This is a genomic window from Bacillus sp. AK25 (assembly GCF_048270685.1).
GTDB classification, from domain to species: domain Bacteria; phylum Bacillota; class Bacilli; order Bacillales; family Bacillaceae; genus Bacillus; species Bacillus altitudinis.
The window spans coordinates 1,310,888-1,426,230 of record NZ_JBLUWC010000001.1; the positions used below are offsets into that span (position 1 = coordinate 1,310,888).

Annotated in this window: 125 protein-coding genes (1 of these 125 cut by a window edge); 95 read left to right on the forward strand and 30 right to left on the reverse strand. The window is 40.4% G+C overall.

Annotated features, from left to right (window positions below; all coding sequences use genetic code 11):
* Positions 1-71 precede the first annotated feature (71 nt).
* Entirely contained in the window at positions 72-1,382 is a 1,311-nt protein-coding gene (locus tag ACNO7B_RS06765; protein WP_148780169.1) for an MFS transporter, read from the forward strand.
* Between the two features lie 73 nt (positions 1,383-1,455).
* Positions 1,456-2,364 carry a chemotaxis protein gene (locus ACNO7B_RS06770; protein WP_417901334.1) on the forward strand — a complete coding sequence of 303 codons (909 nt, stop codon included), beginning with the start codon at positions 1,456-1,458 and terminating at the stop codon, positions 2,362-2,364.
* Between the two features lie 34 nt (positions 2,365-2,398).
* On the opposite strand, the gene ACNO7B_RS06775 is transcribed toward ACNO7B_RS06770, so the two are convergent.
* Both ACNO7B_RS06775 and ACNO7B_RS06780 read right to left on the reverse strand, forming a co-directional pair.
* Entirely contained in the window at positions 2,399-2,860 is a 462-nt protein-coding gene (locus ACNO7B_RS06775; RefSeq protein ID WP_417901335.1) for a YkyB family protein, read from the reverse strand.
* A gap of 219 nt (positions 2,861-3,079) precedes the next feature.
* Positions 3,080-3,976: an AraC family transcriptional regulator gene (locus tag ACNO7B_RS06780; RefSeq protein WP_417901336.1), complete on the reverse strand. Its 897-nt coding sequence runs from the start codon at positions 3,974-3,976 to the stop codon at positions 3,080-3,082.
* A gap of 113 nt (positions 3,977-4,089) precedes the next feature.
* Between ACNO7B_RS06780 and ACNO7B_RS06785 the strand changes: the two genes are divergently transcribed.
* Positions 4,090-5,034 carry a DMT family transporter gene (locus ACNO7B_RS06785; RefSeq protein WP_191218877.1) on the forward strand — a complete coding sequence of 315 codons (945 nt, stop codon included), beginning with the start codon at positions 4,090-4,092 and terminating at the stop codon, positions 5,032-5,034.
* A gap of 156 nt (positions 5,035-5,190) precedes the next feature.
* Here ACNO7B_RS06785 and ACNO7B_RS06790 read toward each other — a convergent pair whose 3' ends face one another.
* The gene (locus ACNO7B_RS06790) at positions 5,191-5,406 is read right to left on the reverse strand and encodes a hypothetical protein (RefSeq protein WP_008348016.1); all 216 of its coding nucleotides are present in this window, start codon (positions 5,404-5,406) and stop codon (positions 5,191-5,193) included.
* Positions 5,407-5,571: 165 nt separating this feature from the next.
* Between ACNO7B_RS06790 and ACNO7B_RS06795 the strand changes: the two genes are divergently transcribed.
* Entirely contained in the window at positions 5,572-5,748 is a 177-nt protein-coding gene (locus tag ACNO7B_RS06795; RefSeq protein WP_164071261.1) for a hypothetical protein, read from the forward strand.
* 227 nt (positions 5,749-5,975) lie between these two features.
* On the opposite strand, the gene ACNO7B_RS06800 is transcribed toward ACNO7B_RS06795, so the two are convergent.
* The 3 genes from ACNO7B_RS06800 to ACNO7B_RS06810 form a co-directional block, all read right to left on the reverse strand.
* A complete protein-coding gene (locus ACNO7B_RS06800) occupies positions 5,976-7,253 on the reverse strand; it encodes an MFS transporter (protein ID WP_008348012.1) in 1,278 nt (425 codons plus the stop codon).
* A 73-nt stretch (positions 7,254-7,326) separates the two neighbouring features.
* A complete protein-coding gene (locus ACNO7B_RS06805; RefSeq protein ID WP_008348009.1) occupies positions 7,327-7,824 on the reverse strand; it encodes a L,D-transpeptidase family protein in 498 nt (165 codons plus the stop codon).
* Positions 7,825-7,980: 156 nt separating this feature from the next.
* A complete protein-coding gene (locus ACNO7B_RS06810; protein ID WP_417901337.1) occupies positions 7,981-8,838 on the reverse strand; it encodes a metallophosphoesterase in 858 nt (285 codons plus the stop codon).
* 139 nt (positions 8,839-8,977) lie between these two features.
* On the opposite strand from ACNO7B_RS06810, the gene fadH reads away from it, so the two are divergent.
* From fadH to ACNO7B_RS06885, 15 genes are all read left to right on the forward strand, one after another.
* Positions 8,978-9,742: a 2,4-dienoyl-CoA reductase gene (fadH, locus tag ACNO7B_RS06815; RefSeq protein ID WP_417901338.1), complete on the forward strand. Its 765-nt coding sequence runs from the start codon at positions 8,978-8,980 to the stop codon at positions 9,740-9,742.
* A 64-nt stretch (positions 9,743-9,806) separates the two neighbouring features.
* Positions 9,807-11,027 carry an EAL-associated domain-containing protein gene (locus ACNO7B_RS06820; protein WP_076822023.1) on the forward strand — a complete coding sequence of 407 codons (1,221 nt, stop codon included), beginning with the start codon at positions 9,807-9,809 and terminating at the stop codon, positions 11,025-11,027.
* A gap of 260 nt (positions 11,028-11,287) precedes the next feature.
* Positions 11,288-12,184 (forward strand): manganese catalase family protein, encoded by an 897-nt coding sequence (locus tag ACNO7B_RS06825; RefSeq protein ID WP_060832292.1) that lies wholly within the window; start codon positions 11,288-11,290, stop codon positions 12,182-12,184.
* Positions 12,185-12,368: 184 nt separating this feature from the next.
* Positions 12,369-12,611: a YkuJ family protein gene (locus ACNO7B_RS06830; RefSeq protein WP_003212254.1), complete on the forward strand. Its 243-nt coding sequence runs from the start codon at positions 12,369-12,371 to the stop codon at positions 12,609-12,611.
* Positions 12,612-12,750: 139 nt separating this feature from the next.
* A complete protein-coding gene (locus ACNO7B_RS06835) occupies positions 12,751-13,266 on the forward strand; it encodes a ribonuclease H-like YkuK family protein (RefSeq protein WP_008348001.1) in 516 nt (171 codons plus the stop codon).
* Between the two features lie 149 nt (positions 13,267-13,415).
* A complete protein-coding gene (abbA, locus tag ACNO7B_RS06840; RefSeq protein ID WP_008347999.1) occupies positions 13,416-13,607 on the forward strand; it encodes an antirepressor AbbA in 192 nt (63 codons plus the stop codon).
* Positions 13,608-13,753: 146 nt separating this feature from the next.
* Positions 13,754-14,197, forward strand: coding sequence for a cyclic-di-AMP-binding protein CbpB (cbpB, locus tag ACNO7B_RS06845; protein ID WP_007498671.1), 444 nt, complete (start codon positions 13,754-13,756; stop codon positions 14,195-14,197).
* Positions 14,198-14,293: 96 nt separating this feature from the next.
* A complete protein-coding gene (locus tag ACNO7B_RS06850; RefSeq protein WP_007498669.1) occupies positions 14,294-15,175 on the forward strand; it encodes a LysR family transcriptional regulator in 882 nt (293 codons plus the stop codon).
* A 103-nt stretch (positions 15,176-15,278) separates the two neighbouring features.
* Complete coding sequence (locus tag ACNO7B_RS06855) at positions 15,279-15,686, forward strand: DUF4275 family protein (protein ID WP_065460279.1); 408 nt, start codon at positions 15,279-15,281, stop codon at positions 15,684-15,686.
* Positions 15,687-15,885: 199 nt separating this feature from the next.
* Positions 15,886-16,362, forward strand: a complete 477-nt coding sequence (locus tag ACNO7B_RS06860; protein ID WP_017367153.1) for a flavodoxin — start codon at positions 15,886-15,888, stop codon at positions 16,360-16,362.
* Entirely contained in the window at positions 16,352-17,245 is an 894-nt protein-coding gene (locus ACNO7B_RS06865) for a hypothetical protein (RefSeq protein ID WP_047946368.1), read from the forward strand. Before ACNO7B_RS06860 ends, ACNO7B_RS06865 begins: the two co-directional genes overlap by 11 nt.
* Before the next feature lie 49 nt (positions 17,246-17,294).
* Complete coding sequence (locus ACNO7B_RS06870) at positions 17,295-17,720, forward strand: flavodoxin (protein WP_051057902.1); 426 nt, start codon at positions 17,295-17,297, stop codon at positions 17,718-17,720.
* Between the two features lie 109 nt (positions 17,721-17,829).
* A complete protein-coding gene (gene dapD / locus ACNO7B_RS06875) occupies positions 17,830-18,540 on the forward strand; it encodes a 2,3,4,5-tetrahydropyridine-2,6-dicarboxylate N-acetyltransferase (RefSeq protein WP_008347987.1) in 711 nt (236 codons plus the stop codon).
* Between the two features lie 28 nt (positions 18,541-18,568).
* Complete coding sequence (locus ACNO7B_RS06880) at positions 18,569-19,747, forward strand: N-acetyldiaminopimelate deacetylase (protein WP_417901339.1); 1,179 nt, start codon at positions 18,569-18,571, stop codon at positions 19,745-19,747.
* A gap of 50 nt (positions 19,748-19,797) precedes the next feature.
* On the forward strand, positions 19,798-20,040 hold the full coding sequence (locus tag ACNO7B_RS06885; RefSeq protein ID WP_003211408.1) for a YkuS family protein: 243 nt from the start codon (positions 19,798-19,800) through the stop codon (positions 20,038-20,040).
* A gap of 26 nt (positions 20,041-20,066) precedes the next feature.
* Here the strand turns inward: ACNO7B_RS06885 and ACNO7B_RS06890 are convergent, their stop codons facing one another.
* Positions 20,067-20,876, reverse strand: coding sequence for a mechanosensitive ion channel family protein (locus tag ACNO7B_RS06890; protein WP_417901340.1), 810 nt, complete (start codon positions 20,874-20,876; stop codon positions 20,067-20,069).
* 271 nt (positions 20,877-21,147) lie between these two features.
* On the opposite strand from ACNO7B_RS06890, the gene ahpA reads away from it, so the two are divergent.
* The 3 genes from ahpA (at position 21,148) to ACNO7B_RS06905 (ending at position 23,487) form a co-directional block, all read left to right on the forward strand.
* Positions 21,148-21,690 carry a biofilm-specific peroxidase AhpA gene (gene ahpA / locus ACNO7B_RS06895; protein ID WP_007498654.1) on the forward strand — a complete coding sequence of 181 codons (543 nt, stop codon included), beginning with the start codon at positions 21,148-21,150 and terminating at the stop codon, positions 21,688-21,690.
* Between the two features lie 275 nt (positions 21,691-21,965).
* Complete coding sequence (locus tag ACNO7B_RS06900) at positions 21,966-22,424, forward strand: TlpA disulfide reductase family protein (RefSeq protein WP_008345174.1); 459 nt, start codon at positions 21,966-21,968, stop codon at positions 22,422-22,424.
* Between the two features lie 481 nt (positions 22,425-22,905).
* Positions 22,906-23,487 carry a hypothetical protein gene (locus ACNO7B_RS06905; protein WP_142154920.1) on the forward strand — a complete coding sequence of 194 codons (582 nt, stop codon included), beginning with the start codon at positions 22,906-22,908 and terminating at the stop codon, positions 23,485-23,487.
* A 62-nt stretch (positions 23,488-23,549) separates the two neighbouring features.
* On the opposite strand, the gene ACNO7B_RS06910 is transcribed toward ACNO7B_RS06905, so the two are convergent.
* Positions 23,550-24,467, reverse strand: coding sequence for a sigmaE regulated sporulation protein (locus ACNO7B_RS06910; protein WP_417901341.1), 918 nt, complete (start codon positions 24,465-24,467; stop codon positions 23,550-23,552).
* An 83-nt stretch (positions 24,468-24,550) separates the two neighbouring features.
* Here ACNO7B_RS06910 and ACNO7B_RS06915 point away from each other — a divergent pair, with 83 nt between their 5' ends.
* From ACNO7B_RS06915 to moaD, 6 genes are read left to right on the forward strand one after another with little or no spacing between them, the layout of a single operon-like run.
* A complete protein-coding gene (locus tag ACNO7B_RS06915) occupies positions 24,551-25,132 on the forward strand; it encodes a molybdenum cofactor guanylyltransferase (RefSeq protein WP_417901342.1) in 582 nt (193 codons plus the stop codon).
* A 29-nt stretch (positions 25,133-25,161) separates the two neighbouring features.
* On the forward strand, positions 25,162-26,178 hold the full coding sequence (locus tag ACNO7B_RS06920) for a MoeB/ThiF family adenylyltransferase (RefSeq protein WP_417901343.1): 1,017 nt from the start codon (positions 25,162-25,164) through the stop codon (positions 26,176-26,178).
* Between the two features lie 9 nt (positions 26,179-26,187).
* On the forward strand, positions 26,188-27,462 hold the full coding sequence (glp, locus tag ACNO7B_RS06925) for a gephyrin-like molybdotransferase Glp (protein WP_417901344.1): 1,275 nt from the start codon (positions 26,188-26,190) through the stop codon (positions 27,460-27,462).
* Positions 27,444-27,971, forward strand: coding sequence for a molybdopterin-guanine dinucleotide biosynthesis protein B (mobB, locus tag ACNO7B_RS06930; protein WP_417901345.1), 528 nt, complete (start codon positions 27,444-27,446; stop codon positions 27,969-27,971). The genes glp and mobB overlap by 19 nt, the downstream gene beginning before the upstream one ends.
* The gene (locus ACNO7B_RS06935; RefSeq protein ID WP_041092418.1) at positions 27,964-28,455 is read left to right on the forward strand and encodes a molybdenum cofactor biosynthesis protein MoaE; all 492 of its coding nucleotides are present in this window, start codon (positions 27,964-27,966) and stop codon (positions 28,453-28,455) included. Before mobB ends, ACNO7B_RS06935 begins: the two co-directional genes overlap by 8 nt.
* Positions 28,448-28,681, forward strand: coding sequence for a molybdopterin converting factor subunit 1 (gene moaD, locus ACNO7B_RS06940; RefSeq protein WP_008345159.1), 234 nt, complete (start codon positions 28,448-28,450; stop codon positions 28,679-28,681). The genes ACNO7B_RS06935 and moaD overlap by 8 nt, the downstream gene beginning before the upstream one ends.
* 46 nt (positions 28,682-28,727) lie before the next feature.
* On the opposite strand, the gene ACNO7B_RS06945 is transcribed toward moaD, so the two are convergent.
* Positions 28,728-29,105 (reverse strand): hypothetical protein, encoded by a 378-nt coding sequence (locus ACNO7B_RS06945; RefSeq protein WP_008345156.1) that lies wholly within the window; start codon positions 29,103-29,105, stop codon positions 28,728-28,730.
* Positions 29,106-29,623: 518 nt separating this feature from the next.
* Between ACNO7B_RS06945 and ACNO7B_RS06950 the strand changes: the two genes are divergently transcribed.
* The 8 genes from ACNO7B_RS06950 to lepB all read left to right on the forward strand — a co-directional run bounded on the left by ACNO7B_RS06950 (position 29,624) and on the right by lepB (position 37,937).
* Positions 29,624-30,244, forward strand: coding sequence for a YIP1 family protein (locus tag ACNO7B_RS06950; RefSeq protein WP_410684686.1), 621 nt, complete (start codon positions 29,624-29,626; stop codon positions 30,242-30,244).
* Between the two features lie 20 nt (positions 30,245-30,264).
* Positions 30,265-31,371 (forward strand): efflux RND transporter periplasmic adaptor subunit, encoded by a 1,107-nt coding sequence (locus ACNO7B_RS06955; protein ID WP_417901346.1) that lies wholly within the window; start codon positions 30,265-30,267, stop codon positions 31,369-31,371.
* Positions 31,368-32,069, forward strand: coding sequence for an ABC transporter ATP-binding protein (locus ACNO7B_RS06960; protein ID WP_019743800.1), 702 nt, complete (start codon positions 31,368-31,370; stop codon positions 32,067-32,069). Before ACNO7B_RS06955 ends, ACNO7B_RS06960 begins: the two co-directional genes overlap by 4 nt.
* On the forward strand, positions 32,056-33,249 hold the full coding sequence (locus ACNO7B_RS06965) for an ABC transporter permease (protein ID WP_035392183.1): 1,194 nt from the start codon (positions 32,056-32,058) through the stop codon (positions 33,247-33,249). The genes ACNO7B_RS06960 and ACNO7B_RS06965 overlap by 14 nt, the downstream gene beginning before the upstream one ends.
* Before the next feature lie 335 nt (positions 33,250-33,584).
* On the forward strand, positions 33,585-34,340 hold the full coding sequence (locus tag ACNO7B_RS06970; RefSeq protein WP_417901347.1) for a DeoR/GlpR family DNA-binding transcription regulator: 756 nt from the start codon (positions 33,585-33,587) through the stop codon (positions 34,338-34,340).
* Positions 34,337-35,248 carry a 1-phosphofructokinase gene (gene pfkB / locus ACNO7B_RS06975; RefSeq protein WP_046343437.1) on the forward strand — a complete coding sequence of 304 codons (912 nt, stop codon included), beginning with the start codon at positions 34,337-34,339 and terminating at the stop codon, positions 35,246-35,248. Before ACNO7B_RS06970 ends, pfkB begins: the two co-directional genes overlap by 4 nt.
* 13 nt (positions 35,249-35,261) lie before the next feature.
* Positions 35,262-37,154: a PTS fructose transporter subunit IIABC gene (locus ACNO7B_RS06980; RefSeq protein ID WP_417901348.1), complete on the forward strand. Its 1,893-nt coding sequence runs from the start codon at positions 35,262-35,264 to the stop codon at positions 37,152-37,154.
* Positions 37,155-37,364: 210 nt separating this feature from the next.
* A complete protein-coding gene (gene lepB, locus ACNO7B_RS06985; RefSeq protein WP_034647709.1) occupies positions 37,365-37,937 on the forward strand; it encodes a signal peptidase I in 573 nt (190 codons plus the stop codon).
* Positions 37,938-38,000: 63 nt separating this feature from the next.
* On the opposite strand, the gene ACNO7B_RS06990 is transcribed toward lepB, so the two are convergent.
* Complete coding sequence (locus tag ACNO7B_RS06990) at positions 38,001-38,276, reverse strand: hypothetical protein (RefSeq protein WP_008345136.1); 276 nt, start codon at positions 38,274-38,276, stop codon at positions 38,001-38,003.
* Between the two features lie 144 nt (positions 38,277-38,420).
* Here ACNO7B_RS06990 and ACNO7B_RS06995 point away from each other — a divergent pair, with 144 nt between their 5' ends.
* Positions 38,421-40,040, forward strand: coding sequence for an ABC-F family ATP-binding cassette domain-containing protein (locus tag ACNO7B_RS06995; RefSeq protein WP_019743117.1), 1,620 nt, complete (start codon positions 38,421-38,423; stop codon positions 40,038-40,040).
* 40 nt (positions 40,041-40,080) lie between these two features.
* On the opposite strand, the gene ACNO7B_RS07000 is transcribed toward ACNO7B_RS06995, so the two are convergent.
* From ACNO7B_RS07000 to mreBH, 3 genes are all read right to left on the reverse strand, one after another.
* Positions 40,081-41,313, reverse strand: coding sequence for an aminopeptidase (locus tag ACNO7B_RS07000; protein WP_008345134.1), 1,233 nt, complete (start codon positions 41,311-41,313; stop codon positions 40,081-40,083).
* A 106-nt stretch (positions 41,314-41,419) separates the two neighbouring features.
* Entirely contained in the window at positions 41,420-41,551 is a 132-nt protein-coding gene (locus ACNO7B_RS07005; protein ID WP_003210922.1) for a protein YkpC, read from the reverse strand.
* A 74-nt stretch (positions 41,552-41,625) separates the two neighbouring features.
* Entirely contained in the window at positions 41,626-42,633 is a 1,008-nt protein-coding gene (gene mreBH, locus ACNO7B_RS07010) for a rod-share determining protein MreBH (RefSeq protein ID WP_017359401.1), read from the reverse strand.
* Positions 42,634-42,909: 276 nt separating this feature from the next.
* Between mreBH and ACNO7B_RS07015 the strand changes: the two genes are divergently transcribed.
* The 5 genes from ACNO7B_RS07015 to ade all read left to right on the forward strand — a co-directional run bounded on the left by ACNO7B_RS07015 (position 42,910) and on the right by ade (position 48,190).
* A complete protein-coding gene (locus ACNO7B_RS07015; protein WP_017359400.1) occupies positions 42,910-43,188 on the forward strand; it encodes an AbrB/MazE/SpoVT family DNA-binding domain-containing protein in 279 nt (92 codons plus the stop codon).
* 144 nt (positions 43,189-43,332) lie between these two features.
* A complete protein-coding gene (locus tag ACNO7B_RS07020) occupies positions 43,333-44,622 on the forward strand; it encodes an ATP-binding protein (RefSeq protein WP_024719547.1) in 1,290 nt (429 codons plus the stop codon).
* A gap of 27 nt (positions 44,623-44,649) precedes the next feature.
* Positions 44,650-45,492, forward strand: a complete 843-nt coding sequence (locus tag ACNO7B_RS07025) for a gamma-glutamylcyclotransferase (RefSeq protein WP_417901349.1) — start codon at positions 44,650-44,652, stop codon at positions 45,490-45,492.
* A 37-nt stretch (positions 45,493-45,529) separates the two neighbouring features.
* Positions 45,530-46,198, forward strand: a complete 669-nt coding sequence (locus tag ACNO7B_RS07030) for a potassium channel family protein (RefSeq protein WP_008345123.1) — start codon at positions 45,530-45,532, stop codon at positions 46,196-46,198.
* A 261-nt stretch (positions 46,199-46,459) separates the two neighbouring features.
* Entirely contained in the window at positions 46,460-48,190 is a 1,731-nt protein-coding gene (gene ade / locus ACNO7B_RS07035; protein WP_417901350.1) for an adenine deaminase, read from the forward strand.
* A gap of 100 nt (positions 48,191-48,290) precedes the next feature.
* On the opposite strand, the gene rnjA is transcribed toward ade, so the two are convergent.
* Positions 48,291-49,958 (reverse strand): ribonuclease J1, encoded by a 1,668-nt coding sequence (rnjA, locus tag ACNO7B_RS07040; RefSeq protein WP_008345116.1) that lies wholly within the window; start codon positions 49,956-49,958, stop codon positions 48,291-48,293.
* Positions 49,959-49,963: 5 nt separating this feature from the next.
* Positions 49,964-50,173, reverse strand: coding sequence for a DNA-dependent RNA polymerase subunit epsilon (locus ACNO7B_RS07045; RefSeq protein WP_008345114.1), 210 nt, complete (start codon positions 50,171-50,173; stop codon positions 49,964-49,966).
* A gap of 394 nt (positions 50,174-50,567) precedes the next feature.
* Here ACNO7B_RS07045 and ACNO7B_RS07050 point away from each other — a divergent pair, with 394 nt between their 5' ends.
* The gene (locus ACNO7B_RS07050) at positions 50,568-51,347 is read left to right on the forward strand and encodes a Cof-type HAD-IIB family hydrolase (protein ID WP_046343448.1); all 780 of its coding nucleotides are present in this window, start codon (positions 50,568-50,570) and stop codon (positions 51,345-51,347) included.
* 38 nt (positions 51,348-51,385) lie between these two features.
* On the opposite strand, the gene def is transcribed toward ACNO7B_RS07050, so the two are convergent.
* Both def and ACNO7B_RS07060 read right to left on the reverse strand, forming a co-directional pair.
* Positions 51,386-51,943, reverse strand: coding sequence for a peptide deformylase (def, locus tag ACNO7B_RS07055; RefSeq protein ID WP_008345111.1), 558 nt, complete (start codon positions 51,941-51,943; stop codon positions 51,386-51,388).
* Between the two features lie 112 nt (positions 51,944-52,055).
* A complete protein-coding gene (locus tag ACNO7B_RS07060) occupies positions 52,056-52,235 on the reverse strand; it encodes a YjcZ family sporulation protein (RefSeq protein ID WP_026050085.1) in 180 nt (59 codons plus the stop codon).
* Between the two features lie 235 nt (positions 52,236-52,470).
* Between ACNO7B_RS07060 and ACNO7B_RS07065 the strand changes: the two genes are divergently transcribed.
* The 5 genes from ACNO7B_RS07065 to lpdA all read left to right on the forward strand — a co-directional run bounded on the left by ACNO7B_RS07065 (position 52,471) and on the right by lpdA (position 58,672).
* Positions 52,471-53,139, forward strand: a complete 669-nt coding sequence (locus ACNO7B_RS07065) for a YkyA family protein (RefSeq protein ID WP_041507359.1) — start codon at positions 52,471-52,473, stop codon at positions 53,137-53,139.
* A gap of 567 nt (positions 53,140-53,706) precedes the next feature.
* Entirely contained in the window at positions 53,707-54,822 is a 1,116-nt protein-coding gene (gene pdhA / locus ACNO7B_RS07070; protein WP_007498599.1) for a pyruvate dehydrogenase (acetyl-transferring) E1 component subunit alpha, read from the forward strand.
* A gap of 3 nt (positions 54,823-54,825) precedes the next feature.
* Positions 54,826-55,803 (forward strand): pyruvate dehydrogenase complex E1 component subunit beta, encoded by a 978-nt coding sequence (gene pdhB / locus ACNO7B_RS07075; protein WP_007498597.1) that lies wholly within the window; start codon positions 54,826-54,828, stop codon positions 55,801-55,803.
* A gap of 108 nt (positions 55,804-55,911) precedes the next feature.
* Positions 55,912-57,255, forward strand: a complete 1,344-nt coding sequence (locus ACNO7B_RS07080) for a dihydrolipoamide acetyltransferase family protein (protein ID WP_008345100.1) — start codon at positions 55,912-55,914, stop codon at positions 57,253-57,255.
* Between the two features lie 4 nt (positions 57,256-57,259).
* Positions 57,260-58,672: a dihydrolipoyl dehydrogenase gene (lpdA, locus tag ACNO7B_RS07085; protein ID WP_003211097.1), complete on the forward strand. Its 1,413-nt coding sequence runs from the start codon at positions 57,260-57,262 to the stop codon at positions 58,670-58,672.
* A 325-nt stretch (positions 58,673-58,997) separates the two neighbouring features.
* Here lpdA and ACNO7B_RS07090 read toward each other — a convergent pair whose 3' ends face one another.
* Positions 58,998-59,378 carry a hypothetical protein gene (locus ACNO7B_RS07090; protein WP_223255627.1) on the reverse strand — a complete coding sequence of 127 codons (381 nt, stop codon included), beginning with the start codon at positions 59,376-59,378 and terminating at the stop codon, positions 58,998-59,000.
* A 316-nt stretch (positions 59,379-59,694) separates the two neighbouring features.
* Between ACNO7B_RS07090 and ACNO7B_RS07095 the strand changes: the two genes are divergently transcribed.
* Complete coding sequence (locus tag ACNO7B_RS07095) at positions 59,695-59,814, forward strand: GapA-binding peptide SR1P (RefSeq protein WP_003212464.1); 120 nt, start codon at positions 59,695-59,697, stop codon at positions 59,812-59,814.
* 43 nt (positions 59,815-59,857) lie between these two features.
* Here ACNO7B_RS07095 and ACNO7B_RS07100 read toward each other — a convergent pair whose 3' ends face one another.
* The gene (locus tag ACNO7B_RS07100) at positions 59,858-61,330 is read right to left on the reverse strand and encodes an aminotransferase class I/II-fold pyridoxal phosphate-dependent enzyme (protein WP_090756397.1); all 1,473 of its coding nucleotides are present in this window, start codon (positions 61,328-61,330) and stop codon (positions 59,858-59,860) included.
* Positions 61,331-61,520: 190 nt separating this feature from the next.
* On the opposite strand from ACNO7B_RS07100, the gene ACNO7B_RS07105 reads away from it, so the two are divergent.
* Positions 61,521-61,790 carry a UPF0223 family protein gene (locus ACNO7B_RS07105; protein ID WP_008345089.1) on the forward strand — a complete coding sequence of 90 codons (270 nt, stop codon included), beginning with the start codon at positions 61,521-61,523 and terminating at the stop codon, positions 61,788-61,790.
* A gap of 27 nt (positions 61,791-61,817) precedes the next feature.
* Here the strand turns inward: ACNO7B_RS07105 and ACNO7B_RS07110 are convergent, their stop codons facing one another.
* Positions 61,818-62,453 (reverse strand): DUF1054 domain-containing protein, encoded by a 636-nt coding sequence (locus ACNO7B_RS07110; RefSeq protein ID WP_035392176.1) that lies wholly within the window; start codon positions 62,451-62,453, stop codon positions 61,818-61,820.
* 287 nt (positions 62,454-62,740) lie between these two features.
* Here ACNO7B_RS07110 and ACNO7B_RS07115 point away from each other — a divergent pair, with 287 nt between their 5' ends.
* From ACNO7B_RS07115 to ACNO7B_RS07140, 6 genes are all read left to right on the forward strand, one after another.
* Positions 62,741-62,929 carry a hypothetical protein gene (locus ACNO7B_RS07115; protein ID WP_008345085.1) on the forward strand — a complete coding sequence of 63 codons (189 nt, stop codon included), beginning with the start codon at positions 62,741-62,743 and terminating at the stop codon, positions 62,927-62,929.
* A 133-nt stretch (positions 62,930-63,062) separates the two neighbouring features.
* A complete protein-coding gene (locus ACNO7B_RS07120; RefSeq protein WP_417901351.1) occupies positions 63,063-63,869 on the forward strand; it encodes an inositol monophosphatase family protein in 807 nt (268 codons plus the stop codon).
* A 183-nt stretch (positions 63,870-64,052) separates the two neighbouring features.
* Positions 64,053-65,906, forward strand: a complete 1,854-nt coding sequence (locus ACNO7B_RS07125) for a hypothetical protein (RefSeq protein ID WP_235671426.1) — start codon at positions 64,053-64,055, stop codon at positions 65,904-65,906.
* Positions 65,896-66,159 (forward strand): hypothetical protein, encoded by a 264-nt coding sequence (locus ACNO7B_RS07130; RefSeq protein ID WP_039963623.1) that lies wholly within the window; start codon positions 65,896-65,898, stop codon positions 66,157-66,159. The genes ACNO7B_RS07125 and ACNO7B_RS07130 overlap by 11 nt, the downstream gene beginning before the upstream one ends.
* On the forward strand, positions 66,159-66,677 hold the full coding sequence (locus ACNO7B_RS07135; RefSeq protein WP_058337557.1) for a sigma-70 family RNA polymerase sigma factor: 519 nt from the start codon (positions 66,159-66,161) through the stop codon (positions 66,675-66,677). The genes ACNO7B_RS07130 and ACNO7B_RS07135 overlap by 1 nt, the downstream gene beginning before the upstream one ends.
* Positions 66,674-66,967 (forward strand): anti-sigma factor family protein, encoded by a 294-nt coding sequence (locus ACNO7B_RS07140; protein WP_008345075.1) that lies wholly within the window; start codon positions 66,674-66,676, stop codon positions 66,965-66,967. The genes ACNO7B_RS07135 and ACNO7B_RS07140 overlap by 4 nt, the downstream gene beginning before the upstream one ends.
* Positions 66,968-67,010: 43 nt before the next feature.
* Here ACNO7B_RS07140 and ACNO7B_RS07145 read toward each other — a convergent pair whose 3' ends face one another.
* Both ACNO7B_RS07145 and ACNO7B_RS07150 read right to left on the reverse strand, forming a co-directional pair.
* Positions 67,011-67,646, reverse strand: coding sequence for a hypothetical protein (locus ACNO7B_RS07145; protein WP_017359387.1), 636 nt, complete (start codon positions 67,644-67,646; stop codon positions 67,011-67,013).
* A 273-nt stretch (positions 67,647-67,919) separates the two neighbouring features.
* The gene (locus ACNO7B_RS07150; protein ID WP_008345070.1) at positions 67,920-68,099 is read right to left on the reverse strand and encodes a DUF5325 family protein; all 180 of its coding nucleotides are present in this window, start codon (positions 68,097-68,099) and stop codon (positions 67,920-67,922) included.
* Positions 68,100-68,212: 113 nt separating this feature from the next.
* Between ACNO7B_RS07150 and typA the strand changes: the two genes are divergently transcribed.
* Together typA and ACNO7B_RS07160 are read left to right on the forward strand one after the other, a co-directional pair.
* Positions 68,213-70,051: a translational GTPase TypA gene (typA, locus tag ACNO7B_RS07155; protein WP_008345068.1), complete on the forward strand. Its 1,839-nt coding sequence runs from the start codon at positions 68,213-68,215 to the stop codon at positions 70,049-70,051.
* Positions 70,052-70,147: 96 nt separating this feature from the next.
* A complete protein-coding gene (locus ACNO7B_RS07160) occupies positions 70,148-70,429 on the forward strand; it encodes a YlaH-like family protein (protein WP_045034298.1) in 282 nt (93 codons plus the stop codon).
* Between the two features lie 29 nt (positions 70,430-70,458).
* Here the strand turns inward: ACNO7B_RS07160 and ACNO7B_RS07165 are convergent, their stop codons facing one another.
* Together ACNO7B_RS07165 and ACNO7B_RS07170 are read right to left on the reverse strand one after the other, a co-directional pair.
* On the reverse strand, positions 70,459-70,689 hold the full coding sequence (locus ACNO7B_RS07165) for a YlaI family protein (protein ID WP_417901352.1): 231 nt from the start codon (positions 70,687-70,689) through the stop codon (positions 70,459-70,461).
* A gap of 104 nt (positions 70,690-70,793) precedes the next feature.
* The gene (locus tag ACNO7B_RS07170) at positions 70,794-71,411 is read right to left on the reverse strand and encodes a YhcN/YlaJ family sporulation lipoprotein (RefSeq protein WP_019743435.1); all 618 of its coding nucleotides are present in this window, start codon (positions 71,409-71,411) and stop codon (positions 70,794-70,796) included.
* Positions 71,412-71,551: 140 nt separating this feature from the next.
* On the opposite strand from ACNO7B_RS07170, the gene ACNO7B_RS07175 reads away from it, so the two are divergent.
* Complete coding sequence (locus ACNO7B_RS07175) at positions 71,552-72,874, forward strand: PhoH family protein (protein ID WP_025207279.1); 1,323 nt, start codon at positions 71,552-71,554, stop codon at positions 72,872-72,874.
* Between the two features lie 20 nt (positions 72,875-72,894).
* Here the strand turns inward: ACNO7B_RS07175 and ACNO7B_RS07180 are convergent, their stop codons facing one another.
* Entirely contained in the window at positions 72,895-73,377 is a 483-nt protein-coding gene (locus ACNO7B_RS07180) for a hypothetical protein (RefSeq protein WP_008345056.1), read from the reverse strand.
* A gap of 120 nt (positions 73,378-73,497) precedes the next feature.
* On the opposite strand from ACNO7B_RS07180, the gene glsA reads away from it, so the two are divergent.
* The 5 genes from glsA to ACNO7B_RS07205 all read left to right on the forward strand — a co-directional run bounded on the left by glsA (position 73,498) and on the right by ACNO7B_RS07205 (position 81,510).
* Complete coding sequence (gene glsA, locus ACNO7B_RS07185; RefSeq protein WP_181891565.1) at positions 73,498-74,427, forward strand: glutaminase A; 930 nt, start codon at positions 73,498-73,500, stop codon at positions 74,425-74,427.
* 122 nt (positions 74,428-74,549) lie between these two features.
* Complete coding sequence (locus tag ACNO7B_RS07190) at positions 74,550-74,831, forward strand: YlaN family protein (protein WP_003212509.1); 282 nt, start codon at positions 74,550-74,552, stop codon at positions 74,829-74,831.
* Between the two features lie 210 nt (positions 74,832-75,041).
* Positions 75,042-76,253, forward strand: coding sequence for a putative lipid II flippase FtsW (gene ftsW, locus ACNO7B_RS07195; RefSeq protein WP_181891566.1), 1,212 nt, complete (start codon positions 75,042-75,044; stop codon positions 76,251-76,253).
* Positions 76,254-76,332: 79 nt separating this feature from the next.
* On the forward strand, positions 76,333-79,779 hold the full coding sequence (gene pyc / locus ACNO7B_RS07200) for a pyruvate carboxylase (protein ID WP_417901353.1): 3,447 nt from the start codon (positions 76,333-76,335) through the stop codon (positions 79,777-79,779).
* Positions 79,780-80,076: 297 nt separating this feature from the next.
* Positions 80,077-81,510 (forward strand): cryptochrome/photolyase family protein, encoded by a 1,434-nt coding sequence (locus ACNO7B_RS07205; protein WP_417901354.1) that lies wholly within the window; start codon positions 80,077-80,079, stop codon positions 81,508-81,510.
* Between the two features lie 39 nt (positions 81,511-81,549).
* Here the strand turns inward: ACNO7B_RS07205 and ACNO7B_RS07210 are convergent, their stop codons facing one another.
* Positions 81,550-82,473 (reverse strand): COX15/CtaA family protein, encoded by a 924-nt coding sequence (locus ACNO7B_RS07210; RefSeq protein WP_008345045.1) that lies wholly within the window; start codon positions 82,471-82,473, stop codon positions 81,550-81,552.
* Between the two features lie 389 nt (positions 82,474-82,862).
* On the opposite strand from ACNO7B_RS07210, the gene cyoE reads away from it, so the two are divergent.
* From cyoE to ctaG, 6 genes are all read left to right on the forward strand, one after another.
* Positions 82,863-83,780 carry a heme o synthase gene (gene cyoE / locus ACNO7B_RS07215; RefSeq protein ID WP_417901355.1) on the forward strand — a complete coding sequence of 306 codons (918 nt, stop codon included), beginning with the start codon at positions 82,863-82,865 and terminating at the stop codon, positions 83,778-83,780.
* 278 nt (positions 83,781-84,058) lie between these two features.
* Positions 84,059-85,126: a cytochrome c oxidase subunit II gene (gene coxB, locus ACNO7B_RS07220; protein ID WP_024720297.1), complete on the forward strand. Its 1,068-nt coding sequence runs from the start codon at positions 84,059-84,061 to the stop codon at positions 85,124-85,126.
* Positions 85,127-85,314: 188 nt separating this feature from the next.
* Positions 85,315-87,186, forward strand: coding sequence for a cytochrome c oxidase subunit I (ctaD, locus tag ACNO7B_RS07225; RefSeq protein ID WP_007499823.1), 1,872 nt, complete (start codon positions 85,315-85,317; stop codon positions 87,184-87,186).
* Positions 87,186-87,806: a cytochrome c oxidase subunit III gene (ctaE, locus tag ACNO7B_RS07230; protein ID WP_007499822.1), complete on the forward strand. Its 621-nt coding sequence runs from the start codon at positions 87,186-87,188 to the stop codon at positions 87,804-87,806. Before ctaD ends, ctaE begins: the two co-directional genes overlap by 1 nt.
* A 2-nt stretch (positions 87,807-87,808) precedes the next feature.
* Positions 87,809-88,138: a cytochrome c oxidase subunit IVB gene (gene ctaF, locus ACNO7B_RS07235; protein WP_003211520.1), complete on the forward strand. Its 330-nt coding sequence runs from the start codon at positions 87,809-87,811 to the stop codon at positions 88,136-88,138.
* Between the two features lie 30 nt (positions 88,139-88,168).
* Positions 88,169-89,047: a cytochrome c oxidase assembly factor CtaG gene (gene ctaG / locus ACNO7B_RS07240; RefSeq protein ID WP_017367183.1), complete on the forward strand. Its 879-nt coding sequence runs from the start codon at positions 88,169-88,171 to the stop codon at positions 89,045-89,047.
* Between the two features lie 84 nt (positions 89,048-89,131).
* Here the strand turns inward: ctaG and ACNO7B_RS07245 are convergent, their stop codons facing one another.
* Positions 89,132-89,497, reverse strand: a complete 366-nt coding sequence (locus tag ACNO7B_RS07245) for a YugN family protein (protein WP_008345035.1) — start codon at positions 89,495-89,497, stop codon at positions 89,132-89,134.
* Positions 89,498-89,658: 161 nt separating this feature from the next.
* Here ACNO7B_RS07245 and ACNO7B_RS07250 point away from each other — a divergent pair, with 161 nt between their 5' ends.
* The 9 genes from ACNO7B_RS07250 to coaD all read left to right on the forward strand — a co-directional run bounded on the left by ACNO7B_RS07250 (position 89,659) and on the right by coaD (position 94,719).
* Positions 89,659-90,081, forward strand: a complete 423-nt coding sequence (locus ACNO7B_RS07250) for a CBS domain-containing protein (protein WP_417901851.1) — start codon at positions 89,659-89,661, stop codon at positions 90,079-90,081.
* A 122-nt stretch (positions 90,082-90,203) separates the two neighbouring features.
* Positions 90,204-91,247 carry a CAP domain-containing protein gene (locus ACNO7B_RS07255; protein WP_008345031.1) on the forward strand — a complete coding sequence of 348 codons (1,044 nt, stop codon included), beginning with the start codon at positions 90,204-90,206 and terminating at the stop codon, positions 91,245-91,247.
* 109 nt (positions 91,248-91,356) lie between these two features.
* The gene (locus tag ACNO7B_RS07260; RefSeq protein ID WP_417901356.1) at positions 91,357-91,770 is read left to right on the forward strand and encodes a YlbD family protein; all 414 of its coding nucleotides are present in this window, start codon (positions 91,357-91,359) and stop codon (positions 91,768-91,770) included.
* A 19-nt stretch (positions 91,771-91,789) separates the two neighbouring features.
* A complete protein-coding gene (locus tag ACNO7B_RS07265) occupies positions 91,790-92,038 on the forward strand; it encodes a YlbE-like family protein (RefSeq protein ID WP_017359376.1) in 249 nt (82 codons plus the stop codon).
* A 73-nt stretch (positions 92,039-92,111) separates the two neighbouring features.
* Complete coding sequence (locus ACNO7B_RS07270) at positions 92,112-92,519, forward strand: hypothetical protein (protein WP_007499810.1); 408 nt, start codon at positions 92,112-92,114, stop codon at positions 92,517-92,519.
* Positions 92,520-92,576: 57 nt separating this feature from the next.
* Entirely contained in the window at positions 92,577-93,026 is a 450-nt protein-coding gene (locus ACNO7B_RS07275) for a YlbF family regulator (RefSeq protein WP_007499807.1), read from the forward strand.
* Positions 93,027-93,091: 65 nt separating this feature from the next.
* The gene (locus ACNO7B_RS07280; RefSeq protein ID WP_008345023.1) at positions 93,092-93,364 is read left to right on the forward strand and encodes a YlbG family protein; all 273 of its coding nucleotides are present in this window, start codon (positions 93,092-93,094) and stop codon (positions 93,362-93,364) included.
* 311 nt (positions 93,365-93,675) lie between these two features.
* The gene (rsmD, locus tag ACNO7B_RS07285; RefSeq protein WP_417901357.1) at positions 93,676-94,233 is read left to right on the forward strand and encodes a 16S rRNA (guanine(966)-N(2))-methyltransferase RsmD; all 558 of its coding nucleotides are present in this window, start codon (positions 93,676-93,678) and stop codon (positions 94,231-94,233) included.
* A 3-nt stretch (positions 94,234-94,236) separates the two neighbouring features.
* Positions 94,237-94,719, forward strand: coding sequence for a pantetheine-phosphate adenylyltransferase (gene coaD / locus ACNO7B_RS07290; protein ID WP_007499803.1), 483 nt, complete (start codon positions 94,237-94,239; stop codon positions 94,717-94,719).
* A 13-nt stretch (positions 94,720-94,732) separates the two neighbouring features.
* Here the strand turns inward: coaD and ylbJ are convergent, their stop codons facing one another.
* Positions 94,733-95,941, reverse strand: coding sequence for a sporulation integral membrane protein YlbJ (gene ylbJ, locus ACNO7B_RS07295; RefSeq protein ID WP_326849069.1), 1,209 nt, complete (start codon positions 95,939-95,941; stop codon positions 94,733-94,735).
* Positions 95,942-96,097: 156 nt separating this feature from the next.
* Between ylbJ and ACNO7B_RS07300 the strand changes: the two genes are divergently transcribed.
* Positions 96,098-96,877, forward strand: coding sequence for a patatin-like phospholipase family protein (locus tag ACNO7B_RS07300; protein WP_017367186.1), 780 nt, complete (start codon positions 96,098-96,100; stop codon positions 96,875-96,877).
* Positions 96,878-96,881: 4 nt separating this feature from the next.
* Positions 96,882-97,910: a SepM family pheromone-processing serine protease gene (locus ACNO7B_RS07305; RefSeq protein WP_017359372.1), complete on the forward strand. Its 1,029-nt coding sequence runs from the start codon at positions 96,882-96,884 to the stop codon at positions 97,908-97,910.
* Positions 97,911-97,943: 33 nt separating this feature from the next.
* Here the strand turns inward: ACNO7B_RS07305 and ACNO7B_RS07310 are convergent, their stop codons facing one another.
* Entirely contained in the window at positions 97,944-99,191 is a 1,248-nt protein-coding gene (locus ACNO7B_RS07310; RefSeq protein WP_417901358.1) for a nucleotidyltransferase, read from the reverse strand.
* A gap of 206 nt (positions 99,192-99,397) precedes the next feature.
* Here ACNO7B_RS07310 and ACNO7B_RS07315 point away from each other — a divergent pair, with 206 nt between their 5' ends.
* From ACNO7B_RS07315 to gerR, 3 genes are all read left to right on the forward strand, one after another.
* A complete protein-coding gene (locus tag ACNO7B_RS07315) occupies positions 99,398-99,916 on the forward strand; it encodes a YceD family protein (RefSeq protein WP_008345010.1) in 519 nt (172 codons plus the stop codon).
* Between the two features lie 21 nt (positions 99,917-99,937).
* Positions 99,938-100,111, forward strand: coding sequence for a 50S ribosomal protein L32 (gene rpmF, locus ACNO7B_RS07320; RefSeq protein ID WP_008354700.1), 174 nt, complete (start codon positions 99,938-99,940; stop codon positions 100,109-100,111).
* Positions 100,112-100,249: 138 nt separating this feature from the next.
* Complete coding sequence (gene gerR / locus ACNO7B_RS07325) at positions 100,250-100,789, forward strand: sporulation-specific transcriptional regulator GerR (RefSeq protein ID WP_017359370.1); 540 nt, start codon at positions 100,250-100,252, stop codon at positions 100,787-100,789.
* A 51-nt stretch (positions 100,790-100,840) separates the two neighbouring features.
* On the opposite strand, the gene ACNO7B_RS07330 is transcribed toward gerR, so the two are convergent.
* On the reverse strand, positions 100,841-101,320 hold the full coding sequence (locus tag ACNO7B_RS07330) for an N-acetyltransferase (RefSeq protein WP_007499784.1): 480 nt from the start codon (positions 101,318-101,320) through the stop codon (positions 100,841-100,843).
* A gap of 209 nt (positions 101,321-101,529) precedes the next feature.
* On the opposite strand from ACNO7B_RS07330, the gene ACNO7B_RS07335 reads away from it, so the two are divergent.
* The 11 genes from ACNO7B_RS07335 to spoVE form a co-directional block, all read left to right on the forward strand.
* Complete coding sequence (locus ACNO7B_RS07335; RefSeq protein ID WP_366968574.1) at positions 101,530-102,423, forward strand: 2-dehydropantoate 2-reductase; 894 nt, start codon at positions 101,530-101,532, stop codon at positions 102,421-102,423.
* Positions 102,424-102,488: 65 nt separating this feature from the next.
* On the forward strand, positions 102,489-104,108 hold the full coding sequence (gene bshC, locus ACNO7B_RS07340; protein WP_417901359.1) for a bacillithiol biosynthesis cysteine-adding enzyme BshC: 1,620 nt from the start codon (positions 102,489-102,491) through the stop codon (positions 104,106-104,108).
* Positions 104,109-104,235: 127 nt separating this feature from the next.
* A complete protein-coding gene (gene mraZ / locus ACNO7B_RS07345) occupies positions 104,236-104,667 on the forward strand; it encodes a division/cell wall cluster transcriptional repressor MraZ (protein WP_003211163.1) in 432 nt (143 codons plus the stop codon).
* 66 nt (positions 104,668-104,733) lie between these two features.
* The gene (gene rsmH / locus ACNO7B_RS07350; protein ID WP_007499781.1) at positions 104,734-105,666 is read left to right on the forward strand and encodes a 16S rRNA (cytosine(1402)-N(4))-methyltransferase RsmH; all 933 of its coding nucleotides are present in this window, start codon (positions 104,734-104,736) and stop codon (positions 105,664-105,666) included.
* A 36-nt stretch (positions 105,667-105,702) separates the two neighbouring features.
* Positions 105,703-106,050, forward strand: a complete 348-nt coding sequence (gene ftsL, locus ACNO7B_RS07355) for a cell division protein FtsL (RefSeq protein WP_025207292.1) — start codon at positions 105,703-105,705, stop codon at positions 106,048-106,050.
* A gap of 7 nt (positions 106,051-106,057) precedes the next feature.
* Complete coding sequence (locus ACNO7B_RS07360) at positions 106,058-108,208, forward strand: penicillin-binding protein (protein WP_417901852.1); 2,151 nt, start codon at positions 106,058-106,060, stop codon at positions 108,206-108,208.
* A gap of 125 nt (positions 108,209-108,333) precedes the next feature.
* The gene (locus tag ACNO7B_RS07365; RefSeq protein ID WP_017359366.1) at positions 108,334-110,253 is read left to right on the forward strand and encodes a stage V sporulation protein D; all 1,920 of its coding nucleotides are present in this window, start codon (positions 108,334-108,336) and stop codon (positions 110,251-110,253) included.
* A 211-nt stretch (positions 110,254-110,464) separates the two neighbouring features.
* Positions 110,465-111,940 (forward strand): UDP-N-acetylmuramoyl-L-alanyl-D-glutamate--2,6-diaminopimelate ligase, encoded by a 1,476-nt coding sequence (locus tag ACNO7B_RS07370; RefSeq protein ID WP_417901360.1) that lies wholly within the window; start codon positions 110,465-110,467, stop codon positions 111,938-111,940.
* A gap of 136 nt (positions 111,941-112,076) precedes the next feature.
* Entirely contained in the window at positions 112,077-113,051 is a 975-nt protein-coding gene (gene mraY, locus ACNO7B_RS07375) for a phospho-N-acetylmuramoyl-pentapeptide-transferase (protein ID WP_007499771.1), read from the forward strand.
* Between the two features lie 9 nt (positions 113,052-113,060).
* Positions 113,061-114,407, forward strand: coding sequence for a UDP-N-acetylmuramoyl-L-alanine--D-glutamate ligase (murD, locus tag ACNO7B_RS07380; RefSeq protein WP_370648319.1), 1,347 nt, complete (start codon positions 113,061-113,063; stop codon positions 114,405-114,407).
* A gap of 59 nt (positions 114,408-114,466) precedes the next feature.
* A protein-coding gene (spoVE, locus tag ACNO7B_RS07385) for a stage V sporulation protein E (protein ID WP_007499768.1) crosses the window boundary here: on the forward strand, positions 114,467-115,343 show its 5' portion. 224 nt of this gene lie beyond the right edge of the window; 877 of the gene's 1,101 nt are visible here — the first part of the coding sequence; it begins with the start codon at positions 114,467-114,469; the stop codon falls past the right edge of the window.

The following is a 115,343-nucleotide window of genomic DNA, read 5'->3' on the forward strand; positions in this document are numbered from 1 at the left end:
TGTATGGAAGAGGGAAACGTCACATAAAGTAGAATGATAGTGAAAATAAAGCAGAGAAGGGAGTCAATCTATTGAAAAGAGGGAAAATGACCGTTCAGAAAAAAGGGGCAAGCTTCGGGCTCTTTTTCACCGCACCTGTTTTGGCCTGGGCATTGTATGATTTTGCAAATACGATATTTTCATCGAATATGATCACCATTTTCTTCCCATTTTACTTGCAGGAGACGATAGGCGACAGTGCGAGGATGGATCAAATCGCTAGTACATTTATTTCTTATGCGAACGCACTTGCAAGCTTTTTCCTCGTCATTTTTACGCCTTTATATGGTGTGCTGATTGATCGTACAGGGAAAAAGAAGCGGTATATCACGGTGTTTACCCTGATTTGTATTGCCTGTACCTTTATGATGGGGATCTTTGCTGGGATTGATTTCTCAAGCGAATGGTTTGGTCTTCCTGTCTCCTTATTGGTGGTGGTTACCTTGTTCGTCATCGCCAAATTTTTCTATCACTCTAGTCTTGTTTTTTATGACACCATTTTGCCCGATCTTGGGACAAAGGATGAAATCCCCCTCATTTCTGGATTCGGTATTGCTGTCGGCTATTTAGGTACACTTGTCGGCCTTTCTGTTTATTTACTTGTAGGAAATGACCAGTTTCATGAAGCATTCATTCCGACAGCCCTTTTATTCTTTCTCTTTTTTCTGCCCTTTCTCTTTATTATAAAAGATCCTCAACCTCTCCCGCAGCAAGAGAAAAAGGCGTCTTTTTTCAGCGGGTATAAAGAGATTATTCGTACATTTAAAGAGATGAAGCAGTACAAACCGGCCTTTATTTTTATGATCGCTTTCTTTTTTATGAATGATGCGTTGCAGACAGCGATTGCGATGATGGCTGTTTATGCAAAAATTATCATTGGTTTTACGGCAGGTCAATTTATTTTGCTGTATCTTGTGTCCACGATTTCAAGTATCATTGGCTCGTTTCTATTCGGATATGTCACAAAGGCCATCGGGGCAAAGCGCTCAATTACAGTCGTGTATGTCATTTTAATTGTGGCGCTCATTCTAGCTGTGACAGCGACAACTGAATGGGTCTTCTGGGTAGCAGGCAGTCTATTCGGCATTTCACTTGGCGCAAGCTGGGGATCATCACGAATCCTCATTATTGAGCTGACGCCTAAAGAAAAACGAGGGCAATTTTTTGGTCTCTTTGCGTTTTCGGGAAAGGTGTCTTCAATCGTCGGTCCCATTATTTATGGCTCCGTCACACTTCTATTTGCATCACATGGGAATCTCGCAAGCCGTCTTGCATTAGGGTCTTTGCTCATCCTTGCAGCCATAGGACTTGTGATTCATCAATTCGTACGAGAGAAAGCGTAAAGAAACGTCAACTTTTTACCCATGCTGCCGATATAAAAAGTACAATCTTATATTGAAGAATAGAGGGATTTCCGTGGCTTTAAACAAACAAGAAATTTTACTTGACTCTGGTACTAACGAATTGGAAATTGTGAAGTTTGAAATTGGTTCAAATCAATTCGGCATTAACGTCATGAAAGTAAGAGAAATTATTCAGCCAGTTGAGGTGACAGTTGTACCGCACTCTCACCAAGATGTAGAAGGGATGATTAGTTTACGAGGCGAGATTTTACCAGTCATCAATCTATTTTCCTTTTTTAATGTCGAGTCAGATCAGTCAGAACAAGAGAAATACATTGTGACTGAATTCAACCAACGGAAATTTGTGTTCCATACAGGAACGGTATCACAAATTCACCGCGTCAGCTGGGAAGAGATTGAAAAACCAACTGCACTCAATCAAGGAATGGACCGTCATTTAACAGGGATCATCAAGCTTGACGAGAAAATGATTTTCCTTCCAGATTACGAAAAAATCATCTATGATATTGAATCCGCATCTGGTGTAGACACATATCATATGTTTGACGGTGAGAAAGATGAGAGAAGAACAGGGAAGAAGCTGTATGTTGTTGAAGATTCTCCCCTTCTCATGCACTTATTAACAAATGAATTAACCGAGGCAGGATATAAAAACATTGTGACCTTTGAAGATGGGAAACAAGCATATGACCATGTCATGGATCTTGTCAGTAAAGGCATCAGTGTGACAGAAGAAATTGATATGATTATTACAGATATAGAAATGCCCAAAATGGATGGACATCGATTAACAAAGCTGCTGAAGGACAATCCTTTAACACAGTCCATTCCAATTCTCATTTTCTCTTCATTAATTACGGACGATCTGCGTCATAAAGGGGAAACCATCGGTGCAGATGATCAAATTAGTAAACCAGAAATTCATCAGTTGATTGAAAAAGTAGATCATTTTATTATCTAAAGAAAAAACCACTCGCTTTGAGTGGTTTTTCTGTTTAAAAATAACTTTCCCCGAGCCGTTTGAAGACGGGTTTTGTATAATGTGATTTTTGTTTTGTGGCGGCAGGTTTTTCTTTTAAACCGACATACGTTTGAAGTATTTGTTTCGCTCGATTTAATGACATATTCGCTTTTGGATTGCGATATGATTGATTTAAATTTCCTAAGTGTGGCAAAAATTCGAAGTCTTCTTTAGTTGGTGGCAGATGAAAATAATAATCTCCAATTTCAATCAGCACGTCGGACTGTTGTTGACTATATTTGGGATTGTTAGAGAAATGTAGGCCCACTTTTCTTCCTTTACCTTCATGCAATAGTTTTTGCAGCGCACGTTTTTTCAAAAGATAAAGAAACTTGGGATTTGGTGCGGTTTTAGCATGGCGGTTAACAGTATAAATGGCTTTTGCGATGTTTTCTGCTGTAGGTTCTATGTCTTTAGTATGAGCATAATCGTCCATTTTTTCTCTCCTTTGTCTTTCGTCTTCCTGTGCTTAGTATAAATTATACGTTTTTATTAGTAAATTGCAAATAGACTTATTGTAAAAAGCATTAGATTTTCATCAATCTTATTTACAATAGCCATTCATGATGATTCTGAAACGTGAAGAAGAACAATGAATGAATCCTTCTTAGCAAGAGCATCATCATTTATCCGGTATCCTTTCCAACTAGGCGTTTCAGTTGGATGTAAACGATGCCTTTGATTTTCTATATGATAAAGGTGTTGTATTTTTTATTCTTTTAAAAATACTAATAAAATAGCTAGTGCTGCTGAAGCCAACTTGGTAGGCGATTTCTGTTATGTTTAAGTCCGTCTTTTGAAGCAAAATGAGGCTTTGTTGAATTCGATATTCATTCACATAATGTATAGGAGATTTCTTTAAAATATCATTGAAATATCTACAGCATTCAGAGCGGCTTAATTGTCCTTCACGAGCGATATCTTGAAGAAGAACCTTTTCATGATAATGTTCATGAATCCAATTCAGCATATGTTTCATACGTTCATTTCTATCGTGCTTACGTGCATCATATGTCAGTTGAAAACGATTTTGTAAAAGGCATTTCCAAATCGTGATGAGCTGTATATTAAGTTCGAGTTCAAAATATGCCGGAGTTTGTTCGATTAATCGTTGAATGATTTGTATACATTGATAGATTTGGTTTGGCCATCCGTCTTTTCGGTTGAATAAAATAAAAGCTGTTTGACTCGCATGCATATATGGATGAACGAACGTGGTGAATAACTCATTGGCTGTGATGAAGTGAGGTGAAACGTTTAAACAAATATAAGTACATGTCGTCCCATTTGCATCCTTTGCCATGTGTAAGCAGCCACTGTTGATGAATACACCATCTCCTTGCTGAATGTTCAATATCTTCTCGTTAATGTGAAACTCAGCCTCTCCCTCCAAAATAAAGACGAATTGAAATTCGTCGTGCCAATGAAGAGGGATATATCCGCTCATATGATCACGAATCTTTGTATGATATAGAGCAATAGGCCATGTGGTGGTTGAATGCTCCGTTAATTCTTTCAGATTGTTGTCAATAAGAAAATGATGATTGTGCATGGTTCTCCTCAATATTCTTTTATTTTTATGTTCAATTGATATATCAATATGTAAAAAATTGAACTACTATCAACTATATTATCATGATTTTTTTAGAATTGAGGAGAATAAAAATGAAGAGGAGAAAGGGAATTTTTCTTGTACTGATAGGAGCTATCTGTTGGGGAGTAGGAGGAACCGTTTCACAAAAATTGTTTCAGCAATATGGAATTGACGTCAATTGGCTGGTCACTGTCAGGCTACTCATTTCAGGCGGGTTACTTTTATTTGTTCATTACATGACGAAAGAACGCACGCAATTGATTGGCGTGTTGAAAATGAAGAGTACGGCCATTCAAGTGCTGATATTTGGACTAATGGGCATGTTAGCTGTTCAATATACTTATATGGTGTCCATTCATCATGGGAATGCTGCGGTGGCTACATTGCTACAGTATACAGCACCTGTCATGATTATCGTGTATCTAGTATTTCGCCGGCAATCCACTTTTACAAAAAGAGATATGTTGACGGTCGTATTGGCTTTGGTTGGCATGTTTCTCTTATTGACGAATGGTTCCGTTTCCACATTAACTGTTCCAGCTGTCGCGGTATTTTGGGGAATACTATCAGCCGTGGCATTGTCCTTTTATACGTTATATCCAATCAAGCTGTTAAAACAATTCGATTCACTTGTTGTTGTTGGCTGGGCGATGCTTATAGGGGGAGCTGCCCTTAGCTTGATCCATCCTCCATGGAAGGTGAATCTGTCTCAATTACCTTTTGAAGCGTATATTTATTTATTATTTGTCATTGTATTTGGAACGATGGTCGCTTTTTGGTTTTACATCGAAAGTTTGAAGTATTTATCTCCGAAAGACTCAAGCTTAATTGGAAGTGTCGAACCCCTTGCAGCAGTGATAACCACTGTTTTCTGGTTAAAAGAGCCATTTGGTCTTTTCCAGTGGATAGGGACAGCGTGTATTGTATACATGATATTATTCATGGCATTATACCAGCCTAAAATAAGAGGGGAAAAGAAGAAATTGGGTTCATTGATAGATGATAAGGTAAATTAAATATGTGAAATGTATATAAAGTGAACTATTAAACATAGATAACTACCTATTTTAAAATAAATGGGTAGTTAATGACTTATATGAGAACGGGATTGCCGGATAAAATCTACCATATGCAAGACAATCATGGTCGAACATATGGCTTAAGATCATGGACTATTTCGTATGGCTAGAATAAGCACAGTAAAAACAGCCGTTAAAATCAGTTTCACTCGTCATTTTTTTGGCTTCATCCATGGCGCTTTCACTGTTCATGTGTAGACCAATCAATGTACGACTTGCTGCATCACCTAAAAATGCGCAGTCTTCTGTATGTACAACGTATTGTCCTTGATCATTTTTTGTATGAATAAAATAATAGCTTTTTAGCATGCCCCTCACCTCCAACCTGACTATATTACTATAAAACTTCCAATATTGTAAAGAATTTTTATTAAAAATGTTGCATTTATACACATTCCTTTTATTTCATAAAAAGGAAAATTGGTTGTAAGATAAGAAGAGCAAAGTCAATGAGAACAGAAAGGACGGTTTAGATTGAAAGATATTTTAACGCCTTTATTGGTCGCTTTTGTGGTTGGAGGCATTGTGTACATGGTAGATGATCGGCCGATTCATCCTTTTCTTCTTTTTATCATCTTATTTATCAGCATTTATACAGTCGATAGAATCGTTCATTTTGCTTCAAATCATTTCGATGAGCAGAAAAAATAATAGTCGTTTATCTTGATACTTCCATGAAAAAAGGACTTTCTATAGAAGAAAGTCCTCAGCGTGTAGACAAACCCTCGCATTCTTTGTCAGTCCTGTGTGCTGGTGCTCACGAATGACAAATTCGCTCCGCGCCAGTACTCGTCCTTCCTAGACTTCAAAGGTTTTCTATCACGCTGAAAAGAAGAAAAAGGGCTAAAATAAACATTATTTTAGCCTTTTTTCTTCATCTATTGTACTCCCTGACCTTTTAATTCACGCTGTACATCTAAGTCAGCAGCTTCTCTGCTGAACTTTGGCAGTGTAATGAAGTAAAAAAGGAAGACGAGTAAAATAATAATACCCATTCCGTAATAAATGTAAGAAACATTGGTGATGAGCTTTGGAAATAACACGGCAATTAAACCTAGCGTCATTGATTGTGCAAACATGGTGAGCGGATCAACCCACCCTGATACGCGTCCCATCAGACGAGGGTGAACAATTCTTGGGAGCCAGCCTCCAATGACAATGTTGACTGGACCAATACATGTACCAATGACAAATGATGTGACATAAAATAACCATAATGTATGGGTAGAACCAAGGACAAAAATTAAAATACCTGCAACTAGAATTGGAATCGACATGAGATATTGCATCTTGACCTTTTTCGCAAGAATAGAGCCAAGTAAGCTTCCAACTAGAAGTCCGGCACCGATCGCGATCGTAAAAAAGGATGTATGCAGTTCAAAATGGTCCGGTGAAAGACCGTATTTCATTGTAAACATCGGAAGAACGGCAAATGCGCCATTCACAAGACCAAAAACAAAAAAGCCAAAAATTAAAGAGGCCAATAATTTATTTTTTAAAATATAGAGAATGCCTTCTTTAAAATCTTTTAGAGACGTTTTAACGGTCATGCCTTTCCAGCCTGCTTGTCCATTAGGCTGTCGTGCTTCAATTGGAATATTGCATGATCGAATGAGAATACCGGAAATAATAAAACTGACCAAATCAATGGTAATGGCACCGTGAAGTCCAATCGTTTTATACATAATGGCACCAATTCCAACACCAAATACCATAAACAAACTAAACAGCATCTGATTTAAACCAGCAGCTTTTGCATATTGATCTTTATTTAAAATGGCCTGAACGAGAGAGGCTTCAGCTGGATAGAAGAATTTCGTAATGGCACTTCGTATAAACAAGATCAAGAAAATAAGCGGCAGTGAATTAAAATAAATGACGATAAATAAAACGATCGTCAGCCCAGCTCGTATCCAATCACAATTCTCTGCGACTTTTTTACGATCAAAACGGTCTGCGACCACACCGACCATAAAAAAGACAAAGATCGTAGGCAGTGAATACATTAGCTCTGCTAAAGTGGCGTAAGCGGGCTGATGACTAAAATGGTCGAGCAAATAAAAGGCAAACGCCATATTGCCTACTGTTGTCCCCATTTGCGAGGCAAGTGCTGCAAAAAAGAGACGAACAAAATTTCTGTTTTTAAAAATATCCATAAATACGCTCCTTAACCTGAAGATCCCACTTTCTATCATATAAAATTTTAACCATTCGTACAATTGATTTCTCCTACTGGCTAATGGTCACAGGTGTTCCATTTGGAACAATTGAAGCAAGTTCGATGACATTCTGATTGTACATGCGAATGCACCCTCTAGACACAGCTTTACCAATTGAAGATGGGTTATTCGTTCCATGGATGCCGTAATGAACTTTTGAAAGGCTCAGCCAATAGGCGCCAAAGGGACCTCCTGGGTTTGGCTGTCTGTTGACAATATAATAAGAACCTGTTGGTGTCATGTTTAATATTCTGCCGGTTGCAATCGGGTATGAGCGCAAGAGCTGTGATCCAGAAAACAGCACGAGACGTTTCGCTGAAATTGACACAGATATGCGGTAAGGGATCGTGTTAGGATCCGGTAACCCAGGGATGATGATGACTTCATTTTGTTCTGGTTCGCGGGCTTGAAGTGACGGATTTGCAGCCTTTAAAGCATCTGTCGTTGTTCGAAAATCAAGTGCTATAGAAGCAAGTGTTTCTCCACTTTTTACCGTGTATCGCAGCACGAAAGCACACTCCTTTTACTCAAATAAAAGAAGCCATGATCCCCGCCTCACATATACTATATGGACGGGATCAGGCCCAGTAAGGTTTCTCCTAACATTTGTCATGAGAATGATCTTTGTTTATACATATGCAGGAAAAGGTGATTTGGCTTCTCTTTACACGTGAGATGTTAAGGTGAAAAAAGTGATTTCAGGTTTGGCTAAAAACCGAAGCGGCAGTCTAGTTGTCCCAAGCCCGCGGTTGACATAGATACGGTGCTGATAGCTACCGTATAAGCCTGCGACATATGTACGCCCAAAAGGTGCTGTGAGAATCGGTCCATAGAAAGGAAGCTGTATTTGACCACCATGCGTATGCCCAGAAAGCTGCAAGTTAATAGGTGTTGTTTCAAGCTCTAGTGCGGCATCAGGCTCATGCACAAGCAATAACGTAAAGAGATCAGAAGAGACTTCTCGTTTGATGAAATGGTAATCAGGCATACTCATCATGAGGTCATCCAGTGTAGCGATCTGTATGCGTCTGCCTTCTTTTTCTAAGTGAAACACTTCATTTTTACATAATGTAAAACCGCAAGCTTTCATCGTTTCCTCATATAGATCGATGCCAAATGGTCCGTAGTCATGATTTCCGCATATGGCAAACTTTCCAAACGGAGCATCAAGCTTAGACAAAGAGGCTTTGGCTTTTTCATGTTCTTCAATCGATGATTCAAAATCAACAAGATCACCTGTAAACACAATGAGATCGGGAGATGCAGCGTTGATCTTTTGGACAACAATCTCTAAATCTTTTGCCGAAAATGTATCACTTAAATGAACATCACTAAATTGCGCAATTTTAAATTGGTCAAACGAAGCCGGTAGCTGAGCATCATGAATGGTGAGTGATACGGTGTCGATCATGCGCGGTTCAATGTACCGAGCATAGCCATAACCGGATGTGGTCGCCAAAAGTCCGAGAATACTCGCACCAGCTGCTCCTTTTAAAAACTGCCTACGGGAAAGTTGCTTCATATAAGACTCCTTTAAAAATAAAATTAAGTATAGCATGATTTTTGATGAATCTCCCATATGGTGTATGGAGGGGAAATCATGATATGATAGACGAATAATGAATGAATAGTCATTCAAAATACACAAAGGGGGAGAACAAATGACGAAGCAAACAGTGATTGTCACAGGGGGATCAAGCGGAATGGGGAAGGCGATGGCGACTCATTTGGCACTCGGGGGCTGGAATGTTTTGATTACTGGAAGAACAGAAGAGACCCTTGAAACAACGGCAAATGAAATCAAAAAGAAAGGTGGTTCGATCGCTTATTTTCAAATGGACGTGCGAGATCCAGAAGATGCTGATCAAATGGTGAAGTTTGCGGTAGATACATTTGGTGATGTGGATGCACTTATTAATAACGCAGCAGGCAACTTTTTAGTTCCAGCAGAAAAACTGTCTCCTAACGGCTGGAAAGCGGTCATTGATATTGTGCTAAATGGCACCTTTTTTTGCAGCCATGCAGTGGGCAACTATTGGATTCGTCAAAAGAAAAGCGGAAGTATGATCAACATGGTCGCCACATATGCATGGGGGGCTGGTGTTGGTGTAGCGCATTCAGCAGCCGCAAAAGCAGGCGTACTATCACTTACTCGAACGCTTGCAGTCGAATGGGGAAAGCAATATCGCATTCGCGTAAATGCCATTGCGCCGGGGCCCATTGAAAGAACAGGTGGTGCAGATAAACTGTGGGAATCTGAAGAGGCTGCCCAAAGAACATTAGATAGTGTTCCGCTCGGTAGACTTGGCACACCAGAAGAAATTGCAGAACTTGCGAGTTTCTTATTATCTGAGCATGCATCTTATATGAATGGAGATTGTATCACGATGGATGGGGGGCAATGGCTCAACCAATCACCATTTTGAATGACCGTGTAAGACCTGCTTTTGATATGGTATAATCACACAAAGAGAGAAGCAGGTGATGAAAATGGTCGATCCATTGGATATTTTAACGAATATTGAAGATGTTTTCCCGCACTATCAAGCGATCTTCAGTGCGGAGGAACAAAAAGTGATAGGCTATGAGATTCTTGGAAGAATGAAGCTTGAGTCGGGAACAGTTAGTCTAGGCTCCTTCTTTACGGATTCATCTATTCCTGACGAATATAAATTGGAAGTAGATCACAAAGTATTAAGTCAAGCGCTTGATCTCTTCACAACCGCAGATGAAGATTTGCTCATCTTTATTAATCATGATGCGAACGTCCTCATGCTTGATCATGGCGAAAGTTTTTTAGAACTTTTAAAAGAATATGAAGCAAAGGGTATTCAGCTTAGCCGGTTTGTCATTGAAATTACTGAACATACATTTAGCGGCGACATTGAACAGCTTTACCATACGTTAACGTATTATCGTACATATGGGATCAAAATCGCCGTATCTAATATAGGAAAAGAAAGCAGCAATCTTGACCGGATTGCTCTGCTTTCACCTGATCTATTAAAAATAGATCTACAGGCTTTAAGAGCGTCGTCTCCATCTCCTTCCTATGAATATGTGTTATACAGCATTTCACTTCTTGCAAGAAAAATAGGAGCGGCTTTAATCTATGAAGATATTGAAGCGAATTTTCAGCTGCAATATGCATGGAGAAATGGCGGAAGATATTTTCAAGGTTTCTACCTTCACGAGCCTGCGGCACAATTAATTGACCGGAACAAACGAAAAGAACAGCTTAAAGAAGAATTTCAGCAATTCATTGCCCATGAGAAAAAGAAACTCCAAGCTGTCTATGAACATTCTGAAACCTTTTATAAGCGAATACATCAAGCCGTCAGTACGTTAAAAAAATCATGCAGCACAAATGATGAACTTATACAAAAACTGGCACATGAACTAACCGATTGCAGCTTTCGCATTTATATGTGTAATGAAGAAGGGTTTCAAATCACTGGGAATGTGTTTAAGAAAGAGAAAGAATGGCTGTTTCAGCCAGAGTATATAGAGAAAAACTGGAGCTGGCGCCCTTATTTTCTAGCGAATATTCTTCAAATGAGAATTAGCGGAAAAGGATTTTTCAGCGATATCTACAGTGATTTAGAAACTGGAGAACGAATACGTACGTTTTCTTATCCGTTAGAGGGAGACGTGTATTTGTTTGTAGATCTTCCGTATGCTTATCTATATGAGCAGGAAGGATTAATTTAAAAGCAGCCGACATGGCTGTTTTTTTATTAGAAAAAAGATAGAAAAAATGGTTGACAATGAAACTGATAATCATTATCATTTAGTTATAGAGAGAAGCTACTCTCTGTTCCCCAACCCCTCTATCAGATCAAGATCCAAAAAACTTGGCGCTACCCCCGCCAAGTTTTTTTTGTGCGCCAATCATTCCCTTCATGCATAGGACATCCCAATTCATCCATACACCTTAAATGATGATAGTTAGACAGTAGGAGGGAAAAGTCATGATCAAACGTGACAAACGGCTGCTGATTGATTTACCAATGCCAGATCACCCAGATGCAAATGGTGCAGCGGCTGTGCAAGAATTACTCGGCGGAAAATTTGGTGAAATGTCCACATTAAACAACTACATGTTTCAATCGTTTAACTTTAGAGGGAAACGAAAGCTCAAACCATTTTATGATCTTGTATCAAGTATTACAGCTGAAGAATTCGGTCATGTAGAGCTTGTGACAACTGCAGTCAATCTCATGATTACGGGAACCACCCATGGGGGCGATCCAGATACGACCCCGTTGAAAGCGGCTGTTGATAAACGAAATACGCAGCATTTTATCCAAACGGCACAAACAGGCTATCCGTTTGACTCCATGGCAAAGCCGTGGACAGGTGAGAATGTGTTCTCAAGTGGTAATCTGATTCTGGATCTTCTTCATAACTTCTTCCTAGAGTGCGGAGCTCGTACGCATAAAATGCGCGTATATGAAATGACGGATCACCCTACGGCAAGAGAAATGATCGGTTATTTACTTGTCAGAGGCGGCGTACATGTTGTGGCGTATGCAAAAGCCCTTGAGGTAGCGACAGGAGTAGATGTTGGGAAGATGCTGCCGATTCCAAATCTCGACAATAAATACTTTGATTCTGCAAGAAAGTTTGAAGATCAAAATGTTCATACAAAGCTGTATACATTTAGTGACACGGATTATAAGGATATCAATCAAATTTGGAAAGGAAACCATCCGATTGATGGAAAGCCGCTGACAGTTATTGAGGGTACGCCAAAAGGTGCACCCGTGCCAGATTATAGAGATTTGCCGGAAGAGTTTGCTCCAGGTATTTCAAAAGAAGATTTTGACGAAATTGCGAAACGCCTGATGAGATCGGCCGGTTTATAAAAAACAAGATGCATGAGATAAGAAAAAAGACTCAAAATAAAAAAACAGATTCTTTTTCTTTTTTTGAATTCAAGAGGAAAAATATCATCTGAGAACACTTTATGGTATGATGCTTTGTAGGACTTGTGTATAATCAATACGGGTTCATCTTGAGTTGTTTTTTTGAAAGGAGTCTTTTTTTAGAATGTCACAATTAATGGGTATCATTACAAGGCTGCAAAGTCTTCAAGAGACAGCAGAAGCTGCAAACGAGCCGGCACAGCGTTATTTCGAAGTGAACGGTGAGAAAATCTGTAGTGTTAAGTATTTCGAAAAGAATCAAACGTTTGAATTGACTGTTTTTCAACAAGGGGATAAGCCAAACACTTTCCCATTTGACAACATTGATATGATTTCGATTGAGATTTTTGAGCTTCTACAATCCTAAGCTGAATCGTATGAAATGTTTTTTCTAAGAATTCCTTCGTTGATTGCGGAAGCATACACTTCATAGGTGATAAGCAAATGGAAGATGATCATTCAGTGCAATATTCGGATAAGAGACCATTGAAAAGGAGTTCCTTTCTGTGAGTGATTCTTTTTTCTTTAATCTTTCTGAAGAGCATTTAGCGTTTTCTGATGTTGTCATGAGAATGAAAGACTTTATTCAAAAAGACCCGAGATCTGTTTATGTACTATCAATTGGTACGGACTCTCAGGTCAATCAGAATGTCACAACATTTATGACTGCAATTCATCTTCACCGGATCGGCAAAGGAGCTTGGGGCTGTCTCACGCAGCAAGTGTTGAATCGGCCTGTACAAAGTCTTAGAGAAAAAATTTCATTAGAGACAGCGTTTAGCCAAAAGGTATGTGCAGACATCCTTGAGGGACCTTTAACAGAACTGATGGATTTGCTTCTTCCGTTTGCTGAGGAAGGGGCAGACCTTCGTTTTGAAGTCCATCTAGATATTGGCAAAAAAGGAAGTACAAAAGAGCTGATCCAGGAAATGACCGGAATGATCACAGCCATGGGAATTGAAGCAAAAATAAAACCCGACTCATACGCAGCATTTTGCTACGCCAATCGATACACAAAATAAATTCCGTCATTTTTCTCCAAACGTTGTCGAAACGTGCGGTTGACGATTCGATTCTAGTTCCTTATTCTAGCTGTATAGAGAGGAAGCAGACATTCAAACGCCTGCTAATCAATATAAAAGCATATATGAAACAGGGGGCCTGATGTTGAATGAGCGTCATCGAAAATCGTTTTAATGAAGAAGAGAAAAAGCTATTATTAAACGTATTACTGAATCAGGAATATGCTGTCGAATTACTAAGCAGTGAGATCAATGATATAGAATGTGGAACAAAAAATGTCGACGACAATACGTATAAGAAATTGATCACATTGTATGACAGAGTAAGGTTTGAGAATTAATATCGATTGAACATTCTATTAGATACTCTACGCTGAGTATCTTTTTTATGCAGAAAAAAATCTTTCGACAAAATTCGTTTTAGTTTATGCTTAATGTTAAAGGGGAATGTATGATTGATGATTGAGAGAAAAGGGGTCGAAGAAACATGATAGAGATAGAACCGGCTCAATTACTTGAGTCAACAGTAGCTGAGCATATGATTGATGCAGATAAAGTGGCACACGTTCAAATTGGAAATAATCTTGAGCACGCCCTATTGGTCCTGACAAAAACAGGATATACAGCCATACCTGTTCTGGATGCTTCTTATCACCTTCATGGGTTAATTGGAACAAATATGATCATGGATAAAATCTTTGGCTTAGAACGAATTGAATTTGAAAAGCTCGACCAATTGAAAGTAGAAGAGGTCATGCTATCAGATATTCCAAGACTGAAAACGACGGATCCTGTTTTAAAAGGCGTTCACGCTGTGACGAATAATGGATTTGTTTGTGTGGAAAATGAAGAGCAAGTATTCGAAGGGATTTTCACTCGGCGTGTTGTATTAAAGCGCTTAAATGAAGTCATTCATTCCGCAAAAAAATGAGCTGCAGCCCAGCTTATTTTTTTTGCCTTCATAAGCTATTATTTATATAATGACTATATAAAATAAGAAAAACTTATCGAGAGAAGGAGGGCGCCCATGCAGCTTCAAGAGTTACATATGCTTGTTGTACTTAGTGAGGAATTGAATATGAGAAAGGCTTCAGAGCGGCTCTTTGTCTCTCAGCCTGCCTTATCTCAAAGGCTGCAAACGATTGAAAAAGAGTGGGGAACCAAAATCTTTTTTCGTTCACAAAAAGGCTTGACAGTCACTTCAGCTGGCGAACAGATTATTCAATTCGCCAAAGAGGTCACGACTGAGCAGGATCGAGTGCGAGAGAGAATTGACGAGCTTGAAGGAGACATTCACGGTACACTCAAGCTTGCAGTTGCGTCCATTATTGGTCAGCACTGGCTGCCAAAGGTGTTGAAGCGGTATGTCGAGAAATACCCAAATGCCAAAGTATCTCTTGTGACAGGCTGGAGCAGTGAGATGCTTAAAAGTCTGTATGAAGACCATGTCCACATCGGCATCATTCGCGGGAATCCTGATTGGAAGGGCACAAAGGAATACTTAATGACCGATCATTTATATTTAGTCGATTCTGTCATCAAGGACGTGGATGAGTTAATTGAGACAGAACGCCCGTTTATTCAATTTAAAAGTGATAGCACCTATTATCAAGAAATTCAGCACTGGTGGCATCAAAAGTTTAAAGTGTCGCCAAAACAGACGATTCTTGTGGACCAGATTGAGACATGTAAACAAATGGCCTATCACGGTATCGGCTACGCCATTTTGCCTTCGGTCACCCTATATGATCATGAGAAAAGCGTACACAAAACCCCGCTCGTAGACGCAAATGGAGAGCAAATCGGACGTGACACGTGGCTGTTAGGATATGAAGCCTCTTTTCAGTTAAAACAAGTTCAAGCATTTGTTGGTGTGGTGAAAGAAATGCTTGAAAGTGAGGCAGTGTAAGTACTTCTGGAAGAGGAGGTGCTTTTTTAGGATAAGTAGTTTGATTAGGTTTCTAATAGATTTACTTGTTTCATACTGAAAAAGAAGAAAGCTGGAAGAAATGATGAGAAATCAACGAAAAAAGAAGATGGATATACCGAAATGGGGAACTTATTTACGCGAGAGATGGCGTGGACGTTTTGCAAGTCATCTTTCTTTAGAAGAACAAAAAGAGATTGGGATGGATGGTTTCCTATGGCACTTATGTAGCTGGGGAAAAGTTGAATGCCTTGAAAAAGAGGCAGCGATAAACGCCTTTCATCAGCAATCAAAGCATACATGTACGATTTTTTATCAATTTACTCAAGAAGCGTATCTGTTTGAAAACGCCGCTGACCTGTCAGTGAAGGAATTGCCATATACAGACGGACACATGGACTATAGCGATCTGTATGTCATGGATTGGGAAGAAAATTGGACATTTGTGATGACGCACGAAACCGATTGCGGTCCATATTTTATTCAGAAATAAAAAAAGAGTACATCACAAAGAGATAGAGTGATGATCAATTAAAGCCGCCTTCCAATTGGAATGAGCGGTTTTTTGATGTACGTCATGTGTATTTTGAACAGCACCTTTTCATAAAACATTTGACAATGAAAATCATTATCATTTAAAGTGTACATATAATAATTGAAAATGATTATCATTTAGATGAGGTGACCAATAGATGAAAGCACTAATTGCATTTGCGAGTATGTCTGGCAATACGGAAGATATGGCAGCGATCTTAAAACAAACGCTTGAAGGAAAAGGGATAGAGACAGAGATGATGGAATTTGACGACACAAGTGCAGAAGATCTTTCTTCATACGATTATGTCATGATCGGCTCTTACACATGGGGTGACGGTGATTTACCTTATGAAGCTGAAGATTTTTATGAAGAGGTCTCATCCCTTGAACTTTCTCACATCAAAGCGGCGGTATTTGGATCAGGCGATTACAGTTATCCGAAGTTTTGCGAGGCTGTTCATACCTTTCATGACATGCTGAAATCGACAGGTGCATCCGTATTTCCTGAAACATTGAAAATGGAACTTGCGCCAGATACAGATGAAGATGTGGCGTGCTGTGAGGAGTTTGCAACGAGCTTTTTAACGTGGGCATCATTGTCTGAGAAAAGAGTTGAAAATCATGTTTCATAAAGGTGCGACAGCTGTTGCTGCGTCTAAAAGTGGCGGCTACTTTGTTGCTGTCAAACGAGAAGGTATTTTTCATTACAGTGTGGAGGGCGGATGGCAGCAGCTTTTTAAGCTTAAGCATAAAATCCACGCTATCAGTTATATTGGTCCGTATTTGTTCGGTGTTGGTGAAAATGGAACTGTCATACGATCAGGAGATGAGGGCCACACGTGGGCGCTATCATCTTTTCCGACAAATGCAGTTGTTTGGTCTATTACAGGACGCAAAGATGGGTTTGTATGCGCACATGGAAAGCATAGTATTTATGTGTCAACCGATTTCGGAATTTCCTGGGAAATTATGAAGCCATTTGCTCATGTAAATCAGCCCCCTGTGATTCGCTCATTATGTGTAGCCGGTGATTATCTTTATATTGGAACACAGATTCATGAGGTGCACGGAGGAATATGGGTGTATGACTTCCAAAGTGAACAGGTTTTTCTCCTAAACAGAGAAGAGCACCGAATGACTGCTTCTATGCTGCTTTGCGGGGAACACCTCCTTGTCTGTGCGTTGGGCTCTAAAAAAGGGAAAAGAGGATCTGTTCAAATTTTAGACTTACATACAAATATGCTGCATGATATTCAATCACAAGCTTTTGCGCGAGAGGAATCATTTTTGGATGTGTCAGAGGATAACGGCATTGTGTATGTGACCACCTCACAGGACGAGCATGGATTTTCTAAAGTGTATCAGCTTGATATAGAGCAAAAAGAGCTCAAATGGTTTGATACGATCAAAGGGCATGGTTTTCGTGTCGCCAATCAAAAGGAGAATTTTTTCTGTGCGGGTTTATATGAAAGTAAGTTTGTCAGGCCTTATGAGGAACCTGCACTGATTCATTAATAAGGAGGAAGAAAAAGTGACGAAAAAAGTTTTATTGGTGTATGCCACAATGTCAGGAAATACAGAAGCAATGGCTGATTTAATCGAAAAAGGATTAAAGGAAGCTGGGGCTAGCGTGGATCGGCATGAAGCGATGGATATTGATGCTGAACTCCTTCATGATTACTCGCACATTCTGTTAGGTGCATATACTTGGGGAGATGGTGATCTTCCAGATGATTTTATTGATCTATATGAGGAAATGGAAGAGCTTGATTTGACGGGTAAAGCATTTGCTGTATTCGGTTCTGGAGATACATCTTATGAACATTTTTGCGGAGCTGTGGATTTAATTGAAGAAAAAGTGAAGGAGCTGGGCGGTGATATCGTCCTGCCATCCATCAAAATTGAGCTGAATCCAGAAGGAAACGAGGAAGAGGAATTGATTTCTTTTGGTAAACAATTTGTTCATCTTCACCAGCAAGAAGCGGGATAAAGAGGCCCGCTTGTTTTATTTGCCAAGGCGCAGACGATTCTTTCACTTGTCATTAAAACTCTCCTTTGGTACAGTAATGAAGTATAAATTAAGAGGAGGACATACATACATGAAACAAATGGACGCTAATGAAATTATTTCATTTATTCAAAATAGTACAAAATCAACACCTGTGAAAGTCTATATTAAAGGGGACTTAGAAGGTATTGAATTTGGTGAACATGCAAAAACATTTATCACAGGTAACACTGGTGTTGTCTTCGGTGAGTGGAGCGAAATTCAAGAAGCTCTAGCATCAAACAAAGACAAAATTGAAGATGTTGTCGTGGAAAATGACCGTCGTAACTCTGCGATTCCTATGTTGGATTTGAAAAACATCAAAGCACGTATTGAGCCAGGTGCAATCATTCGTGATCAAGTGGAAATTGGCGATAATGCAGTCATCATGATGGGTGCATCTATTAATATCGGTTCAGTCATCGGTGAAGGTACGATGATTGATATGAACGTTGTTCTTGGCGGCCGTGCGACAGTAGGTAAGAACTGTCATATCGGTGCGGGATCTGTTCTTGCAGGTGTTATTGAGCCGCCTTCTGCTAAGCCAGTTGTAGTAGAAGATGATGTTGTCATTGGTGCAAACGCTGTTGTTTTAGAAGGTGTGACGATTGGGAAAGGTGCAGTTGTAGCAGCTGGAGCGATCGTTGTGAACGATGTCGAGCCTTACACGGTTGTAGCAGGTACACCTGCAAAGAAAATCAAAGACATTGATGAAAAAACAAAAGGTAAAACTGAAATCAAACAAGAACTGCGTCAGCTTTAATTGACACAATTCGCAGCTGAAGACGTGGATGATATATCCACGTCTTATTCGTATAGAGGAAAGGAAGCGAGTTCACTTGTTAAATCGTGAGCAATTAATATCCATTCGAAGAGATTTGCACCAAATTCCTGAGCTTGGTTTTAAGGAATTTAAAACACAAGCTTACCTCATCAAGCATCTCGAATCGTACCCAACAGATCGAATCGAGATGGAAACATGGCGGACTGGACTTTTTGTGAAAGTAAAAGGGACAAATCCTACGCGCGTCTTTGCGTATCGTGCAGATATGGACGGATTATCTATCCCTGAAGAAACGGGCTATCCATTTCAATCGGTACATGAAGGCCACATGCATGCATGTGGACATGATCTTCATATGACCATTGCTCTTGGTATCATTGATCATTTCGTGCATCAGCCAATCAAAGAAGATCTGCTATTTATTTTCCAACCGGCAGAAGAAGGGCCAGGCGGAGCTGAACCAATGCTTACAAGTGATGTTCTAAAAAAGTGGACGCCAGACTTTATTACAGCGCTGCATATTGCACCTGAATATCCAGTCGGCACGATTGCAACAAAGCCGGGCCTATTATTTGCTAATACGAGTGAGCTTGTGATCGATCTTGAAGGAAAAGGCGGGCATGCCGCATACCCTCATTTAGCAAATGATATGGTGGTGGCTGCAAGTGCACTAGTAGGGCAGCTGCAATCGGTGATTTCACGAAATGTGGACCCTCTTGATAGTGCCGTCATTACAGTTGGCACGATTACAGGTGGCACTGCTCAAAATATCATTGCGCAGCACGCAAAGCTGGATGGAACCATTCGTACGCTCTCGCCAGAGTCTATGGAAAAGGTGAGAAAACGAATTGAAGTACTTGCAAAGGGAATTGAAATTGGCTACGAATGCAAGGCGACAGTTCGATACCCTTCATCTTATTACGAAGTGGACAATTCAAAGGATTTGACAGAGGAATTTATGTCATATGTAGCCGAAGAAGGTCTTGCAAATGTCATTGAATGCAGAGAAGCGATGACAGGAGAAGATTTCGGCTACATGCTGAAAAAATATCCTGGGTTCATGTTTTGGCTAGGGGTAGATTCAGAATATGGTCTGCACCATGCAAAACTCACGCCTGACGAAAATGCGATTGAAACAGCTGTGAACGTCATGACGGCTTATTTTAAAAAGCAAGCAGGTGAATGAATAATCAAATGGTCTCCTGTACACCTTATGAACAGGAGGTGTTCTTGATTATGACAAGAATTGGTGTAGAACCATCTTTATCCGATGTAGAAGAGCTTTTGAAGCAAAAAGGGTATGATGTCGTACGTATTCAAAATGAACAGCAAATGGATCAGTGTGACTGCTATGTGGTCACAGGACTAGATTCAAATGTTCTTGGCATTTCAGACACAACGACAAAGGCATCTGTCATTACAGCGTCAGGTATGACGGCTGACGAAATTTGTCAAGAAGTAGAACAGCGTGTTCAATAAAACTAACAAAAAAAAGAACCAGGATACTATGATCCGGGTTCTTTTTGCTCTTTGGCTAGATCGAGTGCTTGTTTCATTTTTTTGCGTAGAATTCGTTCGACACGCCACTGCTCCATCGTTTCAGTTTTTGCAATGATACGAATGACGAGGGATGAGGAGCCAAATGATTCCACTCCAACAACTTGAGGACCTTCGATGATTTGCGGCATGCTCTCACGAACTTCATCACAGGCTGCTTGCAAAGTGGTGATCATCTGATCCACATTTTCATCTGGGGATAATTCGATATCAACGAGTGCCTGCATCGTCCCTCGTGAATGATTGCTTACATTCAGTATACTTCGGTTCGGAATGAAATGAAGAGTGCCATCAAAGCTTCGAAGCTGTGTTGTTCTCAGTCCAATTTGTTCAACGATCCCATCGAAACCAGCAACCGTTATATACTCGCCGACATCAAATTGTTTTTCGAGCAGTATGAAGAAGCCTGTCACAATATCACTCACTAATCCCTGAGCGCCAAATCCAATGGCAAGTCCTACAACACCTGCACCAGCCAGCAAGGCGGTTGGGTTATAGTGAAATAAGTCGAGGATCATCACAACTAGAATAAAAATCAGCAAGTAGGCGAAAATATTTAAGGTAAGACTTTGCAGCGTTTGAGCTCGTGATAAAGAGACATCGTGCTTCTCAGAGAATGCTGAATAGGCACGCTTAATCATCTTATTTCCAATCGCTCTGATGATAAAATAAATCACAAAAATAGCAATGAGTTTTAGAAAAATCATACTGATATTCATGATGATGGAAACCCAATCTACTTGTTCAAGTGCTTTCATGATCTTCAAAACCTTTCTATGTATGTGCGAAATGAGGAGCTAATCATTTGTTCCCTTATGCAAGTCATGTTAAACTTTTAATAGTTGGAGCGAGAGATTGTGACAAATCGTTAATTAAATTTATTATTAATTAATATTGACTAAAAATCGCTTAAGTATTATAATTATATTTGTGAAGTTATTAACTAAATGAGAATTTAACCTATTGATTCTCATTTTATATACAGCTAAGAAGTCTGTATAAAGATATTATTTTTGGAGGGATTTACATATGGCAGAGCGTTTTGTAGGAAAACAAGCTCCACGTTTTGAAATGGAAGCAGTACTTGCTAATAAGGAATTTGGTAAAGTGAGTTTAGAGGAAAACATCAAGAATGACAAATGGACAGTTCTTTTCTTCTATCCAATGGATTTCACTTTTGTTTGTCCAACTGAAATTACAGCAATGAGCGATCGTTATGATGAGTTTGAAGATTTAGATGCAGAAATCATTGGTGTATCTACTGATACAATCCATACGCATCTTGCTTGGATCAACACAGATCGTAAAGACAATGGTCTTGGAGAATTAAAATATCCACTAGCTGCTGATACAAACCACACAGTATCTAGAGAATACGGTGTTTTAATTGAAGAAGAAGGAATTGCACTTCGTGGTCTATTCATCATTAACCCAGAAGGCGAACTTCAATATCAAACAGTATTCCACAACAATATCGGTCGTGATGTAGATGAGACACTACGTGTTCTTCAAGCGTTACAAACTGGTGGACTTTGCCCAGCGAACTGGAAGCCTGGTCAAAAAACACTTTAATTGATAGTTGAAGAAACAGTCTAACTGATGTTAGACCTTCAGATTGTTGACAAAGGGCTAAAATGTTGTTTATTTTAGCCCTTTGTCTTCTTTTCAGCGTGATAGAAAACTTTTGTAGTCTAGGAAGGACGAGTACTGGCGCGAAGCGAATTTGACATTCGTGAGCACCAGCACGCAGGACTGACAAAGAATGCGAGGGTTTGTCTACATGCTGGGGTCTAACTGATGTTAGACCTTTTTGTTTCGAGACATACAATGGATGGAGGCGCTTCAAAATGAAATTACGTCAACCAATGCCAGAACTAACTGGTGCAAAAGAATGGTTAAATGGAGAAGTAACAAGAGAAGAATTAATTGGTGATAAACCAACATTGATCCACTTCTGGTCAGTTAGCTGTCACCTTTGTAAAGAGGCGATGCCGCAAGTGAACCAATTCCGTGATGAATACAAGGATCAACTAAACGTGATCGCAGTTCATATGCCACGTTCAGAGGATGACCTAGATCTAGAAAAAATCAAAGAGGTTGCAAATGAGCATGAAATTACACAGCCAATCTTTGTAGACAGCGACCATAAATTAACAGAGGCATTTGAGAACGAATATGTACCAGCTTACTATGTATTCGATAAAACAGGTGCTTTACGCCACTTCCAAGCTGGCGGAAGCGGTATGAAAATGCTTGAAAAACGTGTCAATCGAGTTCTTTCTGAGTCTGAAAAGGCTGCAGAATAGGCTTCCCCCCCATGAATGGGGGTTTTTTCATGGGGAAAAATAGGAGACATATTGCACTGGATGAATTTGATTGTAGGTGGAATGCCTAAGAAAAGAGAAAATGAGGGATTTCATTAAAAAAATTTCCTGAAATAAAAAGGTATTATGACCTATTTACATTTTTATTTTGAAATGAAAATGTAAAGATTTTAACTTTTTACTATTCAGAACGTTTTTGCACAAAAGAAATTTCAGTTTGGTAAATAACTATATAAATCAAGTAGTATAAGCGTTTATGCAAAATTTTTACAATATTTTAAAGGTGGTCAAAAGCCTATAGTGGCAATGAAATGGGTGCCGATTTTTCTTCTTTGGCAAAATTTTAGTTGGAAATACCTATCTGATAGCAAACTGTAAAATGATAAAAAAATAGTTGATAAAATTAGTTTTCTAATCTAATATTTACTATAGAATATTTTTTATATGATGAGGGGGAAATCCATTGTTTAATGAGAGGGAAGCGTTACGTTTACGATTGGAACAATTAAATGAAGCAGAAGTAAAGGTCATCCGTGAATATCAAATTGAACGAGATGCGATTTACGCAAAACTAAGAGAATTAGACCGTCAAGGTACAGGTCTCGTCACAGATACAAAAAAAGAAGTACGTACAGAGAGAAAAACGGATTCATTGCCTGTATTAGCTGAGCTGGCTGCACAAGAAATGAGAAGCTACCAGCAGCCTACGCAAACGCAGTCAAACGTTACATCATCTTTAGGAACAGGTCAGCTAAATGGTGCACCTGTAGGTATTCCTGAAGGATCTACAAGACGCAGAAGAGGCACAGCTAGACCTGGATCAAAGGCAGCTAAGCTTCGTGAAGCTGCAATCAAAACATTAAAGCGTCATAATGCGGCGATTAAAAGCTCTGAACTTCAAAAAGAGATTGAAAAAGAGAGCGGTCTTGAAATTCCAAATATGACAACGTTTATGCAAAGCTTAATTAAAATGTACCCAGAAGTGAAGAAACCTTATCGCGGACAGTATATTTTAGAAGGCGACATTCAAACAGAAGACGAATAAATAAAAAAGAAACTGCTGGGCGCAAATGCCAGCAGTTTTTTCTTGCGTACGTGATGAACGGATCACTTTTTTTGATCAACTGTATAGACAATCTTTCGTTCTTTGGGCATGTTGTCGCGCTGTTTTTTAAATCCATCGATCTTCACTGTCATGACCTCTCCACTCCGCTGCACCGCATCAACTTTTGCCTGGAGCGTTTCTACTTGTTCGTTTAGTTTCTTCAAAATCGGTCCTATTTCTTCGGTTGTTTGCAAAATAGGGTCTTGTGAGAACGGCTCGGCATTTGTTTGGGGTGACTGGTCGATATCAGCAAAATGAGAAGCGATCCATTCCTCGCTTTCGGCTAACTGTTTTTGGTAGCTCGTGAGCGTTTCATAAAAAATGGCTTCTTTTGCTTTTTCGATTTGCAGTAATTTTTCTTGTGTTTCATAAAAACGCTCCTGTAGATGCCGGACGCCTTCTTGTAATAAATGAAGCTCTGCGTTTTTATCGCCTAGAGTTTGCTGCAGTTTTTCGATCACAGCGGATAAAGTATTTCCTTTTTTCTCCTCTTTTGCAAGCTGTTTATCTTGGTCTAGTAATCGCTCCTGTAGTTGCTGAGACATTTCCTTATATTTTACAACCTTCAAATGCAATCGGTGCTTTTCCTCTGTTTCTTTTCGTCTATGATAGGTTTCCTTTTGCAGCATTTCATGAAGAAGGACGATTTTATGTAATAATTCCGATTTGCTATAAGAGAGATCCTGTATTTTAGATGTTGCTTGGTCTTGGTCAATGGTCATTTCATCCAATTGTTGTTTTAATTGAGTGAAATCCTTTTTCATCTCATGATATTCTTGAGATAGCTTCTTGTTTTTAGCATAGGTATACGTGGACTGTAAATCTGAAATCATCTGTTGATATTTGGCCGTTTCAGCTTTTAAAAATAGATTTTCTTGAGACAGATCATGGAATAGGGGAGAAGCATGGCGCCGGTTCATAGGTAGACCCTCCTTATTCATGTTATCAATAAAGTATGCGAAATGAGTGCGATTAGAACAACCATATCAAAGGGGATGAGATGATGAGAATAGTGAATGTGATACTAGCTGGAGGTGCTTCTAGGCGTTTTGGAGAGCCAAAGGCAAGTCATGTCTATCAGGGGAAACCACTATATGAACATGTGAAAGAGCAACTTTTGAAAGGGGAAACCGTCATCATCAGTCACCCGAAGCTTCTGCCTTTTTTCAAAGCGAGAGGGGAACAAGCTGTTTGGTTAGATGATGAACAGGTGCGCGGGTATGGCCCGCTTGCAGGTATATATACCGCTATGCAAAAGCAAGAAGCAGATTGGTATTTAGTGACGGCATGTGATATGCCATTCATACGAAAAGAGACAGCCGTCGCTTTATCTTCTTATTGCCATGAGCATGTAGATGCTGTGGTCCCGATGGTGCAGGAAAGATTACAGCCGTTATTTGCGCTTTATCACCGCCGCAGTCTTCCGTTTATTTCTGCGTGCTTAAAAGAGAATCAATTAGCTATCAAAGATTTATTACAAAAACTTCACGTCCTGGTTGTTCCAGCCGACGAACTGAACGTGGCACCAAATGAATTTCACAATATCAATAAAAGAAGCGATTTACCTGAAAACGGTATGATATGATACATAAAAACGAGAAGGAGAGAACAATATTGAACGAGCGATATTCAAGGCAAATCTTGTTCCCTCCGGTAGGCGAAAAAGGGCAGTCTGCGCTTTCCGAAAGTCATGTCCTTATTGTTGGAGCTGGTGCACTTGGAACAGCGTCTGCTGAAGGGCTTGTCCGGTCTGGAATTGGTACTTTGACGATTGTAGATCGTGATTATGTCGAATTCTCAAATTTACAGCGGCAGCAGCTGTACACTGAACACGATGCAAAGATGCATGTGCCAAAAGCGGCAGCAGCGAAAAAACGTCTCCAAGAGATCAACCATGAAGTGACCATACACGCCATTATTGAAGATGCAGGAGTAGAGCTGTTAAGACCTTTATTCCGAAAAGCAAATATCGTCATTGATGCGACTGATAATTTTGAGACAAGAATGGTGATGAATGACTTATCATTAGAAACAAATACGCCTTGGATTTACGGTGCCTGTGTGAGCAGTCAGGGGATGTATATGACCATTTTGCCGGGCAAAACACCTTGCTTATCATGTGTATTTACCTCAGTGCCTGTTGGGGGTTTGACATGTGATACAGCTGGTATTATTTCTCCTGCTGTCCAAATGGTGTCGGCTTATCAGCAAACAGAGGCATTAAAATATTTAACTAGGCATGAAGAGCAAATGGAGCGAAAGTTTGTCACGTTTGATTTGTGGCAGTCGTCTTCGTTTAAAATGGATGTATCTCGTACGAAGCAGGAGAGCTGTCCATCTTGCGGCACAAATAGAACGTATCCATATTTACAGGAACAGCGCAAAAAAACAGCGGTTCTTTGCGGACGTGACACCGTTCAAATCATATCGAAGGATTTAGAAAACCTTTCATTTCAGCATGTAAAAGAGCGTCTGTCCTCTATTTGTGAGGTGGAAGTGAACGATTTTTTAATTCATATACGCTATGAAACACACCGTATCGTTTGTTTTAAAGGAGGACGTGTATTAATCCATGGGACAAATGATGAAAGAGTAGCCAATTCATTACTAGCAAGACTGCTAGGCATATAGGAGTGAGAAGTGATGGAAAGACGACAGCCAATTCCAGTAGAAGAGGCAGTAAAGAAAGTCCACCAATTTCAAAAACATGGACAAGTCGAATGGGTTCCTTTAAAGAATAGCCTTGGAAGATATATTGCAGAGGATATTTTAGCAGACCACGATGTTCCTGCCTTTGATCGTTCTCCGTATGATGGTTTTGCACTTCGAGCAGAAGATACAAAGGATGCATCGAGCGAGCATCCGGTTGAATTTGAGGTCATTGATCATATAGGGGCAGGTATTGTTTCTGCAAAAACGATCGGCCCTTTTCAAGCGATTCGCATCATGACAGGAGCGAAGATTCCAAAAGGAGCAAATGTTGTGATCATGCTCGAATTGACGAAAACGTTTGAAAAAGACGGTAAATCAATGATGTCACTTAAAAGACCGCTGAAAAAGGGGGACAATATTTCTCGGCAAGGAGAAGAGACCCTCAAAGGGAACGTCATGATCAAAAAAGGCTCAAAAGTTACCCCAGGCGTGACGGCGATATTGGCAACGTTCGGGTATGCGGTTGTGCCAGTCGTCAAAAAACCGGTGATCGGTATCATCTCAACAGGTACCGAGCTCCTACAAGTAAGTGATGCCATGGTGGACGGTAAAATTAGAAATAGTAACCTAAGCATGGTATACGCTCAGGTTCTTGAAGCTGGAGGAGAACCGCTTGATTTAGGCGGTGTATCCGATGATTTTGATCAAAGCTATGAAGCAGTAAAAGCAGCCTTAAGCAAAGTTGATATGCTCATCACAACAGGTGGTGTATCGGTAGGTGATTTTGACTTTTTACCTGCTATTTATGAAAAACTTGGTGCAGATGTGTTGTTTAATAAAGTGGCCATGAGACCTGGAAGTGTGACGACCGTTGCTGCGTTGCCAAATGGTCAATTGCTTTATGGACTGTCAGGAAATCCGGCTGCCTGTTTTGTTGGCTTTGAACTATTTGTCAAACCGATCATTTATAAATGGTGTTTGAAAGAAAATCCATTTCCCGTTTTTGCTGAGGCGAAGCTGACACATGATTTTCCAAAAGCCAATCCATTCACACGATTTGTTAGAGCATCACTTGATTTCGCTGGCAGCCAGCTGAGTGTGACGCCAACAGGTCTTGATAAATCTAGTGCGGTGACATCTATTGCTCATGCTGATTGTTTCATTGTTTTGCCCGGAGGAACAAGAGGGTTTAGTGCAGGTGACCAGGTCAGCGTTCTGCTATTTCACCACGAAGGCGGTGCTTCATGTTGGATGACAAATTAAACATTCTACAAGTCGTGGGCTATCAAAATAGTGGTAAAACAACGCTGATCGAAAAATTATGTCAGCTGGCGGATGAAGAAGAAATGCAGCTAGGCTGCTTCAAACATCACGGACATGGCGGAAAGCCAGACCGTCTGTTCAAACAAAAAGATACGGATCGATATGTTCAAGCGGGTGCATTTGCCGCAGGTGTGGAGGGAGAAGGTGAATGTCACTTTTTCATACGGCACATGACATTCACACAACTAATCAACATGTGTCAGCATCTTCCTTTAGATGCCGTCTTGATCGAAGGATACAAACAGGCGCCTTACCGCAAAATCCTGTGTGTCAAAGACGAACAGGACCTCATTGATCTTTCGACACTTTCTCATATACAAGCAGCCATTTATTTCAATAAAGAAATACAATTCACTGAGAAATACCCGTTTCCTGTGTTTTCAGCATTTGACAAGCGCGGGATCACATTTGCTTTTAATTTATTGAAGGGGGAAGCCTCGTATGAATGAACTTTTTAACATCACAAAAGAGCCGATTGATGTGAATGAATTGATTCAGCATGTCACAAGACGCAAAGCGGGAGCCATTACGACATTCATAGGCACGGTAAGAGAATGGACAAATGGCAAAAAAACGCTGCGTTTAACATATGAAGCATACATACCAATGGCGGAAAATATGTTGAGTCAAATTGGACAAGAAATTAAAAAACGCTGGCCCGATACAGAAGCTGCTATTGTGCATCGTATTGGCACTCTTGAGATATGTGACATTGCAGTGGCAATAGCTGTTTCATCACCTCATCGGAAAGCTGCATACGAAGCCAATGAATATGCGATTGAACGAATAAAGGAAATAGTTCCTATTTGGAAAAAGGAATACTGGGAAGATGGAGAGGCTTGGATTGGTGATCAGCTTGAAACCGTTTCTTACCCTGAAGGAAAACCTAGTACTCTCCAACTTAACGAGAAAGAAGGGAAGCGGCATGATTAGCGTATTATTGTTCGCCGGCCTTGCTGAGAAGGCCGGTAAACAACAAATCATCATTCAAAAAGATCAAACAACGGTTGATGAGATTAAAATAGAATTACAGGAGGTATATGGTGTTGATACTGCACAAAACGTGATGGTTGCAGTCAACGAAATATATACGAGGGGAAATGCTGAAGTGCGTAGCGGGGACACTGTTGCACTCATTCCTCCTGTAAGTGGTGGATAATAGATATTAGAGGATTTGGTTATGGCCAGCGGCTGTAACCAATTTTTTATGTGTGAAAAGATTGTAGAGGTACTTGGGTATGATCTTCGTAAATAAAACATCCCCGACGTGCTTTAGAAATGTGAGGATCGAGCTGTTGAATGAGATCATACAATTCGCTGATTCGTCTCACATTGAAATCTGTTTGAGCTTGAAGCTGTTCTTTTAGTTCTTTTGTGCTCACGATGCTTCCCTTTTTTTCTTTAATAATATCTACACACCTTGCTGCGTAGTATATTTTGTCATTAGAAGGTCTGCTCTCTTTCATATCAAGTAATTTGAGCTCATGATAAATCAGTTCTCTTTCCTTTCTAAAGTATTGCCATGCTTCTTGTTCCTTTTCATAAAGTAAAATCAATTGCATTTTCAATTTTTCTCTTAACATTCACTTGACTCCATTTCCACTATCATTTAACCTACCTCTATTTTACATTATATGAAAAAATAACATTTGATCAAGTAAAATCCTTTTATTTTTATTTTTTTAATATGAAAGTATTGATACTAAAGGCTCATCTGTTCTATAAAAGGCGCTAAACATAGTCCTATAAAGCCGGGATTCATTGAAATTACTAGGAATATTTTAACAAAAAATTGTTGTGTCTAACTGAGACCATCTGAATCCAAAGGAAAAGGATATTTATTCCGAAAGACATGTTGTTTACTTCATAAACTGTTTTTCAGTCAGTAAAATCATGATTTTTTCATATGAATATGGTCGGATCAAGGTATCATTTGAAGGATGTCGTTCATGAAAATAGAATAATAGATTCAATCCTATCACTATGAAAATAAGAAAATCAAATGATCTATCACTTATTGGCAATCTTTTGATAAAATAGAAACAACAAGAGTATGAAAAAACGTTTCCATACTTACAGCACATGGAGAGGATGACATTTGATGAAAGAAACAACGCAAAAACCCACAATTATAGGCGTAAGCACAAAACCATCAGAGCATTTGAAAAGAGTGTGGGAGCAGCCATTCGTTTGGTGGCCTTTATCATGTGTGCTTGTATTAACAGTTGTTGTCACTTATTTGTCTCAGCTAGTGAATGAAGGAATGTGGGCAGATTTAATTTTACCAATCCCTTTCGTTTATGTGATCACGCTCATTGGTCTGGTCATTGGGATTGTCATTAATACTGCCGTATACAAGTTCATCGTCTTTTTAGCAAAAGGTGATGCAACATTTCATCAGCTGTTTTCAGGTGTACTGTATATCACGCCTATTACGATCATTGGTACGATAATTTCTCATTTGGCGATCATTTTTTTTCATGTGCCAAAAGATATCACGGTTACCTCATTAAACGCATTCATTCGAATGTCTGGTTCATGGCATGCTGTGTTAGGAAATATTGATCTTTTTGTGATCTGGAATCTTGTTTTAACAGGCTTTTTATTGATCAAGGTCGGCCGCATTTCGCCAAGAATATCTTGGATTATTGTGAGTGTCTTTTATGTATTATCTTTAATTTTTCAATATGTAGGAACTACGATCACCATCAACATGCAGTAAGCTGGAGGTAGAATGTTTTTATGAGAAAGAAAATCATTATCGGATCCATTATCATTATTGTGATTGGTCTATTCATTGGATTTAATATTGCAAAAAACCAATCAAAGCCTGCCTCTACGGCATCATTTAAAACAGTCCAACTTGCATCAAAAGAAATAACTTCTACGGTGATGACGCCTGGAACACTTTCATTCTCGGAGGAGCAATTCATTTATACAGAAGAGGAGAAGGGAAGCCTGAATCATATCGCTGTGAAAGAAGGAGAAAAGGTGAAAGTTGGAACACCGCTCCTTACATATGAAAATAAGGAACTGGAGCTTGAAGAACAGCAGCAAGCACTTGCAGCTGAATCAAGTACACTAAAGCTTGAACAATTACAAAATAGACTCAATTCATTAGATGAAAATCAGGGAAAAAAGGCGGGCTCTGATTCAAAAAACGAGCGAGATCAGCTTGAACTCGAACTCAAAGCTGCTGAATTAGAGCAAAAACAAGCGGAGCTTAACCAAGAAAAAGTAAAGGCACAAATAGAAGATTTAACGATACATAGCAAAATTGAAGGAACAGTCATCTCCATCGAGCAAGATGCTGGCGCAGGGAAGCTAGAAGAGAGACAGCCGGTGATCCATATTGGCAATGAGAAAAAAATGATCGTACGAGGCTTAATCACTGAGTATGACGCCATGAAAGTCAAAAAGAAACAAAAAGTAAAGGTAACGTCTGATGTCATTCGCGGAAAGAGCTGGCAAGGAGTGGTGAAAAAAGTGGGCGCTGTGCCTGCCCAGTCAACAGCAGAAACAGCTGCTAGTGATCAAACCGTACAATATCCAGTCGAAATTGAAATAAAAGGGAAAAAGCCGGATGCAAAACCAGGCTTTAAAATGATCATGGAAATTGAAACGGACAAGCGTCAAGTGCTCACAATTCCTGAAACAGCCGTAAAAAAAGAGAAAGATGGATCATACGTTTATGTTGTTGAAAAGAATGCACTGAAGAAAGTAAAAGTGACATTAGGTGAAACGTCAGGTCAAGATCTTGAAGTGACGAAAGGTTTAACAAAAGAAGATCAAATCATTGCAGAGCCATCAGATGATATGTATGACGGAATGGAAGTGAATGCTGAATGATTCAGCTTTCAAATGTGACAAAAAGCTACGAAGTCGCTGAGGAGACATTTGATGTATTAAGTGATGTGAACCTTGTCATTGGTAAAGGCGAGTATATGTCCATTATGGGCCCGTCCGGTTCTGGAAAATCAACGTTAATGAATATCATTGGCTGTTTGGACCACCCGACCTCCGGACAGTACCATTTTCAAGGTATGGAGCTGTCGGCAGCAAAGGATCAAGAACTGGCAGTGATTCGAAATCGATCCATTGGTTTTGTTTTTCAACAATTTTATTTACTGCCTAGATTAAATGCGAGGCGAAATGTTGAACTTCCGATGATTTACGCTGGTATCAGTCAAAAGGAAAGAAAAGAACGTGCGGAAATGGCACTTGAAAAGGTTGGTTTGGCAGATCGAATGAAGCATATGCCAAACGAGTTGTCAGGGGGTCAAAAGCAAAGAGTAGCCATCGCACGTGCGATTGTCAATGAGCCGGAGCTCATCTTGGCAGATGAACCAACAGGCGCTCTTGATTCAAAAACAAGCGGCTCGATTATGGAACAGTTTACAAAGCTCAATGAGGAAGGAACAACGGTTGTGCTCGTTACTCATGAAGAAGAAATAGCTGCGTATACAAACCGGATAGTCGTTGTAAGAGATGGACGCCTCGTTCAAGATAGATTGATACAAGGAGACGCAATGAATGAAACTCTTTGAAAATATCAAAATAGCGCTGAATTCTGTCCTAGCTCATAAATTGCGTTCTATTTTAACAATGCTTGGCATTATTATTGGGGTTGGATCAGTGATTGCAGTCGTTGCCATCGGTCAAGGCGGAGAGCAAATGCTGAAAGAATCAATTTCAGGGCCAAACAATACCATTGATATGACCTATACACCCTCTGATGAGGAGTTAAATGCGAATCCTAATGCGTTATTTGAAGCCACATTTACTGAAGAAGACATTCAAAGTGTTCAAGCATTGAATGGGGTTAAACAGGTTGCCTCCTCCACGGCACAAGGCATGCAATTAAGATTCCAAGATACAACAATAGATGCAACGGTCAATGGGATTAATGAAGGCTACACGAATGTACATTCATTACATATAGCAGAAGGACAGGACTTACGTGAAATCGATTTTAGGAGCGGAAGAAGGGCAGCTGTTATTTCAGAAGGGATACAAAAAGAATTGTTTAATGGAGAGAAGGCAGTAGGCGAGTTGATTTGGATGAATGGACAGCCGGTTGAGGTGATCGGAGTTTTAGCAAAACAGGAAGGTCTGTTCTCATTTGATATGAATGAAATATATGTCCCTTTTGCAATGCTGACAACTGCATTTGGTGTGAAAGAATATGATAAGTTGTCTATTCAAGTTGCACATGCTGATCAAATGAAAGAAGTGGGAAAGAGTGCGGCTGCACGCTTAAATGAAAATCACCATACAGAAGATGCTTACGAAATGATCAATCTGGAAGAGATTGCAGCAGGCATTGGTCAGATTACGTCTGTCATGACAACAATCATTGGCTCAATTGCTGGTATCTCATTACTTGTCGGCGGCATTGGTGTCATGAATATTATGCTCGTATCTGTCACAGAAAGAACAAGAGAAATTGGAATTCGAAAGGCACTTGGGGCAACTAGGGCTCAAATACTCGTTCAGTTTTTAATTGAGTCTGTCGTCCTGACACTGATCGGTGGGTTACTTGGAATTGCGCTTGGCTTCGGAGGTGCTTCACTTGTGTCACTGTTTGCAGGGTGGCCTTCTCTTGTATCGTGGCAAATCGTATGTGGAGGCGTCCTATTTAGTATGCTCATTGGTATTATTTTTGGACTGATTCCTGCCAATAAAGCAGCGAGGCTCGATCCGATTGAATCACTTAGATATGAATAATCCTAAAGTTAACGTACGAGGTGCTGACAAGAAGGTAGAACGAGATATATTGCCTGCTGCTCCGCACCTGAAGCTTTTATGCAAAACGCATAAAGGCTTTTTTTCGTTCAATTGAATGAAATGAAAAATGATAGAAATGCTAATATCATGACTTTCTTCTCAATGTCACATATTTTTCAGTTTACAAATGGTACATATAAAGGTAAGATGACCATTGTGAAAGATTTTGATAGTTATTGAATGTATTTGATTGTTTTGTATTGATAATGTTGAAAAAAGCGATTACAATAAAGGTGCGCGCAAAATGAATACGTTTTCAAAAGGGGGTGTTTTCAATGCTCACACCAGAAAGACATCAACTCATTATCGACTATTTAGAAGAAAACGATGTCATCAAAATACAGGACTTAACGATTATGACGGATGCGTCTGAATCTACAATTAGAAGAGATTTGTCAGCCCTCGAAGAAAAAGGCTTTCTTAAAAGAGTTCACGGAGGAGCAGCTAAAATATCTAGTATTCGTCTTGAACCAGATGTGTTTGAGAAATCTGCCAAAAACCTTCATGAAAAGTCATTGATTGCAGAGGCAGCTGCGTCACTTTTAAAACAAGGCGATTGTATTTACTTAGATGCTGGTACGACAACACAGCAAATGATTGACTTTATCGATCCAGATCAAGATATCGTGGTGGTGACAAATGGTGTCATGCACATTGAAGCACTCATGAGAAAAGGCATTTCTTTTTACCTGATAGGCGGATCAGTGAAACATCGAACAGGAGCCATGGTGGGAGCCGCAGCTTTGACAGCTATGGAAAATTACCGTTTTGACAAGAGCTTTGTTGGGACGAACGGCATTCATCCCGAGGCAGGGTTTACAACACCTGATCCAGAAGAAGCGCTCATTAAAAAAAGAGCTATAAAGCAGGCGAAAAAAACCTACATCTTAACAGATGCCTCAAAGTTTGGCGAAATATCGTTTTCAACCTTTGCTAGTTTAAAGGAAGCCACCATTATCACAAACGACGCAAAAGAGGATTCATTCGATAATTACCATGAAAAAACGGTTATAAAGGTAGTGAAAACATGATTTATACAGTTACTTTAAACCCATCAGTTGATTACATCGTACACGTGGAGGATTTTGCGGTCGGTGGTTTAAATCGTTCAACCTATGACAAAAAATATCCAGGTGGTAAAGGAATCAATGTCTCAAGGCTTTTAAAACGGCACGGTGTTGAATCAAAAGCACTTGGATTCATTGGCGGTTTTACAGGCAAATATATTCAAGACTTTTTACAAAACGAACAATTACAAACAGCCTTTCATGAGGTGTCAGAAGATACACGTATCAATGTGAAACTAAAAACAGGCGAAGAAACAGAAATCAACGGGCTCGGTCCAAGTATTACTGAAACGCAGTTCGATTCGTTTTTATCCCAATTCACTTCATTAACAGAAGGCGATGTCGTTGTATTAGCAGGTAGCATTCCTTCTTCACTGCCTCATAACACATATGAGCGCATTGCTGAGGTATGTGCGAAGCAAGGGGTAAGAGTAGTACTTGATATTTCTGGAGAAGCCTTAAAAAAAGCAGCAGATCTGAAACCATTCTTAATGAAACCAAACCATCATGAGTTAGGTGAAATGTTTGAAACCAGTATTTCATCTGCAGAAGAAGCCATTCCTTATGGGAAAAAGCTGTTGGAACAAGGTGCTGAACATGTCATTGTATCTATGGCTGGAGACGGCGCTCTCTTATTCAGTAAGGAAGGGATCTTTCAATCTAATGTTCCAACAGGCAAGCTGATCAACTCAGTTGGTGCAGGGGATTCAGTCGTTGCAGGATTCTTAGCTGGCGTTTCTAAAGGCCTTTCCATAGAAGAATCATTTAAGCTTGGCGTCACATCAGGAAGTGCTACAGCATTTTCTGAGGAACTTGGAACAAAAGAGCTTGTCGATACATTATTGCCACAAGTAAAAGTCACACGCATTTAAAGGAGGAGTCATCATGAAAATTACAGAACTACTCACGAAGCATACGATTAAGCTTCAATTAGACAGCCAGCAAAAAGAAGCCGTTATTGAAGAACTGGTCACTGTATTAGATACAGCTGGTAAATTAAATGATAAAGAAGGCTACAAAGCAGCTGTTGTTAATCGTGAAAAACAAAGCTCTACGGGAATCGGAGAAGGAATTGCGATTCCTCATGCGAAAACAGCAAGTGTGAAAGAACCTGCCATTGCATTTGGTCGTTCAACAGCTGGTGTAGATTATGAATCATTAGACGGACAGCCAAGTCATCTTGTCTTTATGATTGCAGCAACTGAAGGCGCAAACAACACGCATTTAGAAGCACTTTCTCGTTTATCCACACTTCTCATGCGTGAAGAGATCCGAAAGCAGCTTCTTGAAGCGGCTACTGAAGATGAAATCATTGAAATTATCAATACACATGATAAAGACGATGAAGAAGAAGAGGAAGTCAAAGAGGAACCGGCTGCACCGGGAAAACCTGCTAAAATTTTAGCGGTGACAGCTTGTCCAACAGGCATCGCGCATACATTTATGGCCGCAGATGCTTTGAAAGAAAAAGCAAAAGAAATGGGCGTTGACCTTAAAGTTGAGACAAACGGCTCTAGTGGAATTAAACATGCCCTGACAGCAAAAGAAATTGAAGAAGCGCCAGCTATTATTGTGGCAGCTGATAAACAAGTTGAAATGGAACGCTTTAAAGGCAAACATGTCATTGAAGTACCTGTGACAGCTGGAATTCGCCGTCCGCAAGAATTGATCGAAAAAGCCATCAATCAAGATGCGCCGATTTATAAAGGTTCAGGCGGCAGTTCTTCCAAAGATGAAAATGAATCGTCAGGTAAGGGAAGAAGTGGATTCTATAAGCACTTAATGAGCGGTGTAAGCAACATGCTTCCGTTTGTTGTTGGGGGCGGTATCCTCGTTGCGATTTCATTCTTCTGGGGAATTAACTCAGCTGACCCTAAAGATCCTTCTTTCAATTCATTTGCAGCTGTATTAAAAGGGATTGGCGGAGATAATGCACTTGCCTTAATCGTTGCTGTATTAGCTGGATTTATCGCAATGAGTATTGCAGACCGTCCAGGTTTCGCACCAGGTATGGTTGGCGGATTCATGGCCTCTGCAGCAGGTGCTGGATTCTTAGGTGGATTGATTGCTGGTTTCCTTGCTGGTTACATTGTGGTGCTGCTCAAAAAAGTATTCACTTTTGTACCACAGTCGCTCGATGGTATTAAACCAGTTCTGCTCTATCCATTGTTCGGTATTTTCTTTACAGGGATTATCATGCATTACATCGTCAACACGCCTGTTAAAATGGTCATGGACGGATTAACACACTGGCTTGAATCACTTGGTACTGGAAACCTTGTATTAATGGGGATTATTTTAGCTGGTATGATGGCCATTGATATGGGTGGTCCGATTAACAAAGCGGCCTACACATTTGGTCTTGCGATGATTGCTGCTGGCAACTATGCACCGCATGCTGCGATTATGGCAGGTGGAATGGTGCCGCCGCTAGGAATTGCTCTAGCGACAACGATCTTTAGAAACAAATTCTCTAAACGTGACCGTGAAGCAGGTATTACATGCTACTTCATGGGAGCTGCGTTCATTACAGAAGGGGCGATCCCATTTGCAGCGGCAGATCCTCTGCGCGTCATTCCTTCAGCTGTGATTGGTGCAGCTGTTGCAGGTGGATTAACAGAATTCTTTAGAGTGACGCTTCCTGCACCGCACGGCGGACTATTCGTTTTCTGGGTAACAAACCATCCAGTTCTTTACATCATCAGCATCTTAATCGGTGCCATCGTTACAGCGCTACTTCTCGGAATTCTAAAAAAACCAGTCCGACAAGAAGCTTAATTTGAAAAGAAGCATCGTGAAGAGCGGTGCTTCTTTTTGTTTAATCATCAGCAAATTAGGAAAAAATATCTAATTGAATGGTTGTCTTGTGAATTTTTAAATGACATGTGATAAAGTAAAGTTATTCAATTCGCGTTTCAAGTCTTTTAGCAGAAAGTCTTAGGAGGAAGCAGTATTTTGAACGAAGAAAACAAACAAAACGAAAATGACATTCAATCTGATGGGAAACAAGCCAAAAAAGAGAAGAAAAGTTCTCTGTTTGAATGGATCAAAGCTATTTTAATTGCACTTGCCCTCGTCCTCATCATCCGTACGTTTATTTTTGAGCCGTATGTGGTGGAAGGAGAGTCAATGGAACCAACCCTTCATGATGGAGAAAAGCTGTTTGTTAACAAAACCATCAACTATCTCGGTGGAGTCAAACGTGGTGACATCGTGATTATTAATGGAAAAGACGGTCAGAAAATTCATTATGTCAAACGATTGATCGGCCTTCCAGGCGACACGATTGAAATGAAGGATGATACGCTTTACATTAATGGTAAAAAAGTAGATGAGCCTTATTTAAAAGAGAACAAGGCGCATGCCAAAGAGTATGAGGTGCATTTAACAGGAGATTTTGGTCCAGTGAAAGTACCGAAAAACGATTACTTTGTTATGGGTGACAACAGACTGAATTCCATGGACAGTCGAAATGGACTCGGACTCATTGAAAAGGATCGTATTGTCGGCACATCAGAATTTGTTTTCTTCCCATTTGGCGATATTCGACAAACACAATAAATACACCTTTCTCATTGCGTAAGAAAGGTGCTTGAATGGACGACCCTTCATGTAGGGTCGTTTTTAATTTGGTGTGAGCATCGTGACAATGATGACAATGGCCAAAACAGAAGCGAAAACGGACCCGGTAATCGCCAAAACAGAACGGAATAATCCAATTTTCACATTGTCTTTTCCGCGCTTTTGTAAAAAGCGTTTTGAAAAGATATGGACCAGTGTGTAAATGAGGACAAGCCCAATATAAAGGCCAAAGTCTCTTGCATTAAAACCTGTCGCCGATAAATAAATGCCCATAAAGAAAATCAATAAACAGTATTCCATGAGTGTGAGTAATCTCAAATCGCCCGAACTCCTTCAATAAAAACATTCCCACTTATTATACCATATTGGACAAAAAGCCTTTGTTCTTAGCGAGAGACGTTTCTATCAATCGTTATTCATGTTATACTTCATATTGATGAATGAGTGATGGAGGATTAATAAATGATTGCAGTGAATAATGTTAGTTTGCGATTTGCTGATCGTAAATTATTTGAAGAAGTAAATATTAAGTTCACTCCTGGCAACTGCTACGGACTAATTGGTGCCAATGGAGCTGGTAAATCAACGTTCTTAAAGATTCTTTCTGGAGAAATTGAGGCTCAAACGGGCGATGTTCATATGAGTCCTGGTGAACGTTTAGCGATTTTAAAACAGAACCACTTTGAATACGAAGAGTTTGAAGTGTTAAAAGTCGTCATCATGGGTCACAAACGTCTATATGATGTGATGCAGGAAAAAGATGCGATTTATATGAAACCTGATTTCTCAGACGAGGACGGGATTCGTGCAGCAGAGCTTGAAGGTGAGTTTGCTGAGTTAAACGGGTGGGAAGCGGAAAGTGAAGCTGCGATCCTATTAAAAGGTCTTGGCATTCCAGAGAGCCTGCAATCGAAGAAAATGTCTGAGCTTGGCGGATCTGAAAAGGTAAAAGTGCTTTTAGCACAAGCTTTATTCGGTAAGCCTGACGTTCTCCTTCTCGATGAGCCAACGAACCACTTGGACTTACAAGCCATTCAGTGGTTAGAAGAGTTCCTCATTAACTTTGAAAATACCGTCATCGTCGTATCGCATGATCGTCATTTCTTAAACAAAGTATGTACGCATATTGCAGACCTTGACTTTGGAAAAATTCAAGTGTATGTCGGAAACTATGATTTCTGGTATGAATCAAGCCAGCTGGCATTAAAACTCAGCCAGGATGCCAACAAGAAAAAAGAAGAACAAATTAAGCAGCTTCAAGAATTCGTTGCTCGGTTCAGTGCGAACGCATCTAAATCGAAGCAAGCGACATCAAGAAAGAAATTGCTTGATAAGATTTCGCTAGATGACATTAAACCATCTTCTCGTAAATATCCTTATGTTCATTTTGCGCCAGAGCGTGAAATCGGAAATGATGTCCTTCAAGTAGAAGGTCTATCAAAAACGATTGATGGTGTAAAAGTACTGGATAACGTCAGCTTTATTATGAATCGTGAGGATAAAATTGCGTTCTTAAGCCGTAATGAACTTGCTGTCTCTACTTTATTTAAAATCCTTGCTGGTGAAATGGAGCCAGACAGTGGGACGTTTAAATGGGGCGTGACAACATCTCAAGCCTTCTTCCCTAAAGACAACAGTGAATATTTTGAAGGAAGCGATTTAGATCTTGTTGATTGGCTTCGTCAATATTCTCCTAATGATCAAAGTGAAAGCTTCCTGCGTGGTTTCTTAGGCCGTATGCTTTTCTCTGGGGAAGAAGTGAAGAAAAAAGCAAGCGTCTTATCAGGTGGAGAAAAGGTTCGTTGTATGTTATCAAAAATGATGCTGTCTGGAGCGAATATTTTGCTGTTAGACGAGCCGACGAACCATTTAGACCTAGAGTCCATCACAGCGCTAAATAACGGTCTAATGAGCTTTAAAGGGGCTATGCTCTTCTCATCTCATGACCATCAGTTTGTTGAAACAGTTGCAAACCGTATTATCGAAGTGACGCCAAATGGCATCGTTGATAAACAAACAACTTATGATGAGTTCTTATCAGATCAAGACATCCAAAAAAGACTACAAGAGCTGTATGCATAAACATAAAGAAAAGACATCCACATGTGGATGTCTTTTTTCTTTAAAAAGCCCAATTTCCATTACGGAAAATCGGTTCACGTTTACCATCTTTTGTGATTCCATCAATATTCATTTCCTTTGAACCAATCATGAAATCGACGTGTGTAATACTGCTGTTCACACCAGCTGCGTCTAGTTCCTCACGTTTCATCTCTTTACCGCCTTCGATATTAAATGCATAACCGCTGCCAATGGCAAGGTGATTGGATGCATTTTCATCGTAAAGTGTATTGTAATAGAGGATATTTGAGTTAGAAATTGGTGAATCATCTGGTACAAGGGCAACCTCACCTAGATAATGTGAGCCTTCATCTGTTTCAACGAGAGAGGTTAAAATGTCTTCGCCCTCTTTGGCTTTCACATCTACAATACGCCCATTTTCAAAGGTTAACGTAAATTCATCGATAATGTTTCCTGCATAACTAAGTGGCTTAGTGCTAGAGACAGTCCCGTTTACACCATCTTTTTTAGGTACGGTAAAGACCTCTTCTGTCGGCATATTGGCCATGAATGATACGCCGCGTTCACTCACGCTGCCAGCACCTACCCAAATATGCTGCTCTGGAAGTTCAATCGTTAAATCTGTACCTGGTGCTTCATAGTGCAACTTGTGGTAGTGACGTTCATTTAATACTTTTACTTTTTCATTTAGTGATTCATCATGCTTTTTCCACGCTTCAACAGGATCTGGCTGATCAGCGCGGGCGACTTTAAAGATTTGGTCCCATAATAATGCAACAGCTTCTTCATCTGCATGCTCAGGGAAAATCTTTTTCGCCCAATCTTTTGATGCAGCCCCGACGACTGTCCATGCAACTTTGTCAGATTGAACGTATTGACGATATGTATGAAGTGCTGAACCTGCAGCTTTTTGCTGTGAAGCAATTTTTTTCGAGTCAATGCCACTTAGAAGATCAGGACTTTCGGACAAGATCGTAATAAAAGCACCGCCACGTTTTGCGATGGTTTCCATCATCTGTGCTTCCCATTCTGGAAATTGCTCAAACACATCTTGTGGGGCATGTTCATATTTTAAACGGGTCAGAACACCATCACTCCAGCGGATATGTACGTTTTTTGCTCCGCGCTCATATGCGTGTTTTGCCACAAGGCGGACAAGGTCTACAGATTCAGTGAACGCAGATACGACCACTTCTTGACCGCTTTGAACATTTACACCTACTTCAACGATGGTTTTTGCATATTGATCTAGTTGTTTTTCAAATGAACTCATAAAAAACCCTCCTTTAGTCATGTTCATCATATCAGATTTAAGACCGAAAAGGAAAATGGGGAGCCGTCCCGAAGCAAAATAAAAAAGCCGCTTTCGTGCGGCTTTTTTAGCGGTTCAGTTGTTTCACAGGCTGTGCATTAGAAGGGGGCATATGTGAAAACGACAGGCTCATTCCTCCTAAAATAATACCGGTTAAAATGACTGTGACAACGACCCGTTTACCTAAATCAAGCAACATGTTCTTCCTCCTTCACGTTTATCCATTCATCACGATATGATCGAAATGATGAAAAAAGAAGTAGAACATGAAGATTATTTTAATGTTTTTTGCAATTTGTCGATGACTTCTAATGAACGACCCGTTCCAATTGCGACAGATTCAAGAGGATTTGCTGCGATATGAACTGGGACGACAATTTCTTGAGAGAGCCATTCTTGAATGCCGTTTAATAGTGCACCACCGCCAGTTAGAATGACGCCACGATCTACGATATCACCACTCAGTTCTGGAGGGCTGTCTTCTAATGTAGCCCGAATCGCCTCTAAAATATGAAGAAGTGATTCTCGCATAGCACCTTGAATTTCTGTTGATTCAAGTGTAATTGTTTTTGGAAGACCTGTGACAAGGTCGCGTCCACGAACTTCTAATGACTCAGGTTCGTGTTCAATGAGTCCATAACCAATTTCCATTTTTACCTGTTCAGCTGTCCGTTCACCGATCAGTAAATTGTATTTCTTTCTCACAAAAGTAATGATATCTTCATCCAGTTGATCTCCGCCAATTCGGATCGAGTGGCAAGAGACAACTCCGCCAAATGAAATGATCGCTACCTCTGTCGTTCCTCCGCCAATATCTACAACGACGTTGGCAACAGGCTCGTCCACCGGGAGATCAGCACCGATTGCAGCTGCGACGGGTTCTTCAATTAAATGCACATGCTTTGCCCCGCAATTTTTGACAGCATCGCTGATCGCGCGGCGTTCGACAGCTGTTGAACCTGATGGTGTACAAACAACCACAGTCGGCTTTCTAAAGGTAAACCCAATATTTTTTCCTGCTTTTTTCATAATTTGTTTGAGTAAATCGGTTGTCATATCATAATCAGCGATGACACCATCTTTCATCGGACGGATCGCTACAATTTTTCCAGGTGTTTTCCCAATCATCTCTTTTGCTTCTGACCCCACAGCAAGGACAGTTTTTGTTTCCGTATCTACTGCCACAACGGATGGTTCATTGAGAATAATTCCTTTATTTTTACTGTAAACCAATATGTTAGCTGTTCCTAAATCAATTCCAATTTCGGCATTTTGAAACATGTTTTCACCCAATCTCTATTTTTGCTGTTTTAAACAATTTTACATTTAAAAGTTCAAAGGGTTGAGGTCATTTGTGGGGGTTTGTGATCACCTTGAAATGAATCTGTAAAATTCAAGTCTCATTTTGACAATCACAATAAATTTTCCCTTTGGTTTTTCGATTTTGAAAAAAATTTTTATGCAGGAGAAACCTTTTAAGAATCTCTTACGTCTACGATATATCAATTGGTGAAAAACAGATTGATCTTGAGCTAATGAAAGAAAGAGGGAACGAAATTGAAATCTATCGGAGTTGTAAGAAAAGTAGATGAACTAGGGCGTATTGTGATGCCAATCGAATTGAGAAGAGCACTTGATATCGCTATTAAAGACAGTATGGAATTTTTTATAGATGGAGATAAAATCGTCTTGAAAAAATATCAGCCAGAGGGCGTCTGCCTGATGACTGGTGAGATTACTTCTGAGAACCACGAGTATGGAAATGGTCAAATTACATTAAGCGCTGAAGGCGCAGAACTACTGCTAAAAGAGCTTCAAGAAGCCCTTCAGCAGTAAATAAAAATAGCCTGTTCTCTCCCATTGTGCTGAGAGCAGGCTATTTTTTCTAAAAAAGTTCCTTAAAAATGCCGCATCTCCCTCAAAAAATAAGTGGAAAATGGTACAATTGACAAAGAATCTCAGGGCGGCAGGTGGAATTATTTGAACAAAACATATCAAGTACGGATCCTGTTATCCGTTCTTGCATTTATATTAATTTTGAGCTGGGATTTCTTTTATTATCTTAGCGGCTATCACATTAATTGGCCGCTCGATCTAGCCTTTACAGTCGTTGTTTTGGCCGGTATTTGGAGCATCTCAGGCTATGTGGACCGGTTGAATTTGCTTGTATCAGATTTAAATAAACGAGAAAAAGAAGCACACGAACTGACGGAGCGGCTGAATCGAATAACAGATAACTTGCAAGAAATCGTCTTTGAAACCAATGAAAAAGGTGAAATCATTTTTTTAAATCAAGCATGGAAACAAATGACGGGTTACGACATAGAGGAGTGTCTAGGTACGATGTACAATCAGTACTTTGATCAAGAAGAGCATGTCGTTCAGCATTTGTTGTCTGTGATCAAAGAGCATAAGGATGAGGGACGGGTGGAGCTGCAGCTTCTCCATAAAGAAGGAAAAAAGGTATGGGGAGATGTGCATTATAAGCTTTATTTCGATGAACAGCACCAGTTTACTGGAGGTATTGGAACGGTTGCGGATATCACGAAACAAAAGCAGGCAAAGCTTGAACTTGAAAGATCAAATCAGCAATTGCAAATGCAGGCACAAAAGCTGGCTGTTGCAGGACAAATAGCTGCTGGCATTGCCCATGAAGTCAGAAATCCGCTCACCTCAGTCAATGGATTTTTGCAGCTGATGAAAACGCAATATCCTGAAAGAACCGATTATTTTGATATCATCTTTTCTGAAATTAAACGCATTGATTTTGTTTTAAGTGAGCTGCTTGTCTTAGCAAAACCTCAATCGGTTCAATTTCAAGAAGTACAGCTCCATGATTTGCTAGAGCAGGTGATTACCTTATTAAAGACAAATGCCGTTCTTTCAAATATTGATCTCAAACAGCCATTTAAAAAGCAGGATGCTGGCACGATATTAGCAGACGCCAATCAAATGAAGCAGCTGTTCATTAACTTAATCAAAAATGCGATCGAGGCGATGCCTGAAGGCGGCAGTATATACATATCAACAGAAAAAGTGATGAATGAATGGAAAATCACGATTCAAGATGAAGGAAAAGGAATGTCCGAAGAGGACATTCTGAAAATATATGATCCTTTCTTTTCGACTAAAAAAGAAGGTACAGGACTTGGTTTAACGATCTGTGCGACGATCTTAAAAGATCACCATGGAAGAATGGATGTAAAGAGCGAGCTCAGCAAAGGGACGGCTTTTGATATTTACTTACCTGTGTATCAAAAAAGCAGATAGTAGCAAGGTGAGAGGATGTGATGTGTGATGACGAAGGAGACAAAGACGTTATTTGTGTATGGGACACTTTTAAAGCACGAAAAGTATCACGAGACATTGATGAAAGAAAGCAGTCCATTAGCAGCATCTGCTTGGATAAAAGGGAGACTGTACGATACAGGTGAGGGTTACCCTGTGTGTGTTGTCTCGGAACAAAGCACAGTATATGGAGAATTGTATGAGGTCAGTGATGAAACGCTGCATAAGATAGATGAGCTAGAGGAAGGGTATGACCAGCAGGAAATAGAGGTTATGACAGACCAGGGGCCAAGGTCAGCCGTTGCTTATACAATATGTAAGCAGAAGGCATCGAGCCTGAAGGAGATTGAAAGCGGCTGCTGGAAGTCATATCAAATATGGGAGCGCCAACCGTCTTCCTTCTATTATTTTGCCTATGGGTCCTGTATGGATGATGCAAGGTTTAAGCTTGCGAAAGTGGAACATTATTTCAAACAAATCATCGGCGGTGGCACACTTGATCGTTTTACCACAAGGTTTACATTGGTGCGCCCTGATGGATCAAGAGCAGATATGGTAGAAGACGGCGGAGAAACAGAGGGTGTTCTATATGAAGTACCTTTTGATGCCATTCGTTATTTGTACAAACGAGAAGGTGTAAATGAAGGGACTTATCGTCCAGCATTTGTCGATGTCACAGTAGGTGATCAAGTGTATGAGGACTGCTTAACGTTTCTCGTTTTAAAAAAGAGCGAAGAAATTGCGCCTCCTGGTCATTATCGCAGTGAAATCGAAAAAGGAGCAGACCTTTACTTAAGTGAAGCATTCCGTAAAAAAATACGGTCACATATGGATTCATTAACGAAACCGTAGTAAAATGCATGGTAAGTGATATAAAAGGAGTCTGAACATGAAAAAGGAATATGCAGTCATTGGTCTTGGACGCTTCGGCGGAAGTATCTGCAAGGCGCTAAGCGAAGAGGGACTTGAAGTCATGGCCATGGATATGAATGAAGATCGTGTGAACGAATATGCTAAAATTGCATCACATGCCGTGATTGGTGATTCGACGGACGAATCTGTCCTAAAAAACCTAGGCATTCGCAATTTTGATCATGTGATCGTGGCGATAGGTGAAAATATTCAGGCCAGTATTTTAACAACGATTATGCTGAAAGAACTTGGTGTCAAAATGGTCACAGTGAAAGCTCAAAATGACTACCATGAAAAGGTTTTGAATAAAATTGGTGCGGACCGTATTGTTCATCCTGAACGAGACATGGGCAGACGGATTGCACATAAAATTATTTCTAACAACGTGCTTGATTATTTAGAGCTGTCAGATGAGTACAGCCTCATTGAAATCGTCGCCAACAGCAGACTCGCTGGGCACTCTTTGTTAGATCTCGACATTCGTGCAAGGTACGGGATCAATATCGTGGCAATTAAGCGCGGGAAAGAAGTGATCGTTTCACCGCTCGCAGATGAAATGATTCAAAAAGAAGATATCCTCATTGTCATTGGGGCAGTGGCAGATATCGGGCGCTTTGAAAAACGGGAAATGCAGAACGACTATTAAACACTCCGAGAAGGGGTGTTTTTTGCTTTAAAAGTGTACATATGGGGCGGACATTGTGGGAGAGAACAAAGTGGAAAAGAGCCGTTTACTTCTAAAAGAACAGCAAAATAGAACATGGTTATTTTTCAGCCAATTATCACTATTCAGAAATAAAAATCAATCTTTTGATATGGTTGATTTTCTCTAAATGTCATTGACTGGACAAACAGATTCGTTTACGATAAGAAACATTATATTGTTTACTCGGAGGAGGCAGTGTCGTTGGATAAGGAGCTTTTCAGACATCAAATTGAGGTAGCTGCAAAGAGAAAAAAAGCAGCCCTAGTGATTAAACATGCGAAGGTTATGGACGTGTTTAACCAGGAATGGATAGACGCTGATGTCGCTGTTGAAAATGGAAAAATAGTAGGAATTGGGGAGTATGAAGGAGAACAGGAGCTGGATGCAACAGGTCAAATGCTTGTTCCCGGTTTCATTGACGGCCACGTTCATATCGAATCCTCGATGGTGACTCCTGCTGAATTTTCCAAAGCTGTCGTTCCTCACGGTGTGACAACTGTCGTAACAGACCCGCATGAAATTGCCAATGTATCCGGTGTTGCAGGTATCCGTTTTATGCTCGAAGAAGCGAGAAAAGCTGCTCTAAATATATATTTCATGCTGCCATCCTGTGTACCGGCAGTCAGCTTTGAACGATCAGGTGCTACACTAAAAGCAAAAGATTTAAAGCCTCTTTATCAGGAGAAAGAAGTGCTTGGTCTTGCCGAAGTGATGGATTATGTCGCGGTGGAACAAGCGGAAGAAGATATGCTTCAAAAACTGCTTGATGCTCAACATGAACATAAACTCATTGATGGCCATCTAGCAGGATTAACGGACCGATTAATTAATGTGTACCGAACAGCTAATGTCCAAACGGATCATGAGGTGACAACAGCTCAAGAGGCCCTTGAACGTGTCAAAAGAGGCATGTATGTCATGCTCAGAGAAGGCTCTGTTGCTAAAAACGTGAAAAACGTATTACCTGCTGTCAATGAGAAGAATGCGAGACGCTTTTTCTTTTGTACGGATGATAAACATTTAGATGATTTAATGGCTCAAGGAAGTATTGATGAACAAGTACGGATGTCGATACAAGAAGGATTGGACCCCTTTTTAGCATATCAAATGGGAAGTTTAAACGCAGCGGAGTGTTTCGGTCTCAAAACAAAGGGAGCGATTGCACCAGGCTTTGACGCGGACTTTATGATCATTTCTGACTTACATGAGGTAGGAATTACAAGCGTCTTTATCGCAGGAGAATTGGTCTCTGAACATGGAGAATATTTGCCAAGTGTCGACAAGATCACGCCAAATTCTTCGCTCATGCAATCGGTACATGCAGTGGACGTTCAAGAGAAAGATTTAACGCTGCCTATAACAGATCATCAAAAGATGAATGTCATTCGCATTATACCGAATCAGCTTGAAACGAAATTAGAACAAATATCTCCATCTGGAAGCGATGGACAATTTACGAGTGATATTGATCGAGATGTATTAAAAATAGTACTTGTCGAACGCCACAAAGGTCTATCTGAAATTGGGATAGGGGTTGTCAGCGGATTCGGCTTAAAAGAGGGGGCAATTGCAACAACAGTTGCCCATGACTCGCATAACTTAATTGCCGTTGGAACAAATGATGCTGATATGATCAAAGCCATTGAAACGTTAAAAGAAGCAGGGGGCGGTTTGACCGTTGTAAAAGACGGAGAAGTTCTTCATACGCTTCCATTACCGATTTCCGGTTTGTTATCAGATCAACCTGCACATACGGTCAATGAAAGCCTTCATGCACTTCATGATGCTTTAAAGGAAACAGGCTTTGCCTTAGACTTTAATCCGTTTTTGACATTATCCTTCTTAGCACTGCCAGTCATTCCTGATGTGAAAATGACAACACAAGGATTGTTTGATGTGAGAAGTTTTCAGCATCTCCCCATTCAATCGTAAAACAATGATTGAACCCGCACGTATCGTACAGATATGCGGGTTTTTTTTATTGCGCATAAAAAAGAGACACAGCCAATTGGCTGTGTCTCCCTGTACGTCATTACACTTCCATAATAATCGGTAAGATCATTGGGCGGCGTCTTGTTTTTTCATAAAGGAAAGGAGCAAGAGTGTCAGTAATCTCGTTCTTAATTTCTGACCATTGAGTCGTCTTGCGTTCCATTACTTTTTCAAGATGCTTTGAAATGAGATCTTGCGCGTCATTAATGAGGTCTCCAGATTCTCTCATGTAGACAAAACCTCTTGAGATTAAATCAGGACCTGCAGAAATTTTGAATTCTTTCATATCCATGCTGACAACAACAATGACAAGACCTTCTTCTGAAAGAATGCGGCGGTCTCTTAACACGATGTTGCCGATATCACCAATACCGCTACCGTCGATATACACGTTGCCTGATGGAATTTTGCCAGCGACACTTGCTTCGTCACCTTTCAGTGCAAGAACTTCACCGTTATCCATGATAAAGCAGTTTTCCTCAGGGATTCCGCAATCATTCGCAAGTTTAATATGCGTTTTTTGCATGCGATACTCACCGTGAATCGGCATGAAGAATTTTGGTTTAATTAAACGGAGCATTAGCTTTTGTTCTTCCTGCCCGCCGTGTCCAGAGGTATGAATATTATTGAGTGAGCCATGAATGACTTCAGCACCAGCACGATAAAGCTGGTTAATAGTCCGGCTTACGCTAATATTGTTACCTGGGATCGGTGAAGACGAGAAGACAACAGTGTCTCCAGGGTTAATTGAAATCTGGCGGTGCGTACCGTTGGCAATACGAGAAAGAGCGGCCATCGGTTCGCCCTGACTACCAGTACAAAGAATGGTTACTTTGTTTGCTGGAAGGCGGTTGATTTCATTGTGTTCAATGAACGTGTTTTTTGGACATTTGATATATCCGAGCTCTTGTCCAATATCAATGGCAGACTCCATGCTACGCCCAAACACAGCGACTTTTCGGCCATTGGCAACAGCTGACTCGATGACTTGTTGAAGTCTGTGAATGTTAGATGCAAATGTAGCAAAGATAATACGTCCATCTACTTTTCTGAAGATGTCATCAATGCTTTCACCTACACGTCTTTCGGACATCGTAAATTCTGGAATTTCACTATTGGTACTGTCAGACAGAAGACAAAGAACGCCTTCTTTCCCGATCTCAGCCATTTTCGTTAAATTGGCAGGTTCGCCAACAGGAGTAAAGTCAAACTTGAAATCGCCTGTATGTACGATGTTACCAGGAGGTGTCTTTACGACAATTCCATAAGAATCTGGGATACTGTGCGTCGTTCTAAAGAAAGACACAGCTGTTTTTCTAAATTTGATCGTATCTTCTTCTTCAAAGATGTGAAGTTTGGTCTGTCTTAATAGACCATGCTCTTCCAATTTGTTACGAAGTAGGCCGATTGCGAGTTTGCCTCCGTAAACTGGAATATTCACTTGCTTGAGAAGGTAAGGGATACCGCCGATGTGGTCTTCATGTCCATGAGTAATAAAAAGACCTTTGATTTTATCTTCGTTTTTAACTAAATACGTATAGTCAGGGATGACGTAATCAATTCCAAGAAGTTCATCTTCAGGGAACTTAATACCAGCATCAATCAAAATGATTTCATCTTGAAATTGAACGCCATACGTGTTTTTACCGATCTCGCCTAATCCGCCGAGCGCAAAAACTGCCGCCTGATCGTTTTTTACAAATTTCATTCCTCTCATAGCTCCAATACTTTAAAATTTTCACTTTCTCGTTCATAGTCTAAAAAAGCACCGTCTACAGGCTGAATGAATTCAATATTGTAGTTATGTTTTTTCAACTTATCGCGTACGTCTCTTTCAGAAACCGCTTCAACGTATAGTGAATCTGTGTGTTCTCTCACAGGTACCTCAGTCGTACTTGCCTGAAAAAATACCTTATATATCATCCAAATCTCTCCTTAAATACCGTATGTTACACTCGCTTATTCTATTATATTAAAAAAACGCGCATAAGAAAAGTCTCAGAGAAAAAAGGACCTTCAGCAAATGTGCGGAAGATCCTTTTAAGCAATCGATTTTTTACGAAGCATGTCCTTCCATTGTCTTCGAATTTTCTTGCGCAGACGACGAAGCATCGCGGATCGCCTCCTTTCGGTATGAGTCTCATTCAGCCATTTGTTCCGTTCTCTCTATATACTTGTATTATATGATGTTTCCACTTAATGTTACATGGTTATATGTGGGAAATGGGCGTTTTAAGAGGAAGTGGTTTCGTCAGTGAAGATCTTTCTGTATGATGAAGGGGAGAGGGTATACATAACAAGAGACAGGAGACGAGATATGAATAAAAAAGTCATCTTCTTTGATATCGACGGTACTTTATATGACCATGATAAAAAAATACCTGAATCAACGAAGCGAGCTGTTCGTTTATTAAAAGAAAAAGGGCATCATCTCTTCATTGCATCTGGCCGATCGCCTTTTCTTATCCAGCCTATTTTAGAAGAAATAGGGCTTGACTCATTTATTGCTTATAACGGTCAGTATGTCATGTACGAAGGAGAAGTCATTTACGGCAATCCGCTTAAGCAAGAGCTGATGGATAAAATTTATGAAACAGCGGATCAACATGATCATCCGCTTGTTTTCATGGGAGAGAAGACGATGAAGGCGTCTGTGCCGAACCATCCATTTATCCATGAAGGGATTGGCACTTTAAAAACAGAGCATCCCGAGCATGATTTGTCATTCTTTAAAGAAAACGTCATTTATCAAATGCTGCTATTTTGTAAAGCAGAAGAGGAACATCTATATGAAGCGTTCCATGAAGAAATTGATCTCGTCAGGTGGCATGAGCTGTCTACGGATGTCCTGCCAAAAGGTGGATCAAAGGCTGAAGGAATTAAACGAGTCATTGAAAGACTTCCGTACGATCAAAAGGACACAATTGCCTTCGGTGACGGGCTGAACGATCGAGAAATGATTTCGTTTGTTGGAACAGGTGTTGCAATGGGGAATGCAGTCAATGAATTAAAAACATTAGCTGACTTTGTCACCAAACCTGTAGATGAGGATGGCATATTCCACGCTGTGACTGAATTAGGCCTTATTGATGAATAAAAAACAAGACCCGCTGATGGACGGGTCTTGTTTTTATATTATGATCTGCCGATCGCAACCGCGTTGTCTGGCTCGGCGAATGGATGATCTTTTTGAATATGATCATAAAACATAATGCCATTTAAGTGGTCAATTTCATGTTGAAAAACGATGGCCGGAAACCCTTTGAGGCGAATATCAATATCTTCACCTTCAAGCGTTGTACCTTTCACCCTGATTTTTTCATAGCGCGGGACGAATCCAGGGATGGCTTCATCAACAGATAAACAGCCTTCTCCAGTAGCTAAATAAGCTCTTTTGACTGAATGGCTAACAATGCGAGGATTGAATAATGCATAGCTGTAAAGTTCTCCGCCCTCGTCTTCACAGTGAACAGCGATCATTCGTTTACTGATATTGATTTGCGGAGCTGCTAGGCCAACACCGGGTCTAAGTTCATATTTTTCAGCAATGTCTGCATCCTGACTGTTTTTGACAAATTCAATCATGTCAGCTAATTGCTGTTTTTCTTCTTCTGTTGGCGGGAGTTCGACCGCTTCAGCTGTTTGTCTTAAGACGGGATGCCCGTCTCGTACGATATCATCCATGGTAATCACAAAACTTCACTCCTATTTCCTTTGTATGTAAAGTATATAAAATGATACACAACATATGCAATGAAATAAAGAAGACCGGTCGTATGAGACCGGTCAGAGGCTTATTCAGCCATTAGCAGCAGCCACCGCCGCCTAAGAATGCTGCGCCAACAATGATCAATAGAATGAATAGGACGACGATTAAAGCGAATGTACGTCCACCACCGTAACCGCAACCGTATCCACCACCATAACTTGGATAGCAACAACCGCCGCCGTATCCATAACCGTAACCGCCGTATCCACCATACATACTTCCATGACTATAATTAGACATACTTTTGACCTCCTTTGGAAATACACTCGGCCTCTCATAAGTGAAGGCGAAGCGTGTAATATAAACTATGTATGAATGCACTATTTGTATAGTCATGAGCCTAGAGCATGAAAAAAATCTTCTTTCCCCTCAAAAAACCATCCTCTTTCCTTGTCACAACCGCCCTGAAAAATTATAGTGGTATGTGGAGATGTAAAGGGGGACCTTGTAATTGAAACAGATGAAAAGAAGAATAAAAGCAGGTGCAACTTTAGCGGGGATATGCACCCTCTTGCTTGCGGGCTGCGGAGGTCAAAATCCGCTTTATGAGATGCAAGATGCCATGACAAAAATGAGCGAAAAAGAAGCATCCTTTGAAAAAGAACAAGGCGCACTGCAAAGCTATGAGAAAAAAGAGCAGCAGTTGTATAAAAAAATGATTCAAACAACAAAAGACCACACAAAAACCGTCTCAAACTTGTCTGATCAAGCATTAGCATCGGCAGAAAAGCGTGAAGAACATTTAAAAACAGAAAAAGACAGCATGGATCAATCGAAAAAAGAATTTCAATCTGTAAAGGAATTCGCTGGACAGATAAAAGATGCAGAAGTAAAAGACAAAGCAGAACAAACAGTCAAATCAATTGAAAAAAGATACGCATCGTATGATCAGCTTTACCGTGAGTATCAAAAGGCGCTGAAACAAGACAAGCACTTGTATGAATCCTTAAAAAGAAAAGACTTAGGATACGCTGAGCTGAAATCCAAATTAAAGACAGTGAATCGTTCCTATAGTAAAGTTAGAAAAGAAAGCAAGAAGTTCAATCAATATACAGATCAATTGAACGAATATAAACAAGCTTTATACAAAACAGCTCAGAAAGAATCACAAAACAGCTAAAAACAGTACTTGCATATTTGCTAGCTCTGTTTATCGCTGCTACTCCCAAAGTGCCTGCGTGTCGTTACTCGTTTTTCCAAGATGTCAAACTGAAAAGAAGAGAAAGGGTTAAAATGAAGTTCATTTTAGCCCTTTGTCCATCACGATCAAAAGAGCTGAAAATAGCTCTTTTTTTATTTTTCGACAAAAACAAACATGTGCTATTGTAGTACAGTGATCCACTCTATACTAGTACAGTTTTTGCTGTTGATTAAACAGATTGATACAGGTCACCATAAAAAGTAAAGCGAATACATTTATTTAAATAAAGCCGTTAAATCAATTGACGGACTATTTTTCTTGTTGTAAACTATTCCTTGTTAACAGAAGTTGTATTAGTTTTTTGTGAACTATCGTTAATACAGTTAGAAAAACTCAAAAGCAAGCGATCATCCAATGTTTCGACAATGATCTTTGTGGCTATTATATACAGGAGTCATATGAGCATTTTGGGTTATCCTATATCTGTATGTATAAATGGATTCACGACAAATTGACTGTTAAAAGAAAGGAAGAGGTGACTTTAGAATGGCTGCAAAAACAAAAAAAGCAATTGTTGATAGCAAAAAGCAATTCGATGCCATCAAAAAGCAGTTTGAAACGTTCCAAATTTTAAACGAAAAAGGCGAAGTCGTAAACGAAGCGGCAATGCCAGATCTTTCAGATGACCAATTAAAAGAATTAATGCGCCGTATGGTGTTTACACGTGTATTAGATCAACGTTCAATTTCATTGAACCGTCAAGGACGTCTTGGCTTCTATGCGCCAACAGCTGGACAAGAAGCTTCTCAGCTTGCAACTCACTTTGCACTTGAGAAAGAAGATTTCATTCTTCCAGGATATCGTGATGTACCACAATTAATCTGGCATGGTCTTCCACTAACAAAAGCATTCTTGTTCTCTCGTGGACACTTTGTTGGAAACCAAATGCCTGAAGATGTGAATGCACTTTCTCCGCAAATTATTATCGGTGCACAAATCATTCAAGCTGCTGGTGTAGCTCTTGGTTTGAAAAAGCGCGGTAAAAATGCTGTTGCAATCACTTACACTGGTGATGGTGGAGCTTCACAAGGTGATTTCTACGAAGGTATTAACTTTGCAGGGGCTTACAAAGCGCCAGCGATTTTTGTTGTCCAAAACAACAGATATGCGATCTCTACACCTGTTGAAAAGCAATCTGCTGCACAAACGATTGCACAAAAAGCAGCTGCAGCTGGTATCGTAGGCGTACAAGTTGACGGTATGGATGCATTAGCTGTATATGCAGCGACTGCTGAAGCTCGTGAGCGTGCTGTAAATGGTGAAGGTCCAACATTAATTGAAACTCTTACATTCCGTTACGGCCCACATACAATGGCTGGTGACGATCCAACAAGATATCGTACAAAAGAAGATGAAAATGAGTGGGAGCAAAAAGATCCATTGGTACGCTACCGCAAATTCTTGGAAAACAAAGGCCTTTGGTCTGAAGAAGAAGAGAATAAAGTCATCGAAGATGCAAAAGAACAAATCAAACAAGCAATCAAAGAAGCTGACGAACAGCCTAAGCAGAAAGTCACTGATTTGATTGAAAACATGTACGATGTGAAACCATTTAACTTGGTTGAACAGCTTGAAATCTACAAACAGAAGGAGTCGAAGTAAGCCATGGCGCAAATGACATTGATTCAAGCGATCACTGATGCGTTACGCACAGAACTGAAAAATGACGAAAACGTTCTTGTTTTCGGAGAAGACGTTGGTAAAAACGGCGGCGTATTCCGTGCGACTGAAGGATTGCAAAAAGAGTTTGGTGAGGATCGTGTATTCGATACTCCACTTGCTGAATCTGGTATTGGCGGTCTTGCAATTGGCCTTGGACTACAAGAATTCCGCCCAGTAATGGAAATTCAATTCTTCGGATTCGTTTACGAAGTATTAGATTCTGTTTCTGGACAAATGGCTCGTATGCGTTACCGTTCTGGTGGACGCTGGCATTCTCCAGTGACAATCCGTTCTCCATTTGGCGGAGGAGTTCACACACCTGAGCTTCACGCTGACAGCTTAGAAGGTCTTATTGCACAACAGCCTGGTATCAAGGTTGTTATTCCTTCAACACCTTACGATGCAAAAGGACTATTAATTTCTGCAATCCGTGACAACGATCCGGTTGTATTCCTTGAGCATATGAAACTTTATCGTTCTTTCCGTCAGGAAGTTCCTGAAGAAGAGTACACAATTGAAATCGGTAAAGCTGACGTGAAACGTGAAGGTTCTGACCTTTCAATCATCACTTACGGTGCAATGGTTCACGAATCACTTAAAGCTGCTGAAGAACTTGAAAAAGAAGGCGTTTCTGCTGAGGTCGTTGACCTTCGTACAGTGAGCCCGCTTGATATTGAAACAATCATCGCTTCTGTTGAAAAAACAGGCCGTGCGATCGTTGTTCAAGAAGCACAAAAACAAGCTGGTATTGCAGCAAACGTAGTAGCTGAAATCAATGATAGAGCAATTCTTAGCCTAGAAGCACCAGTACTTCGTGTAGCTGCACCTGATACTGTATTTGCTTTCTCTCAAGCTGAGAGCGTATGGCTTCCAAACCATAAAGACGTGCTTGAAACAGCTAAGAAAGTTCTTGAATTTTAATTAAATGACAGAGGGGAAAAGAATTTATTTCTCTTCCCCTTTATCAATTACATGACCGTGTAATGTTGACAGAACAAGGGTTTAACATAATCTAGGAGGCGAAAAACAGTGGCATTTGAATTTAAACTTCCGGACATCGGAGAAGGTATCCACGAAGGTGAGATCGTTAAGTGGTTTGTAAAACCAAACGACGAAATCAATGAAGATGACGTTTTAGCAGAGGTACAAAATGATAAAGCAGTTGTAGAAATTCCTTCACCTGTTAAAGGAAAAGTATTAGAATTAAAAGTTGAAGAGGGAACAGTTGCAACTGTAGGACAAACAATCATTACGTTTGATGCACCTGGTTACGAAAATCTTCAATTTAAAGGCAGCGAAGAAGAAGGCGAAGCGAAAACTGAAGCTCAAGTACAAGGTACTGCTGAAGCTGGTAACGAGCCTGAAAAGAAAGAAGTTGCTCAAGAAGAAGCGGCAGCAGCAACTGGTGCTGGCGCACAAGAGCAAGTAGATGCTGATCCTAACAAACGCGTTATTGCTATGCCATCTGTACGTAAATATGCGCGTGAAAAAGGCGTTGAAATTTACAAAGTTGCAGGTACTGGTAAAAATGGCCGCGTGCTAAAAGAAGATATCGACAGCTTCCTTAATGGCGGTTCTGCAGCAACTCAAGAAGCAGCACCTCAAGCAGCTGAAAGTGCGAAAGAAGAAGCAGCTCCAAAAGCGGCAGCAGCTCCAGTTCTAGAAGGAGAATTCCCAGAAACTCGCGAGAAAATGAGCGGAATCCGCAAAGCGATCGCAAAAGCAATGGTGAACTCTAAACACACAGCTCCTCACGTAACATTAATGGATGAAGTTGATGTAACAAACCTTGTTGCACATCGTAAACAATTCAAACAAGTTGCAGCTGATCAAGGAATCAAGTTAACTTACTTGCCTTACGTTGTAAAAGCTCTAACTTCTGCTTTGAAAAAGTACCCAGTACTTAACACTTCTATCGATGATAAAACAGATGAAGTTGTTCAAAAGCATTACTACAACATCGGAATTGCAGCTGATACTGAAAAAGGCTTGCTTGTTCCAGTTGTGAAAAATGCAGATCGCAAAGCGATTTTCGAAGTATCTAACGAAATCAACGAGCTTGCAACAAAAGCACGTGATGGTAAATTGGCTCCAGCTGAAATGAAGGGTGCATCTTGCACAATCACAAACATCGGTTCTGCTGGTGGACAATGGTTTACTCCAGTCATCAACCACCCAGAAGTAGCGATTCTTGGTATTGGCCGTATCGCTGAAAAAGCGGTTGTTCGTGATGGCGAAATCGTTGCAGCTCCAGTCTTAGCTCTTTCCCTAAGCTTTGACCACCGTATGATTGATGGAGCTACTGCGCAAAATGCCCTTAACCACATCAAGCGTTTATTGAATGATCCACAATTAATTTTAATGGAGGCGTAAATTCATGGTAGTAGGAGATTTCCCAATCGAAACAGATACTCTTGTCATCGGTGCAGGTCCTGGTGGATATGTAGCTGCTATTCGTGCTGCACAGCTAGGACAAAAAGTAACAATCGTTGAAAAAGGAACACTTGGCGGCGTATGTCTAAACGTCGGCTGTATCCCTTCAAAAGCATTGATCAATGCTGGACATCGTTTCGAGAATGCAAAGCATTCTGAAGACATGGGTATCAAAGCTGAAAACGTAACAGTTGATTTCACAAAAGTTCAAGAGTGGAAAGCTTCTGTTGTAAACAAATTAACAGGTGGAGTTCAAGGTCTTCTAAAAGGAAATAAAGTAGACATCGTCAAAGGTGAAGCTTATTTCGTAGACAGCAACTCTGTACGTGTCATGGATGAAAATTCAGCGCAGACTTATACATTTAAAAATGCAATTCTTGCAACTGGATCTCGTCCAATCGAATTGCCTACATTTAAATACACAGACCGCGTGATTAACTCAACTGGTGCTTTAGCGCTTAAAGAAGTACCTAAAAAGTTAGTTGTTATCGGTGGTGGATACATCGGTACTGAGCTTGGTACTGCTTATGCGAACTTTGGAACAGAAGTTGTCATCCTTGAAGGTGGAGACGAAATCCTTCCAGGTTTTGAAAAGCAAATGAGCTCATTAGTGAAACGTAACCTGAAGAAAAAAGGAAACGTTGAAATTCACACAAACGCTCTTGCAAAAGGCGTTGAAGAAAAATCTGACGGTGTCACTGTTACTTTCGAAGTAAAAGGTGAAGAAAAAACTGTCGATGCTGACTACGTACTTGTGACTGTTGGTCGTCGTCCAAACACAGATGAGCTTGGTCTTGAGCAAGTTGGTGTTGAATTGACAGACCGCGGAGTTGTCAAAACTGACAAACAATGCCGTACAAGCGTTTCAAACATCTATGCAATTGGTGACATCGTTGATGGACCACCACTTGCACACAAAGCTTCTTACGAAGGTAAAATTGCTGCTGAAGCAATCGCTGGAGAGCCAGCTGAAATTGATTACCTTGGTATTCCTGCTGTTGTATTCTCTGAGCCAGAACTTGCAACTGTTGGATACACTGAAGCAGAAGCAAAAGAAGAAGGAATCGACATCGTTGCAGCGAAATTCCCATTCGCAGCAAACGGACGTGCACTTTCTCTTGATGCAACTGATGGCTTCATGAAAATGATCACTCGTAAAGAGGATGGTCTTGTGATCGGTGCACAAATCGCAGGTGTTGGCGCTTCTGATATGATTTCAGAGCTTAGCCTTGCAATCGAAGCTGGAGTGACGGCTGAAGATATCGCAATGACAATTCACGCTCACCCAACTTTAGGTGAAATCACAATGGAAACGGCTGAAGTAGCAATCGGAAGCCCAATCCATATCGTAAAATAATGAACGTTGAAACCCTCTCCACACGGAGAGGGTTTCAGATTGTTGACAAAGGGCTAAAATGAACTTGATTTTAGCCCTTTGTCTTCTTTTCAGCGTGATAGAACACCTTTGCAGTCTAGGAAGGACGAGTACTGGCGCGGAGCGAATTTTATATTCGTGAGCACCAGCACGCAGGACTGACAAAGAATGCGAGGGTTTGTCTACACGCTGAAGCCCTCTCCACACGGAGAGGGTTTTTTATGTATGTGAAACCTCGCTGAAAACGAAAAACCCTCATGAGCTGAGGGCTTTTTTCATAGGGATATATAAGTGCAAAGTCGAACCGTTAATTTGTATTCACTCGATCTAATGCTTGGCATATGGGTGATAAGATATCCTCTTTACTTCGGACATTACCTTCCACCTTCACAATGACCTTTTCATTATTGACAAGTAAAATAGCCGGCAGTTCGTCTACTTCATTTTTCCAGCCTTTACGATCTTCTTTGACAATCATCTTGGACATTTCCTTCGGATATTCATTTTTTAAATCGAGCACTGCGTCATAATAAGGACTTTCTTTATCAAGATTTTCTGCATCAGTAAAAAAGAGAATTCTCGGCTTTTGAATATGACTGACCTGGTCTGTCTGATTCGGTATGATATACGCAAATGAGCATGAACTAAGTACAAAGAGCATAGGGAATATAATGAGAAGGGTCCTCATAAAATTCAATCTATTCACCTCAAAATCCTTTGGGGTTGTACCAACATTTTTAGGAGTTAGTTCCCTGTTAGTCACTCTAGTGTATCACGTCCTTTTTGACAATTTTCGATTGTTACTCAATTGTTACAGAATTGATATGAAGCAAAATACATTTGAAACGTTTCCTCAATATGATGAGAAAAAAGCATATATTTATAAAAAATGATTAAATGTGTCATACAATTAACCGTTGACAACTTAAATGTGACATCATATTATAGAGGTGTGAAATAGATTAAACGCTTTCAAACTTTGAGTAAAGAAAAGGGGAATGTACGTGGGTACAATTATTTGTCAAGATTGCAATGAAACCATTGATCAATTTGAAAATGAAAAAGTGACAACACTTTATGGAACATGTGGTCACTGTCATTGCTGTGATGAAGCCTCTGAATAAATAAAAAAGCATGCAGCTCCAATTGGGGCTGCATGTTTCTTTTTTATAAAATGGCTTTTTGTTCTTTAATGACACGAATCATATCTAGTGTGGAATCTTCTGGTCCTTGAACAGGAAGACCGATTTCGATATTTTTAAAGATATAGGAGATATTTTCTTCTGTGATGATTTCTCCTGGTATAAAAATAGGAATACCAGGCGGATAAACCATGACAAATTCTGCAATGATCCGGCCAGCCGCTTCTTTAAATGGAATGACTTCCGTTGTTGCGTAAAAAGCGTCACGTGGCGTCATCGCAAGCGAAGGGATCTCAGGCAGTAACACTTCTGTCACGGCTTGTTTGCCGCCTTGACGTGCAGAGGTGGCCGCAATTTCCTTCATAGCCGTTACAAGCGTATCAATCGTCTCATCACAATCGCCAGGCGTCACGATACATAAAATGTTGTATAGGTCAGAGAGCTCTACTTCAATTCGGTAGCTTTCTCTCAGCCATTTCTCCACATCATGGCCATTCAGTCCAAGGTCTTTAATGGAGATGATTAATTTTGTTGGGTCATAATCGTAAGTAGAAGGTGAACCGAGAATTTCTTGACCAATACAAGTAATACCTTCAATTTCGTTTAAACGAGTTCTTGCTGATTCAGCTAATCGAATGGCTTCATCTGCAAGCGCCTTTCCTTCAGTCGCTAATCGCTTTCTAGCGACATCCAGGGAGGCTAAAAGCAAATAAGAAGTAGACGTAGTTGTCAGCATGCTTAAAATAGATTGTACTCGATCCTTTGAAACAAGCCCTTCTTTTATATTTAAAATCGAGCTTTGGGTGAGAGAGCCACCAAGTTTATGCACACTTGTTGCTGCCATATCAGCTCCCGCCTGCATCGCAGACAATGGAAGCTCATCGTGAAAATGAATATGCACACCATGTGCCTCATCTACAAGAACAGGTACGTCATATGAATGAGCAATCTCTACAATGGTTTTTAAATCAGCTGAAATACCAAAATACGTTGGGTTAATCACAAGCAGCCCTTTCGCATCTGGATGTTTAGTCAGCGCTTTTTTAGCTGACTCTGGCGTGATGCCATGAGAGATGCCAAGCTCTTTGTCAATTTCCGGGTGAATAAAAACAGGTACTGCACCAGAAAATACAATAGCAGACATAATCGACTTATGGACATTACGTGGAACAATAATTTTGTCTCCAGGGCCACAGACGGTCATCACCATTGTCATGATCGCACCGCTTGTTCCTTGTATAGAGAAAAACGTATGGTCGGCACCAAATGCTTCTGCTGCAAGCTCCTGTGCTTCTTTGATCATTCCTCGAGGCGAATGTAAATCATCAAGAGGTTCTATATTAATAAGGTCAATGCTTAATGCATTGTCTCCAATGAATGCTCTAAATTCAGGATCCATTCCGGCTCCTTTTTTATGGCCTGGAATGTGAAATTGGACTGGATTGGTTGAAGCGTGTTTTTTTAGTCCAGTGTATAAGGGTGTATCATGTTGTGACAATTGCTTTCCCACCTTCATCGAAATACCTGCTATTATTATCCCAATAACAGCAGATTTCATTGCATAAAACAAAAGAATTATATTATGAACTGATCGGAATGTAAAGCATAAAATCAATCGGATTCTGATCAAACAGATGCTATAATAAAAGTTCAAATAAGAAATGTGGATTAAAGTGAGGGACAAGTAAATGGAATATCAATATCCAATGGACGTCGACTGGACAACTGAAGAAAAGATGGCGGTCATTTCATTTTTTCAAGCCGTTGAAAAAGCCTATGAAACAGGAATTGCGAAACAAGCGTTACTAGAGGCTTATAAACGATTTAAAGAAGTTGTACCATCAAAAGCAGAAGAAAAGACGCATTGTGCGGCGTTTGAAAAGGGAAGTGGGTATTCCCCTTATCGCACAGTGAAAAGTGCAAGAGAGGCTGAAGAAACAGCTATGATACGGATGTAAAAAACGAGCCAACATAGGCTCGTTTTTTTATACAGATTCTTTTTGTGTAAAGCGGTATAGATAAGTTACTGTGCGGAAGGCATCTTCAATTTTTGATAAGAATTCTTCATTATTCATTTGAACAACTTCTTCTCTAGGAAGCTGGATGCCGCAAAGGAGTTCGGCCTTTTTGACTGTTTGAACACGTTCAAATAGTGTTCGCAGCTGTTCAGCATCAAGTTCGCTGTGGCGGAGGACGTCCGGTTTCATATGATCCTTAGACCAAACAAAGTCTTGCGGTATTTTCTTTTGGATCGTGTCCAGCTCTTTTTCGAATAATTGCCCATATTCACCTTTTACTGGAGATTCATAAATGAGCGCAAACCATACAAATACATGAGTTTTCCAAAGCCCAATTTGAAAATGAGGGAGCTTTTTATACCCACGCTTACTGTTAGCGAAAGCCACCCAAGTGTCATTTGGCGGGTTGACTGATCTTCTTGCATGTTTTGCCACGTGGACAAACATTTCGTCTCCTGTAATAGAAGAAAGAAGCGGTGCAAAATGTTCACCAAGTGCTTCAAGCTTTGGACGGACTCTCTCTTTTAATACGGCCATACGTTCATCTAAACCGTCTACTGTGAATGTTTCAAAATCTTCATCTCTAAAACGCATTTCACTCATGTTATGCCTCCTGTATCTTTTCGCTGATCATATTTTATCATAGCTTGGGTCAAGCTCAAAAAAAGATGCACTTTAAAAAGAAAGATAGCAGGGATCTTGGTTCGGCGTTTAAAAACATCGATTTTGTGGTACATAACAAATAGGTAAAAACACAATTTTCAGAATGTCGTTGCGGTTATGCGATCGCTTCATACGATATAAGCAAGAACCATTTCTCTTATCGATTGTATTTTTAATCAATGAAAACTGACAAGGAATGAATCATTCTCTGGAAGGGGCGTTGACCAATGAAGCAAATCGTGAAGCATGGGTATAGACAAGAGAAGAAGAATCGCATCGCTGTGTGGAGATTAGAGGTTGATTATGAGCTTTCTACGCTTCATGAAGCCATCGAGCAAAAAGATGATATCCAAGTAGAACGCAGCAAACGAAAGCTTGAGCGCCTAAGAAAAGAATGGGAGCAGCTTCAAGGGTAAAACAAGGTGAGGTAAAAACGAACCAATTCATCGGTTCGTTTTTGTATGAAGCTGCTTTTTTCTTGCTTTTACGTACATAATATCAGTATGCTAATACAAATAGGTACTACATAGAAAAGAGGTTTACAGTCCGATGACAAACTGGGTGGAAATTGACCGACTTGCAAAGCTTTGGGTAAAAGAAGCGGGTAGCCGCATTAAAGAATCCATGCAGGAAGGTCTATCAATTGAAACAAAATCAAATCCAAATGATCTTGTCACAAACATCGATAAAGAAACAGAACGTTTCTTCATTGAAAAGATACAGTCGACATTTTCAGATCATCATATTTTAGGAGAAGAGGGCCAAGGGGAAGAAGTGACCTCTCTTGACGGGATAGTATGGATCATTGATCCAATTGATGGCACCATGAACTTTGTCCATCAAAAACGAAATTTTGCCATTTCAATTGGGATATTTGAACATGGTGTGGGGAAAATCGGTCTTATTTATGACGTCATCCATGACGAGCTCTATCATGCAGTCAAAGGAGAAGGGGCATATATGAACGATATCTTACTCCCGCCTCTAAAAGATGTCGCCATTGAAAAAGCCATTGTCGGCATTAACCCAATATGGGCGATTGAAAGCCCTCATTTTGACGCTAAACCGTTTGCCCGTCTCGTACGCGATGTGAGAGGAACACGAACGATTGGGTCAGCTGCACTTGAACTAGCTTATATTGCAAGCGGAAGAAGCGACGCATATGTCACGTTAAGGCTAGCGCCTTGGGATTATGCGGCTGGATGTGTGTTACTTGATGAGGTAGGCGCTGTTTACTCGAATATTCACGGAGAACGCTTGACGTTTCTAGAGAAAAATAGCATTGTTGCTGGAAATCGATCCATCTGTGAAAAAATTTTGCATGATTACATAAAAGGAAGCGGAAATAAACAATAAACAAAATCACTTCATGAGAATGAAGTGATTTTTTGTATTTGATGAAACTTTTTGACAAGTCAAATGTCTATACGAACGAGGCCTTAATTTGAAGTAAAGGATTGTGTAGCGATGTTTGATTTGTTTAGTGATTTATCCCTCCATTTTGAAAGGTTTTTTATTTTAAATGAGTACAGTATCCACATGATTCAATGGTGTGTGCTTGGACTATTTGTCCTTTTCATTACACTTCCCATATGGAAAGAAAAGAAGAGTAGTTATGTATTTTATGCTGGAATCGTATTAAGAGTAGTCCTGCTAGGGAGTATGACACTTGAGATGATTCACCAAGTGCTAGCTAGACAGTATACGATCGAAACATTTGAAGTGCTGACAGATTTTATGCAATTTCTCATCTATGGATATGTCTTGCTTGCATCACTTTTCTATGTGATTTCTCTTCCTTATTTAAAAAATAGGGGCATGTTTTTTGCGTTTGATTTATCTGTGTTACTTCTGCCTTTATGTCAAACGATATTTATTGTGTTAGTTGAAAGCAAAAAGTTCTTTCTCAGCGGTGATACGGAGCTGATATGGAGAGATTTGATCATCATTTTGCTTATGATTGGCTTTGCCACCTTGGTACTTCACCTATTCTTTCGTTTGTTTTGGCATCAGAAGTGGAAAGAATTGCTGTTTTTCTATGGCTTGATTTTCGCTGCGCTGCTGTATATTTTTTATCCTTCTATCTCGAAGTATGAGCTGCAATCTTCGTTTAAATCCATTGTGATTTTAGTAGCGGCCGCAGGAAGCTTTATGACATTACATTTGTTATGTGCGTTACTACAAAACAAGGTGAAGTTGAGAAAGTGGGGTGCTTGGGGAATTGTCGTCTTTTTTATGCTGATGCTGAACCCGATCTTAAATCTTCCACATATCATGTTTCAATTCACAAAAACGGAACTAACAGATACTTTTTCAGAAGAATATCGCCCTTTATCTGAAGCAAGTGCGAAAGCATTCGCTTCAAAGTTTGTACCAGCGGACATTTCATTATATTCAACGACTATTAAGCAGCCGATCTCTGATAACTACGTGTTTGCAGCCGATCAATATGAAGTGAATGTTTCTGCGTTTACAGGTGAATTAAACAGCTATTTTTATCATGGTCGCGTAAAAGGTCAGCATTTGACCGATAAAGAATATAGGGAAAAAACCATTGAATTTTTTGAAAGAAGCGGCCGATCCGTTGATCTAGACCGCATTCATGTAGTGATTGAAAAAGAAGACGGGGAGACAAGCGTTCTTCTTTTGCCAAAAATGTCTCAGAATAAAGATGAGAGCTTAGCGTTTGCCACATGGAAAAAAGAGACGCTTCGACAAGCGCAATATGGGAACGCCATCTTTCAATTAAAGGATATAGACGGGATCAATTTAACAAACAAAGAAATGAAAACGAAAATTAATCGTATTTATAAAAAGTTAAATTTACAGCCCCCAGCTTACCAGATCACAGACGTTGATGCTTTTTATTTTGAATGGCAGCATGAAGTGGCGGTAAAGACAGCCGATCAATCTGAATTTCTGTTTAATGGTTCAACGAAAGAATTGACGAAAATACAGCTATCAAAAGCGATTCTTCAACAGAAAAAAGGAAATATCAGTGACGAAGATTTATTTGAAATGATAGGGGAACAGTCAAAAGATGTGAAGACAGAATCAGGAACTCGTGAACACAAACAATATACTTTTCACGGGTCATCAAATTTACTTCATGTGACGAGAGATGCCGATGGAATTGCGTTGTATTGGCAATCAGACTCTTCTTTACCGCATACGGTATCGAATCAAGAACGTGATGAAGTCTATCAGCAAGTTCTCAAAAAGTATGAACCTTATACGATCTATAAAAAACAAATCAAGCCGGTGAGAATGATCGACAAAGAGGGGGAAATGAGCATTTCGTGGTTTGTGATCATTCAAACCTTCGGATCGAATGAGCGGAAAATATATGAAGTAAATGAACGAACAAAAGAGGTGCAACGTTTTGACAGATAAAGAAAAACAAGCCATCTTTCAAGACTTATATGAATTGTATCAGGAAGGGGAGCTTGGAGAAGAGGCTTCTAACTGGATGAAGACGCATGAAAAGCAGTTTCAGCATTCTGTTAAGGGAAACGAGTTTGCTCCTGTCCACACTGAGGATCAGAGCGATTATCTCGAATTAAAACGCATGAAGTGGTTTATTTCTTCGTTATACTTCTTTTATATCGTTTTATCAATTTGGATGACTGTGTGGTTTTATTTTTGATGTCTAGACCGACCAATCAAATTGAAAAAATATATGAAGAATATTTTCAGGAAATCACCAAATATTTATATCGCAGAACGGGAAATGTCGAAACAGCCAAGGATCTTGCGCAGGATGTATTTATCAAGGCACTGCATGGGTTATCCTCTTTTAAAGGACATTCAAGCATTAAAACATGGCTTTACACCATTGCTTATCATACATTTGTCAACGACTATCGCCGAAAAGTAAAACGAACTTTTACGGATGTAGAAAAAGCTGACTTTTTAGAGCAGCAGATATTCATGACACCTGAAGCGCATTTAGAAACTCAAGCTGATATTCAAAGGCTGTGGAGCCATATCAATCAATTGAAGGATTCTTACCGAGAAGTCCTCATTTTAAGAGATATTCAGGAATTATCGTATGAAGAAGTAGCGGAAATTTTGAATTGGACTTTATCTAAAGTAAAGACAACCCTTCATCGAGCAAGATTAGAGCTGAAACGAAAGCTACATTGTGAGGAGTTCAACAAATGAGCTGTTATTTGATTGAAGAACTATTACCACTTTATATAGAAGGGGACACGAGTGAAGAAACAAATCAATTAGTGAATGAGCACTTACGTTCATGCAAAAAATGCCTTCATCTATATGAAGAAATGAAAGAACCAGTCTCTATTGCAAAGTCAACAGATTTTATACCGTTCATAGATGAAAAAGAAGAAAAAAGAAAGTTTGAAAAGCGCTACTATGGAAAACTGTTATTACGAGCAAGTATCGTTTTTAGTATCGTCTATCTCATCATGCTCTTGATCTATTGGATATAAGAAAGAACCCCCATCTGGATGAACCGGATGGGGGTTTTTGAGCTTAGTTCAATTTTTCTTTAGCAATTTGAACTGCATCATAGAACGTTTTTAATTGCTCTTGAGGAATTTTCTTAAGCAATTGGTTGAAAACAAGTAATTCAGTAGAGCTGAATCCAAGACCTTTAGCGATTTTAGAATCAATTACAACGTTTCCTTTTTTGTCTAGAACAAGTGCATCACCAGCAAGATCAGCAATTCTGATCACTGATTTGAAAAGCTTTTCGAATTTAGTTGCTTCTTCTTTAGTAAGACCAAGTTCAACAGCTTTTTCTGCATCAAAAACTAATTTTCCTTTTTCGTTTTTAGTGATGCTTTCACTGAAAACGATTGTAAGAACAGCTGCGCGATCTAAGAATTTCTCAGCAGTCGCCGCTTCTTCTTCAGTCAAACCGAGCTCAACAGCTTTTTTCACATCAAATGTGTAGTTGTTGTCTTCCTCAACAAATGAATTGATGAGAATGCTGATAACACGCTCGTTTTTCTCCAATAAATCTTTAATAATTTGTTGCTGCTCAAAAGGAATCCCTTTGAAAGTTGCAGCACTTGCTTGCCCAGGAGCTACTGTTGTGAAAGTAAAAATGATAGCTAAAGCGAAAAATACAACAGAGCTGAGCGATTTGCTCAAAAACTTCTTCATGCTTCTTTTCTCTCCCTTTTCTGTTAAATTTTGTTGCAAGAACAGCATACCATGAGAAACTTTGTGGAAGAATAGGAAAAATGTAACTTTGTGTTTGTTTTTGGAGAACTATAAAAGTTCTTGTCGAAAAATGGAAGAGTTCAGATTGCTTATATTTGCCAACTCTATATGAAGTTTTTAGTTGAATCACTAGGATTACATAGGTGGTTGGTCTTGTTTTTACCCAAAATAAAAGCCTTCTACATGTAAAATGTAAAAGACTTTTCATAAATTTTATGATTGTACGTTTAATTTTCGTTTTAATGTAAATCCTGTACCCATGAAAATCATGGCGAACACAATACTTAAGCATGTTCCCAGTATGCTTTTTTCTGCAACAGACACTCCAATAAACGCCATACTGACGACGGCAAGTAATGCACATAATAATAGAAGCCATTTGATTTGTTTCATTTGTCTCCATCCCTTTTTTTAGAGTTAATATAAGTTTACAGAAAAACGATCGGCATTTAAAGGGGATTGTGATATAATATGAAAGTTATCTAATTATTTTAGGAGATGAAAATGTGAAACTTCGAAAAGACCTTCGCAACATCGCAATTATTGCCCACGTTGACCATGGTAAAACGACGCTTGTTGACCAATTGCTCCATCAAGCTGGTACTTTCCGTGCGAATGAAAATATCGCTGAGAGAGCCATGGATTCAAATGATTTAGAGCGAGAGCGCGGTATTACGATCTTAGCTAAAAATACTGCGATCCATTATAAAGATACACGCATTAATATTTTAGATACACCAGGACACGCCGATTTCGGTGGTGAAGTTGAGCGTATCATGAAAATGGTAGATGGTGTACTTCTCGTTGTGGATGCATATGAAGGTTGTATGCCTCAAACACGATTCGTGCTAAAAAAAGCACTTGAGCAAAACCTAACACCAATTGTTGTTGTCAATAAAATTGACCGTGACTTTGCTCGTCCAGCTGAAGTAGTCGATGAAGTCATTGACTTGTTCATTGAATTGGATGCAACAGAAGAACAGCTTGAATTCCCAGTTGTATATGCATCAGCAATCAATGGTACAGCAAGTAACGATGCTAGTAAGCAAGATGAAAACATGGAATCGTTGTTTGAAGCGATTGTCAACCATATCCCATGCCCAGTCGACAACCATGAAGAGCCGCTTCAATTCCAAGTGGCGCTACTTGATTACAATGATTATGTTGGAAGAATTGGAATTGGCCGTGTATTTAGAGGAACGATGCAAGTAGGACAGCAAGTTGCTCTAATGAAAGTGGATGGCAGTGTAAAACAATTCCGCGTGACAAAGATTTTTGGTTTCCAAGGGTTAAAACGAGTGGAAATCAATGAAGCGAAAGCTGGAGATCTTGTCGCAGTATCTGGTATGGAAGACATCAACGTAGGTGAAACAGTCTGCCCGGTAGAACACCAAGAGGCTTTGCCGATCCTTCGTATTGATGAGCCGACACTTCAAATGACATTTGTTGTGAATAACAGCCCATTTGCAGGCCGTGAAGGAAAGTACGTGACATCACGTAAAATTGAAGAGCGTTTAGAACAGCAGCTTCAAACAGACGTAAGTCTTCGTGTAGATCCAACGGATTCACCTGATGCTTGGGTTGTATCAGGACGTGGTGAGCTTCACTTATCAATTCTGATTGAGAATATGAGACGTGAAGGATTTGAACTGCAAGTATCGAAGCCAGAAGTTATTGTAAAAGAAGTAGATGGTGTTCGATGTGAGCCTGTAGAGCGTGTTCAAATTGATGTACCTGAAGAGCATACTGGCTCTGTTATGGAATCAATGGGTGCAAGAAAAGGTGAAATGATTGACATGATCAATAATGGTAATGGTCAAGTTCGCCTGATCTTTACAGTTCCATCACGTGGTTTAATCGGATATACAACTGAATTTCTTTCATTAACTCGTGGTTTTGGTATTTTGAACCATACATTTGACAGCTACCAGCCGATGCAGTCTGGTCAAGTTGGCGGACGCCGTCAAGGTGTACTTGTTTCAATGGAAACAGGTAAAGCAACTGCTTACGGAATCCAAGGCGTTGAAGAGCGCGGTGTGATTTTCGTTGAGCCGGGTGTTGAAGTATACCAAGGAATGATTGTTGGTGAGCATAACCGTGAAAACGATCTTGTTGTCAACGTGAGCCGTATGAAACAACAAACAAACGTACGTTCAGCGACAAAAGATCAAACGGTTAGTATGAAAAAACCACGTATTATGTCACTTGAGGAATCTCTTGAGTACTTAAATGAAGACGAATACTGTGAGGTTACACCGGAATCGATCCGTTTAAGAAAGAAAATTTTAGATAAAAATGAACGTGAGAAAGCAGCGAAGAAGAAAAAGCTAGCAGGATTATCTTAATTCCATGAAGAATTAAAAAGATAGAACCCTGAAAGATAAGGGGAGGGAATCTTTTTGAATGATCAGGAAGTAAGTGAGAATCTATCCTTTTTCGCGATGCTGTTTCGTGTCGATGAAAATCCGCAAACAGGGATGTGGCTCCTATATGGCACCATCCTTGTTTTAGCGATTATTGTTTTTAAACTCGGCTTTGCTAGACGTTTACCGATTTTAAAAGCACTTGTCATTTATTTGTTTCTGATTTTTGGTTGCACGTTTCTCACATTTCTAGGTATCTTCTTGCCAGTCGCAGAAGGCCTGGTTGTGGCAGCTGTCATTTTGATTATTTATAAAATACGGCTGCATCGTGCGAAAAAAGAAGGAACAGTGAGTACGTAAAAAAGACCTGAACTTGTGTCAGGTCTTTTTTATGTCTTCTGTTCTTTTTTTCCTTTTTTCTTCTTTTTCTCTTTCGTCGCAGGATCTTGATAAAGAGAGAATCTGCCAGTTTTGATGCGTGCCTCTGTCTTTACTTTAATTCTATCTTGGCAGTCATCGCACATATATGTATGAATCGGTCGATTTCTTAACCGCTTAGCAACAAGTGTATCATCATTAATGGTTTCAAGCTTTTCACATAATGAGCATTTCACTCTCATCATTTTCACCTCACTTTGGTCATGCCTTCATTATAGCATGTTTTTTGAACACTTAAAATCAGTATAAAAAAGGCTTATATCACAAGAGATATAAGCCGTTCTCATTATTTCTTCTGATTCATATGATGGTTTGATTGATCGTTTTGGTTTTTTTCTAATTGCTTTTGATCTTGTTGTTTGAGCTGATGGTTCGGATCATTCGTCGGATCTGTTTCGTTACGGTCGATTTCATTTCGAGGCATTTCTGGCATAACACGTCCCACAATGGCTGCTAGTTCATCCATAATACCGCTTACTGGCCTGCCTGCTTGAATTTCTTTGCCCATTTCCTTTAAACGGCTCACTGTATCAGGGTCAGCGACGACAACAGCATTCGCACCTTCTGGGTCATTTTTCAGTGCTTTGGCGACTGAATATTTAATGGTTTCAACTTTGCTTCTATCTAAATCATCTTTTACATCAATGCCGACGACAGCATACTTGCCGATGACGATCGCTGTTGCGTCATTTACATCTGCTACATGCTCAGTCACATTCACTAGGTGCTGCGCCACATCTGTTGATGGGCGGGCTTTGTCAGTGTTTTTCTTGGATGAGTCTGATACTCTTACTAAATGCTTGTTTCCGTCTTGATGTTCTTGTGCCAAAGGCTTCTCTTGATGCTGGCAAGCGCCTAATAAAAGAATGGTTTGAACCATGAATAACGTCAAAAATAGTCGCATGTGTATTCCCTCCTTCACAAACTGCATGATTTATTTTATTGTTGAATTAACCTTCTAACTTTATTCATGAAAACATATATTTTAACAATCGTTTTTGGAAAGACAAGGATGAATGAAACCCCGATCAGGAGGCGAAGGACCTGAGTAAAATTTATGTATTAGACACAAATGTGTTATTACAGGATCCGAATTCAATCTTTTCATTTGAAGACAACGAGGTCGTGATTCCGGCCGTAGTGTTAGAAGAAGTAGACTCGAAAAAAAGATATATGGACGAGGTTGGGCAAAATGCACGACGTGTCTCACGTTTAATCGACGGGTTGAGATCGAAAGGGAAACTGCATGAAAAAATTACGCTGGAGTCAAAAGGAACGCTGCGTATTGAGCTGAATCATCGCTCTTTCCATGAACTTCAAGAGATTTTCATCGAAAAAACAAACGATAACCGGATTTTGGCTGTTGCGAAGAATTTGAGTTTAGAGGAAGAAACAAAACCGGATGGCCGGCCTGTCATTTTGGTCAGCAAAGATGTCCTAGTGCGAGTAAAGGCGGATGCCATTGGTCTGCAAGCAGAGGATTTCTTAAGCGATCGAGTTCTGCAAAATGAAGACATTGATAACGGCTATCACGAGCTCTATATTCCGACTGAGCAGCTGAATACATTTTATAAGCAAAATCAGTTACCAATAAAAGACGTCACCCAAACGCCATTAAACCCTCATCAATTTGTTATAATGAAGGGAAATGAGGGTGGTTCTGCTTTGGGGATGCTTGATCAAAAAGCAGAGCATGTGAAACGGCTTATTTATGACCAAGAACATATTTGGGGAATTCGCCCAAAAAATGTCCAGCAAACGATGGCGCTTGAGTTACTTTTACGCCGCGATATTCCGCTTGTGACACTTATCGGAAAAGCGGGAACAGGAAAGACACTGCTTGCACTTGCTGCTGGATTAATGCAGACAGAGGACCTCGGCATGTTTAAAAAGCTCATCGTGGCCCGCTCCATTGTTCCTGTCGGTAAGGACTTAGGGTATTTGCCAGGCGAAAAAGAAGAGAAGCTCAGACCGTGGATGCAGCCGATCTATGACAACCTAGAATTTTTATTTAACACAAAAAAACCTGGTGAACTTGATGCGATACTAGCGGGCATCGGTTCAATTCAAGTGGAAGCTTTAACGTATATTCGCGGGAGAAGTATCCCTGATCAATTTATCATTATCGATGAGGCGCAAAACTTAACAAAACACGAAGTAAAAACATTATTAACGCGGGTTGGTGAGGGAAGTAAAATTGTGCTGATGGGAGACCCAGAGCAGATTGATCACCCTTATTTAGACAGCTTAAATAATGGGCTCACATATGTCATTGAGCGTTTCAAAGGGCAGCAAATATCTGGACATGTCAAGCTTGTCAAAGGAGAAAGGTCTGGACTTGCTCAGCTTGCAGCTGATTTATTATAGTCCAGACCCGTCATCTTATCTTATGTAATGATTAACTCTTTGACGCCTTTAATCGGCTGAGTGATGTTGGACTGATCCTCGAAATAAACGTGGATTGGTCCTTCTTCTGTTATAGGTTTTCCATTTTGGCTGAAATGGGCAATGCTATCCATCGCCTTAGAGAGCGGAACAGCAATTGTTTCTGTTTCTGTGACAAATTCACACGTCTCCGCTTGTTCGAGCGGTTCTGCATTTTTTATCATGTCGCCAAGTTTCATCCCGAAGCTGCCTGTGACGAGTCTTTCTTTTTCGTACTTTTTCTCTGTTTTTAATGTGGGTGGAAGTGTTTGACCTTCTCTTATGACCCGCTCTTGATCGAGTTCCTGATCTAGCTGCTGCTCTTCGTTTGCTGCACTTTTCTCAAAAAATGAATCCATTAAAAATTTACGGTCATCAAAAATCCATACACTCGGATCAATGGTGATCTTGTATTGTACGTTCCCCTTGATTTGAATAATGCTCATGTTCAAGACAACCCCTTTCCAACATAAATTATAGAAGTTTTCGCCCGCTTTGTCACTTTCATAAACATGCACTTCCTTGTACACACTACGATTAGACGAAAAATAGGGAGGATTTTGGGCATGGCATGTCGTGACAATGAAGAGCTTCAGCGATTTGTAGAAGAGGCAAAAAAGGTGGCCAAAAATGGAAAGGTAGCATCCTATATTCCGGCACTCGGCAAAGCGGATCAATCGGATTTATCTGTCGCTGTTTATCATGTGAGTAATACGTGCCACTCAGCGGGAGATGTTGATAAACGATTCACCCTGCAAAGTATTTCAAAAGTATTAGCACTGGCACTCGTGCTCTCAGAAGAGGGACCGAAAAAAGTGTTTCAATATGTTGGACAAGAACCGACTGGCGACCCGTTTAATTCGATGATTAAACTAGAGACAGCAAGCCCCAATAAGCCGCTGAACCCAATGATTAATGCAGGAGCGCTTGCCGTTACAAGTTTAATAAGAGGGGCAACGCCGCAAGATCAGCTGAACCGACTGCTTGGTTTTATTAAAGAGCTTGCCAATGACACCACCATTACATATTGCAAAGAAACCGCTGCATCCGAATTTGAAACATCAATGATTAACCGCGCAATGTGCTATTATATGAAGCAATATCATATCATTAAAGGGAATGTAGAAGAGGTGATGGATGTCTATACGAAGCAGTGTGCCGTCATGATGAATAGCCTGGATTTGGCGAAGATCGCGTGTGTTTTTTCATTAGATGGCAGGCATCCAGAGACAGGAAAGCAAATCCTTTCGAAAGATGTCGCTAGAATCTGTAAAACGTTTATGGTCACATGCGGTATGTACAATGCGAGCGGGGAATTTGCGATCAATATCGGAATCCCTGCTAAAAGTGGTGTTTCAGGCGGAATTATGGGGGCGGCGCCATACGACTTTGGGATAGGTATATTCGGACCTGCTTTGGATGAAAAAGGGAATAGTATTGCGGGTATTAAGCTGCTTGAGCTCATGAGTGAAAAATATGAGATGAGTATCTTTTAATGACGAATGGCTTCTTTTTATTTTTACAGAGCGAACTGTACAAATCTGCTTGCAATTTTGGGCGTTTCGCTTTATGATAAATAGAAGAATTAGGTACTCGCCTGGGGAACGGAGGGATACTTTTGGCGTCAGAAATTTTAGTCGATCATCGGCAAAAAGCACTGGCTTTATTAAAATTGGATGCAGATAAAATTTTAAAATTGATCCAAGTGCAAATGGACAACTTAACGATGCCGCAATGTCCTCTTTATGAAGAGGTTTTAGATACTCAAATGTTCGGATTATCGAGAGAAATTGATTTCGCTGTCCGGCTTGGATTAGTTGATCAACATGAAGGCAAAAAACTACTCGATAAACTTGAGAGAGAATTATCCGCACTTCATGATGCGTTCACAAAAAAATAATGATTGAAAACTCAAACTTCCACAACATAAGTTTGAGTTTTTTTGTCCGCCTTTTTATTTTGATTGATGCCAAACGGACTTGATTGTCTCATGAAAGACGAACAATATAAAGAGGTAAAACGGGATCAAACGGAGAAAATGTAGTAGAATAAGAACAGCTAAGAGAAGAGAATATCAAGCAGTAGAAATAGACGTTAGGAAGAGGATTATATGTTAAAGAGAATGCTAAAATCGTATGACTACTCATTATTGTTCGCCATTATATTAATTAGCGCATTCGGCTTGGTGATGGTGTATAGCTCAAGTATGATTACATCTGTGATCAGATATGATGCTGCGCCAGATAATTTTTTCAAGAAACAGCTTTTATTTATGATTGTCGGGGCGGTCATCTTGATGTTTACAGCCCTCATTCCGTATCAGCTGCTCTTAAATAAAAGATTCCAAATTGTGATGCTTTTGTTATCTGTGTTTTCACTCATCTATGTATACTTTTTCGGTCATATTGCAGGGAATGCAAGAAGCTGGATCGAGGTAGGCCCATTTAGGCTTCAGCCAGCGGAATTCGTGAAGATCGTTGTCATCATTTATCTTGCTGCTGTCTATGCAAAGAAGCAACATTATATTGACCATCTTTTAAGAGGGGTGACACCTCCAATTGTCGTTGTCTCCATCTTATGCGGATTTATTATTTTGCAGCCAGACTATGGGACAGCTTTTATCATTGGTATGATTGCCCTTGCGATGATTTTATGCTCAGGGTTTAGCGGTAAAACGCTGGCCAAGCTGCTCGCTTTATTTAGTGCGGTGATGGTTGTTGTGACACCGTTTATTATTCTTTTTTGGGATAAAATTTTCACGCAGAATCGTCTTGGACGTTTTGAGAGTTTCCAAGATCCATTTAAAGACGCAGGCGCTTCTGGGCATCAACTGATTAATTCATATTATGCGATTGGATCAGGCGGCTTTTTTGGGCTTGGTCTTGGAGAGAGTGTACAAAAGTATGGATACCTTCCAGAACCGCATACAGATTTTATCATGGCAATTATCTCGGAAGAGCTTGGTTTTTTCGGTGTATTTTTTGTCCTTGCTCTCCTTGGCTTTATTGTCGTGAAAGGTTTTTACATTGCGCGAAAGTGTGAAGATCCGTTTGGAAGTTTGCTTGCAATAGGAATTTCTTCAATGATTGCCATTCAGACGTGTATTAATTTGGGCGGTGTGTCAGGTCTCATTCCGATTACTGGGGTCACACTTCCGTTTATCAGCTACGGGGGATCGTCTATCATTTTACTGAGTGGATGTATGGGAATATTGCTGAATATCAGCATGTTCACTGAATATAAAGAGCGTTATAAAAAGAAAAAATCAATCAGCAAACCATCGATTCAAAAAAATGGATTGCAGAAAACTTTGAATCTTTAGAAAACAAAAGTGTACAGTTTTCATTTCTTCCTTTATTATAGAGTACATATAAAATTTTAAGGGATATGGAGGAGTGAGAATGTCACAGAGAACAATTCAAAAGGTTCTAGTTGCAAACAGAGGGGAAATCGCTATCAGAGTCTTTAGGGCCTGTACGGAGCTAAACTTACGTACAGTGGCCATTTACTCCAAAGAAGACTCTGGCTCTTATCATCGCTATAAAGCCGATGAAGCATATCTAGTTGGAGAAGGGAAAAAGCCGATTGATGCCTACCTTGATATCGAGGGGATCATCGAAATTGCAAAACGAAATGATGTGGATGCGATTCATCCAGGATACGGATTTTTATCTGAAAACATTCATTTTGCAAGACGATGCGAAGAGGAAGGCATCCAATTCATCGGCCCAACTTCTCAACATTTAGATATGTTTGGAGATAAAGTAAAAGCGAGAGATGAAGCGAAAAAAGCTGGTATTCCAGTCATTCCAGGAAGTGACGGGCCAGTTGATTCGGTCAAAGAAGTCGAAAAATTCGGTGAAGAATACGGTTACCCGTTTATTATTAAAGCTTCACTTGGAGGCGGCGGCCGAGGTATGCGGATTGTCAGATCAAAAGAGGAGCTGAACGAAGCCTATGACCGTGCAAAGTCAGAGGCGAAAGCGGCTTTTGGAAATGACGAAGTATATGTTGAAAAGCTGATTGAAAATCCGAAACATATTGAAGTGCAGGTGATTGGAGATAATCACGGCAATATCATTCATTTATATGAGCGTGACTGCTCTGTTCAAAGGCGTCATCAAAAAGTCATTGAGGTTGCACCAAGTGTGTCCCTTTCAGATCAATTGCGTGAAGACATCTGTGAAGCGGCTGTTCAGCTGGCCCAGAATGTATCGTATATCAATGCAGGGACTGTAGAATTCCTAGTGGCAAATGGGGAGTTTTATTTTATTGAAGTCAATCCTAGGGTCCAGGTGGAACACACGATCACAGAAATGATCACAGGTGTCGATATCGTCCAAACCCAAATTCTTGTCGCAAAAGGACATGACCTCCACAGCAAAGAAGTCGGGATACCAAAACAAGAAGATATCTTTACACATGGATTTGCCATTCAATCAAGGGTCACAACAGAAGATCCTTTGAATGATTTTATGCCAGATACAGGAAAAATCATGGCTTACCGTTCAGGCGGTGGTTTTGGTGTACGTCTTGATACAGGGAACAGCTTCCAAGGTGCGGTGATTACACCTTATTACGATTCACTGTTGGTCAAGCTGTCTACTTGGGCACTTACATTTGATCAAGCTGCGGCTAAAATGGTCCGAAATTTACAAGAATTCAGGATTCGTGGCATTAAAACAAATATCCCGTTTCTTGAAAACGTCGCAAAGCACGAGAAGTTTCTAAAAGGGGAATATGATACATCGTTTATTGATTCAACACCAGAGCTATTTAACTTCCCTAAGCAAAAAGACCGCGGAACGAAAATGCTTACTTATATTGGTAACGTTACCATTAATGGGTTCCCTGGTATTTCGGAAAATAAGAAGCCTCATTTTGATCAACCAAATGTGCCGAAACTTGCTGTCCATGAAACGATTCCTTCTGGAACAAAACAATTGTTAGACAAGCATGGACCTGAGGGGCTCGCCAATTGGGTGAAAGAGCAAAGCGGTGTACTTTTAACGGATACAACTTTTAGAGACGCACATCAATCCCTGCTTGCAACACGCTTTAGAACACACGACTTAAAGAAAGTTGCGCAGCCAACAGCAGGTTTATGGCCAGAGTTATTCAGTATGGAAATGTGGGGCGGCGCTACATTTGATGTGGCATATCGTTTCTTGAAAGAAGATCCTTGGGAAAGGTTGAAAGAGCTTCGTCTAGAAGTGCCAAACACTTTGTTCCAAATGCTATTAAGATCATCAAACGCTGTTGGATATACAAACTATGCGGATAATGTGATTAAAGCATTTGTAAAGGAATCGGCAGAGGCAGGCATTGACGTCTTCCGTATTTTCGACAGTCTAAACTGGGTCAAAGGTATGACACTTGCCATTGATTCTGTTCGTGAATCCGGCAAAGTGGCAGAGGCAGCGATTTGTTATACAGGTGATATTCTTGATCCATCACGTCCGAAATATGATTTGAAATATTATGTCTCTCTTGCGAAGGAGCTTGAATCCGCAGGTGCTCATATTTTAGGCATTAAAGATATGGCGGGATTATTAAAACCGCAGGCGGCTTATGAACTTGTATCGGCTCTAAAAGACGAGCTCACGATTCCAATCCATCTTCATACACACGATACGAGTGGAAATGGACTCTTCACCTATGCAAGAGCGATTGATGCAGGTGTTGATATTGTTGATGTTGCAGTCAGCTCTATGGCGGGGCTCACATCACAACCAAGTGCGAGCTCATTATATTATGCTTTAGACGGACATGAAAGAAAGCCCGAAATGAATGTTCAAGCGGTTGAACGTCTTTCTCAATATTGGGATTCCGTCAGAAAATATTACCATGAGTTTGAAAGCGGAATGAATTCACCGCATACAGAAATTTATGAGCATGAAATGCCTGGTGGCCAGTATAGTAACCTGCAACAGCAGGCGAAAGGGGTCGGCCTTGGCGACCGCTGGAATGAAGTAAAAGAAATGTACAGACGTGTAAATGACATGTTTGGTGACATTGTGAAAGTGACACCGTCTTCTAAAGTGGTCGGAGATATGGCACTTTATATGGTGCAAAACGATCTGACAGAAGAGGATGTTTATGAAAAAGGAGCAACACTGGATTTCCCAGATTCGGTTGTTGAATTGTTTAAAGGCTATTTAGGACAGCCTCATGGCGGATTCCCAGAAAAATTGCAAAAGCTGATTTTAAAAGGGGAGGAGCCGCTTACTGTCAGACCAGGTGAGAAACTGAAACCAGTGGACTTTGAAGAAATCAAAAAGCAGTTCAAAGAATCACATGACTTGACGTTAACAGAACAAGATGCCATTGCATATGCTTTATACCCGAAAGTCTTTTCTGAATTTGTTCAAACAGCAGAAAGCTATGGAGACATCTCTGTTCTTGACACACCTACCTTCTTCTACGGCATGAGACTTGGTGAAGAAATTGAGGTAGAAATTGAAAAAGGGAAAACCCTCATTGTCAAACTCGTGTCCATTGGAGAACCGAATCCGGACGCTACAAGAGTGCTTTACTTTGAGCTGAATGGACAGCCGCGTGAAGTGGTCATTAAGGATGAAAGCATCAAATCCTCCGTTCAAGAAAAAATGAAGGCAGATCGCTCAAATCCAAATCACATTGCGGCATCGATGCCAGGCACTGTGATCAAAGTGCTTGTTGAAAAAGGACAGAAAATTTCTCAAGGTGAGCATTTGATGATCAATGAAGCGATGAAAATGGAAACGACGGTACAAGCACCGTTCTCAGCAGTCGTGGATGAAATTCATGTCACGAATGGAGAAGGGATTCAAACTGGAGATCTGTTGATTGTCTTAAAGCCTGAATAATGGGTGAGACACATCCACTGCGATGTGTCTCAGCGTGTAGACAAACCCTTGCATTCTTTGTCAGTCCTGCGCGCTGGTGCTCACGAATGTCACATTCGCTCCGCTCCAGTACTCGTTCTTTCTAGACTTCAAGGGCTTTCTATCACGCTGAAGAAGACAAAGGGCTAAAATAAAGAGCATTTTAGCCCTTTGTCAACAATCCGAGACACATCCACTGTGATGTGTCTTTTTTTGAGCGCATTAAAATGTGCAGCCGGCCGATAGAGTGATTACACTATAGAATGAGGTGAAGAAAGAGTGGAAATTGTCGTGATTTGGTTTCGCCGAGATATGCGATTGGATGATCATATCGCCTTATCAAAAGCGATCACATATGCAAAAAAACATCAGTACCGATTATGTGCTTTTTATCATCTAGATCCATTTTTTACAGAAATGGAACTGGATTTGAACAACGAACATTTCTTTCAAAACTTGGCCAATTTTGTAAATGAAGCAAGAGAATCTCATATGTATGTTCATCTCATTCATGATGAGATTTTGTCCGCTTTTCAAAAGCTCATAGATGCTTATGACATCAATGCGGTCTTTTTTAATGAGGATGAAGTAGGAAATGGTCGAACACGTGATGAGCAAGTGACCCGTTTCTTAGAAGAAAAGGGCATTCATGTGTCAAAGTGGCAAGATACGCATCTGCATGGTGCGAGAGATATTTTAAAAGCGGATGGTTCTCATTATCAAGTGTTTACTCCATACTACCAAGCGTGGAGGAAGCAGGAGAAGCAGTCTGTGATAAAAGTTGACAAATCATTTCTGAGCAGCAAGCATACGATTTGTGATGAGTCACTTTCTGAAAAGGGAGACGAGAAACTGAGGGACATCATCAAGAAATGTACAAGGAAATTCGATCAGATTGGATCAGACAAAGCGATGAGCACGCTAGGCGGCTTTATTCAAGAAAGATTGACGCATTATCATGAGAAACGAGATATTCCGTCTGTTTTTGGGACGAGCAAGCTGTCTCGGTTCTTAAAAACCGGGACCATTTCTATTCGCACAATCTTTCATGCGGTCAATGAGGAAGAACTTTTTGAAGATGAGGGCAAGGAAACATTTATCAAAGAGCTGGCATGGCGTGATTTTTATCATATGATCTTTGCGCATTATCCAGAGATGAAAGAAAAAGAAATCAACTCCTCCTTTCAACATATAAAATGGAATGATGATGAGACACTTTTTGAAGCTTGGTGTAAAGGACAAACAGGCTTCCCGCTCGTTGACGCTGGGATGAGACAGTTAAATGAAGAAGGCTGGATGCATAACCGTTTGAGAATGGTGACGGCTTCATTCCTGACAAAAGATTATTTCATCGATTGGAGAAAGGGCGAAGCGTATTTTGCGAGAAAACTTGTCGACTATGATGAGGCTTCGAATATTGGGGGATTTCAGTGGGCGGCCTCTGTTGGAACGGATGCGGTTCCTTACTTCCGTATTTTTAACCCAACGACCCAGTCGAAACGATTTGATCCAAGCGGAGAATATATTAGAAGGTATGTGCCAGAACTTAAGCATGTGAATGAAAAATGGATTCATGAACCGAGTAAAATGCCGATAGATGAGCAAATGAAATCGGGATGTGTGCTGGGGGATACATATCCTCTGCCTACAGTCGATCATCAAGAAAGACGGAAAAAAGCCATTTCGCTATTTGAAGAAGCGAAACAAACATAAAAGAAATCCCCCTTTTCGGATGAAAGGGGGATTGTATGTTTATCTGAAAGGCTCTCTATTTTCATATTTAAACCGGGCAATGAGTAAGCAGAAGTAGCATAGTACCCCAAACAAACAAGAAATAAAGAATGAATGAGCAAGCGCATAACCGAGTGCGAGCTGAGAATAAACAGACATCACACCAGAGATCGCTTGAAGTGTAATCAAAATGGCTGAAATGATCCATCCATAATACAGCTGCTTTTGTTCTTTATAATGTTTAAGGGCATGGAACATCGCAACAAATATCCAAACGAATAAAAGAAGGGCTGCTGCTCGGTGAGACATTTGAACCCATTGATTAAAATACGCTGGAAGTGCGCCGTCTTTTGAACAAAATGGGAAGACAGAGCATGCAAGACTTGATTTTGTATGTCTCACATAGGCGCCCGTATACACCACAATATACGTATATGTGATCAACCCATAAATATGGAACTGCATTCTTTTGCCGATATGAAGCGGCTTCACAAGCTTTGTTTCAGATCTGGTGGCTTCAAACACAAGCAGTGCCAGCAGTAAAATGGAAGCAAAAGAAATCAGTGAAATACCGAAGTGCAGTGCCATGACAAGTGCGTTAGAACCAAACACAACGGCGAGTGCCCCTAACAGCGCTTGAAGCAGTAAGAATATAATGGACATGATGACCAAAAATTTGGTTTCACGGAATACTGGACTGATTTTTTTCCAGCATAAGACCGCCAGTGCCAATACAAGAATGGTGGAAACTCCTGTTGACATGCGGTGGCTCCATTCGATAATGGAAGCAGGGTTCATTTCTGGAAAGAAACGACCGTGGCAAAGGGGCCACTGTCTGCCGCAGCCAAGACCGGAGCCAGTTTTCGTCACAAGCGCACCGCCAATCAGAACGATCAGCATCACAAATGTTGTGACAACGCTCAATAACCTTAAAGCAAATTTCATCAAATGATTTCACCTTCTCTAAATAACTTCTGATCTAAATGAAAACCTCACATGCTCTCAAGTTTAAGCCAAATGCGTGTTCTGTTGCAATTCATAATGACCAAAGTTCACAAAAAAATGATATGTTAGTTCACAAAGTTTACAGATTTAGAGTGCTTGATCTTTCTTTGACAGTCTGATAGAAATAGAGGAGAGAATATTTCATTTTGCACCGCCTTCTGAAACGCACATCCTAATAAATTCACGAAAAGTTCACAAATAACTTCAAGTTTGTCATTTATTATTTAATAGGATGTTTTTTTACAGCTCTTTATCTTGTATGATAGAGTTGTAACGATTTTACGTTTTATTCGTTCGTTTGAAGGTTTGGGCAAGGGAGGTTATACACATTGGCAAATTCCAAAACAGCCGCGGAAGCAGCTATTCATGGACAAATAGAAGAAACAACCGCTTTAAAAGATTTTCTTGCTCTTATTAAAATGGGCATCGTCAATTCCAATTTCATTACAACATTTACTGGAATGTGGCTTGCTTTTTATTTTACAGGTATGAGTTTCCTTGGGAATCTTGATATTGTGCTGTTAACAATGATTGGTTCTTCTCTTATTATTGCCGGTTCATGCGCCATTAATAATGCGTTTGACCGTGATATTGATATACTAATGGAAAGAACAAAAACAAGACCGACGGTGACAGGTAAAGTTCAGCCAGGTCAAGCGTATGCATTTGGTATTCTGCTTGTTGTACTTGGTCTGATTATGCTTCTGATGACAACTGTTACATCAGCAGTGATTGGATTTATCGGTGTCTTTACTTATGCAGTTCTATACACGATGTGGTCTAAACGCCATTACACCATTAATACAGTCATTGGGAGTGTATCTGGTGCGGTTCCGCCATTAATTGGCTGGACAGCTGTTACAGGCACCATCGACACAACGGCTTGGGTCCTGTTTATGATTATGTTCATCTGGCAAATTCCGCATTTCTTATCACTTGCGATTAAGAAAACGGAAGATTACCGCAAAGCAGGTATTCCAATGCTGCCAGTTGTTTACGGCTTTGAAGTCACAAAACGCCAAATCATCATTTGGACAGCATGTCTTCTTCCGCTTCCATTTTTCTTAGGTGGATTAGGATGGCCGATTATCGCACTTGGCACATTGCTGAACATTGGATGGCTCGTCATTGGTCTTATGGGCTTTAAAATGAAAGATATCATGAAGTGGTCAACACTCATGTTCGTTTATTCATTAAACTACTTAACGATCTTTTTCGTTGCGATGATTATTATTACACTATTCTAGAGTGAAATACACTTTGATCACATCAAAACAATGGCTATATCTTATAACACAACATTTTCTTACAACTATGAAAGCCGCCTGATATTCAGTTCTATTTAGGCGGCTTTCTGTTTATACATAGATGGTATTTTGAGTAAAAACATCATTTTTTTATGAAAAGAGGAAATGTAAGTGCTTTTATAAGAGGCGGGGGTTATGGATGGGTGAAAGGTGATTTTATAAATAAGAGGTAAAAGCGAAAGGCAAAGGAGATCAAGCAAAAGGGGTTGGGACAAATTATGATAAGAAAATGGCGTGTTTATTCACTGTTTCTTTTACTGACGCTCGTTTTGGCGGGCTGCGGTGAACCATACTTATCAACACTCAAGCCAGTTGGGGAAGTAGCAGATAAACAGTTTTTCCTAACGGTACTGAGTACACTTATTATGGTTCTTGTCGTTATTGTTGTATCGATCATTTTCTTTTACGTCATCATTAAATTCAAACGTTCTAAAGTGGGAGAAGATACGATTCCTAAACAGGTAGAAGGGAACCGTAACCTCGAAATTACATGGACAGCGATACCGATACTTCTACTCATTATTCTCGTTGTACCTGTTGTGGCATACACGCTTGAGCTAGGGGATACAAGCGCCATGGATAAGAAAAAACGAGATCCTGAAAAGACACTTGTAGTGAATGTAAGAGCCAGCTTATATTGGTGGGAATTTGAATACCCTGATTATGGGATTGTGACAAGTCAGGAATTGATTGTTCCAACTGATCAAAAGGTTTATTTTAAGCTGAAAGCATCTGATGTGAAACACTCATTCTGGATTCCATCAGCTGGGGGTAAAATTGATACAAATACAGACAACGAGAACAAGTTTTATTTAACATTTGACTCAAAACGAACGAAAGATGCTGGAGAATATTTCTATGGGAAATGTGCAGAGCTTTGTGGTCCATCACATGCTTTAATGGATTTTAAAGTTAAAACGCTTTCTCAAGATGAGTTTTTAGGCTGGACGAAAAAGATGGCAGATTATAAGAAGCCTGCATCTACGTCAGATCTAGCCCTAGAGGGTGAAAAACTCTTTAAAGAGAAAAACTGTTTAAGCTGTCATGCGGTAGAGCCTGGAGATGAACGACCAGAGGCGGCAAGGACTGCACCAAACCTTGCAACCTTCGGAGAGCGGACAAAAGTAGCTGGAATTAAAGACATGAACAAAGAAAATGTCAAAGCATGGCTGAAAGATCCAGAGAGCTTTAAACCAGGTAATAAGATGACAGGGACGTACCCTAAACTAAATGACTCAGAAGCAGATGCACTCTACGAGTATTTAAAAGGTCTTAAAATACAGTAAATGCCTTGAGCAGCTTGAAGTTGCGCACATTCAAAAGGGTATACGATCTATGTGAAGTTTTTGTTAAGAGCTCCCGAATAAGTCTCTACATCCAAGAATAAGTCAACTGTCAGATATAGTCTGTTTTTAGAACGTGAAGATAGACATTGATAAGAAAAGGGGCAAATGGGAGATAAGAGGGGGATTTCATGGTGAGTACAATAGCTAAAAAGCGGGGGTTTGGCGCTGTCTTATGGGATTACTTAACGACGGTTGACCACAAAAAAATTGCCATACTATATTTAGTGGCAGGGGGATTTTTCTTTTTAATTGGTGGCCTAGAAGCGATGATTATCCGTATTCAGCTAGCCATCCCTGAAAATGATTTTGTGAGTGCAGGGTTTTACAATGAAGTCATGACGATGCATGGAACAACGATGATTTTCCTTGCAGCAATGCCGCTTTTATTTGCATTAATGAATGCGGTTGTACCCATTCAAATTGGTGCACGTGACGTAGCGTTTCCATTTGTGAATTCACTTGGTTTTTGGCTGTTCTTTTTCGGAGGTATTTTCTTAAACCTTGGATGGTTTATGGGCGGAGCACCTGATGCAGGCTGGACTGCCTATGCGTCGCTCACGCTGAATTCAGAAGGGCACGGCATGGATTTCTATATTTTAGGGTTGCAGATAGCGGGTATTGGTACGCTAATTGCCGGAATCAACTTTCTTGCAACGATTATTAATATGAGAGCGCCAGGTATGACGTATATGAGAATGCCGCTCTTTACCTGGACGACGTTTGTGGCATCTGCACTAATTTTATTCGCATTCCCGCCGCTGACAGCAGGACTTGCGATGCTGATGCTTGATCGAATGTTTGATACGAGCTTTTTTAATCCAGAGCTCGGCGGAAATACAATCATCTGGGAGCATTTGTTCTGGATTTTTGGACACCCAGAAGTGTATATCTTGATTTTGCCGGCATTTGGGATTTTCTCTGAGATCATTCCGGTGTTTGCAAGAAAAAGATTGTTTGGTTATTCGTCCATGGTGTTTGCGACTGTATTAATTGGTTTCCTTGGATTCATGGTGTGGGCGCATCACATGTTCACAACAGGACTTGGTCCAATTGCCAATGCGATCTTTGCCGTAGCCACAATGGCGATTGCGGTGCCAACTGGAATTAAAGTATTTAACTGGTTGCTCACCATATGGGGCGGTAATGTGAAGTTTACAACGCCGATGCTATATTCAGTTGCGTTCATTCCGTCATTCTTACTTGGCGGTGTAACCGGCGTCATGCTTGCAGCAGCCGCAGCGGATTATCAGTTCCATGACACGTACTTTGTTGTGGCGCATTTCCACTATGTCATTATCGGTGGTGTGGTCTTCGGTATTTTAGCTGGTGTGCATTATTGGTGGCCGAAGATGTTTGGGAAAATACTGAATGAGAAGCTTGGGAAAATTGGCTTTGTGCTGTTTTTCGTCGGTTTCCATTTAACGTTCTTTATCCAGCATTTTCTCGGTCTTTGGGGCATGCCGCGCCGAGTCTTTACATTCTTGCCAGGTCAGGGTCTAGACCTTGGGAACTTGGTCAGTACGATTGGGGCACTGTTCATGTTTGTAGCAGTTGTCATCATGCTGATTAATATCATCTGGACGACAGCAAAAGGGGAGCGTGTATCGGGCGATCCTTGGGGAGATGGAAGAACGCTTGAATGGGCAGTATCTTCACCTCCTCCAGAATATAACTTTAAGCAGCTGCCTCTTGTACGGGGGCTTGATCCATTATGGATTGAGAAAATGGATGGTAAAAAAGGAATGACAGCATCTGAACCGCTCGATGATATTCACATGCCGAATAATTCCATCTTGCCTATCATTATCTCATTCGGTCTATTTGTGTCAGCGTTTGGTTTTATGTATCGTCAAGAACACAGCTGGGGTCTACCAGTGATCTTCATTGGTCTTGGGATCACGTTTGCGACCATGCTCGTTCGCTCTCTTAAAGATGATCATGGATACCATATTCACAAAGAAGATTTGACGGATGACGATGACAAAGGGGTGAAAGCATAATGGAACCACAAAAAATGACAGCGGAAACCTTTCCGGCTTCTCCTGAGAAAGCCACGTTAGAAGGAAAGAATAAGTTCGTCGGGTTCTGGTTGTTTCTTGGGGGAGAAACGGTCCTGTTTGCATCTTTGTTTGCCACTTATTTGGCGCTGAAAAATTCAAATGCAGGCGGCGCAACAACAACTGAAATGTTTGACCTCACACTTGTCTTTATTGCCACAATGCTTCTGTTAACGAGCAGTTTAACGAGTGTGTATGCTATGTATCATATGAAAAACTTTGCCTTTAAAAAAATGCAGCTTTGGTTAGGTGTAACCGTTCTTTTAGGTGCTGGATTTTTAGGGGTAGAAATTTATGAATTTTATCATTATGTGCATGCGTATGAATTTACCATTACGAGCTCTGCACTTGGCTCTTCCTTCTATACGCTTGTTGGAACACACGGGGCTCACGTCGCATTTGGACTTTGCTGGATCACCGCTCTGATGATTCGGAATATGAGACGCGGACTCGATTTATACAATGCACCAAAATATTATGTGGCAAGCCTTTATTGGCACTTCATTGATGTTGTGTGGGTCTTCATCTTTACCGTTGTATATTTAATGGGAATGGTGGGATAAGAATGGGAAATAAAAACACAAATCAGTCCAAAGTCGATCTTGTCTATCGGAAAAAGAAAAATGCCGAAGAAATGAAGCATCAGCTCATTTCTTTCGGCTTGATGATTGGTTTAACGTTTGTTGCCTTTTTAACAATCGCCTCTGAAGACGTCGGAAATTGGTTCGCTGTCCCTTTTATTTTACTGCTTGCAGTGATTCAGGTCGCTTTTCAGCTTTATTATTTTATGCACATGAACCAAAAAGGGCATGAAACACCCGCGTTGTTTCTTTACTCAGGTGTGTTTGTCGCGTTTATTACCGTTTTAGCCTTTTTGACCATTATTTGGTGGTAAGCTCGCTTTGCCCTTGAAGGAGGCGCAGCAATGGAAAACTTAGAGATATTTGGATTTCGTGCATTATGGAGTCCTTACTATTTGACATGTATTGTAGCAGCAGCCGCTTTTTATCTGCTTCTCGTGACGAAGGGTAAGCACCGTGCGACGGTGAAAGAGAAAACGCTGTTTCTCACGGGGCTTGTGTTGCTTTACGCAGTGAAGGGAAGCCCGATTGATTTAATGGGGCATATTATGTTCAGTGCGCATATGGCGCAAATGGCAGTGCTCTATTTGGTCATCCCGCCGCTTCTTATTACAGGTTTACCTGCGGCGATTTGGGAGCGGATCATTCAAACACGGGGTATTCAGCCGATTTTCCGCTTGTTTTCTAAGCCGTTGATTGCCTTGCTCGGATTTAACGGGTTGTTTTCGCTGTATCATATTCCGCTTGTGTTCGATTTTGTTAAAACAGATCCGTTTTATCACGCATTGATGACGGTTGTCATTTTTATCGCTGCCTTTTTCATGTGGTGGCCGCTTGTCCATAAAGTGCAAAGTCAGCCGCAGATTACAGGCATTTTAAAGCTTGGATATATTATGGCAGATGGGATTTTAATGACACCTGCCTGCGCACTCATTATGTTTAGTGAAGCGCCTATCTATGCCACTTATTCAGATGCCGGCGCATGGATACAAGCACTGCACCTATGCGTACCGAGTGATATGCTTGCTGGTCTTGCGCTTACGGGACCTGACATGTTTCATACATTGCCGCTGCTAGAAGATCAGCAGCTAGGTGCTATTTTGATGAAAATCATTCAAGAGATTGTATACGGATCGATTCTTGCTGTTGTCTTCTTTGACTGGGCGAGAAAAGAAAGAGCGAAAGATGCCGTACCAGATGCGCTCATTCCGAAATATGAATAAATGAAAAGCACAGCCGCAGGGGCTGTGCTTCCAGATTGTTGGCAAAGGGCTAAAATGAACTTTATTTTAGCCCTTTGTCTTCTTTTATGCTTCAGCAGTTATCGCTTCTAGTTTTTCTTTTAATTGGTTCAGCGTTTTTTTGCTTGATTGAATAAGAGATTTAGGGAAGTCTTCGCCTTCTCCATATTCAACACCATGTGGATAATAGTGTTTTCCAAGTAAAGGTGTCAGCAGCTGGATGTGGGCTTTTTTGGAGCCAACATCTCCTTCAGTGGCGTAGCCAGAGATCCGTAAGTAAAACGTCCCCTCTACCATGTTATACTTCCTGTCGTACGTCACACGCTCATAATCCCATTGATCGGCTCGTACAAATCCTTCACTTTCCATAATGAAATCCAATTTATTTAAGTCAGCTGATACCTTTTCAATCCCCGTACCTTCAAACTTCACCCAAAACCCCTCCTTATAAAAATTCCCTTTACTGACAATCATAGTATGAAAGCGTTAAACTTTCAACTGTGAAAGGTATGTTCTTTTATAAGCTGGTTACAGTAATAAAGAAAATAACGGATGGAGGAATCAACGTGAAAACGAAAAAAATCAAAGATATCATGACGAAAAAAGTAGTGACGTTGCAAAAGGACGACAATGTGTATGAAGCGGCAGTCAAAATGAAAGATGCTGACATTGGTGCCATTCCAGTAGTCGACGGAGATCAGCTTGTTGGTATTGTCACAGACCGCGACCTTGTACTTAGAGGTATTGCTGAGAAAAAGCCGAACTCACAAGAGGTTGGTGCCATCATGACGAAGGAAGTTTTGACAGCTGAAGAAGATGCAACCCTAGAAGAAATTGTCCGGTTGATGTCAGAACATCAGCTCCGCCGTATCCCGGTTGTCAAAAATGGGGCACTCACAGGAATCGTAGCCCTTGGGGATTTATCAGTTGAAGATTTATCAAACGATCGTGCAGGTGATGCTCTGACGGAAATCTCTCAACAAGACCAGGATCATGGCCAAGGATTTCTTCATTAGGAGGGGCATATTTTAAATTCGTGTTAAATAGGCTGTATTGTCGTTGATAAATGGAGCAAGTTTTGTTTAAATGACAGTAGAAGGTACTTTTTGTACCTTGCCAATTTAACGGAGGTGTTTATTTGAAAACTGTGCTGAAAACACTCTTCATCCTCCTGATTATATCTGGAACGTACGTTCTGTTTATTCAATATGGATCTTCACCAGAAAAAGAAAACAGCAATGAGCCGAAGGTGTCTAATGAAGAAACATCTAGCGATAAGCCGATCAACATTCCGAAAAAAGGGCTCATGTCCTTTATGGGGAAGTCTTCAAACGAAGTGCTTAAACAGCTAGGGGAACCAGATCGCATTGATCCTTCCGCATATGATTATGACTGGTGGATATACAATCAATCGAAGAAACACTATATTCAAGTAGGGGTAAAGGACAGTAAAGTGGTGACCTTGTTTGCGACAGGGGATGGGCTGAATGTTGAGCCGTTTAAAATCGGTCAAGCCACAAGTGAAGTATTTAAAAAAACACAAATCGCTCCTTACATTCATGTAGAGGACGAGGGAAATTCATATCGCTTTGAATTCTCAGAAGATGATATGAATACCAGGCCGACGGTGAAAGTGGGAGATGATGTGTATGTCCAGCTCTACATGGATAAGTTTGAAAGCACTCTTTCGAGCATTAGAGCCTTTAACGCAGATACATTTGTCAAACAAAAGCCGTATGAAGTCGTTTATCGAGGTCAATTAATTGAACCTGAGGCGATATCAGGCGAAAAGTGGAAGGATATTGAAGCGTCGAGTCAAAAACAAATTTTTGATATGACCAATATTATCCGCCATAAGTACAAACTGCCGACCTTAAAGTGGGACGATGAAACCTCTGAAGTGGCATTCATGCATAGTGAGGACATGAAAGATCATCATTATTTCTCCCATGAATCTAAAAAATACGGCACGCTGAAAGACCGGTTAGAAAGAGGCGAGGTCGCATTTCAGCTTGCGGGGGAAAACATTGCGTATAATTATGTTGATGGCCCTGCAGCTGTAGAAGGCTGGCTGAATAGCGAAGGTCACCGGAAGGCATTGTTAAATCAAGATTACACGCACCTTGGTGTTGGTGTGAAAGAAAAGTACTATACACAAAACTTCATTAAGAAAACGTCTTAATCCTCTAAACAGCTGCGCACAGATGGCGGCTGTTTTTTTATGAAAAGGGCTCACCAAAATAGACCCAGATGTATATAGTATAGTAGGCATTTGTATGGGGGGTGAGGATATGACAAATAAGCAAAAGCAAACATCCATTGATGAATTTAAACAGTTCGTCAGACGCCATCCGAAATTAATCCAAGAAGTGCAGACGCAAGAAAAAAGCTGGCAAAGTTTATACGAGAATTGGGTCATGTTTGGTGAGGAAGATGACATGTGGTCTCCTTACCGGCAAACACAAAAGGAAGAAGCAAAAGAAGAAAAAGCCACTAAGCAAAGTGAACCGGGAAAAGCAGATTTTATGTCTAAAATGGTTTCTGCAGTGAAAAAAATGGACGCTGATCAAATGAATGAACAAATTAATAAAATGAGCCAGTCTATTTCCTCTTTACAAAGCTTACTCGGTCAATTTTCATCAAATGGCTCAAAGAAGGGTTCATCTGGAGGCAGCCAGCACCCATTCTCCTTCAGGAAAGATTAATTGAAAGGGGATGCTTTTGGTGCGGAGAGAAGTACAAGAGTTTGTCATGGCCGAAGAGGATCGAATCAAATTCATCAGGCAGCGCCCACTCTGGTATAGACAGTTAACGCGGCATCCTGAAAATGTCACTTCGTTTGAATTAGATAAAATGAACTTTTACGAAAAAACCATTCCTCATCGTGTGAGCCAGTTGAGCAATAGTGTCCAAATGGCTGAAATGATGATCCAGATGTTCCAAGCAATGCGCAATCAAAATGGAGCCGGGTGAGGCTTTTTTTGAGTTGATTAAGATGTCTATTTCATGAGCATCCTATGAAAGTAGACGAAAGGAGAATCAGAACATGAAATGGATGCTGTCAATATGCGCATTGCTTTTTCTTCTCACCGGATGTCAAAGTCAACATGATCAAGAGCAAGTAACTAGGCAAGAACCAGCAGTACCAGTCATGCAGCAGACGCAAAGTGAAATGAAGCAGCAAGGCTTTTTAAAATACAAAGTGCAGGGATCTGTTGTGTATATAGAAAGTACACTTCAAGATTTTCACCTTGAACCTTCACCCTTGAAAAAGGATAAGAAGGCGGGGTATTTTACTGTGTATGTAGACGGGAAACGGGCAGGCAATGAGTATACTGCGGCGTTTGTGGTCAAGCACCTTTCAAAAGGAAAGCATAAAATGACCGTTGTGCTAAATTCTCGTCACCCTGAATATAAGCAGAAAAGAGAGACATGGGATGTATTTGTCACGTAAAAGCATTTTCTGATCCATAGGTTTCGTGGTAAACTATGAATTGGAGGTGCAACATTTATGTATGCGACAATCGAATCTGTGGAGCTCCAAGAGGAAGCAAATCAATTGGCTGCCATGATTCTTCAGTCGGAGGAGGCTGAACATTACCGCAACTGCTTTAAGCGTCTCCAGCAAGACGAAGAAGCCCAACAAATTATTGCCCATTTTACAAAAGTAAAAGAGCAATATGAAGATGTGCAGCGGTTCGGCAAATACCATCCGGACTATAGAACGATCTCAAAAGAAATGCGTGAGGTCAAAAGAAAGCTAGATCTTCACGATACAGTGGTTGATTTCAAAAAAGCAGAAACAGCGATTCAATCCATCTTAGATGAGATTAGTATTGAAATCGGTCAAGCTGTATCAGCATATATTAAAGTTCCAACAGGGAACCCATATTTTGATGGTCTATCATCATGCGGCGGTGGCTGTGGATCAGGAGGCAGCTGTGGCTGTAAAGTATCTTGACGAGACTTGAACGTCTCGTCTTTTACATAATGAACGGAAAGAATTGAAAAGCGGCAGGTGAAAAGATGGATACCAAACGTCAAGGGATGGTCGTTTGGCTGCATTCGTTAAAGCAGTCAAAAGCGCTAAGGAAATTTGGGAATGTTCACTATATTTCAAGGAAAATGAAATATGCAGTGATTTATTGTGATATGAATGATCTTGAGCGCCACATGGCAAAGCTCAGTTCATTGCCATTTGTGAAACGTGTTGAGCCTTCCTATAAACCTTTTATTAAATTAGAGTACGAATCGAAATTGGACAAAGCAAAAGAGTATGACTATAAGGTGGGCTTTTAAAGACACAAAAAACCCCCGCGGCATCACCCGCGGGGTCCTTCTATTCTTAATGATTCATTAAGGAGAAGGCAAAGGGAGAGGAGAAACCGGAGGAAGAACTTATGGGGAAACGTAAGTCTTCTCCGCGGTTGGCAACAGCACCACATCAGATGCTGTTAACAGTAGTATGACCCTCTCTTTTGTGATCTATACATAGAAAATGAATGGAATTCAGTGCATTGTCCCATGTGGAGTGGATATGGTAAGATAATGTTGAATTTTTTGTCATCAAACAATATTCAATAGATGCAAGCAGAAAAAGTGGTGGAAAAATGAGAGTGATTTCTGGAACAAAAAAAGGCCGCACGCTGAAAGCCGTACCCGGCCAATCAACAAGACCAACAACAGATAAAGTAAAAGAATCCATTTTTAATATGATTGGACCGTATTTTGATGGGGGATGGGCCCTTGATTTATTTGCTGGAAGTGGTGGTTTAGGTATTGAAGCGCTTTCTAGAGGGTTCGATCATTGTATATTTGTGGATCGAGATATGAAGGCGATTCAGACGATTAAAGGCAACTTGAATCAATTGTCGCTGATGGATCAAAGTGAAGTGTTTCGAAATGATGCAAACCGTGCACTCGCTGCTGTAGTGAAGCGAGAAGAATCTTTTCAAGCCATCTTCCTTGATCCGCCGTATAAAGATCAAAAGTTGAAAGCACTTCTTGATACGATTGATGAGCATTCTTTATTAGCAGATGATGGCGTCATTGTGTGTGAGCACGATAAAGATGTGACACTGCCAGAGGAAGCAGGACAGCTACATATCACAAGGCAGGAAATGTACGGAATGACTGGCATTACGATCTATAGAAAGCGGGGAAATTAAAGCATGGGGAATATAGCCGTTTGTCCGGGTAGCTTCGATCCAGTCACATTGGGCCATTTGGATATTATCAAAAGAGGGGCAAAGATTTTTGATGAAGTATATGTGTGCGTCCTCAATAACTCATCAAAAAAGCCGTTGTTTACTGTTGAAGAGCGGTGTGAACTCATTCGTCAAGCAACAAAGGAGCTGCCGAATATCAAAGTGGAATCCTTTCATGGACTGCTCGTTGATTATGCGAAACAAAAAGAGGCGAAAGTCATTTTACGCGGACTTAGAGCGGTGACGGACTTTGAATACGAGATGCAAGGGACATCAATGAACAAAGTGTTGAATGATGACATTGAAACGTTCTTTATGATGACGAATAATCAATACTCCTTCTTAAGTTCAAGCATTGTTAAAGAAGTAGCGAAGTATCATGGATCAGTCAAAGAGCTTGTACCGCAAGAGGTCGAAGCTGCGCTGAAAGAAAAATTTAATGGATGAGTGCACTGTGCACTCATCCATTTTTTAATTTCTGATAATAGAGTGCAATATACACGATCAGACTGAACAAGGTGATGAGGGGACCAGTAGATACAAGCTGATTCCATAACACGCTGCTAAACATCACGACTTGCTCGCTTGCTTCAAATGCCCCTGCTGGAAGCGCCATGTCTGCTTTAGAGACATAAAGGGGTTTGAATAACAAAAAGGCAAAGACGGCTGCGTAAATACCGTGAAGCAAACGGGCGAAGAAAAACGGTTTAAAGCGTATATCGGTTGCTGCCAAAATGCCGGCTACCTGAGCTTGAACGGAGAATCCGCTAAATCCTAAAATAAAGCTGACCACAATTGTTTTAGCGAGCAGGGAAACCTCTTGTGATCCTGTGAGCTGACTTCCTAATGTGATTTCAAATAGACCCGCAATCATGGCTAGATCTAATTCCGGCGGAAGGTGCATCGTTTTCAGTATAGAGCCGATCCCGATAGAGAGAAGATCTGTTACATGAACGACAGCGAGCATTTGACTAAAGACAGAAAATAAAATGATAAAGCCGCCAATCATAAAGAGCGTTTGAACAGATGACATGACAGCGTCACTTAATATTTGGCCAAGTGGTCTTTTTTCTGCGAGTCTTGCCGTATGAAGAGCGCTGAATGCTTCTCGAATTGGAGGCAATAAAAATCCTTTTCGGCTTCTGAGGTGCGCATCATGACGTGCTTTATATCCGCGCATCGTCACCCCAACCGCGAGATTTCCTAAATAATGTGCACAGGCTAACACAATGCCTAAAGCTGGGTGATGAAAAAATCCTACAGCCACTGCTCCAAAAATGAACAAAGGGTTTGAAGAATTGGTAAATGACACAAGGCGTTCTGCTTCAATTCTTGTCAGCTGTCCTTCCTGCCGAAGTCTTGTCGTCAATTTAGCGCCAGAAGGAAAACCAGAGGCCATTCCCATCGCCAGTACAAATCCGCCGACACCAGGCACCCGAAAGATAGGCCGCATAAATGGCTCTAATAATACGCCGACAAATCTGACAATCCCAAAACTGATTAATAGCTCGGACAAAATAAAAAAAGGTAGCAGCGATGGAAAAACCACTTCCCACCACATTGCAAGTCCATTTTTCGATGCTTGCAAAGAGGCTTGTGGATGTGTAATCACAGTGGCTGTTAAAAAGATAAAAAAAGCAGCGATGAACAGAGTGTTCCATTTTTTCATGGAGATGTCGCCCCTTGCCGTTATAATCTATTGGCGAGCTCGTGATTAAAGAAAAAGAGATGCTAGCCGAGTCTGTCTTCTATTACTATACGATGAGAAGGGGCATGTTTAGACCTATAGATTCGTATATATGCATAGAAAGAGGAGGGTGGATTCATGAAACGACCGATTATCGGGCTTGCGCTGGGCTCCGGGGGTGCCAGAGGGATGGCGCATATCGGGGTTTTATCTAGTCTTGAGAAACAAGGAATTCAGGTGGATATGATCGCAGGAAGCAGTATTGGTGCTCTTGTGGGGAGCTTTTATGCAGCAGGACAAGACGTAGAAAAAATGAAAAAACTTGCACTTGTCTTCAGAAGAAAGTATTATGCTGACTATACACTGCCAAAAATCGGTCTGTTAAAAGGAAATCGAATTTTGCAGCTGATTCACACGTTTACATATGGGAAGAATATTGAAGAAATGCGCGTGCCTCTTGCGATTGTCGCCTGTGACCTTCAGACAGGGGAGAAGGTTGTGTTCAAAGAAGGGTCTGTCTCACAAGCAGTCAGGGCAAGCATTAGCATTCCGGGAGTGTTTGTTCCGCATGAAATAGGCGGCAGACAATTGGTGGATGGAGCGGTAGTGGACCGCATTCCTGTCTCTGTTCTCAAAGAAATGGGAGCAGATCTCATTATCGCCTCTGATGTATCAAGGGTGAAAAAAACAGAAAAGGCAACGAGATTATCGGATGTCATTATGCAAAGTTTGGACATCCTTCAAAATGAATTGGTTCGTCACCAAACCATTCATGCAGATCTCATGATTCGGCCGAAGCTCGAGACCTTTAGCTCTAGTGCGTTTACACAGGTTCAAGAAATGATTGAAGCAGGTGAACTCGCCGCCGACCAACTAAAAGGAAAACTGAAAGATGTCATTGATAAATGGGAGTGTTAATCGAATGAAAAAATTAAATATTCGCTGGCTCAGCTTTTTTGCTGTTGTTCTAGTCTTATTTGGCTTAACTTTTGTGAAACTGCCCTATTACGTCACAAAGCCAGGTGATGCAACAGAAATTGCGCCACACATTCAAGTAGACGGAGGATATGGCGAGAAGGGCAGCTTTTCTCTTATGACCATTAAAGTAGGTCCAGCCAATCCATATACGTATTTGCTTGCAAAAATGAACAAGTATGACGAAATCGTTCCAGAAGAAAATATTAAAGCGGACGGAGAGTCTGATGAGGATTATATGAAACGGCAGCTGCAGCTCATGAAAAGTTCTCAAGAAAATGCGATGATTGCCGCTTATACTAAAGCAGGGAAAAAAGTAGATTATACGTTTAATGGGGTATATGCGAGCTATGTGATGAAAGGAATGCCTGCATATGGGAAGATTGAAGTTGGCGATAAGATCAAAAGCGTCGACGGTCATACATATGAGTCAGCAGATAAAATGGTTTCGTATATCAGCAGTAAAAAAGCAGGCACGACTGTCCGTTTTGTACTTGAACGTAATGGCAAAGAAATCACGCAGAACGTGACGTTAAAACCATTTAAAGAAGAGCCAAAACGAGTGGGAATTGGCGTATCACTATTTACAGACCGTCATGTGAAAGTGTCTCCTTCTGTGAAAGTGGATATTGAAAACATAGGCGGTCCATCGGCTGGTTTAATGATGTCACTTGAAATTTACAATCAGCTGACAAAAGAAGATGAAACACATGGCTATGCGATCGCAGGAACTGGAACGATTGATGCAGATGGTACAGTCGGACCGATTGGTGGAATTGATCAAAAGGTTGTTGCAGCAGACAAAGCAGGAAAAGACATCTTCTTTGCACCGAATGATAAAGGTGACCCAAACTCTGACTACAAAAATGCAGTCAAAACAGCAAAAGATATTAAAAGTGATATGAAAATCGTTCCTGTGGATACCATGCAGGACGCACTAAACTATTTAAACAAATTAAAAGAGAAAGCATCATAAAAAAGAGCAGCCTGCAAATCAGGCTGCTTTTTTCTATCGAGATGAAAAGAGCCCGCTCTCTTCATCATATCGAATCGGTGATGTTTTAAACTCTGCTTTCGTTAATTCTGTTTGCATGGGTTCACAGATGGGAAGGCTGAACACCCTTGAAGCGCGAATATCAAGATCAAGGGCGGGATGTGAAAAGGAAGACAGTTTACTCACAAGTTGTACATCCAACTCTTTTTTTACAAGAGACAAGTACTGTTGTCCTTTCCTTGTCATTCCAAGTAAACGAATATAGGGCGCTTTTTTCTCTTCAAGCAGCTCGTGCATCGTCTTTTTCTTCACGTTCATTAATAGATGCGTATTCATCCGCTGTAACCTTGTCCACGTATATCGTTTTGTTTTGACAAGTGATAGATACTCCTCGTAGGAAGACGCATGTGTCATGGCTTTTTGCATGCGGTGTTCAATGCCTTCTTCAATTTCATAGATGCCCTCTAGTTCACTCGTATCCATTGTATGAAAAACATGTTTCAGAAAGCGAAAATAGGCTTCTTGCGTATGTAAAAGACCATATGAAGAATGATAGTCGTGTAATTGCTTTAAAGTAGCGTCCGGGAGGTAGGGCGTGACTGCTTGAAATGAGCTCTGTTCTTTTAATGCTTTTCGGATACTTGTGGCGCTTGCGATTTTTTGGTTGTCAGGCAGTTCTTCATCATGATAATCAGATGCAATTCTTTGAGACGTAAAAGGCTGCATGTGAGGAGCTCTCTCTAAGATGGCTTTAACATAATGAAAGCCTAAAATGTTATTTGGTTTGGACAAATCCAGTAAGTGTTCAGAATGAATGGCCTCTTGAAACGCACCTGCTGCTGCTGCGGGATAACTAAGACCTTCTTTCACCTTTTCTTTTGTTAAAAGATCAATCTCTGCCTTTTTTTTATGCCAAGCGTGTGCTGTGCGCTCAAATACGTTGATTTCTCCATCCTCACTGCCGAAAAAAAGAGAATGGCATTTTAATGCATCAAGGATGGACACAGCGCCATTGGCGAAGGTTTCTGCCTTTTGTACGGCATATATGTATGGAAGCTCACACACAATGTCTACGCCGTTTTGCAGTGCCATTTTTGTACGTGCCCATTTTGAGACGATGGCAGGCTCCCCGCGCTGGAGGAAAGAACCGCTCATGACGGCAATGGCAACATCTGAGGAGGTTTGTTTTTTCGCCTGATTCACATGATAGGCATGCCCATAATGAAATGGATTGTACTCGACAACGACTCCCACTGCTTTCAATAGATGTTCCGCCTTTCTTGCTATGGTTAAATGGTCTGTGCTACAGTAGCATAAGGGAAAAATGAAGACCATTTTTTTCAGTTTAGGCATTCCGAGAACTGATGTCAAACAGCCCTTTGACGTCATGAAGGACTGTAAAGAAAAAATATTGACAAATAGCATGATGAAAGCTATAATCATGTTTGTTGCTCTTAGAGGTGATACAATTGAAATGGACAGTTTATCAGTTACATCAAAAAGCTAAAAACAGCTTCGATTTTCATGAGACGGTTGACTTAAATGAACTTACTAGCCTTCATTCAGATATACGTCGTATTTCACCAGTAGAGGTGAAAGGGACTGGAGTGATCGAATCAAAGCAAGTCGCATTTGATTTAACCATCACAGGTGAAATGACATTGCCTTGTTCAAGAACGCTTGTTGATGTAAATTATCCATTTGCGATTTCAACAAAAGAACTATTTGTACTTCATAAGACAGACGATATAGAAGATGAAGACGTATCTGTTGTAGAAGACGATATCATCGACTTAACGCCTATAGTCAAGGAAGAAATTCTTCTTGAAGTGCCTATGCAAATCTTTTGCGACCAAGCTGATGTAAAAGGTGCTGCACCACAGGAAGGGAATGACTGGGCGGTCATTTCGGAAGATGCACATCAAAACCGAATTGATCCTCGTCTGGAAGGCTTGAAGAAGCTCTTAGAAGAAAATAATGAATCTTAACTCTTTAAGGAGGTGGGAATAATGGCTGTACCTTTTAGAAGAACTTCTAAAATGAAAAAAAGATTGCGTCGTACGCATTTCAAACTACAAGTACCTGGTATGGTAGCTTGCCCAGAATGCGGTGAAATGAAAATTTCTCATCGTGTCTGCAAATCTTGCGGAACATACAAAGGCAAAGACGTAAAAAGCAACTAATGCTTGATAAAAAAACGTGAGGGAATCTTCCCTTGCGTTTTTTTATTGATCTATTTTTTAGGTTTCTCTCCTGCAAATAGTCTATCTACTCTAGTAAGCGCATATGATGTGGTATTCAGATTCAGGGGGGATGATGAGTTGACGATTACACGGCAGGACGCATGGACACAAGATGAAGATTTACTTTTAGCAGAAGTTGTCTTAAGGCATATCCGAGATGGCGGTACCCAGCTTTCAGCATTTGAAGAGGTTGGAAAAGCATTGTCAAGAACAGCAGCAGCATGTGGATTCAGGTGGAATTCTTACGTCAGAAAGCAGTACCAGGCAGGCATTGAGCTTGCCAAAAAACAGCGAAAAGAACTGCGTAAAAAAATTGGTATCCATTCTTCGGGTTTACCGCAGCATGCGTTCACCATAGAAGAGAAGGCATCTTCTGATCAGACTGAACTGACGCTTCGAGAAGTAATTCGGTTTCTAGAGCAGCTTGAGAAAGAACCATCTGGTCCAGCTTATTTACGGGAGGAGCTTAAAGATGCACAGCATCAATTAAAATCACTCACCGAAGAAAATGAACAGCTGAAACGTCAATTAAAAATGACAGAAGAAGATTACCGGGCACTTATTGGTATTGTTGAAAGAGTCAAACAGAATATCAGCTTAAAAGATTACGCAAAATAAGAAAACGCCCCTCACAGATGGAAAGAGGGGCGTTTTCTTAATGATTAATGATTAAGCTGACTCACCTGTGTTCTTTTGAATATGAGCAGGCTCCCAAATGAGTGGGTTTTCTCCTTTATCGCGTTCCATATCATATTTCACCGCTTCAAAGCCCATTTTATCCCAAAAACCGGCAGATTTGACGCGTGGATTCGTTCGAATTGGAAGGCCAAAAGATTTTGCGAAATCAACAAGTGCTTCGCCGTATCCTTTACGCTGATATCCTGGCAGCACTTCTAGCTTCCACAGCTCTAGATAATCATGATTATGGTCAAAATACGTCGTCGTCGAGCCGTCTACTTGATAGAGGCTCATACGTGCCACAAGCTTATCTCCAAAGTATATCCCATAAAATGGAGAGTTGCTGTCATTTTCAATCATATTACTTTCTAGGTCTTCAAGCATGGAAAGTTCTTGTATGCCATATTCCTTAAATTGTTTAAATTCCTCTAATGTTTTGTAGTTAATCAGAAGACGTTTTACTTGTGTCATGTGATCTTCCCCCTTACACACATAATGTCGACAGTGATGTCATTGAAGGCGTTTTCATCCCATCCGCCTAAAAAGTTTTTACACTTATTATTATAGTTTTTTAATTAAAAAAATTCAATCATAGCGCGTTATCTGCTTTTTGCATCGTAGCACGAAACTGGTAAAATAGTTGATAACATGAAGTAAACAGAAAAAGGGAAGTGCGGCAATTGAAAATTGGAATCATTGGCGGTGGTGCGATTGGTCTGCTTTGTGCTAGTTATTTATCAGAGCATCATGACATTACCGTCTTTACAAGAAGAAAACAGCAGGCAGAAGAAATTCGAGCATTAGGCATTGAACGAATGGCAAGAGGGGAAACCATTCAATCAGCTGTTGGTGCCGATACGGGGGTCAAAGGAATATTTGATTTGCTGATTGTGACAGTGAAGTATCATCACCTGCAAGATGTTCTAGGGGAATTATCGGGACTGCCTCGTCATCGGATCTTATTTTTGCAGAACGGAATGGCCCACTTATTCGATTTAAAGAACTGGAAAGCGGCACATCAGTTATATATTGGTGTAGTAGAGCATGGCGCAATGAAGGTGTCTGATCGCGCAGTAAACCATACAGGAATTGGTGTCATCAAGTGGGGAGCATTTCTGCATGAGGAAAAAGGACCTATGAGTAATGGATTGTCATCGGACGATTTTCAAATGATTTATACAGATGAATGGAAAAAGATACTGGAGGAAAAACTGCTCGTCAATGTGTGTATTAATCCGTTGACGGCTTTATTACATGTGAATAATGGGGAATTGGTATCGAACCCATCATATGAACATATGATGACATGTGCATTTGAAGAAGCGGTTTCCATTCTACGGTTGCCTGAGAAAGATCGTCTATGGGCTCATGTGAAATCGATTTGCCATCAAACGGCTGCCAATCAATCGTCGATGCTGCAAGATATCGTCAAAGGCCGCCAAACTGAAAGAAAAGCAATCATTGGCTACCTTTTAAAAAAAGCTCAAGGTCAAGGGGTGACGCCGCCATTCCTCACTTTCTTGAATAGAAGCTTGGAAGTATTGGAAAAAAAGCAAACAAAATCTTTTGAGTGAGCTCATTTACATGCTATACTTTTTTCGGGAAACTAACTATTTATTGAAGAAAGGAAGTTCTAAACATGCAATTGACTGAACTTTCCATCCGAAGTCAGAATTTATTCATACGTGATTATATAGAAGAAAAAAAAGAGATGACTGCTTTTTTTGATTATGATATACATTCTGAGCACACATGGAAAAAGAGATACGACGATCTCATGGAAAGGAGCTTCCCGCGCGAGGCTTTAGCGGATTATATGAGCACATATCATGCAAAATTTGATTCGGCTGCGATGCGTGAGAATATTGAGAAGATCCGTGATGAACGGAGCGTCATGGTGGTTGGAGGACAGCAGGCAGGCTTACTGGCAGGTCCGCTTTATACCATACATAAAATTATTTCCATTATTCAGTTTGCCAAAGAAAAAGAATCAGCGCTTGGCGTTCCTGTTATTCCGGTCTTTTGGGTAGCGGGTGAAGATCACGATGTAGACGAAATTAACTTTGTGTACACGTCTGGCGAAAAAGGCCCAGTCAAACAAAAGCTTCCATTACATCATGTGAAAAAAACAGCTGCGAAAAGAACACCTCTCCACCAAGAGAAAACAGAGAGATGGCTTCGTGATGTATTTTCAACCTATGAGGAATCTGCTTACACAAATAACTTGTTTGATCAGCTTCTTCGATGTTTACGCAAATCAGAAACGTTTACTGATTTCTTTGAGTGGATTGTTTGCGATCTATTTGAAGAAGATGGACTCCTGTTATTGAATTCAGGAGACTTCGGCGTGAAGCCACTTGAACGTACGTTATTCAAGCAAATTGTGGAGTCGAGTGATGCGATCGTGGCTCACTTAAATAACACGCAGGCTGCCATGGAACAAGCGGGGTATCAGCCGATTATTGAAGCTGGTGACCATCAAGCCAACTTATTTTACGAATATGATGATGAGCGTTTCCTCATTGAACAAGATAATGGCCAATTTTCTATATCTGAAGTGGGGCTTACTTGGACAAAAGATGAGCTATTACAGGAAGTCGAGGAGCACCCAGAGCGGTTTAGCAATAATGTGGTGACCCGTCCATTGATGCAGGAAACCCTTCTTCCAACGCTTGCTTTTATGGCTGGACATGGTGAAGTGAACTATTGGGGTGAGCTGAAAGGCATCTTCGAGTACTTCGATGTCAAAATGGCACCCGTTCTTCCAAGACTGCACGTCACCATTCTTGAACGGCATATTGATAAGAAGCTGCCGATAAGAGAATTGTCGGTTGAAGAAGTGCTGACAAAAGGCGTGAAAGAAAAGAAGGATGCGCACTTTCAGCAAAGTCTTCCAGACAGCTTTGTTCAATCGGTTCAACATGCCAAACGTGAATTAGCGAATGTTCACGAGGCCATGAGACAAGAAGCGCTAGAGATCGAACCAAGCTTTGAACAGCTATTAGATAAAAATGCCAAATTTATAGAAGACCAGCTTCAATTTGTTTATCAAAAGGTTGCAAAGCGTGTGGAAGAGAAGGAAGGATACATCCTTCGAGATTTTGAACGGATTGAAAATAGTTTAAAACCACTCGAAGCACCACAAGAAAGAATTTGGAATATCATGTACTTTTTAAACAAATATGGTCCAGAATTCTTCAAAACGTTCAAAAATCTGCCATTTTCATTTCAAAACAAGCAACAAATTGTCAAACTTTGAAATAAAGTTTTAATGAACCCTGACTAGTTCAGGGTTTTTTTTTATGTAGAAACAGTGTAAAATAAGTTTTGTGGAGAGAAGTGGTGGATAGTGGAGAGTATGGGTGAGAAAGTGGGGCTCTGATATCATGTTCATGGGTGAATACCAACATACGATTGATACAAAAGGGCGCATGATCATCCCTGCTAAATTTAGAGACGGTCTTGGAGAACAGTTTGTGCTGACGAGAGGGCTTGATCAATGTTTATTTGGCTACCCTATGAGTGAGTGGAAACTAATTGAAGAGAAACTCAAAGCACTGCCGCTAACGAAAAAAGATGCACGTGCGTTTACCCGGTTCTTCTTCTCCGGCGCAGTTGAATGTGATCTGGACAAGCAGGGGCGCATTAACATCGCATCCAACCTACTCCAATATGCAAAACTCGAAAAAGAATGTGTGGTCATCGGCGTTTCAAATCGAATTGAGTTGTGGAGTAAGTCGATCTGGGAACAATATACAGAAGAGCAAGAAGATTCTTTTGCTGAAATTGCTGAAAACATGATTGGATTTGATATATAATAATCCCTTGTGCAGCAAGCTTTCTACACATTCATTTCTATTTGAAAAAGGTGGGACCATATCATCATGTTTCAACATGAGACAGTATTATTAAAAGAAACAGTTGACGGTTTAAACGTCAAAGAAGACGGTACATATGTGGACTGCACGCTAGGCGGCGCAGGTCATAGCTCATATTTACTATCTCAATTATCAGAAAAAGGTACATTAATTGGGTTTGACCAAGACGATGCTGCACTGGATCATGCACGAGAGAAGCTCGCACATGTTAAAGCGAACATTCTTTTCATAAAAAGCAACTTCCGATATTTAAAAGAACGTCTGAATGAACAAGGAATTACAAGCGTAGACGGTGTGATTTTTGATCTTGGGGTTTCATCACCTCAGCTTGACACACCAGAGAGAGGCTTTAGTTATCACCATGATGCACCTCTTGACATGCGAATGGATCAAACCGCTGCTTTGTCGGCAAAACAAGTGGTGAATGAATGGCCATTTGAAGATCTAGTTCGGATTTTCTACAAATATGGGGAAGAAAAATTCAGCAAGCAAATCGCACGCAAAATTGAAGAAGCCAGAAAAAAAGCGCCAATTGAAACAACAGGTGAGCTTGTCGACATTATTAAAGAAGGAATTCCCGCACCTGCAAGACGAAAAGGCGGACATCCAGCGAAAAGAGTATTTCAAGCGATCCGAATTGCCGTAAATGACGAATTGAAAGTATTTGAAGAAGCACTAGAACAAGCAATAGAGTTACTCAATCCGAAGGGGAGAATTTCTGTCATTACATTCCATTCACTTGAAGATCGGATTTGTAAAAGTACATTTAAAGAAATGTCTTCTCTTCCAGAACTTCCGCACGGACTGCCAGTAATTCCAGAAGGACTTGAACCAAAACTGAAGCTGATCACGAGAAAACCAATCGTTGCATCAGAACAAGAGCTGGAATATAACAACCGTGCCCGTTCAGCGAAGCTCCGAATTGCAGAAAAAAAGTAAACGACACCATAGATGATGATAAAAAGGAGGTTTCTTATGAGTAATTTGGCTTACCAAAGAGAAGTAAAGCAACATCAAACCGAGCAACAAGGTCAATCGGTTGTGATTAGAAGAAGAGGTTCTATTACACTTGGTGAAAAAATCTTACTTGTCATGTTTGTCATGGCTCTCATGTGCAGCTCGATCCTCATCATTTCGAAAGCCTTTGCTGTTTATCACGCAAATATCGAAGTGCAGAAACTAGAACAGCAAGTGTCTTTAGAATCGAAAAAGATCACTGAACTGCAAAAGCAAAAAGATTTACTAAGTGAACCAGAGAGAATCATTGAAGCCGCTAAAAAAGCAGGCTTAAGCATGTCGAAAGATGTTAAGAAGGTCGATTAACATGGCGATGCCTAAAAAGAATAAAATGATGAACAGAGGCGCGGCAATTGCGAGTATTTGCTTCGCCCTGTTTTTCTTTATCATCCTTGCACGTTTTATTTATATTCAGATTACGGGAACCGTCGATGGACAAGTGTTAGCTGCAAAAGCCAATGAACAATATCAATCGAAAAAAACACTTGAAGCCAAAAGAGGCTCCATTTTAGACAGAAACGGAAATGTGATTGCGGAAGATACATCTGTGTATAAACTGATTGCGATCATAAGCAAGAAAATGACGGTCGATCCAAAGCATCCGATGCATGTCGTTGACAAAGAAAAGACAGCAAAAGAGCTGTCAAAAGTCATTGATATGAGTGAGAGTGAAATTTTAAAGCGTCTGAATACAAAAGATGCGTTCCAAGTCGAGTTTGGTAAAGCCGGAAAGGATATTAGTTTTTCAACTAAGGAAAAAATTGAAAAGCTAAAACTTCCTGGGATCGCCTTTGAAAAAGATACAAAGAGGTATTATCCAAACGGCATGTTTGCTTCGAACTTAATCGGTTATGCTAGATTAGATGAAGCCACGAAGGACATGTCAGGCGCAATGGGTCTAGAAAAGGCTCTGAATAAATATCTGAAAGAAAAAGATGGCTATGTAACATATAACAGCGACAGAAGCGGATGGGCACTTCCGAATAGTAAAGAAGACATCGTTGCCCCGAAAGACGGGAAAAACGTCACACTGACCATCGACCAAAAAATTCAAGCATTTCTTGAAGAAAGTATGACGCAGGTCGCTAAAAAATATAAGCCGAAGAAAATCATTGCGACAGTCGTTGATCCGAAAACTGGAAGAGTTCTTGCAATGGGACAGCGGCCAAGCTTTAATTTAAATGAACTCGACATTACGAATTATAACAACGATGTCATTTCTTATGCATTTGAACCAGGTTCAACGATGAAAATTTTTACACTCGCTGCTGCTATCCAAGAAGGAGTGTACCAAGGCAGCGACAAGTATCAGTCTGGTACTTATAAAGTAGGCGGCGGTCTTGTAAGAGACCATAACAACGGAAATGGCTGGGGGAAAATTGATTTTCATGAAGGTGTTCTACGTTCTTCAAACGTAGCTTTTGCGAAATTGGCAAAAGAAAAATTAGGTTTCACACGCTACGAACAATACTTGCAAAAATTCCATTTCTATGACAAAACAGGCATAGACTTGCCGAACGAAGCGTCTAGTAAAATCAATTTCAGATACGAATATGACAAAGCATCGACTGCTTATGGTCAGGCGTCCGCGATTACCCCAATTCAGCAAATTGAAGCGGCGACAGCCATTGCCAACGGTGGAACGATGATGAAGCCATATGTAATTGATCATATTACAGACCCGAACACAAACAAAACAATTTTACAGCACGAACCAACAGTAGCAGGAAAACCAATTTCTTCTGATACAGCGAAGCAAGTCCGTGACATTTTAGGTGAGGTCGTTTCCTCAAAAATTGGCACAGGACAGCCATATCAAATCAAAGGTTTTGATGTCGCTGGGAAAACGGGTACAGGACAAATTGGCGGTGCTGGCGGCTACCTTCAAGGGAGAAACGATTACGTCTTTTCATTTATGGGAATGGCACCAAAAGATGATCCGAAGCTGCTCGTTTATGTGGCTGTCCAACAGCCTCAGCTATCTGAAACACAAACAGGCTCAGCCCCTGTTTCAGAAATCTTTAACCCTGTGATGAAAAATAGTTTGCTCTATTTAAATATCGCACCAACAAAAACAGACGATAAAAAATCTGGCAAACAGAAAATAAAACAAGAAACAATGCCGTCATTCCTAGATTTAGAAGTGAAACAGGCAGAAACAGAAGCAAAAAACAAAAAGTTATCACCTGTTGTCATTGGTGACGGTCTATCCATTAAACGCCAATGGCCGAATGCGGGCTCTGAATTCTCTGAAAGCCAGAAAGTCTTTTTGAAAACAGCAGGGAAAACCATTAAAATGCCTGATATGACAGGCTGGTCCAGAAGGGAAGTTCTTCAATATGCGTCTATTTCAGGTGTGCATATTGAAACAAATGGACAGGGATATGCTGTCAAACAAAGCGTGAAAAGTGGAGCGGAGATTTCAGATAAAGTCGTCACAGTGACCTTCAAAAGTCCAAATTAACTTGAAAACCTAGCAAATCATTTGCTAGGTTTTTTTCTTTTGCTTGAGCGATGGACGAGATCGTTCTATAAAAAGACGAGCCTGCATATGATGAAAACAAGCCATATGTAAGGAGTGAACCGGGCGTGCGAGTGTCAAGTGTAACAGTGAGAAAACGATTGCTTTTCGTGCTGCTGTTTGGGGTGATCATTTTTTTCATCATAGATACTAGATTAGGATATGTGCAGTTTATTATGGGCGAGAAGCTGACAAGTTTAGCGAAAGATTCATGGAGCCGTAACCTCCCATTTGAACCAGAACGAGGAGATATTTTGGATCGAAATGGGGTGGAGCTTGCGACGAACAAAAGTGCTCCCTCTATTTTAGTCGTGCCACGGCAGGTGAAAGACCCAGCAGAAACAAGCAAAAAATTAGCAGCAGTGCTGAATATGTCTGAAGAGAAAGCGTACAAGCATGTCACCAAGAAAACGTCTATAGAACGAATTTCCCCAGAGGGGAGAAAAGTATCTCATGAAAAAGCAAAAGAAGTCAGAGAGCTTGATTTAGATGGAGTCTATGTAGCAGAGGACAGCATCAGACATTACCCGTTTGGAAGTTTCTTATCTCATGTATTAGGTTTTGCTGGAATTGATAATCAAGGCTTACTTGGGCTAGAAGCGTACTATGATGATGACCTAAAAGGTGAAAAAGGCTCTGTGAAATTTTATTCTGATGCAAAAGGGCAGAAAATGCCAGATGAAGCAGATGATTATACACCGCCTAAAGATGGGCTTGATATGAAATTAACCGTTGATTCAAAAGTGCAAACCATCATCGAACGAGAACTAGACAATGCTCAGGCAAAATATAACCCAGATGGCATGATTGCCATTGCCATGAATCCGAAAAATGGTGAGGTGCTGGGAATGTCGAGCAGACCTGACTTTGATCCGGCTGACTATCAATCAGTTGATTCAAAAGTATTTAACCGAAACTTACCGGTGTGGAGCACATATGAGCCAGGATCGACGTTTAAAATCATTACACTGGCAGCTGCCCTGGAAGAAAATAAAGTAAATTTAAAACGTGATCATTTTTTTGACAGCGGATCTGTGACAGTGGATGGCGCAAGGCTCAGGTGCTGGAAAAAGGGAGGACATGGATCACAGTCGTTTCTAGAAGTGGTACAAAACTCTTGTAACCCAGGATTTGTCGAGCTAGGCGACCGTCTTGGAAAAGATAAATTATTTTCTTATATTAAAAATTTCGGCTTTGGTCAAAAGACAGGAATCGACCTTCAAGGAGAAGGTAGAGGAATTTTGTTCCCGCTTGATCGTGTTGGTCCTGTAGAACAGGCAACAACAGCCTTTGGTCAAGGTGTATCTGTTACGCCGATTCAACAAGTAGCTGCAGTGGCAGCCGCAGTAAATGGAGGAACGCTTTACACGCCGTATATTGCAAAAGAATGGATCGATCCAATTACAAAAGAGGTAGTGAAAAAGCAATCACCAATTGCCAAGAAGAAAGTCATTTCAGCGGAGACGTCTAAAGAAATCAGGTATGCCCTTGAAAGTGTAGTCGCTCAAGGAACTGGCCGGAATGCATTCGTTGAAGGATATCGGGTGGGCGGAAAAACAGGAACAGCACAGAAAGTAAAAGACGGAAAGTACATGGAAAATAACCACATTGTGTCATTTATCGGGTTTGCACCTGCGGATGATCCAAGCATTGTTGTATATGTAGCAGTAGATAACCCAAAAGGCACGATTCAATTTGGAGGGACAGTAGCAGCACCTATTGTGGGCCATATTATGCGAGACAGTCTGCCTGAAATGGGCGTGAAAAAAAGAAAAGGACAAATTGAAAAGAAGTACCAATGGCTGGACACAAAAACCATTGAGGTACCGAATCTTGTAGGAGGATCTGTTTCTGACCTTGAATCACTCTTGATTAATCTAAAGATTGATGCTTCAGGAACTGGCAGTAAAGTGGTGAAGCAATCGCCTGCTGCCGGCACAAAGGTCAAAGAAGGTTCCACGATCCGATTATACTTAAATGATGAATAATAAAGAATGAACAGAGGGTAGCCGCACTCATTCGGCTGCCTCTTTTTGTTGAAAGAGAAGGGTCGCTTTAAAAAAAGAGCATAAAGTGTGCTTTTTCCAAGAGAAACTTAAGGAATACGCTGGATGTATCCTTTTTTTTACGATAAAATATAGACTGTGTGTTTTTTTTACAAGACATGCACGTGAACGAATTTGAGAGGTTTGATATGAAATGAAATTACAAGAACTCCTTACATACTTTAAAAGTGAAAACAATGAACTGATAAACGAAAATCCGGAGATTACTTCCATTGAAATGGATTCAAGAGAAGTGAAAAAAGGGAGTCTTTTTGTCTGTATAAAAGGCTATACAGTAGATGGACATGATTACGCTGAAAAAGCAGTGAAAAGCGGGGCTGCAGCGATTGTAGCAGAACACCCAATTCACATAACAGATGTACCAGTCATTATTGTAAAACACTCTCAAAGAGCACTTGCAAGAATAGCAGATGCTTTTTACGAACAGCCAACTCATAAACTCAATCTAATTGGTATTACAGGAACGAACGGGAAAACGTCCACAACACACATGATTGAGCAAATCATGAGAAAAGCCGATAAAAAAACAGGTTTAATCGGTACGATGTATATGAAGGTAAACGATGAAATTCTCGAAGTGAAAAACACAACACCTGAGAGTGTCACCCTTCAGAAGACCTTTAAGCAGATGCTTGATCAAGACGTAGATACGGCCATTATGGAAGTATCATCACATGCTTTGCATCTTGGACGTGTTCATGGATGTGATTATGATATTGCCGTCTTTACAAATCTTACCCAAGATCATCTGGACTACCACAACACAATGGAAGAATATAAACATGCAAAAAGCTTGCTCTTTTCCCAGCTCGGAAGTGCCTTTCAGCATGATAAGCCGAAGCATGCCATTTTAAATGCAGATGATGAAGCGTCTAGTTATTTTGAAAAAGTCACAGCTGCTGAAATTATGACGTATGGCTTAGAGCAAGAAGCAGATGTAATGGCAAAGAACATTCAAATCAAACCAAAGGGAACACAATTTGATTTGATCACCCCAATCGGCACAAAAAATGTGACGGTTGCCCTTATTGGGAAATTCAATGTGTATAACATTTTAGCAGCTGTATCAGTAGGAATTGTATCAGGCTTAACGTTTGAAACGATCGTTAGTGCCATTGAAGAACTTGAGGGAGTCAAAGGAAGATTCGAACTTGTGAATTTTGATCAAGACTTCCCAGTCATCGTTGATTACGCGCACACACCTGACAGTTTAGAAAATGTACTGACTACGTGCAGAGAATTAACAAAAGGTAGAATTTTCTGTGTAGTTGGCTGCGGGGGCGACCGTGATAAAACCAAGCGCCCTCAGATGGCCCAAATCGCTGTGAAATATGCAGATGAGCCTGTTTTTACATCAGATAATCCAAGAAGTGAAGATCCATCAGCCATTTTGAAAGACATGGAAAATGGCGTGCCAAACGCCTATTATCACAGCTTTGTGAACCGGAAACAGGCCATCTTTTTTGCCATTGCTAATGCAAAAAAGGGCGATACAGTCTTAATAGCTGGAAAAGGCCATGAGACGTACCAAATCATTGGTGATCAAGTCTATGACTTTGATGATGCCAAGGTGGCAGCGGACGCTATTTTAGATCTAAACAAATCTTAAAAATGATGAAAAGAGTGTAATGAAATGAAGCATTTTGTACAAAAACAACATACGAAAGACACGAATGAATATCATAATAATGAATGCTATTTTCTAATGGAAAACGGCTTTGGAAATTCGGAAGGAGTAAAGAACAATGCTTGAACAGGTGATATTGTTTACAATCATAATGGGATTTTTAATCAGTGTTCTTTTATCCCCGATTTTTATTCCGTTTTTAAGAAGGCTTAAATTTGGTCAAAGTATTAGAGAAGAAGGACCTCAGTCTCACCAAAAGAAATCTGGTACCCCAACAATGGGTGGAATTATGATTATCTTTTCTATTACAATTACAACGATCGTGATGATTAACAAATTCTCTGAGATTAGTCCAGAAATGTTTTTATTGTTATTTGTCACCCTTGGCTACGGATTATTAGGATTTTTAGATGATTATATTAAAGTAGCGATGAAGCGAAATCTTGGCTTAACATCGAAACAAAAACTAATCGGGCAAATTGTGATTGCTGTGATTTTCTATGCAGTCTTCCATTATTATGAGTTTGCAACGACTATTCGCATTCCAGGAACAGATGTCAGCTTTGACTTAGGATGGGCATACTTTATCCTCGTCGTTTTCATGCTTGTCGGTGGTTCTAATGCGGTAAACCTTACGGATGGACTTGATGGTTTATTATCTGGAACAGCTGCTATTGCATTCGGAGCTTTTGCTATATTGGCTTGGAATCAATCTCAGTATGATGTGGCGATCTTTTCGGTAGCAGTAGCAGGCGCTGTCCTTGGGTTCCTTGTCTTTAATGCGCATCCTGCAAAAGTATTTATGGGTGATACGGGATCGCTTGCTTTAGGCGGTGCCATAGTGGCCATTGCCATTTTAACGAAACTTGAGATTTTACTCGTCATTATTGGAGGAGTATTTGTTGTTGAAACGTTATCCGTTATCCTTCAAGTCATCTCCTTTAAAACAACTGGAAAAAGAATCTTTAAAATGAGCCCGCTTCACCACCACTATGAGTTAGTTGGCTGGTCTGAGTGGAGAGTAGTTGTCACCTTCTGGACAGCTGGTTTATTGCTTGCTGTTTTAGGAATTTACATCGAGGTGTGGTTATAATTGAATAGGATGCAAATGTTAAAAGACGAACATGTACTAGTACTAGGCCTTGCAAAAAGCGGATATGCGGCAGCCTCAATTCTTCACGAGCACGGAATAAACGTGACGGTCAATGACCAAAAAGCTTTTGAAGAAAACGAGCCTGCTCAGTTACTTTCTGAAAAGGGGATTGATGTCATTTGTGGCAGTCATCCTCTTCGTGTGTTCGACGATAAAGAAATTACGATTTTAATTAAGAACCCTGGAATTCCTTATGAGAATGTGATGGTTCAAGAGGCGCTTCGTCGAAAAATTCCAGTTTGGACTGAAATAGAATTGGCGTATCATTTGACCTCATCTCCTTTTATTGGGATTACCGGATCAAATGGAAAAACGACCACGACTACTTTGATTTATGAAATGTTGAAAAAAGACAGCCAAAAAACATTGGTAGCAGGTAATATCGGAACGGTCGCAAGTGAAGTTGCCGCGCGTGCAGCGGGCGATGAATGGATCGTAACTGAGCTCTCTTCATTTCAGTTAATGGGAACCGTTGAATTCAGACCTAAAATCAGCTTAATATTAAATATTTTTGACGCACATTTAGACTATCATCACACGCGTGAAGAATACGAAAAAGCAAAACAGAAAGTGTATGCACATCAACTGGAAGATGACATAGCTGTGGTTAACCTAGATGATCCATCTGTTGTCAAACTAGCAGAAGATTCGAAAGCGCAAAAAGTGTTTTTCTCAGTTAAAGAGCCGGTAGCACATGGAGCGTTTATTAAAGATGGTGCCATCTACTATATGAATGAACATGTCATTGACCTAAAGGATGTTGTTCTTCCTGGTGAGCATAACCAAGAAAATATTCTAGCAGCTATTTGTGTTGTAAAAAATGCAGGTTGCTCAAACGAAGCGATTGCGCAAGTTCTTACTACATTTAGTGGAGTGAAGCATCGTTTGCAATTTGTGGAGACGATTCAAAATAGAAAATTTTATAATGACAGTAAAGCGACCAATATACTGGCAACAAGTAAAGCTTTGTCTGCCTTCAAGCAGCCGACCATTTTACTAGCAGGTGGACTGGATCGTGGCAATGAATTTGATGAATTAAAACCTTTTATGAAGAATGTAAAAGGAATGATTACATTTGGTGAGACTGCGCCTAAGTTTGTGAAGCTTGGTGAAGAGCTGGGAATACATCACGTAAAACATGTCGATAATGTTGAACAAGCAGTACCTGCGGCGTTTAGCATATCTGAAGAAGAAGACGTAATTTTATTGTCTCCAGCTTGTGCAAGTTGGGATCAGCATAAAACATTTGAAGAACGTGGAGACATGTTTGTAAACGCCGTGCATATGCTTAAATAAGGGCTTGTCTCTCATATGACTGACAGCCCAAATGAAATTATGCTTGGGGTGTCGGTCTCTTGACGAATAAGAAAACTTCTCCGGATTTTTTGCTTGTTGTCATTACGTTACTTTTATTGACGATTGGTTTAATTATGGTGTACAGCGCAAGTGCTGTGTGGGCATCGTATAAATTTGATGATTCGTTTTATTTTGCAAAAAGACAGCTTTTGTTTGCCGGAATCGGAGTTATCGCAATGTTTTTCATTATGCGGGTCGATTATTGGACGTGGCGGACTTGGTCAAAGATACTGATTGCAGTGTGTTTTCTCCTCCTCGTGCTTGTCTTGATTCCTGGTATCGGTATGGAGAGAAATGGTTCAAGAAGCTGGATTGGTGTCGGTGCGTTTAGTATTCAGCCCTCTGAATTTATGAAGCTTGCGATGATTGCGTTTCTTGCAAAATTCTTATCTGAAAAACAAAAGAATATCACATCCTTTCGTAAAGGTTTTGCCCCAGCACTAGGCATTGTGTTTTCTGCATTTGCTATCATTATGCTACAGCCGGACCTCGGTACAGGAACGGTTATGGTTGGAACCTGTATTATTATGATATTTGTTTCAGGTGCGAGAATCGCTCACTTTATCTTTCTCGGTCTTTTAGGGCTTAGCGGATTTGCCGCACTTGTCTTATCAGCACCCTATCGAATAAAACGAATTACATCTTATTTAAATCCTTGGGAGGATCCACTTGGCAGCGGGTTTCAAATTATTCAATCCTTATACGCTGTCGGTCCAGGCGGTCTGTTTGGAATGGGGCTAGGTCAGAGTAGACAAAAATTCTTCTATTTGCCTGAGCCTCAAACAGACTTTATCTTTGCTATATTGTCTGAAGAACTTGGATTTATAGGTGGATCACTCATTTTGCTGCTCTTTAGTGTTCTATTGTGGAGAGGCA

Coding starts and splice junctions, on each gene's coding strand:
- pdhB (WP_007498597.1), top strand. CDS start 54,826: ATGGCGCAAATGACATTGATTCAAGCGATCACTGATGCGTTACGCACA.
- ACNO7B_RS06820 (WP_076822023.1), top strand. CDS start 9,807: ATGGTCGATCCATTGGATATTTTAACGAATATTGAAGATGTTTTCCCG.
- ctaF (WP_003211520.1), top strand. CDS start 87,809: ATGGGAAATAAAAACACAAATCAGTCCAAAGTCGATCTTGTCTATCGG.
- mreBH (WP_017359401.1), bottom strand. CDS start 42,633: ATGTTTCAAAATGCCGAAATTGGAATTGATTTAGGAACAGCTAACATA.
- ACNO7B_RS06995 (WP_019743117.1), top strand. CDS start 38,421: ATGATTGCAGTGAATAATGTTAGTTTGCGATTTGCTGATCGTAAATTA.
- ACNO7B_RS07135 (WP_058337557.1), top strand. CDS start 66,159: ATGTCTAGACCGACCAATCAAATTGAAAAAATATATGAAGAATATTTT.
- ACNO7B_RS07115 (WP_008345085.1), top strand. CDS start 62,741: ATGAAGCAAATCGTGAAGCATGGGTATAGACAAGAGAAGAAGAATCGC.
- pfkB (WP_046343437.1), top strand. CDS start 34,337: ATGATTTATACAGTTACTTTAAACCCATCAGTTGATTACATCGTACAC.
- ACNO7B_RS06885 (WP_003211408.1), top strand. CDS start 19,798: ATGACAAGAATTGGTGTAGAACCATCTTTATCCGATGTAGAAGAGCTT.
- ACNO7B_RS07180 (WP_008345056.1), bottom strand. CDS start 73,377: ATGAGCATTATTCAAATCAAGGGGAACGTACAATACAAGATCACCATT.
- rnjA (WP_008345116.1), bottom strand. CDS start 49,958: ATGAAATTTGTAAAAAACGATCAGGCGGCAGTTTTTGCGCTCGGCGGA.
- ACNO7B_RS07060 (WP_026050085.1), bottom strand. CDS start 52,235: ATGTATGGTGGATACGGCGGTTACGGTTATGGATACGGCGGCGGTTGT.
- mraY (WP_007499771.1), top strand. CDS start 112,077: ATGCTTGAACAGGTGATATTGTTTACAATCATAATGGGATTTTTAATC.
- moaD (WP_008345159.1), top strand. CDS start 28,448: ATGATTAGCGTATTATTGTTCGCCGGCCTTGCTGAGAAGGCCGGTAAA.
- ACNO7B_RS06960 (WP_019743800.1), top strand. CDS start 31,368: ATGATTCAGCTTTCAAATGTGACAAAAAGCTACGAAGTCGCTGAGGAG.
- coxB (WP_024720297.1), top strand. CDS start 84,059: ATGATAAGAAAATGGCGTGTTTATTCACTGTTTCTTTTACTGACGCTC.
- rsmD (WP_417901357.1), top strand. CDS start 93,676: ATGAGAGTGATTTCTGGAACAAAAAAAGGCCGCACGCTGAAAGCCGTA.
- ACNO7B_RS06800 (WP_008348012.1), bottom strand. CDS start 7,253: ATGGATATTTTTAAAAACAGAAATTTTGTTCGTCTCTTTTTTGCAGCA.
- ctaD (WP_007499823.1), top strand. CDS start 85,315: ATGGTGAGTACAATAGCTAAAAAGCGGGGGTTTGGCGCTGTCTTATGG.
- ftsW (WP_181891566.1), top strand. CDS start 75,042: ATGTTAAAGAGAATGCTAAAATCGTATGACTACTCATTATTGTTCGCC.
- ACNO7B_RS07045 (WP_008345114.1), bottom strand. CDS start 50,173: ATGATATATAAGGTATTTTTTCAGGCAAGTACGACTGAGGTACCTGTG.
- ACNO7B_RS07300 (WP_017367186.1), top strand. CDS start 96,098: ATGAAACGACCGATTATCGGGCTTGCGCTGGGCTCCGGGGGTGCCAGA.
- ACNO7B_RS07330 (WP_007499784.1), bottom strand. CDS start 101,320: ATGACACAAGTAAAACGTCTTCTGATTAACTACAAAACATTAGAGGAA.
- ACNO7B_RS06900 (WP_008345174.1), top strand. CDS start 21,966: ATGAAATTACGTCAACCAATGCCAGAACTAACTGGTGCAAAAGAATGG.
- ACNO7B_RS07250 (WP_417901851.1), top strand. CDS start 89,659: ATGACGAAAAAAGTAGTGACGTTGCAAAAGGACGACAATGTGTATGAA.
- ACNO7B_RS07050 (WP_046343448.1), top strand. CDS start 50,568: ATGAATAAAAAAGTCATCTTCTTTGATATCGACGGTACTTTATATGAC.
- ACNO7B_RS07140 (WP_008345075.1), top strand. CDS start 66,674: ATGAGCTGTTATTTGATTGAAGAACTATTACCACTTTATATAGAAGGG.
- ACNO7B_RS07150 (WP_008345070.1), bottom strand. CDS start 68,099: ATGAAACAAATCAAATGGCTTCTATTATTATGTGCATTACTTGCCGTC.
- lpdA (WP_003211097.1), top strand. CDS start 57,260: ATGGTAGTAGGAGATTTCCCAATCGAAACAGATACTCTTGTCATCGGT.
- ACNO7B_RS06855 (WP_065460279.1), top strand. CDS start 15,279: ATGAGAAATCAACGAAAAAAGAAGATGGATATACCGAAATGGGGAACT.
- bshC (WP_417901359.1), top strand. CDS start 102,489: ATGCAATTGACTGAACTTTCCATCCGAAGTCAGAATTTATTCATACGT.
- ACNO7B_RS07105 (WP_008345089.1), top strand. CDS start 61,521: ATGGAATATCAATATCCAATGGACGTCGACTGGACAACTGAAGAAAAG.
- ACNO7B_RS07170 (WP_019743435.1), bottom strand. CDS start 71,411: ATGCGACTATTTTTGACGTTATTCATGGTTCAAACCATTCTTTTATTA.
- ACNO7B_RS07260 (WP_417901356.1), top strand. CDS start 91,357: ATGACAAATAAGCAAAAGCAAACATCCATTGATGAATTTAAACAGTTC.
- ACNO7B_RS06980 (WP_417901348.1), top strand. CDS start 35,262: ATGAAAATTACAGAACTACTCACGAAGCATACGATTAAGCTTCAATTA.
- ACNO7B_RS07370 (WP_417901360.1), top strand. CDS start 110,465: ATGAAATTACAAGAACTCCTTACATACTTTAAAAGTGAAAACAATGAA.
- dapD (WP_008347987.1), top strand. CDS start 17,830: ATGAAACAAATGGACGCTAATGAAATTATTTCATTTATTCAAAATAGT.
- pyc (WP_417901353.1), top strand. CDS start 76,333: ATGTCACAGAGAACAATTCAAAAGGTTCTAGTTGCAAACAGAGGGGAA.
- ACNO7B_RS07275 (WP_007499807.1), top strand. CDS start 92,577: ATGTATGCGACAATCGAATCTGTGGAGCTCCAAGAGGAAGCAAATCAA.
- ahpA (WP_007498654.1), top strand. CDS start 21,148: ATGGCAGAGCGTTTTGTAGGAAAACAAGCTCCACGTTTTGAAATGGAA.
- ylbJ (WP_326849069.1), bottom strand. CDS start 95,941: ATGAAAAAATGGAACACTCTGTTCATCGCTGCTTTTTTTATCTTTTTA.
- ACNO7B_RS07005 (WP_003210922.1), bottom strand. CDS start 41,551: ATGTTGCTTGATTTAGGTAAACGGGTCGTTGTCACAGTCATTTTAACC.
- ACNO7B_RS06955 (WP_417901346.1), top strand. CDS start 30,265: ATGAGAAAGAAAATCATTATCGGATCCATTATCATTATTGTGATTGGT.
- ACNO7B_RS07090 (WP_223255627.1), bottom strand. CDS start 59,378: ATGAGGACCCTTCTCATTATATTCCCTATGCTCTTTGTACTTAGTTCA.
- ACNO7B_RS07280 (WP_008345023.1), top strand. CDS start 93,092: ATGGATACCAAACGTCAAGGGATGGTCGTTTGGCTGCATTCGTTAAAG.
- ACNO7B_RS06935 (WP_041092418.1), top strand. CDS start 27,964: ATGAATGAACTTTTTAACATCACAAAAGAGCCGATTGATGTGAATGAA.
- ACNO7B_RS07120 (WP_417901351.1), top strand. CDS start 63,063: ATGACAAACTGGGTGGAAATTGACCGACTTGCAAAGCTTTGGGTAAAA.
- ACNO7B_RS06785 (WP_191218877.1), top strand. CDS start 4,090: ATGAAGAGGAGAAAGGGAATTTTTCTTGTACTGATAGGAGCTATCTGT.
- ACNO7B_RS06950 (WP_410684686.1), top strand. CDS start 29,624: ATGAAAGAAACAACGCAAAAACCCACAATTATAGGCGTAAGCACAAAA.
- ACNO7B_RS07305 (WP_017359372.1), top strand. CDS start 96,882: ATGAAAAAATTAAATATTCGCTGGCTCAGCTTTTTTGCTGTTGTTCTA.
- fadH (WP_417901338.1), top strand. CDS start 8,978: ATGACGAAGCAAACAGTGATTGTCACAGGGGGATCAAGCGGAATGGGG.
- ACNO7B_RS06915 (WP_417901342.1), top strand. CDS start 24,551: ATGAGAATAGTGAATGTGATACTAGCTGGAGGTGCTTCTAGGCGTTTT.
- abbA (WP_008347999.1), top strand. CDS start 13,416: ATGAGCGTCATCGAAAATCGTTTTAATGAAGAAGAGAAAAAGCTATTA.
- rpmF (WP_008354700.1), top strand. CDS start 99,938: ATGGCTGTACCTTTTAGAAGAACTTCTAAAATGAAAAAAAGATTGCGT.
- ACNO7B_RS07125 (WP_235671426.1), top strand. CDS start 64,053: ATGATTCAATGGTGTGTGCTTGGACTATTTGTCCTTTTCATTACACTT.
- ftsL (WP_025207292.1), top strand. CDS start 105,703: ATGAGTAATTTGGCTTACCAAAGAGAAGTAAAGCAACATCAAACCGAG.
- ACNO7B_RS06890 (WP_417901340.1), bottom strand. CDS start 20,876: ATGAAAGCACTTGAACAAGTAGATTGGGTTTCCATCATCATGAATATC.
- ctaG (WP_017367183.1), top strand. CDS start 88,169: ATGGAAAACTTAGAGATATTTGGATTTCGTGCATTATGGAGTCCTTAC.
- ACNO7B_RS06860 (WP_017367153.1), top strand. CDS start 15,886: ATGAAAGCACTAATTGCATTTGCGAGTATGTCTGGCAATACGGAAGAT.
- ACNO7B_RS06870 (WP_051057902.1), top strand. CDS start 17,295: ATGTCAGGAAATACAGAAGCAATGGCTGATTTAATCGAAAAAGGATTA.
- ACNO7B_RS07160 (WP_045034298.1), top strand. CDS start 70,148: ATGCTGTTTCGTGTCGATGAAAATCCGCAAACAGGGATGTGGCTCCTA.
- ACNO7B_RS06830 (WP_003212254.1), top strand. CDS start 12,369: ATGTCACAATTAATGGGTATCATTACAAGGCTGCAAAGTCTTCAAGAG.
- ACNO7B_RS07000 (WP_008345134.1), bottom strand. CDS start 41,313: ATGAGTTCATTTGAAAAACAACTAGATCAATATGCAAAAACCATCGTT.
- murD (WP_370648319.1), top strand. CDS start 113,061: ATGCAAATGTTAAAAGACGAACATGTACTAGTACTAGGCCTTGCAAAA.
- coaD (WP_007499803.1), top strand. CDS start 94,237: ATGGGGAATATAGCCGTTTGTCCGGGTAGCTTCGATCCAGTCACATTG.
- ACNO7B_RS07165 (WP_417901352.1), bottom strand. CDS start 70,689: ATGAGAGTGAAATGCTCATTATGTGAAAAGCTTGAAACCATTAATGAT.
- ACNO7B_RS06790 (WP_008348016.1), bottom strand. CDS start 5,406: ATGCTAAAAAGCTATTATTTTATTCATACAAAAAATGATCAAGGACAA.
- cbpB (WP_007498671.1), top strand. CDS start 13,754: ATGATAGAGATAGAACCGGCTCAATTACTTGAGTCAACAGTAGCTGAG.
- ACNO7B_RS06965 (WP_035392183.1), top strand. CDS start 32,056: ATGAAACTCTTTGAAAATATCAAAATAGCGCTGAATTCTGTCCTAGCT.
- ACNO7B_RS06810 (WP_417901337.1), bottom strand. CDS start 8,838: ATGAAGCAACTTTCCCGTAGGCAGTTTTTAAAAGGAGCAGCTGGTGCG.
- ctaE (WP_007499822.1), top strand. CDS start 87,186: ATGGAACCACAAAAAATGACAGCGGAAACCTTTCCGGCTTCTCCTGAG.
- ACNO7B_RS07030 (WP_008345123.1), top strand. CDS start 45,530: ATGAAAAAGGAATATGCAGTCATTGGTCTTGGACGCTTCGGCGGAAGT.
- glsA (WP_181891565.1), top strand. CDS start 73,498: ATGGCATGTCGTGACAATGAAGAGCTTCAGCGATTTGTAGAAGAGGCA.
- ACNO7B_RS06775 (WP_417901335.1), bottom strand. CDS start 2,860: ATGGACGATTATGCTCATACTAAAGACATAGAACCTACAGCAGAAAAC.
- ACNO7B_RS07210 (WP_008345045.1), bottom strand. CDS start 82,473: ATGAAATTTGCTTTAAGGTTATTGAGCGTTGTCACAACATTTGTGATG.
- ACNO7B_RS06825 (WP_060832292.1), top strand. CDS start 11,288: ATGATCAAACGTGACAAACGGCTGCTGATTGATTTACCAATGCCAGAT.
- ACNO7B_RS07360 (WP_417901852.1), top strand. CDS start 106,058: ATGCCTAAAAAGAATAAAATGATGAACAGAGGCGCGGCAATTGCGAGT.
- ACNO7B_RS06945 (WP_008345156.1), bottom strand. CDS start 29,105: ATGTTAAGAGAAAAATTGAAAATGCAATTGATTTTACTTTATGAAAAG.
- ACNO7B_RS07270 (WP_007499810.1), top strand. CDS start 92,112: ATGAAATGGATGCTGTCAATATGCGCATTGCTTTTTCTTCTCACCGGA.
- mobB (WP_417901345.1), top strand. CDS start 27,444: ATGTTGGATGACAAATTAAACATTCTACAAGTCGTGGGCTATCAAAAT.
- ACNO7B_RS06865 (WP_047946368.1), top strand. CDS start 16,352: ATGTTTCATAAAGGTGCGACAGCTGTTGCTGCGTCTAAAAGTGGCGGC.
- ACNO7B_RS07145 (WP_017359387.1), bottom strand. CDS start 67,646: ATGAAGAAGTTTTTGAGCAAATCGCTCAGCTCTGTTGTATTTTTCGCT.
- mraZ (WP_003211163.1), top strand. CDS start 104,236: ATGTTCATGGGTGAATACCAACATACGATTGATACAAAAGGGCGCATG.
- ACNO7B_RS06910 (WP_417901341.1), bottom strand. CDS start 24,467: ATGAACCGGCGCCATGCTTCTCCCCTATTCCATGATCTGTCTCAAGAA.
- pdhA (WP_007498599.1), top strand. CDS start 53,707: ATGGCTGCAAAAACAAAAAAAGCAATTGTTGATAGCAAAAAGCAATTC.
- ACNO7B_RS07025 (WP_417901349.1), top strand. CDS start 44,650: ATGACGAAGGAGACAAAGACGTTATTTGTGTATGGGACACTTTTAAAG.
- ACNO7B_RS06880 (WP_417901339.1), top strand. CDS start 18,569: ATGATATATCCACGTCTTATTCGTATAGAGGAAAGGAAGCGAGTTCAC.
- ACNO7B_RS07110 (WP_035392176.1), bottom strand. CDS start 62,453: ATGAGTGAAATGCGTTTTAGAGATGAAGATTTTGAAACATTCACAGTA.
- ACNO7B_RS06850 (WP_007498669.1), top strand. CDS start 14,294: ATGCAGCTTCAAGAGTTACATATGCTTGTTGTACTTAGTGAGGAATTG.
- rsmH (WP_007499781.1), top strand. CDS start 104,734: ATGTTTCAACATGAGACAGTATTATTAAAAGAAACAGTTGACGGTTTA.
- ACNO7B_RS06780 (WP_417901336.1), bottom strand. CDS start 3,976: ATGCACAATCATCATTTTCTTATTGACAACAATCTGAAAGAATTAACG.
- ACNO7B_RS06970 (WP_417901347.1), top strand. CDS start 33,585: ATGCTCACACCAGAAAGACATCAACTCATTATCGACTATTTAGAAGAA.